This is a genomic window from Brucella sp. GW823-FHT04E01 (genome assembly GCF_058796175.1).
The window spans coordinates 554,094-669,436 of the sequence record NZ_JBXAIK010000001.1; the positions used below are offsets into that span (position 1 = coordinate 554,094).

Genomic DNA, 115,343 nt, shown 5'->3' on the forward strand with positions numbered 1-115,343 from the left:
GTCGGCTTCTTCGCGCTGTTCCAGCTCGATTTTAACCTGACAGCTATCGCAGCGCTTCTGACCGCTATCGGTTACTCGGTAAACGATAAGGTCGTGGTTTATGACCGCATGCGTGAAAACATGCGTCTTTATAAATCAAAGCCGCTACGCGAGATTGTCGATATGAGTATCAATCAGGTGCTCGTCCGCTGTGTTTACACATCGATGACGACGTTCCTGTGTATGCTCCCGATGGCAATCTGGGGCGGTAGCGCGGTTCATAATTTTGCCGTGCCGATGCTGTTCGGTATCTTTATCGCTACATCGTCGTCGATCTTCATCGCCGCTCCGATCCTGCTTCTGCTCGGCAACTGGTGGCAGCACCGCAAGGAAGCCCATCAGGCAATTGAAGACAGCGCCGCAGCGCAGAAATAACCCGCTTGCCGGGCAAGGCTCAAGCTTTGCCCGGCTCCCACTTACATAATTGAAAAGCCAGAGGGGGAAGGCACCTGATGCCCCATGACACGCCTTTGATAGCGACAATCGTCATCGGGTTATGCCTGGCCTTCATCTTCGGTGCGATAGCCACCCGCCTGAAAATCTCCCCCCTCGTCGGCTATCTTCTGGCTGGTGTCATTGCTGGCCCGCACACGCCCGGATTCGTCGCTGATCAGGATCTGATTCTGCAGCTAGCCGAAATTGGCGTCATCCTGCTGATGTTCGGCGTCGGCCTGCACTTTTCCCTCAAAGATCTTCTTTCCGTCAAAGCCATAGCAGTACCCGGCGCGCTCGCGCAGATTGCAGCAGCCGCAGCCCTCGGCACGGGCCTTGGGCTCGCCCTTGGATGGGATGTACAGGCAGGTCTGGTTTTTGGCCTCGCACTTTCGACCGCCAGTACCGTCGTCCTGTTGCGCGCCATGCAAGAGCGCCGCCTGATCGACACCGAACGTGGACGCATCGCAGTAGGCTGGCTGATCGTCGAAGACCTTGCCATGGTCATGGCACTGGTGTTGCTTCCAGCAGTCGCCAGTGTAACCGGCCGTGCAGAAGGCTCAGCAGCGAGTGATCCTATCGTTTCATGGCTTGGCCTCGGCATTGGCGGCATCATCCTTCTCACCATTGCCAAGGTTGTTCTGTTTGTCGCCCTGATGCTCATAGTCGGGCGTAAGGTCATACCGTGGCTTCTGAACGTCGTGGCTCAGACCGGCTCTCGCGAACTGTTTCGTCTTGGTGTGCTCGCGATTGCGCTGGGCGTCGCTTTCGGCGCAGCCCATCTGTTTGGCGTTTCCTTCGCATTGGGCGCATTCTTCGCCGGCATGGTGATGAGCGAATCCGAACTCAGCCATCGAGCCGCGGAGGAGTCCCTCCCCTTGCGCGACGCTTTCGCAGTGCTGTTCTTCATCTCTGTCGGCATGTTGTTCGACCCGATGAGTCTACTTCGAGATCCGCTGCCCCTGCTCGGAACGCTCGCCATCATTCTGATCGGTAAATCGGTCGCAGCATTCTTCATCGTGCGCGCCTTCCGTCGCCCTGTCAGCACAGCGCTCACCATTTCGGCGAGCCTTGCGCAGATTGGTGAGTTCTCCTTCATTCTTGCGGGATTGGGCGTCAGCCTAAATCTCCTCCCGCCAGCCGGACGCGACCTCATTCTCGCAGGCGCAATCCTCTCGATTTTCCTCAATCCGGTCATGTTCATTGTCGCGGAACGGATGCGACCATGGATCGAAAAGCGAAGCAAAGGCGAAACGTCAGCCGGTGATAACACCAGTGCCGAACTCAGTATTTCCGAGCCCGAGCCATTGCCGCAGACTTTACTGACCGCACACACGATTATCGTTGGTTACGGCCAGATCGGCGAAAGGATCGCAGCAGGATTGCAGGCAGAGACGCCTTTTCTCGTCATTGAGGATTCGTCGAAAGTCAGCGCCTCGCTCAAGGATAAAGGCATCCAGGTTATTACAGGGAACGCCTCGGATTCAGATATACTGAAGGCGGCCAGTCCGGTAACGGCTCGAAACCTGGTTATTGCAATACCCAACGCTTTCGAGGCTGGGCGGGTGACGGCATTGGCCAGAGCCTCCAATCCGGAAATCAGCATCGTCGTGCGGGCCTGTTCAAAGGCAGAAGCACAATATTTGCATGATCTTGGCGCAGATTTCGTCATTCTGGGAGAAGAAGAAATCGCAGCAGCCATGGCAAAGGCAATCGGAACTGAGATCAAGAGGAAAAATACCGAAACCGTTTCAGAGGAAAACGAATTTCAGGCCGACGCATTAGGGATAGTATCGGGAGATGGGTCGACCGATATCATGGGCAAAAAAGGGGATGATATGAAGCATGAAGGCATGGTGACCGGTTGATGAAAGCAAAGGATTACATCTGGCCGGTCGTGGGTATTTGCGCAGTCGGTATTTCGGCTTGGCTTCTCTATCGCGAACTTCGCAGCATTTCGCTCGATGATGTTCTGGACAGTCTTTACGCCATCCGCGCCCATCATTGGGCACTCGCGGCGGCTTCAGCACTTCTGGCCTACAGTTCGCTTGCTGGTTATGATCGCATCGCGCTGCTGCACCTCAGACGCAAGATTTCCTGGCTGTTTATCGCGCTTTGCTCCTTCACCACCTACGCGCTGTCGCACAATATTGGCGCTTCAGTCGTCTCCGGTGCGGTCGTGCGTTACAGGGCATATTCTTCTCAAGGCATGCCCGGCAGCGAAATCGCCGTCCTCATCGCTTTCTGTTCATTCACATTCATTCTTGGTGTTGTCATTACTTCCAGCGTCGTTCTCCTGCTGGAGCCGCATATTCTCATGCGCTTCAACGAGGAACTGACACCAACCGTCTCCATCGTCATTGCGCTTTTGATGCTGGCATTCGTACTGCTTTATGTCTTCGGTAGCTGGCTGCGCCTGCGCCCGCTTCAGATCGGCAGTTTCCGTCTGGAATATCCGCGGCTGTCGGTTGTGGTGCAGCAGCTCATCGTCGCACCGCTGGAGCTGATCGGTGCCGCGGGTATCATTTATTTTGCCTTGCCAGAGGCCGGCAATCCCGGTTTCCTCATTGTTCTTGGCATCTTCCTGGTCTCATTCTCTGCAGCCCTGATATCGCACGCACCGGGCGGCCTTGGTGTTCTGGAACTCGTTTTCCTGACTGGCTTGCCGGATATGAATCAGGCTGATGTTCTGGCTGCGCTGATCGTCTTCCGTCTGCTCTACCTGCTTATCCCGTTCGCGATGTCGCTTGTGGTCGTGCTGGTCTTCGAGAAATCCCAGTTTCTCCTGCGCTGGAACGATAAACAGAGAAAATAGAAGCAGATAACGACGGAGCATATTTTTTACAAAACCCGCCATAATTTGAATTTGTTTTCCTTAAAATGGCGGCCATGGCCGCCTATCTTGGAACCAGTTTCGCAAACGGAACGAATTGCGAAATTAAACGCCCTCCCAAGGCTTTATCCAAGAGGAAAAACGCATGCCTGCGACATTGATCATCCCCGGCTACAAGGGATCGGAAGCAGGCCACTGGCAGCGCCAATGGTTGCATGACGATCCGTCAGCATTGCTCGTCGAACAGGACGACTGGCACTATCCGGTGCTATCCGACTGGATGCACGCACTCGAAGCCAAACTCGCCGAAAATCCGGGCGCCGTTCTGGTCGCCCATAGTCTCGGCTGCGCACTGGTCGCACATCTGGCCAGCCGACCGTCAGCAGCACATGTGGCGGGCGCCCTTCTCGTTGCACCTGCCGACGCGGAAACTATGGCCCGCAAGGACAGCCGTTTCCAGAGCTTTGCCCCGCTGCCGCGCCATGAGCTGGGCTTCCCTTCCATCGTCGTGGCAAGCCGCAACGATGAATATATGAGCTTTGCCAAAGCTGAAGCCCTTTCGCACGTTTGGGGATCGGGATTTGTCGATCTCGGCCATGCCGGCCATATCAACGTAGCAAGTGGTTTCAGTCGCTGGCCGGAAGGGATTATCCTTGCATCCTCTCTTCACAGAGAACCGGTAGCCAACACGCTTTCCCAAGCAGCGTGACCGTGAGAGCGGTTCCAGTCAAAATGGAACCGCTCCAGCTCTTTTGTATTTAAGCACCTTGCCTGCGTTCAAGCAGAACCTTCAAGACGAGCGTCAGAAGAGCGATCAAAGCGAGCGTCGAAGCCGCAGCGAATGCACCAGCGACATTATAGTCATTGAACAGTAGTTCCACCTGAAGCGGCAGCGTATTGGTCTTGCCTCGGATTGCACCCGAAACGACCGACGTTGCCCCAAACTCTCCCATCACGCGCGCATTGCAAAGCACCGCACCATAGAGCAAAGCCCATTTGATATTGGGCAAGGTGACATAGAAGAAGGTTTGCCAGGCATTGGCGCCAAGCGTCAGAGCCGCTTCTTCTTCATCGCTCCCCTGCACTTCCATCAGCGGAATCAGTTCACGCGCCACGAAAGGTGAAGTGACGAAGAGACTGACAAGGAAGATCGCCGGAACCGTAAACATCACCTTGATGTCATAAGTTTCCAGCAATGGCCCCAGCAAACCTTGCGATCCATACAGGAAGAGATAGGTCACACCGGCCACGATGGGCGAGACTGAAAACGGTATCTCAACGAAAGTGATCAGCAACCGCCGCCCCGGAAAACGGAACTTGGTTACAAGCCAAGCAACACAAACACCGAACGCCATATTGATCGGCACCACGACGATTGCTGTGAGAATGGTCAGCCAGACCGCATGCAATGTATCAGGCTTCAATATTTCACCGAAGAAGACATCGACGCCCTTGCTGAATGCGTAGGAGAAGATAATGGCCAGAGGCGCTCCAATGCAGACCACCGACAAGCCAGCCGCCAGCCAGATCAACAGATTGCGCACCGGTCCGGAATTTCGTGCCTGCAGGCTTGCGCTAGCGTTCGGCATAACGAAGCTGCCTTGCTTGAATGAGATTGGTCACAAGAAGCATCACGAAAGCCGTAACGAGCATCACGAATGCAAGTGCAGCGGCCGCAGGATAGTCATACTCGTCGAGTCGGATGAAAACGAGCAACGACGTCACTTCGGTTTCAAAGGGGAGATTGCCAGAGATAAAGACAATCGAACCAAACTCACCGAGGCTGCGGGCAAAGGAAAGCGACGAGCCTGCAAGGAAAGCTGGAAAGATGGTCGGCCAGATAATGTGTGAGAATGTCTGCCAGGAGCTGGCCCCAAGGCTGCGGGCAGCTTCTTCCACATCAGCACTCATATCTTCAAGCACCGGCTGAACCGTGCGGATAACGAACGGGATGCTGGTGAAAAACATCGCGATCATGATGCCGAGCGGCGCATAAGCAACCTTTATCCCGATCGGTTCAAGGAACCGTCCAAACCAGCCATTTTGGGCAAATAGCGTCACCAATGCCAGACCGGCTATGGCAGTCGGCAGCGCGAAAGGAAGATCGACGGCGGCATCGATCAGACGTTTGCCGGGAAATTCATATCGCGTCAGTACCCAAGCCAGCAGAAGACCGAACAAGCCGTTAAAAACGGTGGCCACTGCGGCTGCGCTCAGGGTGATCTTATAGGTCGCTAGCGCCCGATCTGAAGTCACAATGCTCCAGAAGTCACTCCAGCCAAGACTTGCCGTTTTCAGAATCATGGCCAGCAGTGGCAAGGCCACGATAACAGCCAGATAAAGCAAAGTGCAGCCGAGGGTCAGTCCGAACCCCGGCAGCACAGAATTACGTTTCATGCTTAGAAGCGCCACTGGATTTTTCCAAAAAGCAAGGCGATCCCGTTAGGGATCGCCAGTTGGCTCTGTTTACTTACCAGTGAAGAGCTGATCGAGCACTCCGCCTTCGGCGAAATGTTCCTTCTGCACCTTCTCCCAGCCACCGAAAGCATCTTCAACCGTCACGAGACGCACATCAGGATAGATGTCCTTGTGCTTTGCAATGACATCCTTGTCGTGCACACGGTTGAAGTTCTGAGCCAGAATTTCCTGACCTTCCGGTGAATAGAGATAGTTCAGATAGGCTTCCGCTGTCTTGCGCGATCCACGCTTGTCTACCACCTTGTCGACGACCGTAACGGGAAACTCCGCCAGCAGACTGACTTCTGGGACAACAACATCATACTTGTCCGGTCCGAGAACTTTCTCAGTCCCGCGTGTTTCAGCTTCAAACGTCACCAGCACGTCGCCAATGCCACGTTCGGCAAAAGTCGTCGTTGCTCCACGTCCGCCTGTATCGAAGACGGGAACATTCTTGAAAATCTTTCCGATGAACTCGTGTACCTTCGCCTGATCACCCTTGAACGCCTCGTTCGCGTAAGCCGTCGCAGCAAGATAAGTATAGCGCGCATTGCCTGAGGTCTTTGGGTTCGGGAAGATCACCTTCACATCGTCACGCGCCAGATCGTCCCAATTCTTGATGTTCTTCGGATTGCCCTCACGAACGAGGAATGCAGGGAGCGAATAGTAAGGCGAGGAGTTGTTAGGAAGCCGCTTCTGCCAGTCCGCGGGAATCAGATTACCCTTGTCATGGAGGACCTGAACGTCGGTCACCTGATTGAAGGTCACCACGTCCGCCTCAAGCCCTTCCAGAATAGAACGCGCCTGCTTGGAGGAGCCAGCATGGGATTGATTGACGGTCAAGTCCTCGCCGGTCTTGGTCTTCCAGTCAGCGATGAAGGCTTGATTGACCTGTTCGTAGAGTTCCCGCGCAATGTCATAGGAAACATTGAGTATTTCCTTCGGCTCCTGTGCCTGAACCGGTGCAGAGCCGAGACCGAGGGCTACCGCCGCATATAGAATAATTTTTCTCATTAGACCCATCCCCACCACGCTGTTTGCGAAAAGCGCTCTAAACTGGATTGTTTTCGGAAAACAAATCTAACGAGAGAAGAGACAAAATCAATCTAAATCATTGATTTAAATATATAAACTACTTTTATCGCCATTCATGGAACCCGTACCCAAACCTCATGCTGGCGTGAGAAAATAATTCTCATCAGGAGCGAAACCATAAAATGAAATGCAAAAAGGCAGGAGACCTCCGTCTCCTGCCTTCATAACTTTCTTAGACTCTGGACTTACCAGAAACCGCGATGCTGCCAGCACCAGAGAAAGTTATGCTCGCCACGCTCCAGCCGACTACGGCGGCGGGCTGCAATCTCTTCCGCATTCAACTTCATCTCACTCCAAGGCCGCTCCAGAAAGCCCGGAACACGCAAAACCGTATTCTTCATTTTCGTAGCGAGCAGCTGAACGGTTCGCTTCATGCCTGGCCTCCTCATTGCCTTACGCTCAAATATCATCGCGTTTTCGCCGCAACAATGAACGATAGGTTAATTTTGAAGGCTTCTCGGCTTTTGTCAATAACCCACTTATTTTATCGGAGTTAACTGCGTGAAATAATTTGCGAGCCAGACCAAACAACCCGCAAATTCATTCCTGTTAAACCTCATAGTCGGATGAGGGGACAATGCGTACCTTGCCGATATGACGACCATTCATCGACTCAATCTTGAACTCCAGGCCATCGGCAACGAAGCTTTCTCCACCCAAAGGCAGGTGTCCGAGATGCCAGAGAACATAGCCAGCAAGGGTAGTATAACGGTCACCGTCATCCAGAAGGTCGCGTTCCAGAAGGCCGCTTAACCGGCGAATATCGGTAAAGCCGTCTACAAGATAACCACCCTGCCCGTCCGACTGCGCGACAGCCGCCTCTTCGTCTTCATCCGGGAACTCACCAGCAATGGCTTCCAGAACGTCGGTCGGCGTCACGACACCTTCGAAAGAGCCATGCTCATCGACGACGACTGCGATCTGGACAGGTGAATTACGCAACTGCTCCATAACGCGCAGCACGTTTGCATTTTCATGCACGACAAGCGGCTGCTTTACGATCTTGTCCCAGTCGACAGGCTTCTTGTCACCAATGTCGAGCAAAAGGTCCCGGACCAACGCCACACCGATGAACTCGTCCACCTGACGGCGCGCGACGATGACGCGAGAATGTGACAGCTCCCGAATGGCCGCATCAAGTTCTGCTTCGTCTTCATCGAGGTCAAGCCACTCGATCTCGTTGCGCGGCGACATGATGGAACGCACAGGTCGATCAGCCAGATCAAGAACGCCGCGGATCATTTCCTTTTCTTCCGGCAGGAAGACATCACTGGCCGCTGTCTGCTGGGCAATCACGTCAACCGTGTCGGAAAGCGGGCTTTCGCCGCGACTGCCACCGAGTAGACGCAGGACGGCACCCGCAGTGCGCTCTCGCAGATCGTTGGTCGTGACCAGCTTTTCGCGATTGTGTCGCGACATCTGGTTGGCCGCTTCGATCAACACCGAGAAGCCGATCGCCGCATAAAGATATCCCTTTGGAATATGGAAGCCGAAACCCTCCACGACCAGACTGAAACCGATCATCATCAGGAAGCCAAGACACAGGATGACAACGGTGGGGTGTTTGTTGACAAAATCCATCAGCGGCTTGGAAGCAAGCATCATCACGCCGATGGCGATAATGACAGCAATCATCATGACCGGCAGATGCTGAACCATGCCCACAGCCGTGATGACACTATCCAGCGAGAACACGGCATCAAGCACGACAATCTGAACGATCACCTGCCAGAACACAGCATGTACGACCTTGGAACTCTTAGGCCCATGATCACCCTCCAGCCGCTCATGCAGCTCCATCGTGCCCTTGGCAAGGAGAAACAGACCACCAATTAGCATGATGATGTCTCGGCCCGAGAAAGACATTCCCATCAGCGAAACCAATGGCTCACGGAGGGTGACGATCCAGGAAATCGACGCCAGCAACACCAGACGCATCAAAAGAGCCAGAGTAAGGCCGATAAGTCGCGCGCGATTACGTTGGTGTGGGGGCAGTTTGTCGGCCAGAATGGCAATAAAGACGAGATTGTCGATACCGAGAACAATCTCGAGCACCACCAATGTCACCAAACCTATCCAGGCATTGGGGTCGGCAATCCAGTCCATGGACCAGTCCATGATGTGTCGGCTCCTTTAAAGATCAGCAGAAATGGAAATTGGGAAATTCGTCGCAACAGCTTTGTGACCGGGCTGCATTTGTGCAGTCCAGTCTCTTCCGGGCGCAGTCTATCGGGAATTGTTCAATGCGCTGGAAGCCCGAACACCCCTCCGGGGAATTCGGACTTCGAGAAGACGAATCGTCAGAACTGTCGTCGGGCATAAAGCGCGATGAACCTTATATGAGGTGTCGCGAGGCCTGAATCCTCAGCCACACCGGTTGCCACATGGAACATATGGTCTGTTATTATGCAGACCGAAGCCTGTAGCACAAGAGGTCGATTATTCGGCTGGAGAGACCTGAACGCGGCGCTTACGCTCCCGACGTGGACGAGCTTTGAAAAAGCGCACACCGATAACCGTCGCAATGATGGTGACGATAGTGATTCCGATCACGAACCAGAACATGTGATCGCCATCCATTCTGGCGAAAACGCCTGCTCCACGACCTGCCAGCCAGCCCGGAAGGAACATCAGCGGAGCCCATACAAGCGCGGAGAGGACATTGGCTGTCTGGAAGCGCGTCTGATCCATAGACATCATACCGGCAACCATCGGCACGGTACAGCGCACGGGGCCGAAGAAACGACCAAGGAACACTGCAGAAAAACCATAGCGACGGAAGAGAAGGCGTGCACGCGCCACACCGCTGCGGTGCTTGTTGAGCGGCCACTTGTGAATAATATTGCGGCCCAGCCACCAGCCCAGGAAATAGGAGATGATATCGCCAATCACTGCGCCGATAATCGCACCGATTATAACGGGAATGGGTTCGATGATTCCGGCACCCACGAGGCCGCCAATAGCGATCATGATCGGCGTAGCTGGAATGAACATTCCTATAATGGCGAGAGATTCGCCGAAGGCGATAACGCCCACGATAGGCCCAGCCCATGCCCGATGATCGGAAATAAACTGTCCGAGATCGCCTATTATACTTTCCATTCCGTCCTCAAATGTCGCGAACCGGATTTTGAAACGATATGAGCCGTTTCTGTTTTCTTCGGCAAGGGCAACCCGGTGCATAAAGCGCCTTGCTCTGACAAATCTTAGGGGCGGCGCCGGTGTCCGTGACTTCAGAACCACTACCAACCGATCAAGTCTTTTATATGCCGTAGTTTCTCAGACAAGCATCAATAATTGATGACATGGCTGCGACATTTGCAGCGTGACTCTACTCCCTGAACGAAACCTCCCCACCGCACGTATTAGTCCAGCATCGGCGAATATGGAGCCGCAGGGTTCCGCTTACAACGCCGAAAACGTGAAAAAATGAATCAAATCAAGAATCTCTCATTTTTGATTCTCAAAAGAGCGACCAGAAAACACAACCAGAATGCACATACCCTGAAAAAGACACCGGTAACGCGCAGATATGGATTTTCGGAAGGCCCGCATTTCCGGGCTTTTTACGCAAGCTGTTATTTTTTTCAGAAATTTTGCAGTTGGAGGCTGGACAGGTGGAAAAGAGGCCGTTATAGAACCGCTCACTTCACCGGGGCCGCTGCCTCGGCAAAGCGAGTGGGTGATTAGCTCAGTTGGTAGAGCAGCTGACTCTTAATCAGCGGGTCGTAGGTTCGATCCCTACATCACCCACCATTTTCTCTTTAAATTCCAATAACTTCCGCTGATTAACCTGATGGTCATCCGACCTTTATCCGATCTATCCGACATCATAAGATCGGACAGATATCGGACGTTTACCTCTCTCCCACTCTCCTCACTGGCATTTCAGAAAAATTTCTCGATGTATTCGTCGGAAGCACAATCATGAGTCGGACCCGGCGAGATCCACACATCGGACATTTCATTCTTTCCTGAAGAAAAGTGAGGGGCATATCGCGACCACGAGTGCAAACGAGGGTCATCAAGTCGAGCTCAGCATTGAACTGACACTCTCTAATCGTCTTCATGCCGTCGTGTTTGCCGTAGGCGCACCGCATCCTGATCTTGACGCTGTACGCCCAGGCGTCGCCAAGGGTCTCTATCTGCATGAGAACAGAAGAAGAACAAAATCAAGTAAGAGTCAAGCTTTCACAGCAGCACGAGCGCGACGATAGTCCTTCACGAGCAGCCGGAATTTCGCCCATTCCTCGTCGTCTTCGTCGTCGCGGATATGGTCGCAACAGGCCGCAAACGGCTCCAGCGCCTTTTCAGCCGCCGCGAGCTTGGCTTCGAGGGCTTTGCGCCGCTTATCCTGATCTTCGGCGGATAGGATGTAAGCTGAAACGTCCGCTTCCAACTCCTTAACCCGCGCAGTCAGCGCCGCGTTGTCGGCTTCGGCCTTCTCGGCGCGTTTGGCTTGCTCAATCACTTTGTTGAAATTGGCGTCCGCTCTCGCCCGTTCCGCCGCCAATAGCTCCTCTGCCTGCGAGCAGACAGCTTTTAGGAAGCCCTCAAGGGCTTGGTTAGTTTGGTAACGAATGCCAAACTGGCCCGCAATTTTTGCCATGCGTACCCAATCCGTCTCCAACTCCCCGCACTTGCCGGTAGCATCCGGCGATACGGGAGCAACGGGGGTGGGACCGAATGCCTCTGCGAATTTATCGACCGAAACAGCAATGTTGCCACCTTCGATCCGTGTCGCCGCAGCTATGGCGTTGAATGTCTGCTGATAAGGCCATTGATGCGGAAGTGGAGACGTAAGCAAATCCTTATGATCCAGTGAATCCCGGATCTGCTCAAATCGCTTGGGACTGTGGGTTTGCGACAGTGCTACATTGCCTTTGGCAAATGACTGGCGCTGTTCTTCCATCATCTCCGCCTGTTGCTCTGGCGACAGGGCGTTGAATGCAGCGACTGCTTTCCTCAATAGGTCTTCGGTCGTCATTTAAGCACCCATATGGCAAGCACGGTCCACCACGCCTTACAGGCGATGTGCAGAGCTTGGTCCTGATTGTATGAAATCTTCCCCGCGCATTTTGCGTCATCGATCCTGTAATGCATGATGAGTTCGCATAGCGCGAGAAGCATACTGCCCGTGATGATGCCGACGAAACCGGCATGAATGGCCGAGTGAGCGCCGAGCGCCTGATACCAAGGCACTCCGGCAATCGGCGCGTAGCGGTTCTTGGCCTTGGCGAGAAAGTCACCCTGCAACGGATAGTCTGCTAGCATGTGACCGAAGACGAGAAGGCTGAACAGTTCCAGTTCACTCGCCATGACGGTCGCCTCCTGATGGGTGGAGGGCTTCGCAGCCCCTTTTCCACTGGTCAAACATAGCCTTCGCCCGGTCGCGAGAAATCAAACGGCCCTTGAAGCGGAATTGGAGATACGGAAACCTGCTATGCATTTTTGACCGTGCTATGCTTACGGTAACAGTGCCATGTCCAACAAAAAACTCAGCACCGTCTCTGGTCCAAGCAGATTTCTCGGCGTTCTCGAATGTTTTGAAACCCGTGCTCATGATCCCGCCACCTCCTGAGAAGGTGCAGATGGGAGAGCGTCAGGCTCGTCATCGTAGGGAACGCGCTCGGAGAATGCTTCCAGCGCCTTGTCAAGTTCCTTTACTCGAAGCGTAAACTCCTGATCACTGTGAAAATAAGAGAGGCTGTCAGCTTCTTCCCATACCTCACGCGCTGCGATGACGAGATTAATCACATCCTGCGGCAGATGTTCTCCCTCGACCTTACCGGCGTCGGCATGATATGGATTGCGGGAAATGCGAATGAATGGCCGACTGCGCACGACTTGAAAGTGCACCTCGCCACAGCGAATATTGATGACAGCATCACTCATGACGGCTCACCTTTTCCAAAAATGTCGGGTCTTTCGAGAACCGCCCTCCGCGCCATAGGAACCATGAGTTTTGCAAAGCCAGCGATCTGTTCCGGCGTTACCTGAATGATGGCGGCCGAAACAAAAAAAGCGGACATGAGGCGATTGAACGTTTCGAAGGCCCCTCCTTCCGCTTCATGAACCATGAGCAGCAATAAAAGTGTCTCGGGTTCGATAGGTCGAAATTTGACAGTGAATTCCCCACTTTCGTCAGACATTGGATCCGCCCTCCGCCTGTGCCACGACATCCGCAACGAACAAGGATGGATTGACGTCCATCGCTGCGCAGACACGCACCAGGCGCGAAACCGAAATCCGGTTTTCTCCGCGCTCATATTTCTGGATCTGCTGAAAGGTGATGCCGCTTCCGGCTGCAACTTCGGTCTGCGTTTTGCGCTTTGCGCACCGAACCTCGCGAAGTCGCCGACCGATGGCGATATCGAGATCTGTTACTCTCTTCAGTTTTTGCATGCTGGCCTCCTATTCAACCGCCATTTCGGTGCTTGCCCCGGCGTCGAACCATTCGACCATGTTGCCGATGGCGGTATCGGCCATGTCTGGATGCAGGGCGAGATAGTGCTTCAGGATCTGGTGAGCGCCATTGAGAGAGTGTCCGGACACGGCGCAGATCTGCGGCAAGGTATTGCCTGCCAGCGCCATCCACGTGATCGCAGTGGCGCGCATGTCCTTTTCCATCACAGTCGCAACGCTCGGCATTTCCTTGGCCGCTTTCTCGCGGATCGCGGCGAACTCATTGCGATAGGTGAACTCGTTCCATTTGTTCCAGGTATGCTCATTCAGGTGAAGATACGGGCTGTCGATCGGCCCTTCCTCGCGATGAGCCGAAGCGGCTTCACGGCGCTTTGCAGCGGCGTCCAAACGTTCCTGATAGGCGGCAGCAATCGGCGGGCTGATAATCGCGCCTGTCTTCGATTGCTGGATGATGAAACGACCGTTTCGAATGAAGCTAGTCTTGAGAACAAGCCGATCCGTCTGCCGCTGCCCTGTCCAAACGCCGCAATAGAGCATATCGGCGATATCGAACCGGCCTTCAGCTTCAGCGGTCTCGACAAGTTTATTGAATTCTTCCTTGTTGAGAAACCGGGCGCGCGGTTTGGAAGCCTTCATTCCCAATCCCGCCGCAGGATTTGCGATCAGGCCTTTTACAAGGCCTTTTTTCATGCCCCATTTTATGGCCATGCCGAGAAAGGTTAGCGTAGCGCGCGCAGTTGGTGCGCCGCGCTTCTGCCATAGGTCCTCATAAAGTCCAAAGCAGATCGATTGGTCGAGCGACGCCACTTCTGCCGCCCATAGATCCGCGTCGTGATACTCTATGACACGGGCTTTCTTGCGATAGTCCACCTTCGTGGCTGGGCGCAGTTCCCGCACCGCAGGACTTTTCAGGAAATCCTCGAAAAGCTGACTGATCGAATAACCGCCCTTTGGCTTTTCAGGAATGATCTTACGTGCCGCTGCCTGAACCTGCAGGCGCTTCTCTTGGGCTAATCTCGCGCGGTTTTTCTGGAAATTCTGCGACCAGTCCAGCGCCTCGCCCGCCGTGAACCACCGGCCATCTGGATGGCGTAGATCTTCACCCTTAAACCCATGCTCGCGTAGCGTCGGCCCCGGTTCAAAGCGCGGGCGTCCATCACGCCAAATGACGTTCTTAATTTTCATACTCGTTACTCTGTCAGATTGGAGAAAACGCTCCGGCGGCTACTCATTACACAGGCCGCCGGAGCCAGATTGCCGACTATGGGGCGTAGTCGGGCTTGCCAGTCACACGCTAGAGAGCGGTTGGGGGTACGTGCGCCTGGCTATTTCGTGGGAGGGCTAAAAAGGGCGGCAATGATCAGTCCCGCGATCATTGTGAAAACGCCGCATGCCATCCCGAATGCAAAAGTTTCATGCATCGCCGCTGCGCTCCGGTGCTCGTGTCGTAATGAGTGCGCTGCGCCCGATCATGTCGCGGAGGATCTGCTTGCGTTCGCGCACGTTCTCGATCAGCGCCAGCAAAAGCCGATCGCCACGATCGAAGATCTCGTCGATGTTTTCGGCAGCTTTATCGTGATCCATGGCGCGGCCCCGAAATCTTATCGTGGACGAGCTTGCCGCCGAGCGTCAGATCCAGCCCGACGCGCTCGCGCTTCACCAGATCAGAGCGGAGCAAGCCGTCGATCGTGGCAGCTTCGAACCGCTTGTTCCCGATCAACCATCTACCGCTGATCATCTGGCGCTGGCTCCGAAATCGAGCGATCGCCAGTAGCGCCTGACGCTCCGAACGTGACAGAGCGTGCTTCGGATCGAGAATGGCCGGGTTTTCAGAGAGAGGTTTCATGCTCGACCTCGCATCAACATCACAACGAACGTTACGGAAGCGGCTAGAGCGACAGCAAACGCCAGTAAAAACACCAGAGCAGCTGCTAATTCGAGCCCTTCACTTGAAGGGCTAACTTTCAAACCGTCCTGCATCTGCGAAATGGTTTGAGGGGCGCTGGAAGATGCCGGGCAATAGCGGTCAGAATGCAGCCCATCCGTCTGTGGCATCATAGACTGATTATAGATATTCCCCGGAAACCACATATAGAGCGGGCTGATAATCAAATCAGTTCCGTTCATGCTCGCCCTCCCACTATCGGCTTAAATTCCGTTGACGAGCCAACTGTTCCATCAGGCAGGTCGCCGCTGGCTGAAATATTGCTTGCGCGGGAAAGTGCCTCGAACATTGTCAGGATTGCGGCTCTGTCGTCGCAGTTGCTGATGAAAAAGCCGATACCATTGCCAAGAGCATGGCCAAGCGCCTGCCCGATCTCTTGTTCGGTAAGCTCGTTATTCCAGGATTGCAGAACCTTCCGAACGATCAAAATGGCAATCTGCATAAAATCATGCTGCGCAGTGACAGAGCGTTTCTGGCGTTCGTTACCCGATGCAGCCATGGCTTTCGCCAGCAACCCGTTATTATCAGCCTCAATCGTTGCTATGATGGTGTCAACGTCAAAGAATTGGACCTGTTTCATCGGGTGGCGCTCCGTGTATAGCGTTCACGCAGCGCGCTTTTTTCAATCGAAATCACATTTGCCATCGCAGGATCTGCAGGCGAAACATGTGCGCCAGTAGCTTCCGTGGCAAACATGCCCTGCTCTTCAATCCAGCGCTCCATAGCGCCGCGCGGCCAGATCCAACCTGTCGCGATCTTGCGCGGCATGCCTTCCAGCATATGGAGTTCCAGCCATTTCCGCTTAATCCAAGCTTCAGAGCGCCCTAGCGCTGCGGAGAGCTCGCCAATTCCGACGACCTTGTCTGCCAAAGACATCTGATTGCCTCCTGTGCAAATCACATGCGGCAAGGATGTCAAAAATCATGTGAAAATCAATTGAAAATATGAAAATCTGAAATTTGAAATGATAAATAGCCGTAATAGTTGAAAACTTTCATACGAAATATCTGTGCATAAACCCGAAAAAGCCTTTCGAGAGTGTGCAATTCGATCTGAAAAATCACGGATGAAGCTTGTAAAGGCGCAGCAAAAAGCGCCCGAAGTAGGGCGCAGCAGTCAAAAATCACATACGATGATTAGTGGCGAAGGCGAAACGATCCGACGATAACGCCCTTCAAGATGATATTCTCATTGTCCACGATCTCAGGCAGGCCGGGTTGTCCGTTCGCTAACGCGGTCAAAAGGTATGGTGTGCGATAGATACGAAACACCGTTTCGGCAATACCTCGCCGATGGTCGTATTTCAGCGCACAAACCGCGTCTCCGGATCGTGGCGCTTCGTTACGATCAACAATCACAACGTCGCCAGCGCCGTACCCTACAGCCGACAGAGCAGGTGTTTTCAGCGTCCAGAGCTCTACTCCCTGCGCTTTTTGTGCAACCGCTTCGAGCGCATGCACTAGAAAGCTGCCGCTGCCAACCGTGGGATCATAGACGACGCCTTCTTCTTCACTGAAAAACGCCATGCTTGGCCGAAGTCGCTGCTCGTAAGCGGGAACGCCGGTTGCATCCTCGATCTTCTTAACAGTGCGAGCCGTCAGAGCGTGACCACTCTGATTGTTCGAATAGAAGCGGCTAAGGGTCGAGGGGTTAAGCCCTGCCCTTCTCGCCACATCCGTCAGTGTAAGCCCGCTGGATGACGTGATGTTCTCCAGCCAGGCAATCTGCTGCTCGCGTAAATCACTCATACGCGGAATTGAAGCAGCCATCGCAAGCATGTTCAAAACGCAATACTCCGCTTGACAGTGTGAAGCAAATCACATCTCCATATGAAAATTCAAGCGGTATGTGAAAAATTGGACTGTTTTCCGATGGAAAAAACACTCGCAGAAATCGATAGCCTTCGAAATCGGCTCGGCATTAGCCAGGCCGATATGTGTCGTGAAGCTGAAGTATCGGAAAGCACGTTGCCACGAGCACGCTCTGATAGTCGCGAGCTCTCGCCTCGGATCCGGCGAAAACTGGTGACGGCCTTAGAGCGCATCGCCGCAAGCCGCGGCGTGATGGTCATCGATCCTGCCGAGAAAGGTAGCGAGCAATGAACGCTGCCATCCTTATTAGCATTGCCGATCGTCGCCCTGAAGATCTGGCACAGAACACGGCCTTTCATCAATCGATCCTCGACGACTTGAACCGCGAAGCGACGTTTCGCGGGTGGAATGGCTCGGTCATCGACGACTACGCCTCCGGCGATGGAGTTGTTGCCGTCACGATAGCCGAAGGCGACCAGCCAGCGACGATCGAGGATCTGCGCAAGTTCCGCGAGGATCAAAAACTCCGCGAAGAAGAATTTCGCGCGACAGGGCGGCTCATCTAGCTCGCCAAGCATGCCGGATTTGTCCGTTGTACCGGCGCTGTTTCAAGACCCTTTGGAAGATCGATATGGAAAATCAACGGAAACCTTACCGTCCTGATCAGCGATTTGCGCTTCAGCGCATAGAGCAGACGCGGATCCGGCTGCGCATCACGCGCCGAGATCTGTGTGACGCCGCTGGCATCTCAAACAGCAGCTATTTCCGCATGTGCAAGAGCGGACGCTGTTTCCCACGGCACATCAAGGATCTGCGCTTTGCTCTCCGCACGATCGAGCAGAAGCGCAGAGCATCCGAAAATATGTTCAGCCTGGTCGGAGATATCTGACATGGACTATCAGCGCCGTGCAGCAAGCATTGCATTGAAGGGCGTTCGTCTCGCTCTTTCTGCCAGCAAGGTCCGTGAAATGGATCGGCGCTCTGTCGAAATTTATCTGCTCGTCACGACGTGCGGCATGTCGCAACCGCTCACCGCATATGTCTGCGGCTGCACCAAGCAAAATGTTTCCAAGCTTCTGAAGCGCGTCGAAGACCGCCGCGACAATCGCGCCTTCGACGAAGCGATTGCCGAGCTCGAGCGCGTGTTCGTCGAGGACTATTGATATGAGCCGATTTTCCGTCGCCAAGGATCGGGTGCTTGAAGATCTCGATAACATTATCGAGGAGCTGCTTCAGGCCAATCGCAAACATAAGCGTCGAAACCTCTGGAACGTGCGCAATCGCTTCCGGGCAAAATCTCAACCGGATCAGATGGTCGTTTGGCTTCAGGGCAACCGGCGCGGTGCATGGAAGGATTTCGTTTCCGGAGAAAAAGGCGATGCCATCGATCTGGTCGCTTTCGGCCTGAAAGGGGTAGTCGATGATCAGAGCCGCATGGACGCGCTGGAATGGATCGAGGATCGATATGGTTTGAAATCCATGTCGGCAGAGCGGCGCGAACAACTAAGCGCTGAAGCCTCAGCAAGACGGAAAGCGGCAGAAGCCAACGAATTGAAGCGTCGCGAGGCCTCGATCGAGCGGGCGCGCAAGTTCTTCTTCAGCTGTAGCGAACAGATCCTCGAAACGCCGGTCGAAGCATACTTCAAGTCCCGCAACATCGACATTTCCAAAGTGCCGAACCTCGGGCGCTCGCTGCGCTATCGTCCAGATTGTGAATACTGGATGGAAGAAAGCCGCCCGAAGATCCCGGCGCTCGTTTCCGCCATGGTCGATGTCGGTGGCCGCATTGGTGCCTGTCACTACACATTTCTGCGCCCTGACGGATCCGGCAAGGCCGATGTCGAAAAATCCAAGCTCATGTTTCCGGAAACTTCCGGCCTTGTCATTCGTCTGACCAATGGTCCAAGCGGCCTATCGGCGGAAGATGCTGCAAAGGAAGGCGTCAAGGGAATTTGCGGCCTCGTCGAAGGGGTCGAGGATGGCGCATCTGTCGGCATTTCCGAGCCGGAATTGCGCATGTGGTCGGCGGGCAGTCTCTCCGGCCTGCTCACTGTGCCGGATCATCCGGCTGTCTCCAGCTGGATCATTTTCAAGGACAACGATTGGGGGAAACCCCAAGCGCAGGCGCTGTTCGATCGAGCAGTCGCCCGCATCAAGAGCTTCAGGAAGCCGGTCGAGGTTATCTCCATGCCGGCTGAATGGGGGAAGGACGTCAACGATGCAATAAGGAGTGGCTGGTGATGGCCGATATACTGAAAATCAATGCCGTGGAATATGGCGGTGCCGTCGCGCACGTCGCCGCATTCCGTGCGTTCGAGATCCTGTCTGATGAAACAAGCGACCTGCATGCGAGCAGCTTCGATTGGTATGGCGGCAGTCGAAACCCTGAAGCTGAAGAGACAGAAGTCCTGTTGCTGGCAGAATACACGGCGCGCACCGCGTCGATCGGCGAGCAGCTTTGGCGTTATGGCGTTATCAGCGGCGTTATTGTCCAGGATGATGTGAAGGCTCCGCTATTCACGGATCTGCCCCTCGCCCGTCAGGTGGCGTTCAACACGTTCGCCGCAACATGTCTCGGCGTCGAGCTCGAAATGCGTAAGGCACAAAACGCTGCGGAAAAGGCTGCTTTCGAAGCACAGCGCGCAACGCCTGCTCCCCTCGCCCTCGAGGATAGCATTTTCGAGCCTGAAGCCTCGCTCGGCGATCAGCACGAATATCAGAAAGTGTTCATGAACGAGCTCCCTGCTTACGAGCAGGCGATCGTTGATGCCAAGGCAAAAGCCGAACTGGAAGCCGCAAACGAGCAGGAAAAAGCGTCGATCGGCGAAAAGATCACTGATGCACCTGCCGCGCTCTCTTTAGGCAACATCGAGAAGGACGGAACCAATGCGAAAGAAACTTCAGAAGTTGGATCGCAAACGAGCGGCAAGGCGGGCGCGGATCCTGACGCACAGGGTCAAATTCATGATCTGGATGATGACGGAAGCGCGCCGGACGGACAGGCCATTTCACCGGCCCCTGAAGGAGCGTCTGGAGATCCTTCAAAATTGGTATCGCCGGTGGCACCTGAAGCAGGCAAAGCGGCTAGCGGCAAGAATGCAGCTGGTCGGACAGGCGTAAAAAAACCTCGCCAGTCGAAACGGCAGCAGCGCCGAGCCCAATCTCGAAATAAGCAAAACTGAAATTGACCGGTCAAAAGTCAACCGGAAAGGGGTTTTTCGACCTCTTTCCGGTCCTGGGGAAAAATTTTTTCGATGCAACAGGAAAATGAAGCGGGCATCCGTAAAACAGGCGGCTTGATCGGCGGAGCCGTCAATCGTGTGAAGCTCGCGGAAAAACGCCAAGCCGAAAAATATCCGGAGCGCGGCAAGCCCCTCGATGGGATCAAGCCGGGTGAGTGGCTGGATGATGGCTTTACCGATGCCACCGGCTATCTGCCCTACAACTGTCCGGTGCGTCCGCTCGGCTATGACGGAGAGCATTTCTATTTCGTCGATACGATGGGGCAGGTTTTCAATTCCGGCGACGGCGCGCTCGGCGTCGAGCGCCTGCAAAAATTGTTCGCCGGTCATGAGGAATGGCTCGATTGGGCATTTCCATCTTTCGACAAAGGCGGCAAGGTTACCGGTTTCAAGTCCGAAATGGTCCGCCGTGCTCTTTTCGCAGCCTGCCGCCAACGCGGCGCATGGTCCTCGACGGACATGGTGCGCGGTCGCGGTGCCTGGCGCGACAGTCAGGGCAAGCTCTTGCTGCATTGCGGCGACCATATGTGGATCAATGGTGAGATCGAAGATACCGGCGAATATGGCGACTATCTCTATGTCCGCAGGCCGCGATCAATGTCGCCCTGGGCGGATCCCGTCAAGCCGGAAGATAATCCTGCAACGGAAGTCGTGAAGATCCTGCGCACGTGGAATATGGATCGCGGTGATGTCGATGCCATTCTGATGCTTGGGTCGATCGGCGTTGCAATGCTCGGCGGTGCGCTCGATTGGCGCCCATCTCTGTTTATCGTCGGCGATGCCGGTACGGGTAAATCGGAGCTCACCGGCAAGTTTGGTCTGCTGAAGGCGATCCTCGGCAGGATGATGGTATCGACGACAAATGCTTCAGAAGCCGGTCTTTATCAGCTGGTCGGACATGACAGCGTCCCGATCGCCATCGACGAGCTCGAGGGAGAAGACGGGCAAGACCAGGCGCAGCGTGTTATCAAGATGGCGCGCGATGCGGCGAGTGGTTCGGTTCGTATTCGTGGCGGTCAAAACCACAAGGGTGTCGAGTTTCAGGCACAATCGACATTCTTCTTTTCGGGCATCAACCCGCCGCCCCTGCCTCCGGCCTCCCTGACCCGCCTTGCCATTATCCAGCTGCTACCGCTGAAGGCGACCAGCAACAAAGCGCCGGTCCTTCCTGCCGCCGAGACTGTCGGGCCTCGCTTGCTGCGCGTCCTGGCGGATGGATGGGACAAGCTGCATTATCACCTCGAGGATTATTCGAACATTCTGCGCGAGCATGGTCATGACAGCCGTGGTCAAAAGACTTTCGGTACGTTTCTGGCTGTTGCTCACACCATGCTCGGCGATGAAGGGCTGAAGGCTCTCGGCCTGCCTTCCGACGATCTGTCTCTGTGGGGCCAATGGCTTGCAGCGGACAAGCTGCCGGAGCTCGAGGGCAAATCTGCCACGTGGGAACAATGCCTGGGCGCGATCCTCACCTCTGTGATCGACAATTTCACCGGCGGTCAACGTCGCACCGTGGCGCAGGAGCTCGAGCGTCTGCGCGAGGATCGGGAACAAGGCTTCAATGATACGCGCGACAAGCTGGCCGCTATCGATCTAGGGCTCTATGGCACCAAGGCGCAGCCGATGCTCTGTATTCCGAACCAGAGCCGCATTTTGGCAAAGGCGCTCACCGGCACACCATTTTCCAGCGGTACACAAGGCAGTTGGAATTATGCCTTCCGGCGCGGCGAGCCGGGGATTGTGCATGCCAAGATCGATGTAGGCGGCGGCAGGATCGACAATCGCGTCACTGTGGCAGGGCGGCAGGTTCGATGCTGTTTCGTCGATCTCAACAAATTTGAGGAGTGGCAGAAGCGGTGATCGTCGCAACCATAGGCGGCACCGATCCGCCAGTTTGTCCAAATTTTAGGAGTGAAACCCGAACCCCCACCCCTTGGCGTGCTGAAAACAGCGCGGTTGACGGTTTTTGGCCTGTTGTAGCCTAACGCATAACGAGTACTGCGCCATGAAAAACTGTCTAATTGTCTAATGGGTGTCTAATCGACATAGCGCAGTGAAAACAGACAGTTAGCAGGAGAATTAGACACTTAGACAGTTAGACAGCGAAACCCTCATAATGCACGTACATACGCATACGCATGAGGATATTTATATGTCTAATTGTCTAAGTGTCTAAATATAAGAATAAGTGACTGATTTAATTGAATAATCAGCATTAGACAGAAGCTAGACAGTCATTAGACAGCGTGAGCGATGACAGAGAATAAAATAATCGGAAATGGTGAAGATACGGGGCTCGATTGGCGCTCCGACGCGGCTTCGTCGCTCGAGCGCCGCGAGCCGGAGAAGGCTGCACAGCGCGGGCGCGGCAGGCCGAAGGGCGCGGGAAACCGAAAAACCAAGGATTTTCAGGCTTGGTATGAGGCGCAGGGCTTCAAGGATCCACTGCAATTGCAGGCGGAATTCATGTCATCGGATCCAGTGGCGCTGCAATCGTTCTTCCTCGAGCACGAAAAGACCCTGAAGGCCATCGGCAAGAAAACCGGCATCGCAGTGCCAGCGCTGATCGATATCGTGAAAGAGCAGATGGCCTGCGCCCGCGATCTTGCACCATACCTGCATGGCAAAGCGCCGGTGCGTGTTGTGGTCGAGGATGAGCGCCTGCCGATGCTGGTCATCAATTCCGGCACTAACCAGATAGACCAGGCGCGGCAGGTAGCGGCGCAAAAAGGTCTGACAGTTGGTCGCCCGATGATCGATGCCACGCCTAACAAAATCAATGACTTAGCGGCCCCGCAAAGTGAAGATCGGACGGCACAAGATCGGAAGAAAGATAAAAGCAAATGATTGCAACACGTTACGCAATAAAGCAGATGATACGGTATCATCTACTTAGAACCGGTCATTCTGAGGGGACCGGCCTGTTTTGCCCGATCGGACTTTTTTCCCATCACGACGCCAGCGCGGCGCGGCCTGCCAGCGGCAGTGAACCGGGCACGGCTGGCCGAGCCTTCCCCGAAGACGGCCCCCCTCCCCCCTACCAGGGGTACGCTTGCGCGCACCGATCCCTATTTTGGCAATTCAGCCTCGGGGCTGGTTCTTTGGCCGCGAGCGTTTTGCCTCGCATTGGGGCGGGGGTGCGGGTTGCAAAGTGCGCCGCGACCGTCCTCGCCCCTCGAGGGGTCGGGGGAAAAAGCTTCATCGTATTTGGGGAAGGAAAGGAAAAGCGGACGCCGCGCAGTCTACGCCTTCGGCTTAGCCTGCGCGGCGACTTGCTTTGGGTCGGCGCGCATGCGCTGTCGCGCGCGCCGACATGCGCCCTATCCGGAAAGGTGTTCTGATGGCTCAACACATTGCGGATATTGTCAGTCGCGACGACATCAAACTTTTCAGCGAAGAGGAGGTCCGCAAGCTTGTCGGCAAACTTGAGATTGTCGGCGACTTCGATCCGTTCAATTACACGCCACCGGGCCCAGTTGGAGAGGCCTTTCTCAACTCCACTTACCTGACAACCTTCATCATGGGGCCGTTAGGCGGCGGCAAAACAACGCTCTGTGCCTTCCGTCGCATCATGGCTGCAACATTGGCACCGGTGGCGTGGCACCCGGAAGATGGCAAGCCAACGCGCATGTGTCGCTGGATAGTCCTGCGCGATACCTTTCGATCGGCGGAAAAGACCGTTCTGGAAAGCTGGAAGCAATGGTTTCCGAAAAACTTCCCCGGCTCGAAATGGGCTGGTGGCAATGATCGCCCGGTAACGCATACCCTGCGCTTTATGGGAGCTGACGGGATCCGGATCGAGGTCATTACCGAATTTGCAGGCCTCGGCGAAAACTCTATCGAAACGCTGATGAAAGGCCGCGAATATTCAGGCGGCTGGCTCAATGAAGCGGATACGCATGCTGATGGCTCGCTCGACGATCTTGAGCAGCGCGTCGGGCGCTATCCATCGGCGAATATCCTGCTCACGGTTCTAGAGCTTGAAGAACTTGGCGAACAGCTGGGCCATCATATCATTTCCGGGCAGCGCCAGCGGTTTGTGATCGGAGACTTGAACGCACCAACCGTCGATAACTGGGTGTATAAGGTTTTCGTTAAGAAGGTTACGGATGATCGTTACTTGTTCCGTCAGCCGTCGGGACGTTCCGAGCAGGCCGAAAATCTGTTCAATCTTGAAGCCGATTATTATTCCCGCATCATCCGCAACCAGGACGAACATTTCGTCAAGCGCATGGTGGACAATGAATTCGGCTATTCCCGCCACGGCAAGCCTGTCTTTGAAAAATACAACAGGTCGATCCACGTTGCACGATATCGGATCGATTTTGAGCCAAAGCTAACGCTTGGCATCGGCATCGACGTTTCTACAAATACGCTCAATCCCGCCGCTGTTTTTGGCCAAGTCAAAGGTTCGGGGCGGATTGCCGTCATCGATGAGCTTTACATTGATCATGGCGTTGGCGCTGCGCGATTTGCAGAAGGGCTGCTCCGCAAGCTGGAAAAAGACTACGGCAACGCCGGGACTGTTCGGATCTGGTGTGATCCCGCTGCCGAATATGGCGGAGATCGCGAGGGCGGGCAATTGGCGGCTTTGGATACCATCGCCATAATCCTCGGCCTACCCGTGCTCATTCCAGCAAGTGGTTCAAATGAACTCGGAATGCGCCTCGATGCCGTGAAAACGGAACTCCGCGGTTATCATGAACCGGATAGCGAACTAATCATCTGTCCGGAAAAGTGTCCGTATCTGCTGGAAGGCTTCGACGGAAAGTACCGTTTCAAGCGGAGAAAGGAAACTGCTTCGACAGAATTTGAGGAGCTGCCAGAAAAAACGCATCCATGGTCAGACGTACAGGACGCCCTTCAGTATCTCATCCTTGGTTATCGGGGCCGAGCTGGCGTTATTCGTGGGGCGGCAGATCACGAAAAACAGGGCAATCGCTTTTCTGGAAATCGTTCCGCTGGTGGAAAAGGACCATGGGGTTCTGGATCTCGCGGCGGATTTGATCCTCATAAGGTCGGTCGTCGATGAAATATGAGGTTGAATCCCCCGCCACCATTTTCGATATGGCAGAGCTATCAGGATCCCGCACACAGCTTCATTGGGCTGTTGTACGTGAAATGTGGTCCTCGGGAGAAACCTTTTCCCTTCGTGCCGATGGAAGGCTAATCGGCGTTTTCGGCCTCTATCCTATCGAGAACGGCGCGGAACCGTGGTTCAATGTCCGGCCTGAAGCCGCGAAGCATATGAATTTTCTCGTCCGCCAGATCCGGTTGACGCTAGCTTCCCGCTCTTACCCTGAAATCGTGGTGCTCTGCACCTCCAAGGCTGGCAGTCGCATCGCGCGGCTTGTCGGCTTTCGTTTCGTGGAAAACACAGAGCGCGGAGAGATCTGGCATGCCAAACCTACTTGGATCCAACAAGGGCGCAGACCTTCAGAAACAGCAGGCAGAAGCGCAACAGCGGCAGACGCTTGCGAACCTTGCCTCACAGCAGGCTGAAACCGACCAGGCAGCGGCAGGAAAAACGGGACGAAAAACCGGTAGTCGCATGCTGACCTTCCTGACAGACACGACAGGCGGCAACTCCAAACTCGGGCAGGCGTAATGTTCGAAACCAGCAAGCTGAAAAGTCGCCGGAACGCGGCAAAAAAAGAGCGGGACAGCTTTCAGCCTCTCATGGATGAAGCCTATCAGTTTGCTATCCCCTTTCGAAAATCCACCCGAGACACCGGCACCGGCGAAAAGCGCGTCGATCAGGTGTTCGATCATACGGCGATCGACAGCGCCTTTCGTTTTGCAGGCAAGGTGCAACAGGATTTCTGGCCTGCTGGTGAAGAGAATTTCGAGCTAGAACCCGGACCGATCGTCATGGACGTGAAGGAACGCGAGGCTATGACGAAAGCGCTTGGCCCGATCAGCGCTGTTGCGCAAGCGTTTTTCGATGACGGCGATTGGGACATGGCGTTTCATGAAATGGCGCTGGATCTGTCTGCCGGAACCGGCGCAATCCTGATGAACCCGACACAGGATCCGGAGCTTCTTTGGGAGCCAATATCGGTTTCGATCGACGAACTTTTGATCGAGCAAGGGCCGAATAACAAAATTGCTGCGATCTTCTGGACGCGCAAGATGTCCGTCCGCGTTCTCTTCGACACATGGTCGGAAGGTAGCTTCGGCTATGACCTGAAGGAAATCCACCGCACACATCCCGAAGACGAGATCGAGGTTTTCGTTGATACTGTTTACGACCGGAAGCGCAAGCGCTGGAACATGCTGGTGTGGTGCCAGAAACAGGAAAGCATCATTTATCAGACCGAAAGCCGCACATGTCCCTGGCTGATACCGCGCTATTTCCGCGTACCAGGCGAGACCTATGGCCGTGGTCCGGTCATGCTCGCCATGCCGACAATCAAAACGTTGAATACAACCGCTCGCCTTCAGCTACAGGCAGCGGCAATTGCCATGCTCGGAATATATACCGCCGTCGATGACGGCGTATTCAATCCGGATCTGGCACCAATCGAGCCGGGCGTATTCTGGAAAGTTGCTCGCAATGGCGGAACGCTCGGCCCTTCCATCAATCGCTTTCCAGATCCGCGCCTCGATCTGTCAAACATGATCCTTCAGGACATGCGCATGTCCGTGAAAGCTACCATGATGGATCAATCTCTGCCGCCCGACGGCGGCGCAGTCAGATCCGCAACTGAAATTCTCGAGCGCGTCAAGCGCCTCGCCTCCGACCATCTTGGAGCATATGGCCGATTAATCAAGGAAATCACCATTCCCGCCGTCAAGCGCGTTATCGAGCTCGCATACAATCGCGGTCTGATATCGAACGAAATCCCGATCGACCAGTTGCTCATCCGCGTGAAAATCAAATCACCGCTCGCCATGGCGCGTGAAGCGCAGCGTATCGAGAAAATCGTGCAGTGGCTTCAGATGGTCATCATGATCCTTGGGCAGCGCGCGGTTCGCGTGGCCAAGTTCGAGGACGCACTCTCTGATATCGGTCGCCAGCTTGGTGTACCGGCAACATATATCGTCACCTCCGATGAGCGTGAAGCAATGGACAAGCAGGAACAGGATGCGGCGGCAGTTGCGGCAGGTGCCGCCGCTCTTGGCGCTGACCCTGCAATGGCGGGGGCAGCATCAGCAGCACTAGGAGCGACAGGATAATGCAGCCACAAGATTTTCAGAACATCATCGAGGGCGCAGCTGGCAGCGGTTGGGATTGGTTTAAACAGGTCGATGATGCCACGCGTGAAAAGCTAGGCGTTCAACAAGCCAAGGAAGATGGGGATGCGAAAGCCATCGCTGCCGCATGGGCTCGCTTCGCAGATAGCTCGGACGGCCGAAAAGCGCTCGAGCGCCTGTTCGATACCACTTTGCGCCGTACCGTCTTTTTCGCGGCCCTTGGTCTCGATCCGACATCGATGGCCGTGTTTGGTGCCTTCCGTGAGGGACAGAATGCGGTCGCGCACGAAATTGCCAGGCAGATCGGCATTGGCAATCAAGAGGCCGTCCAGCCTCGTGACATCTGAAAGGAAAGCGTGAAATGAGAAACCTTCTTCTGCGATATCGGCCTGTTTTCAATGCTGACGGTGGCGGCGGCGGAAATGGCGATGGGGGCAACGGCGACGGCGGATGGTCCGCTCCGCAGGGACTTCCTTCAGAGTTTGCCGGTTCCAATGCTGACGAAACACTTGGCAAACTGCTCACCGGCTATACTGATCTCAATACCCGTTTCGGCGGCATGCGGGACAAGCTGTCAAAAATGCCAGCCGCGCCCGAAAAGCCGGACATGTACACGTTTGAACCCGGCGACAATCTGAAGCCGTTCTTCGGTGACATCGCGCAGGATCCTGCCTTTGCTTCTGCTCGCAATGCGGCGCACAAGCATGGGCTCAGTCAGGAGCAATTTGCGGGCTTCATTTCCGATGTCTATTCGCCGCTCGTCGAGCAAGGCGTATTGGCTGCACCCTTCGATCCAGCGTCAGAGCTGAAGACGTTTCAGTCTGCAACCGGCATGGATCAACGTGCAACACAAGAGGCGCTAGTCGCAAGCGAGACCTTTGCCAAGGGACTGATCAATCAGCTGAAGGATGTGCCGGAAACGTTGAAAAGCGATGTCAGCGCCATGCTTCTCGGTATGACTGACACGGCGGCGGGCAATGTTCTCCTCCGTGCTCTCTCTGGTCGCCTCTCCGAAAACGGGATCCGTGTCGAAGGTCAGGGCGGCGGCGAAGGTGCGCTCACTGCTGATGATCTGAAGAAACTCGACAGTGATCCGCGCATCGATCCCCGCAATCGGGATCATGAAGACCCGAAGCGTCGCTTCGATGAAGGTCTGCGCAAGCGCTACGACGAAGCGTATAACCGTCTCTATCCGGCGCGCTAAGTTGACCGGACTTGCCCTGTTCTATCGTCGAGATCAGCACAGGGCGGACCTGCAAAGCTCGCGGCCTCTCCGGCTTTGACCGGACCCGCGAGCCGCTGCGGCCTCTCCTCCCCGGTGTTTCCCTTCAACATCGGAGATCAACATGTCGCAGAACTCTCCTAACTGGAATACCACGCAGTACGCCAATCGTGCGATGCACATTTACCAGAAGGAAGGCAATCGTCTTCGCCCGACTGTTACGCAGGCCATGCGTATCGAGAATAATGAAAAGGGCATCTTCTGGCTCGCTGGCAAAACCAAGGCCAAAAAGATCGAGCGTCGCGAGCGCAATCAGCCGGGCAACGGCGAGCGCAAGAAATTTGAAGTCCCTCTCGCCACCTGGAAGGCATTTGATGTCATCGAAGAATACGATGTGGATCGTATGTCTGTCGATGAAAAGGAAGTGATCTATCAGAGCGGCGCGAACGCACTCGGTATCGCAACCGATATCGAAATCTATGCGAAGATGGCAGAGAAAAAGCCTGCCGCCGATGCGGGTCTTGATTTCTCGGCTGGCGCTTTCTCCGCCGCTAACGCCCTCATGCTCTGCAAGGCCCTTCAGGAAGACAAGGTGAAATGGGACGGGCAGGTTTATTGCGGCCTTCCTCCGCTCCAGTGGAACCAGCTTCTTGCAAACAAGATCGTCAACTCGTCCGATCATGTCGGCAGCGATCTGCCGTTTGTGAAGGCAACCGACACCCGTTTCTGGAACGGCGTCAACTGGTTCCTCTTCCCCGAAGAAGATCCGCTCGATTTGTATCCGGTGCCTGCGGCAAACAAGCAGGATCTGTTCATCTGGCACAAGACGGCAAACGGCTGGTGTAACAACACCGATCTCAGCGTCATCACCCAGTGGGACAACTACGAAAACTGGTGGACTGTCAACATGACCTGCAAAGGCGCTGCCTCCACGCTCCAGGAGGGCAAGGGCATCAAGCGTTTCACCACGTCGACCAATTCGGAAATCGTGGTCGTCTAACAATCCATCCCGGCAGAAATGCCGGGATCCCCTTTCGCCAACAATCGAGGAAAGCTTCAATGGCTTATGACGCAAAAGGGTTTCGTACCCACGACTTCATGTTCAATCCGAGCGGTCTCGCCGGTGCAAATCTCAGCAAGCACAGCTACGTCACCAATGACGATCAGGCTGCTGTCGAAACTGTTGGATACTTCAACTCACTGGTGAAGCGGGTCAAGAAAGGCGATCACATCGATATGACGCTCGATCTCGACGGAACGCCGGTTCGCCGCAACTACATCGTGTCCAACGTCACCGGCACCGTCGTAACGATCGCAGCGCAGAACGTCGCTTAACGGTTGACGATCGCGTTGCCCCCTCGCGGGTTTTCACGCGCCCGCGAGGGATTTACCGGGAGACTTCCATGGCCCTGATTACCGTTCTCGACATCGTCAATACTGCCTGCGCCCGGATCGGCGAAGAGCCAGTCGAGAGCCTAACCGAAGATCTGAACGGCGGTCAGTCCGCCTCTTTGCTTTATGAAGAGGTTGTTGATTTCAATCTTGGCCTTCAGCCTTCAGGCTTTGCGTTCGCGCGCGAAGTTCGCCAATTGACCAGGCTTACCGATGCTGTTCCACTTGCTGGCTATCGGTACGTGTTTGATGTTCCCCAGCCATACACCGGCCTTCCTGTATTTTTGACAGATGATCCAAAAGATCCGGATTGCCGTTATGACAGGTATATTCTCACTAACGGTCAGGTGAATGCAGACGATGATCCGCTTTTTGCTATGGTGAAATTTCGCCCGGATCCCCATCGATGGACTGCGACCTTCAGAACTGCGACCATTACAGCCCTCGCCGGTCGCCTTGCTTTCGCAATCGCTTCCGATCGCAACACCATGGAAAGCTTTTATCAGGAGGCATACGGATCTGCTTCCGATAATTTCCGTGGCGGACAGGTGCGCACCGCACTGCATGAAGATGCATTTGCGAACCCACCCCGCAAAATGGCTGTCGATCGCAATCCGCTTACACGTGCCTGGAGGTCCTGATCATGGTTGGCCGTCCAGGACGAATGCAAACCGCTTTCACTTCAGGCGAGCATGATCCGCTCCTCGAGGAGCGGACAACGCTGAAGTACTTCAGCACCGGCCTGAAATATGCCGAGAATATTGTTGTTGCGCCTCAAGGCGGCTTTCGTCAGCGCGATGGCCTGCGCCACATTGGATCTGTTGCCGCAAATGCCGAAAGGATAGTTCCTTTCGATGCATCGAATGGAACCTCATTCGATCTGGTTTTTGCTGGCGATAACTGTCAGGTCTGGTCGCCCTCTTCCGTCATTGCCACATTTTCAGTAGCTGGCTTGGCGGGCTTTACGCGCCAGATGACTTATGCGCAGCGCCTCGACACGCTACTCCTGTTTCACGAGGATCTGAAAAGCAAGCGCATTATCTACAGCGATACAGGTTGGGCGGTTGACGATCTGCCTTACAAGGCTATTCCAAATTATGACTATGGCGGGGATTATACCAATGGCGTCCCGGCCATCTGGCGGCTTGAATTCGTCGGTCTGGAAAGCGGAACCTCGATCTTCATTCTGAATGTCTCCGGGCAGGAAACACAGTCGATTGAGTTTCACGACAACCGCACCGCCATGATCGGCTATCTCGAAACTGCCCTCAATGAGCTGCCTAACCTTAGTCCCGGCTACACGATTGAGCCGGATCCGCCCGTGGCTGGTGGTACTGACCCTTGGCCTGCCGGTCCGAAAAGGATCAAGATCATATTCTCCGGCGATGGCAATGAGGGCGACGGTTGGGCGGTTTCCGCTCGTGTCATCAATAAAGCGGATGCCGCGATCGTCGCGGTCAAGGAACGGGCTGGTGTTGCACCTGGCGAAGCCCTGATTTCAAGCGCACGTGGCTGGCCACAATGCGGTACGTTCTATAATCAGCGACTTATTGTCGGCGGCTTCAAATCTCTGCCTAACGCATGGATGGCATCGAAGAGCGCCGACTATTTCAATTATGATGACCGCTTCACTGAAGCGAATGGCCCCTTTCTTGTTCCGATGGATAGCGCAGGCGGTGAGCGGATCGAGGCGATTGTGCCTTCTCTCAACCTGCTCATTTTTACCAGTCAGGCGGAATACTGGATAGCAGAGCGGGCGATCTCGAAAACCGACGCTCCAAACCATGTTCAATCGTCACGATCTGGCATCAAGCGCGGCGTTCCAGTTGTAGACAATGAAGGCGCGGCGATCTGGTGTCATCGAAATGGTGCGACGTTGGGCGAGCTCCGATATACCGATGTTGAGGGGAATTTCGTCCCGACAGATATCTCCCTGCTGTCATCGCATCTATTCCAGGATGCGACCGACATGGCCGTTCGGCGATCCAATGCCTCGATGGATGGAAATCTCATTTCCTTTGTTCGCGGCGATGGTCAGGCCCGTCTCGGTACGATATTGCGCGAGCAGGAAGTGACCGCCTTCACGCGAATGACTACCGATGGTCTTTTTCGCGCTACCGGCAAGAATGGTCGCAATGAGCTTTCCTTCATTACAGAGCGCTCCGGCGGGCGCTTCTTCGAACGTTTTGAAACCGGCCTGTTACTCGACGAGGCGCAGGATTTCTCCTTCGGCGTTCCGCAAGCTTCCATTTCAGGACTGTCACGGTTCAACGGTCGCAATGTCTGGGTGATTGGTGATGGAAACGTCTTCGGTCCGTTTCTCGTTTCTGCTGGCACCGTCACCCTCACTATTCCCGTACTGAAAGCGACAGTAGGGACTTGGAAACCGCCTGTTGTTTCAACGTTGCCGCCTCCCCGCGATATCGGCCCGAACACCGTATTGAAACGAAAAGCCCGCATTCACAGTGTTCATTTGTCATTGCTCGACAGCACAAGCGTAGCAATTTCCGTCAACGGTGGCCATCTACAGGAAGTCGATCTCTATCGGTACGGATTGCTCGCTGATGTGCCGGAACTCTCACAAGGTGTCACTGGCACAATCAAGATCCGCAATCTTCGCGGATATGCCGATGCACCATATGTCACCGTCTCACAGTTGCGCCCCGGTAGACTGAACGTGCGCGCAATTACCGTGGAAGCGGCACTATAGGAGGTCGCTTTGGAACTAGCTATCGCTGCAATTGGAAAGGTCGCTGCCGGTCTTGGTTTGTCGTCAGCGGGTGCCGCTGCGACAACGGCAGGCACTGCCGCAACTGGTGCTGCCACTGCCGGATCCGGCGCTCTCACCGCGCTTCAAGGCTTTTCCACCGCACTTCAGGTTCTTGGAGGCCTCGGCGCAGGTGCCGCAGCTGCGCGCGCCACGGAGCAGCAAGCCGACCAGGCTGATCTTGAAAGCGGACAAGAGCAGCTGGCAGGCGTTCAGCGGCAGAACAAGATGCGCCGCGAACTCGCCCGCGTGCTCGGCCAGAACGAGGTTGCCTATTCAGCAGCGGGTATCGATCTGACACAGGGCGTAGCGGCTGATAGTGCTGCGCGAGCAAAGCAGCAAGCTGCTACTGAAATCTCGATCGACCAGCAAGACACGGATTTGCGCCGTTCTCTATACCGTATGCGGTCGCAGGGTTTGCGTCAGCGAGCCAGATCCGAACGCGGCGGTGCGCTTCTCGGAGCGCTTGTTCCTGTCGCACAATATGGCATTAGCGTAGCGGAGCGCGGATAATGGCTAACATGCAACGTCGTTCACCTGGTGAAGTTGACCGCTTCTCCGGAAGTGCTCTTATTTCCACCGATCTACCATCATATGCAGTTGATACCGGTCAGGCCTCGCGCGTTCTTGCCGATGCTGCCGGTAGCCTTTCCGGCACACTTTCGAAACTGGCCGATCGCGCAGCACAGCGCGAGGGCGCGGCGGAAGGCCTCTCGGCAGGTCAAGCATCCGGTGCCGCTTACCTTCAGGCGCGTGCCGTTGCCACACAGGCGCAGAGTGCTGGTAACTCGAACTATCGTGATGCAATTGCGTCAATTGAAAGCAAGGGCAGCGGAGACTACGCCGCTGTTGGCCCTCAAAACTCAAAGATGGGGCGAGCGCTTGGAAGATATCAGATCATGGAAGCCAATATTGGTCCATGGTCGAAAGCTGCGCTTGGCAGGTCCGTTTCCGCGCAAGAATTCATGGATCCGGAAAAAGGCCCTGCAATTCAGGACGCAATCTTCGATCATGTATTCGGCGGATATGTTCAGAAGTATGGAGCTGAAGGCGCGGCGCAGGCGTGGTTTGCCGGTCCCGGTGGTGTTGGGAAAACCAATCGAAAAGATGTGCTCGGCACCGATGTCGGTTCATACGGCAAGAAATTCATGTCCGCGCTGGGACAGTCTCCTTCCGCTGCATCCGAAGCGAAAGCAAACACCTATCAAGCTCCGGTACTCGACACGAAACCTCTTGCCTTGCGCCGTGACGGTACTATACGCGGCGAAGCCTTCGACGACGCTGCTATGTCCTCTGTCGCCTGGCGTATGCAGGCCGGTCTCTCAACCGACCTTTATAATGCGCAGCAGCAATTCCAGGACGATCCGGCAGGGTTTCAAGCTGCATCTGAGCAGATCCGTGAAAACTACCTGGAGCAAATCGAAGATCCTCAAATGCAGGAAACCTTCGACAAGGCCTTCCAGCAGCGGACGGAAGCATATCGGCAGAACATTGCTGCTCGGCACGAAACCCAACTTCGACAGCAGCAGGAAGCGGATTACGCCGCTGGTCTTTCCGCACGTCAGATTGATATCGAACGTCAGGCGCAGGTGCTTGGCGCAAACCCGAAAGGTGACGAAATCCTGTCAGAGCAGGTTCGCGCCACTCAGTTGTCGATCGATGGCGCTGTCAGATCCGGCACACTCACGCCAGCTCAGGGTGAAAAAGCTAAGATCGAGATAGCGACGACGGCGGCTCGGGGCCGTATCCAAGGCGTTTATGATGCTCTTTCAACGCCCGATCAGAAGGAGCAATATTCGCTTGGCCTGCTCGATGACTGGAAAGAAGGCAAAGGCCCTCTCGCTGCCCTGCCCTTTGCTACGGTCAAATCCTTGTCGGACACGCTTCGCCGTGATGCACTCGAACAGAAAAACATTGCCCGTGCTCAAAATAAGGTTGAAGCCGCAAAGCTCGGTTCGCTGATCGACGATGATATCGCCAGCGTTTCCGCCACTGGTAAGGGTCTCGATCCCACTGAAACAAACCTCACGGCGGAGCGCGTTCAATCCCTCCTTGGTGATGACGGGTTGCAGAAATGGCAGGAAAAGCGTGAATACGCCGGTCGTGTTTTCGACGCCACGAACGGCATGAACACGCAATCTGCCTCTGATATCGCGGAGCGCCTCGCCGTCATTGAACCGAAACCCGGCACACCCGGATATGCCGAAGATCTGGAAATCTATACCGCTGCGCAGAAACAAGCGGCGGCTGTCATAAAGGAACGCTCGGCAGATCCGGCTCTGTCTGTCCAGAAGGCATTTCCGGAAGTCCAGGCGGCGGCGGATGCGGCTGATCCTCAAGATCCTGCATCTATGCAATCTCTCGTAGCAGCCCGTATCAATGCGCAAAAAGCTCTTGGCATTTCCGATTTCGAGCAGTCGCCGCTGACTGCCGATGAGGCGCGCAGTCTTGCTCGCCCCGTTTCTGCGCAGGCAGATCCTAGGCTTGCTTCACAAACAATGATGGATACCGTTACACAGATCCAGCAAACCTACGGCCCTTATGCCGATCAGGTTGTTTCGCAGATGCTCGCTTCGCAGGGTGTCAGCAAAGAGATGGCAGGCCTTGGTGCTGGCTATTTCCGGCGACTGATGAAAAACCAAGGACCTACGACTGCGGACAAGCGGCAGGGTCAGGTTATAAGCGAAACCGACGCGGCGGACGCTGCCGGATCTCCGATCGCGAGCGATGCCTTCCCGCTGCCGAACTATAAGCAGCGCCAGGCGCTGATCTCGCAACCTGAAAAAGCTGCAGAGTTTGATCAGAAATTTGGCCCCGGTGCATCCTTGCAGATCCTTGGTCGATCCGCTCCCGCATGGGAAGATCCCGACAAAAACTATCGAACTCCGGCGGGTTTGGTGGAAACCGGAAATATCGATCTGAACAACCGCCCTGTTGTGAAAAACGATGACGGCAGCATAAGCACCGTGAGATCCATGTCGATCAATGAGGATGGCGTCGAGGTGCTTATTCCCACTATTTCGCCAAGCGGCACAGTTCTTACCGATGAAGGTGCCGTCGAGCTATATCGTTCCAGCGGAAAGCACCTGGGCAAATTCAAATCCGCCAAAGAGGCCGATGCCTACGCGCAAACTCTACATAGTGCTCAAGCCAGACAATATCGCAGCGGCGGCTAAGAGTTGACCTAATTCCCTACCAATTACGCTCATCTCGTGAAAATCTGCGAGGTGAGCCATGGCCCCGAATTACTTTGACCAGTTTGAAGAAGCTGACGACACTCTATCCGCTGCGCCAGATCCGGGCCTTGTCGATCGCTTCAAGCTGAATTTTGAAGCGGGCAACCGCTACAATACAATTCTCGGCGCAACTTATGATGCATCGACAGAAAGCCGCCAGGCTGATCGCGCCCGTTTCGATCGTAATTATGAAGCATATCCCGAATGGCAAGGTTTCCTCGAGGGAACGACTGCTCTTGCCGGTCAAATCGCAGGCACCGCCGCGAGCCCTGAGAACTTCATCCCGCTTGGTCTGGGTGAAAAGATACTGGTGGCCGGCAAGGTCGGCGTTACCGGACTATGGGCGAAGATCTTCTCCGGTGCCGTTGATGCGGCCGCAATGAACGCTGTCACCGACGCGGCGATCCAAGGAATTGATATAGCTGGCGGAAACGCGGAAAAGTTCGATCCGCAACGGTATGCCATAAGCGTTCTTCTTGGTGCCGGTATCGGTGGCGCAGCGGGCGGTCTCGGTCATGTTGGTGGGCGGGCGATCGAACGCTTTAGATCCTCAACTCCCGACACTGAAGCGGCTCGCGTCGAAACCGGCAAGGGTGCCAATTTCTTCGACGCGCTCGACGATGATGCGCCATCTCCCAACGCAAACACTTCGGACGTGGCTGCACAGATCGCGCCTCCTCCCGATCCTGCCGCACCTGTCATCGAAGCTTCTCCCCCTCGCGTGGATAGCGTACCAGCAGCGGAACCGGTTCCAGCACGATCGGGCGATACTCCCGTTGATACGGCACCACGTACCGCACCTGTAGAGAGCATTGAGGCGCAGCCCGCGAGAATTGCCCCTGACACGATCGGAGAGCGCCTTTCCGATCAAGCGGCTGAAGCGCGCGGTGTCGAGAAATTCACCCCGGCACGAAATGTCGAACCGTCACGCGAGGCTGCACTTATTGCTGATACGGCACCACGCATAGATGACGCTGCTGCCCGATCGGCACCTGAAGCGAAGCATGCGGTCAAGCTGGAGGAAACCCCGATCGCGACAGCCGCGAAGGACGTGGGTGACTTCCTCATGTCTTCGCCTTCAGCCGGTCTGAGGGCACAGCGCACACGATCAACAGAAATGGCCGCACAGATCCAGAGCGCCGCCACACATATCCAGCGTGTTCGTGAAACTGCGGACGCACTGGCAAAGGCGCTAGATATTACCGCAACCCGGCAAGGGCGTATCTCAGGCGGAAAACGGGTTCTTGGTACATTCGATAACCGCGACAGTGTTGTGCGGGTTCGCTCTCTCGATGACTTCGATACGCTGACGCATGAGTACGGTCACCATATCGATGCGCACATTCCCGATGTGAAAGACTTCATCAAGCAGAATTCGAAGGCTCTTTCGGTTCTCGATTATGATCCTGTGGCCGGTCGCGACTATGAAGGTTTTGCCGAGTTCTTCCGGCTCTGGATCACAAACCGGGAATATCTCAAAAAGAGCCTGCCGGATCTCGCCGACAAATTTGGCAAGCTCTTACAGGAAAAGGCTCCTGACATGGCGAAGGCCGTGGATGATGCCACCGATGCCTGGGACAAGTTTCTGACAGCACCAAGCACGGTGGCCGTACGCTCGACGATCGTCTCGTCGAAAAAGGATGGCTGGCTCAAATCTACCCGCAAGGAACTGAAAAAGGGCGGCTTCGGCGGAACCATTGTCGATGTGCTTCAGCGCATGTACACCTTCAGCTTCGACGATCTCAATCCCGTCAACCGAGCGGTTTCCTATCTGAAGGATCTGCACCTGGCGAATACCGGCAGGCCGCTCAATATCAATACATCGTCGGATCCTTACAAGCTCGCCCGTATGTCGCGCGGTGCCTATGCTGCCGGACATATGGATGTGATGTACGGTGTCGCGCCCTATCGTGGCATCAATCCGGAAAGCCCTTCCCTACGTGACGCCATCGTCGAAGCAACCGGAAAGCCGAATGCGCTTTCGGGATGGGATGAAGAACGGGTCGCGGATTTTGGCTCCTATCTCTGGTCCCGACGTGCACTCGGAGAATGGGAACGATATCGCAAAGGTGAAATTCCTAATCCTCCGGACAAGCTCACTCGCGCCGATCATGAGGCCAACGTCGCCGAGCTCGAAAAGCAGTTTCCCGCATTTGCTTCAGCTGCCGCCAAGGTCCACGAATTCAGCCGGGCGCTCTGGAAAAAGAAATATGATGCCGGTCTGATCGATCTGGAGACGTTCGAACGCGGCAATCTGATCAAGGATTATGTACCCGGCCTGCGCGATTTTTCGGCAGAAAGTGAGGTGAAGGCAGGCGGTAAGAAATCCGGACGTGGTGCATCGATGAAGGGCGGGCTTGCCAAACGCTTCAAGGGATCCAAGCGCGACGTTATCAATCCGCTCGAAAGCCTCGCAGCCGATGCTTACGAAACCAGCATGACGATCGCGCGAAACGATGTCGTGAAGTCCCTTCACCGGCTCGCTCTTAATGCCGGTCCAGGCGGTGGCGCAATTGCCGAGATCATTCCGGCGAAAGAGCTTCGCGCCAATATGGTCGATCCTATCGAGGCTGTTCAATCTGCGGCGAAGAATGCCGGTTTGAGCGAAGCGGATATTACAGTGTTGCGCGACGCTGTTGAAAGCGCAGTCGGCTCGGAAAAAGCTGCTGTCTTCCGTCCGGCCATAATCAATGAAAAAGGCGAGCCTATTGTCTTCTTCCGCGACGGCGGTGACCTGAAGGCGCTGCGCCTGGCTGACGGCAAATTTGGCCATGACATGTATCGTGCACTCACCATGATGAGCCGAACCGAAAAGAACTTTTGGCTCGACCTGGTCGCAATACCCGCTCGCTTGCTTCGAGCCGGTATCACACTGTCACCGGAATTCATTGCGGCGAACTTTGTTCGCGACCAGTTCATGGCTGCTGTCATGTTCGGAAAACCTCTCCGCCGTGTCGGCGCCACGCTTCAGGGCGCAACCGATGACATTATCGGTAGCGATGTCGCCAAATCCTATTCACGCATGTTCGGGATTTCGGGCGGTTCTGAAACGGCGTCCCTGTCTGAAGTCATGGCCCGGCGCGATATCGACGGCCTGAAGCGTCGAGGATGGGTAGCCAATCGCCTTTCGTCGTTCCGTGGCGTTTTGGAAACGGCTGAAATTGCTGAAACGGCAACGCGCGTCGGTTTGTTCCGGACGTTCAAGGATGAAGCCAAAAAGCGCGGCCTCGATGATTATGAGGCCTTGCTCGAGGCATCTTGGCGAGCCCGTGATTATATGGACTTTGATCGGCGCGGCTCTGGAATGGCTGCGCTTTCCCGCGTCACTCCGTTTCTGAATGCCTCCATGCAAGGGCTGGATAAAGCGACGCGCCACATGATCGCACCGCTTGCGAAGAAGGTTCTCGGCATGAACGTCACCGCCGAAGATCAGCTTGCCATGTCAACGGCAGTCAAGACCTGGGCGCGTCTCGGTGCGCTCGTTGCCGGATCTATGTCACTCTACGCTCTTATGAGCCGCCATGAAGATCACGACGAGATCTCCGAAACGACCAGAGCAACGCACTGGATGATCAAGGCTGGCGACAAGTGGATCGCGGTTCCGAAGCCGTTTGAGATGGCGGCAGCGGTTAATCTCGGCGAAGCGATCTACGATATGTGGTCTTCAAAGGATCCGCGCGCACTGCATCGATGGGGAGACAGTCTCTATGAAACGATCATTCCGCCCTCGATCATGGAAGGCAATCCGCTGATCAAGAGCTATTTTGAGCTCAAATCGAATAGCGATTTCTTCACCGGCGCGCCTATCGTCCCGGATCAGCTACAAGGAATGGAGCCGTTTCTGCAATATACGTCCAGGACAAGCGCGCTTTCAAAGCAGCTTGGCAGGATCTTCAATGAGCCTCCTGTCGTCATAGATCATCTCATTACCGCTCACCTTGGATCGTGGGGCCGCAATGCGCTTTCGCTCTATGACCTTGCGCAGCCAGATGCGCCGGGCTTCGCATGGGATGATGCACCTATATCGCGGCGATTTATCAAGGATGCGGCGCGGGGTGCACAGTCATCAACCATGTTCTGGAAGATGGCCGGTCAACGTGAAGGAACCCTCGAAGGAAAGGCAAAAAGCTGGCAAGCCATGGTCGAGGCTGGCGACGAGGCCGGAGCGGCGGACTATTATGCAAAGCTCGACAAGGTTTCAAAAGCCTATGTCGCTGTTTCCAGCCTCGATGCTGACGCTCGGCGTCTTCATCCCATGGTGCGCGCGCGCAATGCCGTCCAGGCGATCGGTATGGTTCGTCGAGAAATGGCTTCCGGAAAACTCGTCGATCACGATGGAGAGCCAATCTCTGTTTCACCTGCAGAACGAACAGCTGCCGACGATGTGCTTTCCTCGCTCTCCATGGCCTTGGCTAGAAATGCACTGAAGGAAACAGGTGTGGAAGGATGGGCGCAGCGTGAGCCAATTTCGGAAGATGGTTTCTACCGTGAGCTCATGGCGATCAATCCCGGTATTGCCGAACGCCTTGGCGACGCATACGCAAACAAAAAGGTCTGGACTGCTGAAGCTACAAATTCGGCATGGCCGGAAGTACGGGAGCGCGCACTTGAGGAAGGATCCGGAGCTTTCGTCGGCGACCTGGTTGCAGAGGTTAAGGCTGGAGGTCTGGCGCTGGAAGGTATGAAGCGTCCGCGAAAAAAGAAGCCCGCACTGGTGCCGTGACGGTTGACCATAGTCCTCCCCTGCGATGATCGGCTGATCCAATCGCAGGGGAACTATTATGAGCTTCGTACTTCCGATCGAAGAAGATCCACGTTTCCGCCGCTACACGGCAAGTCAGGGACAGCAGCTTTTTTCTATCCCTTTTCCCTTTCAGCAGAATGAGGATGTTTCGATCCAGCTGTTTAGCGACGGTGCATACACAGAAATCGACCGTACGCAGTTTGTCATTTCCGGAGCCATGCAGCCGACAGGCGGGAACGTCGTTTTCAATACGGGCAGAACTGCCGGGGAAATTATCGTTGTTGTCGGCGCTGCTGTTCTCGATCGGCTTTCTTCGATTACTCGAGACGGTCGCTTTTCATCCAAGCTCACTGATGATGAGCTCGACCGCAATCGTATTATCCAGCAAGAACAGCAGCGAGATCTCGATCGTTCGATCAAGGCTCCCTTTGGAACAATGGCTCCGACATTTGCTGCGACTGGTCCATCAAACCTTTTAAGTGTCAATGCCAGCGGGGCAATAGTGTCGAGCGAGACGCCAGCCAATGAGAAGGAGCTACGAGAAGCAGCTGATAATGCCCTTGCGTCGCTTATAGGTCAGGCTGGTGAAATCGAAGTGGCATTCTATGACACCAGGGTTTCCCTATCCCTCGCCACTGTCAAACCCACAAGGAAGGCAGTAATTACGGCGGGACACCTGTCGCCTGGTGATGAGCCAATGAAACTATTCATTGAAGTCGACGAGGAGCCATCTAGCGGAGATAGAGAGCAATCAGCAGACGGCAGATGGTGGCGCGGTGTCCCAAACTATGACGGGCAAAATTCTCTATTACAATTGGCAAATGGATATACACCGCAATCAACGCAATCCATTAGATTAGAAGGCCGTGGATCTTCCACAGATAAAGCAGGTGGCCTAGTAAGAAAAGTACTGTCGGAGCCTTCTCATTTTGGAAAGCGGCAGGATGGAAGTGGCGAGTGGTGGGAATATCTCGAGGAGGATGACCGACTTCGAACACTATCTGTCGCGATGTTTGCAGGCGAAAGCATCGTCATAGATTGCTACGGTGACAGCACTATGGTTGGCGTCGATGTGACGAACCCGCCAACGTATATTGCGGCAACTCCGGCTCCAGCAAAGTTGCAATTGTTCCTTCGTGACTATTACGCGAACGGCAATATCGTTGTGAATAATCGCGCTTTTAGCGGAACACGCACGATAAACATGTTGGAAGGTTCTGACGGTAGCGGGCAGACTTTTGAAGCTCGGATTGCGGCAAGCCCGGCGCACATTGTCTATTGCAACCACGGTATCAATGATTGCCAGAATACGCCCCCGACGCCGATAGGAGATTACAAGGCAAATCTTTACGAGATTGTTCGGATCATCCGGGCCTATGGGAAAATTCCGGTTCTGATGACACCAAACTTAATATCTCCAGTTGGACCTCTTGGCACAATTGATAAATCAGAGCGGCTGAAATCTTATGCGGAGGTTGTAAGAGAAGTTTGTCGAACGGCTCGGGTCGCGTTGGTCGATGCGTTCGAGCAGATTTCACAGTTGCTCACGTGCGGCAATTATACGGTTCAGCAGATTTTACCGGATGGCGTTCATCCAACTCAGACTGGCTATAATTATATCGGCCAGTTGATGGCTGCGCCATATGTCTACCCGTACCAGGGCGTTTCGGCGGACGGTGAAATCGTGTCTGTTGCTTCACCGCTTGTTATTTGCACTCCGTCGAATGCACCGACTGAGGCAAAAAACAGCCGCTCTGGTATGCAGTTCATTTCAACGGCTGACAATGTTCCCAAGAGCATCCGCATGCTGGTCAAAGTCGAAAAGCCCGGTTTGGATCTGTACGTCGGCTATCCGATCTGGGGCGGCGGCGTATCATCTGCTGGTATAGCGCTCGACCAAATCTCGATTGGAACAATGTCACAGTATCACAATGGCAACTATGGAACTCGATACATTCAAGATCACGAGACGTGTGTCGCCCGTAATGTTCCGCCCGGTTTGCATATGGTAACGATCTCTGCCGCAGCGCAGGCCGCGAGTGTTGGCGTAAACTATCTCCGGGTCAAGAAAGCAAGTCCAATCGAAAAGCGGTTTAGCAATGGATCTCCGTTTCTGCTGACCCGCAAAGGTGTGCTGGAACAGGCTTCGCTTACCGTATCAAATGGCTCTACAAATGGAATTGTCTTGACGGACACCATTCAATTTGACCGGCTGTTGTCGGGGTTTGATTTTTCGTTCACGGGCCAGCTGGCCAAAGGTGAAGCGATCTGCGTTTTCGGAGAATGGGCCGCTGATAGTTCGGGCGGAATAGCTGTCATGGCACTTGGCATAGGCGCTGATGAGGCCACGGGATATCTGACAGTCTTTCAGGCAACAGGCGATGGAACCTATAACAAGACCGCTCTAAATGCTCTTGATATCACACTTCAGGAGCGTGAATTCCGTGTTGTAATGGGGCAAGGGAGTGGATCTTCACTGAATGTTTTCCTTGATGGCGGGGGGCCTTATGGGCCTACTGCAATCAGTTCTCCATTCTTGGGCGGCTTTTTCGGGCTTCGACGTTCTGGCAATGGCACTATGAACGTGAAAAAACTGCAGACGTTGCAGTAGTCACCAGATACGAAGATCGTCCTGGATTTCTTTCTGTCGCTTCTTGCGCTCTTCCGGGGAAAGTTGGTCCATGCCTTGCTTCCCGGAGATTATGCCAATAATGATACCGGCCATCACACAAGATATGACAACAGTTTCAAGCGTCATATTCACCTCCATTAGCGGGTTACGATGAGCCGGATCGAAGACAAAAGCAAGCGCATACAATATCTCGACTCGTTACGCGGCTTTGCAGCCCTATGGGTTCTTGTGCTTCATGTGGCGATGATGCCGCAACCAATATTTGCCTTGCCTGATTGGTTCGGCGTCTACGTGAAGCATGGTACAATGGGTGTTGAACTGTTCTTCGTTGTCAGCGCCTTTTCTTTATGTCTCAGCATGCCGGGACATTCAAAAGAACAGAGACCGCTTATCGGTTTTGCACTGCGCCGTTTTTTCCGCATTGCACCGCTATTCTACGTGATGATTGCCGTATCGGCGTTCTTCAATCCAGCTGGGTTCGAGTACACATGGAAGTCGGTTCTTGCTAATGTGTTCTTCGTATTCAATTTGATACCGGGGCATGGATACCAAACGTCCGTTGTTCTGGCTGGATGGACTATCGGCGTCGAAATGCTGTTCTATCTGGTGTTTCCGTTCCTCTATGCCCGCATAACGAATATCTGGCTTGCAATCGGTGGCGTACTAGCAGCGATTGTTCTGTCGAATATTTTTGTTTCAGTTTTGCCTTTGTTCGTGAAGGACGTACAGAACTACAACATGTATTCCGTGTTCTATCGGTTGCCGATATTCATGTGCGGACTTGTTGCATTTTTCTGGATGCCGAAGCTGAAGGACAATGCAAACAGCAAATCCATTGGAACCGCATTGATTGCAGCTGCTGCGGTTCTTTTCTACGCTGTCGTTTACGAAAGGGTTCCGTTCTTTGATGCCTATCACTGGACAGGCGTTATGTTTGCCTGTTTGGTTGTCGGCATCGGTCTCAACCCAATTGGGCTTATCGTCAATGACCTGACATCAGGCCTTGGTAAGATTAGCTATTCTGTATATTTGCTTCACAGCCCGGTCATCGTTTTGCTGTTCCCTGTTTACAAGTGGATGCAGGCAGCTGAATTAAGCCACATAGCGACCTTTATTGGCGCGGTTGCGATCACACTGATTATTGTGATCCCGCTCGCCGCCCTGGTTTACTACTATTGGGAAAAACCAACGAATGACTATGGCCGTCGCGTCGCCGACAAATTTGCAAGGCGGCGGCGGGATCTAGCGGCTAGTGTTAATTAAACCTGTCGGTTGATCGAACACGACGCCTCTTAGACTTGGCTCCATCAATCAGGAGCCGACCATGTTCGACGACAAGACATTCTCAATTATCGCCAGCGTCGCCAAGCCTCGCGCTATTTCCCCGGAAGCCCTCGCCGCTGTTGTCGAAGTCGAGAGCAATGGCATTGCGTATGCCAAGGTTGAGGGCCGCAATGTCCCATTGATCCGTATCGAGGGACATTATTTCGATCGTCTTGCCCCTGCCTCCAAGCAAAAGCAGGCAAGGAACGCCGGGCTAGCATCGCCAAAAGCAGGCGCGGTAAAGAACCCGAAAAGCCAACTGGATCGATATCGCATGTTTCAACGCATGTGCGACATCGACAAAGACGCCGCGATCATGTCGTGTAGCTGGGGCGTCGGCCAAGTGATGGGCGTCCACTGGCAGAAACTCGGGTTCGGATCCGCAAGCGAATTTCACACCTTCATTATGTCCGGCCTGCGCAGTCAGGTTGAAGTGATGGTCCGCTTCATCGAAAATGCGGGGCTGATCGATGAGCTCAAGCGTCAGGATTGGGCGGGCTTCGCCCGGATCTATAATGGACCGCGATACCGGGACAATAAGTACGACACAAAAATGGCAGCAGCTTATGCCCGCTATGGTGGCGCGCAACAGATCTCACCAGCTTCGGGCATGTTGAGATCTGGATCGTCCGGTGCTGCTGTGCGAGAGCTTCAGACATTGCTTCAGCGCAGCGGATATTCGATCGCCGTTGACGGTGACTTCGGGTCCGCAACCAGACAGGCTGTCAAGGAATTCCAGAAAGATCACGGCCTCGAGGTGGATGGCGTCGTCGGTCCAAAAACGCAACAGGCATTGAAGTCGCTTCAACTGGCGTCCGATGAACAGCCTGGTGCGCAATCTCCCGCTTCGGTTCCCGCCGTCAAAAATGCTGTGAAGGGCGGCGGCGCAATCGCGATCGTTCTGTCGATCCGCGAGCAGATCGGAGAGACAGCATCATATCTTGCCGGAATGGGGCTGAAAATCGCCGACAGCATCTCGTCCGGCCTCTTGGCGGCTTCGACACTTATCGGTGTCTGTCTGGCCGCCTATGCATTGTATGGGATCTGGAAATCTCGACAGACAGCGGAGCAAGGATAATGGCTGTGCTCGTCCTCGCCTTTCTGCGCAAGCATTGGGCGGCGTTCGTCCTGGTCGCCTCGATAGTTGCCATTGGTGCTTTCATTTACATGAAGGGCTGGTCCGATCGAGGCGAAAAGGAAAAAGCCGCATCGCAGACGCACACAATCAACCGGACTGACAACAGGGGGAAGATCAATGAAAGGGTTCGCAAGCTGGATGACGCTGGCGTGTGTGGCGCTCTTGGCGGGCTGTACCGCGACGACGAGTGCCAGTGATGGCGCGGGTTATGAAAAGCTTCACCCGAATGCACAGACACGCGCCTTCATAGTCAAGAACGACCGACCGTTCGCGAATGAAGTCGCCGCGCACAACCTCCAGTGCGACAATGATCGCGCCTGCCGGAAATAGGATCCATCAATGTCCTTCAGTGATTTCCTAGATGCCATCGGCATCAAGCTCGGAATATTCGTTGCTGGCCTTTCTGGCGGCATCCTGCGCGGTTTGTCACGTCGCCGGTACACTGCCAAGGAAATGATCGCCTCGCCTATCTGCGGTGCCTTGGCGGCGGCTTATCTCACTATGCCGGTGCTGCACTATCTTCGGGCAATAAACTGGCCTCTGCCTGAAGAGCCGATCGCAGCCACGAATGCCACGGCATTTGTTGTCGGCGCATGCGCGATGTGGATCTCTGACCTCCTGCTTGAGATCGTTGCGCGGTGGATCCGTGGCGGCAAAATCAGTCAGTAATTATCTGTGGAAAACGGTTTCCGATACTGGATGATAAACCCTTTCAAAAAATATCGGATACCGTTACAAATAGAAAAAGATCGGATAAAAGTCGTTTTACAAGTAATTGATTTTGTTTAACCTCATGGTTACTCTTAATCAGCGGGTCGTAGGTTCGATCCCTACATCACCCACCATTTTCTCTTCTGAAAACAAACGCTTCCGCTGATAACTGATCCTGATGGATCAGAAAAATTCTTCTCGCCCGAACGAATATGTGTCTCAGTGCCTGCGGATGATTTTTCGCTTTGGAGAATGCTTCAGCTCTGGTTTGCTCATACACTCCCCAATACATTACCGATAATTAATTGGCATATTCATATGCGGTTCATCTAAAAAGACAGACATTACTCGCACGCCTTTTAGCGGCGCCCCTGTAAAGAGTAATGGAGTCAAATTGCCATGAAATCGAAGACCGCATTTATCGCTGTAATTGCAACATCTTTGCTTGCTGTACCCGCACTGGCACAAGAAAATAGCAGTGCAAATACTGATAAACCGGCAGCAGAGACGGCCGTTGCCCCAAACAAGGACATGAAGGGCAAGCGTGGCCCTGTCGACCTTGATAAATTCTCACGCATGGATGACCTCAAGGCCGCCGATACCGATGGCGACGGCGTACTTTCTCGCGCCGAAATCGAAGCACTGGCACTCAAGCGCATCGTGAGCCGGGCAGCTGACCGCATGGAGCGTCGCCTCGACGTCAATGGTGATGGCAAGGTTACGCTTGCGGAAGTGGAAAATCAGCGCAAGAAGGAATTCGCTGCACTGGATCGAAATGAGGATGGCAAAATCGATCGTAGCGAAATGCGCGCCGCGAAGATGCATCACCAAGCCAGAGGCTCTCACCACAAAGGTCCACATCATATGGGCAACCACAAAGGTGGTGAGCACAAAGGCTCGATGAAGGATCAGGCAGAGAAGCCACAGGAATAAAGCTGAAATAAAAAAAACCCGGGCTCAATGCCCGGGTTTTTCATACACCGATGTCAATTTAACCGTTCAAGAGCGGATGACACCCTTCTTGAAAATGATATTGCCATAAAGCCGCTTCTCACCGGTCCGAATGATCGCGAACGCATCGCGAGCGCGGTGATAAAAAGCAAATCTTTCAACTGGATCGACGGAAATCTTTCGCCCTTCAGCCTTTTCTATGACCGATTCAAATTCCTTGAAAATCGCCGGCGTTTCATTGGGCGCCTGCATGACGGCGGCTGGCTTGTCGACAAAATCGTCCAAAGGCAACAGCGACAACACAGCCTCGGCCATATCCGTTGCAGTGATCCCCGGAAAGTCCAGCACGTGGACACCAGAGGACTGCGCCGGATAATTGGCATCAACAATCACGAGATCGTCTCCGTGCCCCATATCGGCAAGAACCTCGAGCAGCGAGCCGGTCAGCAATGGATTGATATTCTTCAACATAAGACGTCAGTTCCTATAAAAATTCTGTCGCCTCACACTAAACAACTCGCTTTCAGAATCGCAAGGTCCAAGTGTTGGAAGGTGACCGGTCTTATCTCGTGGTCGGGTCCAGCTTGTCGCGTAGCCAATCACCCACAAAGCTGATCGACAGCGTCGTGAACATGATCACAAATGACGGCGCGAGCATGATCCACGGTGCGCGAGTGAGATATTCGCGACCATAACCAACCATATTACCAAGGCTGGTCATCGGCGGCTGCACACCGAGGCCCAGAAACGAGAGGCTGCTTTCAAGGAGAATAATCTCCGGGAATGTCAGCGTCATCGAGACGATTAGCGTTGAAGCAATGTTCGGGAGGATGTGTTTGAGATACACTCGCGACGGCGTAGCGCCGAGCTGGGTAACCGCTGCTGCATAACCCTGTGCATTCGCTGAGACAGCCAGCCCACGCGCGATACGGGCATAACGTTCCCAGCCGTAGAAGCCCATCAGGCAGGTCAGCAAAAGAAGCGAGCTTCCGAAAAATGCCAGCACGGCAAGAGACAAAATCAGGAATGGCAACGCCGCCTGAAAATCAGCCAGCATGACCACAACCTGCTCCACCGCGCCTCGAAAATAAGCTGCGAGAAAACCGAGTGTCGTCCCGAACACCGCTGAAATGATCGTCGCACCAAACGCGATGAGCAGCGAAATGCGAATGGATTCGATAAGGCGTGAAAGCACGTCACGTCCCAGCTCATCGGTACCCAGCCAATGCTGTGCGTTCCCCGGCAGTGCGAGGCGGTTTTTCAGGTCAAAGGCTGTGATGTTGTAGGGTTTTATCCAGTCCGCAGTCAGCGCAATCAGGATCATTGCGGCGATCCAGATAAAGCCGATGATAACCATCAGCGGAATGCTTTTACGGCTCTTTTTCGGTTGCGTGGAAACAGTGGCAGTATTGGCGGTCATATCCGTCATCGGTTCAGCCTCACGCCTTGCCCTGCGCCTGACGCAGACGCGGATCGAGATAACCATAGAGAAGATCAACAATGAAATTGGAGATCACCATCGTCGCGGCCACGAGAAGCAATATGCATTGCACGATAGCAAGATCGCGATTGGCTACCGAAACCACGAGCAGTCTGCCCACGCCTGGCCAAGAAAAGAGCGATTCAACCACCACCGCACCTGCAATCAGCGATCCGACCATAAATCCGACGATAGTGACAATCGGAATGGCCGCGTTAGGCAGTGCATGACGCCAGACAACATTTCGCCAGGACACACCTTTGGCGCTCGCCGTGCGAATATAGGGCTGCCCCAGAATCTCGATCATTGCGCTGCGGGAGAACCGCGCCAGAATGGCCGCGCCGCCGAGCCCCATGGTGATTATGGGTAGAATGGCATGCATCCAGCTGTCCTGCCCGCCCGAGGGCAACCAGCCCAACGAAACCGAGAACACCAGCACGAGCAACAAGCCAAGTACAAAACTCGGTAAAGTGAAGCCGATGACGGCAGTAGCCATGACAGCCCGGTCTATGAAGCTGTTGCGATGCAACGCAGCATAAATTCCGGCCGGAATGCCAAGCCCAAGTTTGATCAACAATGCCGGTATCGTAAGTTGAAGCGTCGCGGGAATGCGCTCGGTCACCAGTGCGATTGCAGATTGACCATCGCGCATCGATATCCCAAGATCGCCGCGCACAATAGCGCCGAAATAGCGCAAATATTGCTGCCAGAGCGGATCATCGAGCCCCCAGTTCTTCCGGAAGGCAGCTATCGCTTCCGGTGGCGCGTCCGGTCCCATGATGATCTGGGCCGGATCACCGGACATACGCAAAACGACGAAAGCGAATGTCACCACAAGAAGAATGGTCACAAATGCGCGAACCCCGCGAACCATCAAAAATCTAAGCATGAATATTGTCCGTCTGCAGGCTTCCTGCAAAATGGCAGGCCACTTTGCGTCCCGCTGGCATGTCGAGAAGTTCAGGTGTCTCGCTGCTGCAGCGCGGAGCCGCGAAACGGCAACGGGGGTGAAACGCACAGCCATTAGGTCGCGCGGCAGGGTTCGGCGGCTCTCCCTGCAGGATGATGCGATTACTGAGAGGAATTCCAGCGACAGGGACACTGGACACCAGCGCCTGCGTGTAGGGGTGAAGCGGTTTGGCAAAAATCTCGTCCGAGGACGCCTCTTCGACGATCCGGCCCAGATACATGACCGCAACACGATCCGAAATATTGCGTACCACCTTCAGATCATGGCTGATGAAAACCATGGCGATGCCTTCGCGTTCCTGCAAATCGCGCAAAAGATTCACAACCTGCGCCTGAATGGAAACATCCAGCGCCGATACAGGTTCGTCGCAAACAATGAGTTGCGGCTTGCATGCGATGGCGCGTGCAATGACGACACGCTGGCGCTGCCCGCCTGAAAGCTCATGCGGATAGCGCGAAGCCTGATCGGGACGAAGGCCGACCGCTCGCATCAGCTCTGCAACACGCGCTTTCTGCTCAGCAGCGATTCCAATTCCGTGAATCTCCAGTGGCTCAGCAATCTGACGGCCAATCGGCAACCGTCGGTCCAAAGCTGCCAGAGGGTCCTGATAGACAAGCTGCATACGCGCCCGCAAAGCGCGCCAGCTTGCGGTTTTCTGGCGAGGTAGGGCTGAACCTTCAAACGTCACCTCTCCCTCGCTGGGATCTTCCAGACCGAGAAGCAGCCGCCCGGTCGTGGATTTACCCGAACCGGACTCGCCAACAATGCCCAGTGTTGTCGCCGGAGCGACCGATATGGAAAGCCCGTCGACCGCGCGCACCGCGACCGGTTTTGCGAACGGACCTTTGCGCGATGTGTAGGTTTTGACAAGGTCGCGAGCTTCGATGAGAGCGGCTGTCATTGTGCTATTGCCCTTGTGCTCGCCGGGGTTGAAATATGGCCGCCGATGGACGGCAGCAAATACGACGCGGCCGAATAGGGATGAAAACAGGCGACCATACGCCCCTCACCGGCATCGTCCTGCGGAACACCGAGTCTGGGGAGGCTTCGCGCGCAGAGATCATTCGCGCTCAAGCAGCGTGGCGAAAATGCGCAACCTTGCGGAAGCTTGCCCGGCTCAGGAACTGTGCCCTCAATGGGGATCAGACGATTGCGCCCGCTATCAAGGTTCGGAATGGAATCGAACAGGCCGTGCGTATAAGGATGGCGCGGAGCAGCAAAGAGTGCTTCGGTCCGGGCCTGTTCAACGATACGCCCGGCATACATGACGGAAACACGTTCGCAAATTTGCGACACTGCACCAAGATCATGGCTGATAAAGACCACAGCCATGCCGGTTTCCGCACGCAATGCAGCCAATAGATCAAGAATTTGAGCCTGAATCGTAGCATCAAGTGCTGTCGTGGGCTCATCCGCGATAAGGATATCAGGATTGCCCGCCAGCGCCATGGCAATCATCAAACGCTGGTTCTGGCCACCGGAAAATTCGTGCGGATAATTATCGATGCGGCGACGGGCATCGGGTATTCCCACCAGTTCCATCAATCGCAAAACTTCTGATCGGGCTGCAGGTCCTCTCAAATTGCGATGAAGCCGCACGGCCTCCTCAATCTGGCGCCCGACCCGAATAACCGGATTTAGGGAACTCGATGGATCCTGAAAGATCATCGCAATACGGCCACCCCGAACACCTTCGAGCGTGCTGCGCGATGCGGTCAGCAATTCTGTTCCTTCAAGGAGAACACTACCGGAGATCGACGCCTTTTTCGGCAAGAGACCGAGCGCTGCCAGCCAGGTGACAGACTTGCCGCAGCCGGACTCCCCGACTAATCCGACAGCTTCGCCTCGCTCAATCGAAAGGTCGATACCATGCAGAACCGGTACGCCATCAAAGGCCACTTTGAGATTGGAAATTTCGACCAGCGGCATCATGCAATCCTTCTGGTTCATTCACAGTCGCGGGGTTTGAAACCCCAAAGGAAAAGCGAGCCCGATTGAACCGGGCTCGCCTCTACAAATGGATCAGGCCCAGTTGTTTTTGCGGAAGTCCATCGCGAAAGCGGGCGCCGCCTTCCACTTCAATGACTTCGGCTTGGCGGTGAAAGTCGCGTTCTGGTGGAGGACGGTGTAGGCTGGATCTTCACGTTCGCAGATTTCCAGCATCCGCTTGAATGCTTCCTTGCGCTTGGCGTGATCCGTGCTCGTTTCCATAATGACGGAAAGCTTGTTCGCCTCCTCATTCGTCCATTCACCAACCTGTTGCTGCTGACCGTTCGGACCATGCTGGCTGACGATAGACGAAACCGGATCGTTGAACGGTGCGGAGTTGGACCAGTCGCGTACGGCACGCCCCGGGCTCTTCTCCAGAACCTGCTGCCAGTTTTCCTGCATCTGAATTTCGACGTTCAGCCCCACCTGGTTCCACATCTCCACAAGGATCTGCGCGGTTGGGGTCTGGTTCGTGTAGTAGTTGTTGAGCAGGCGGTAAGGGATGGCATCGCCCTTGTAACCGGCTTCCTTCAGAAGCTGCTTGGCGAGATCCGGGTTATATTCCGGAACACTCCAGCCCTGAACGAACATATCGCCATAGTAGTCCCACTGGAGACCAGCCGGAACGACCGTACGACCGGCCCACAACGAATCCACGATCGCCTGACGGTCGATCGCATGGGTAAATGCGCGACGCACCAACGGATTTTCCAGCTGCGGATGGAACTTGTCGAACACAGTTAGACGGTGGTTGAGGATCGTACCGCCCTGAACCTCGAAAGCGTCATTCTTTTCGATACCTTCGATCTGATCCGGTGGAATATCGCAGGCAAACTGATATTCGCCCGAGAGCAGACCATTGATGCGGGAGGCAACTTCCGGCACCTCGATGAAACGGATTTGCTTCAGCGGTGGGCGTCCACCCCAATATTCGTCGTGAGCTTCGAGCACCAACATGTTGTCCGGCTTGAACTCGACAACCTTGTAGGGCCCGGTGGTAACCGGCTTGCGCGCCCAGTCGAGATAGCTAGGCGACTCTTCCCAGCCACGACGACTCATAATCTGGCTGCCGTAACGGGAGATACGGCCTTCCATGGTGACGTCTGGCGTACCGTTCTTGAAGCGCACCGTGTATTTGTCGACAATTTCGACACCCAGCAAGGCTGGCCAGGAACGACGGGCCGTCGCTGGCACTTCAAGCGGCAGTTCCTTGCTTTCACGACCGAGCGGATTTTTCTCCGTGACGTAAATCGTCTTGCCTTCGGCTGGTTGCGTGTCGCCAAACATGCGCTCCTTGCCAAAAGTGAAGGCAACGTCTTCGGCGGTCATCTCATCGCCATTGTGGAACTTCACCCCCTGACGGAGCTTTAGCTCAACCGTCTTGTCATCGATGCGGGTCCATTCGGTCGCAAGACCAGGCACAGCCGAAAGACCGCCCAGCCAGTCGCGGTCGATCAACGCCTCCCAGATACTGGAAAAGAAAACGCGTTCGCCGACATTCGACTGTTCGCGAAGAACGTCGAGCGTGTTGCTGTTTGCCACCTTCTGCACAGCAATAGTGATCGATGGGCGATTGTCAGCCTGTGCGATTGCAAATCGCGGCAGGACGAGCGAACCGGCGGCACCGGCTGAAAGGCCAAGCATCCCGCGTCGGGTCAGATTGATCATTTGGTTGCTCCTGAGATCAATGGTTGCGCGTTGTCAGCCCTTGCGGGCCGGATCTGTAATGGGTCAGTGTCCGGTCGGCATGAGACAGCCGCCACGACAAAGCCTTCTGGGCGTAGTCGCGAACGAGAGCCGCATAAGCGGGGTCTTCAGCCAGGTTGTTGAATTCGTGCGGGTCCGCCTTCAAATCGAAGAACAGCGGCGGCAGGGCCGCAAAATGCACGTACTTGTAGTTTTCGTCCTCGATCACACAGAGGCTGCAATCATCCTGGGAGAGCTGTACCGAGTTCTGCGGCTGATCGTAGAAGACGTCGCGGAAATCGAACTCGTAATGCAATTCTGTGCGCCAGTCGGCGGGTTTCCCCTCACCCAGAAACGGCAGCAGCGAACGCCCGTCGCAAGCGCGCGGCGTTTCCCCGCCGAGCCATTCGAGGATGGTTGGCATGACATCGATGCTTTCGGAAAACCCATCTTCGATCTGGCCAGCGTGCCGGTTCTCTCCCGCATCCTTTATAACCAAAGGAATACGGAAACTTTCGTCGTTGTAGCCGATCTTGCCGAGCAGATGATGATCGCCGAGCTGCTCGCCATGGTCGCTGGTGAAGATGATTAGTGTGTCGTCCCACTGACCAGTTTCATCAAGGTAAGCGAAGACCCGCCCCAGACAATCGTCGATTTCCGTAATCAGGCCGCAATAGGTGGCGCGCATCTGGCGAATCTCGCCTTCGTCCAGCGTTGCGCCGGAGCCTTCCGCCCCATGGAAAAACGAACCACGCCTGATATGATCGATATAGTGCTTCATAAGCGGGTGCTGTGCCGCTTCGGCGTCCGGACTTTCCGCGCGAACCGGCGCAGGCATATCTTCGGCCTTGTACATCGCATGATAAGGCGCGGAAGCGACGAATGGCGGGTGCGGGCGGTAGTAACCGAGATGCAGGAAGAAGGGCTTGCCGTCCCTGCCCTTCAGATATGTCAGCGCACGTTCGGTGAAGAATGTAGAATCCGAGAATTCCTTCGGGATACGCGACGGTTTGTCGGTAGCACCGGGAACGGAATGCTCACCTTCTGGCAGCCAGATATCTTCCCGGTTCTCCGGCAGTTCAAAACCGTTCTGCGCCACCCAGCCGAAATATCCGTCCATATTGGGTTCGAATGCGCCCACTGAGCGAAACCCGTCCATGATATCGCCAAGAACCGTGAAACGCGGATCTCTTGGGGACGTCGAACGCGGGTCAGGCGTCGTCGTCGTGTAACCAATGAGCGCGGGATCATAGCCGATGGCGCGGAGGGCTTTGCCGAGGTTCAAATGGCGCTGATCAAGCGGAACAGTGTTCTGCACTGCCCGATGGTTCATCAGGTAAAGGCCAGTAAGCAGGCTTGCCCTTGCTGGTCCACATGGCACACAGGTTGTGACGTGGTTGCGGAAGGTCAAGCCTTCCCGGCAAAGGCGATCAAGATTGGGAGTTTTGAGGAAGGGGTCGCACCCCTCCGCCCGCATCAGGTGGGGGATAAAATCTGCTCGCCATTGATCAACGACGATAAGCAGGACATTTTTTCTGGTCATGTTGGCCTCGTTATTTCCGAGGCTTACTAGGACCCTTATATATCAAGGGCATGACCCTTGTGTAATGTTTTGGTGAAGCTCTGATTACAGAAACGCCGGCCAAAGGCCGGCGTTTCGCTCAGATCAGCGGAATAGTCGATCATTCCGCCTTGGCTTCGATATCGACCTTGTCGAGCAGCAAGGTCGGATCCTGCGATGCAGCTACCATTTCGAGAGCGCCAATGCCTTTTTCGGCTTTCGACTTGACAGTCAGCTCGAAAATATTCGGCTTAGCCAGGAACGTCGAAAACGCCGTCGCAACATCCTGCAACTGTGGCTGCTCCGCTGCCAGCTCTTGCAGAGCGGCTGCAGCCATCAGAGACATCGTGCCGCGTACTTCGTCTTCCGACATATCTTTTTCTTCGGCATAAATTTTGATCGCGTTGGCGATAATGCCCTTTTCCTCAACCTTCAGGTTTACCTGCTTGGCCTTGAGCCCGAGCAGAGCGACCTGCATCATCACCTTATCGCCAGAGAAGAATTCCTTCGTCAGGCCGCCCATCAAACCAGACATGGATACGGAACCCATATCCTTACCGCTGATCGAAATGTCCTTGATGATCAGATCCTGATTTGCCTCATCCCAGCTTGCTTCGAAGTTTGAAGACATGGTGAGACTATCATAGCCAAGCTTCCGAAGCTGCTGGTAGAATTCGTCATCAGCCTGTGTCGGCACTTTGATCGACATGTCTTCGTACGCGACGCGCACATCGGTCGGAATACCGTTGTAAGGCTTGTTGAGAGCGACTTCATAGCTCTTCATGGCAAACTGAATGCGTTCAGGCAGCGAAGGAACCGACGATTCTTCGGTTGCAGCCTGCTCTCCCTCATCCGCATTTTCCTCGCCTGCGTCCACATCTTCAGACTTTTCGTATGGCAGATCGGCGTCGATCCCCACTACCCGAAGCGTGCCGAATTCCGGAAGCATGGTCGTGAAAGGGAAGTTTTCAACTTCGTCCTCATTCAGCGCCGCAAACTTCTTCAAGGCTTCGACTGAAGTCGCCCAGGAGAAGCCCTTCAAGGAAGCTTCCTCCATCTTCATGTAGTCCTGACCTTCGGAGAAGGCCAAGCCTTTGATGGTCGCATCCATCTTCTGATTGTCGAAAGCAACTGCGACGCGTTCGATACCGCCCTTGCCTTTCGATGCATCAGTTGGCTCGATCTTCATGCCGAGCATTTCGACATCGCCCTTACCGATCGTGTCGAACAGGGAACTCAACTGAAGAATAAGCTCGCGCGTCTCTTCCTGTGAAAGTTCGTCCGCATTTTCGAGAGACTGGAGCTTCTCCAAGGTTTCGGTGAACGGTACGGCGGGCATACGAGCCGTGAAACCGTTGCTGCGAATCTCATCGTAGCTGAAGTTCGCATCCTTCGTCTTCATGACGATGTTCTTCGCCGAAAACGGGCCATAGACCGGCTTTGCTTCCTTATCGTCCGGGCCTGCCTTTTCGGTATAGAGGCGGGCGAGGAAGACACCATCAATGTCTTTGCCCTCTGCGGCACCCATGGTGCCTGTCATCTTGTCCGTGACTTTTTCGCCGTCTTCACCCGGCACTTGGATCGTGAAGTCGAAAATCGTGCCGCCCGCCGTATAACGAGCAACCTTACCGAGGTTGATATCTTCCAGCGCAACGTCTTTATAGACGATGTTCTGTTCGTTATTCGCGACTGTCTGGACAACCTTGATTTCCTGCGCAGTCAGGCGCTTTGCCGAGAAACGACCAACGCGTTCCGGCAGCGTCAGACCACTATTGCCGAAAGTATCCTTCAGCATGGCTGTATCGAAATTAGCGTCTTCGATTGCCACGCTTGGAATGGAAATCTTGTAGTTTCCGATCTCCGTATCAATGCCCGACGCATTCAACATGCCGGTCAGGAACAGAAACTTGGGGCGACCGTCAACCGAAGCGATACGAACGTTGGAGCCATCCTTCAACGGCAACGTCACGTCGCGCAGATGAATACGTCCGAGAAAGTCGGCTTCGACGGAAGATGCTTTGCCGCCACGCTTCTCAAGCTGCGACGTGATCGTCTTCTCAAGTGTGATCTTGTATCCGGTCAAACCGGCGGCAGCGATAGCGATTACCGCAACTGCCGCCCACAGCGCCTTGCGCCCACCCTTACGGGTTCCGTTCTTTGCCTGCTCCACGATGCTGGTCCTTTCAGCGCAAATTAAAACGGTGTCTGTGCAAGCCATTGCCAGAACGAATTCGCTGACGAAAGGGAGGTTTCGACATCGCGTAAATACGGCTGAAACAACTGCTTAAAACACACAGCCTGAATCGGTCAGGCAGACAGATGCTCTAACTACCTGAAATTGCAAGCGCAAGCAGGATCGTAAAAGTTCCTCACAATATTTTTGGGCTTTCTCAAGCAATACTCGAACACGGCAACACAAAAATCATTGGTAATTTCAACGAAATACCTTCCGCGCCATTTCAGCTATTGAACCGGTTACTATCCCGTTCATTCAAACACACAGATACTATCAAACGCTCAAAGCGGCTGATCGGGATGCGGAGATGAACCGTAAGCGCCCCAAATGGATTGATCGAAATTCACGATAGCGCCAGTCATCAAGCCGGATTCTTCCGAAGCCAAAAATACTATCGCGCGGGCAACTTCGACTGGTTCAATCAGCCTTCCGAAAGGCTGGCTCTTAGCCGCTTCATCCAGCCAGTTCTCCGGCGCATTGTGAAACTCGCGTTGGATACGGTCTTCGCCGTCTGATGCCATCCAGCCAATATTCAGGCTATTGATGCGAATACGATTGCGCAAAACCGAATAGGCTACGTTGCGGGTCAGTGTGTCCAACGCCCCCTTGGAAGCGCAATAGGCTGCAATGAAAGGCTGGCCGCCCATGGACGACATCGAAGAAATATTGACAATCGTTCCCTCGATCTTGTCGCGCCGGAACAGCTCTATCGCTTCTTGAATGAGGAAGAATGGCGCTCGTGTATTCACCGCAAACAAACGGTCGAACAATTCCGGGCTCGTATCCAGAATAGTGCCCCGATCCGTCAAACCAGCAGCGTTTACGAGAACGTCAAGCCTTCCAAAAACACGGTCGGCTTCCGAAACGATCCTGCGGCAGTCTTCCACCTTCTCAAGATCAGCCTGCACGAAGACCGCTTTGGCTCCGAGATTTGCTAACTGATCGACTTGCGCTAGCCCTTTTTCAACCGAACGCCCGCATATAACGAGACCTTTGGCGCCTCTCTCTGCAAACAGTTTCGCAGTTGCTGCGCCAAGCCCTTGCGTGCTTCCGGTAATGACGGCAACTTTGCCATTGAATTGTCCGTTCATTCTACGCTCCGAAAATCCCGGTCAGACCCGACCGCCCAGTTCAGCAGTCAGGTCGGCGAGTTCCTGCCCACCTGCCATGAGGCTTTGCAATTCGTCCATGTCCACATCGTTCTTCGTTCGCGTTCCAAGCGTTATCCCGCGATTGAGAACTGTGAATTTGTCACCGACCGCATGAGCATGACGGACATTGTGCGTAATGAAGATCACACCCAGCCCGCGTGAGCGCACCAGATTGATGTATTTGAGAACCATCGCCGTTTGCCGGACCCCCAGCGCGGAGGTCGGTTCATCGAGGATCAGCACTTTCGCGCCGAAGTAGACGGCGCGGGCAATCGCCACACACTGCCGCTCACCGCCGGAAAGCGTTCCGACAGCCTGCTGCGGGTCACGGACATCGATCCCGATCTTGCGCATCTCCTCACGCGTAACTTCTTCCGCCTGCTGCGTATCGAACCAGCGTATTGGGCCGATGCCCTTGGTCGGTTCCCGTCCCAGAAAGAAATTCCGCATGACCGACATTAGCGGGATCATCGCAAGATCCTGATAAACTGTCGCAATCCCATGATCGAGCGCATCGCGCGGACTGTTGAAGGTGACGGGCTTTCCTTCGACCAGAAAGTCGCCGCTGGTCGGCTTGTGCACGCCAGAAAGCGTCTTGATCAGCGTTGATTTACCGGCACCATTGTCGCCAAGCAGGCAATGGACCTGCCCCGGCTCGACACTCAGCGAGACGCCGTTCAACGCTATGACGGGGCCGAAATGTTTAACGAGATTGCGAACTTCGATGATGGGTGTCGTCATGGCAAATCTCCCTCTCAGCGCTCGCCGGTCGCACGCTTGCGAATGAAATTGTTGAAGAGCACCGCGATCAGAAGCATTCCTCCCAGGAAGACCAAATACCAGTCCTGATCGATCTGGGTATAGGTCAGCCCGATCAGAACCATGCCGAAGATGATCGCGCCGAAGAACGCACCAATTGCAGAACCATAACCGCCGGTCAGCAGACAGCCGCCAATGACTGCAGCGATAATCGCCTCGAACTCCTTCTGGAAGCCACGGCGCGCATCGGTTGAACCGGCATCCAGAACGGTAAGAATAGCCACCAATGCCGCAGCCATTGCCGTGCACATGAATAGCGTTGTCTTGACGCGACGGACAGGAACACCGGAATTGCGTGCAGCCAGAGCATCACCGCCGGCCGCGAAAATCCAGTTGCCAAAGCGTGTGCGTACCAGCACATAGGTTGCAATAAGTGCGATGGCGATGAACCACAGAACCTCGACCGGCACGCCTTTTACCGAAGGCTCACCATTGGGAAATTTGTCAATCAGATCGTTTTCAGCCATCCAGGCGAAAAGTCCCTGAAAAGCATCGCCGGAAAACAGGCCTGCCAGATAACTGCCCGCTACAGCTTCCTTCACGCCACGCAGCTGCGTAGCGCCACCTGTTGCCCATTTCAGCCCGACCAGCGACAGACCACGCAAAATGAACAGGAATGCGAGCGTCACAATAAATGATGGCAATCCAGTACGGATAACAATCTGCGCATTCACCATCCCCACGAAAGCGGCGAACAGCAGCGTGACGATGATGGCGACACCGAGCGGCACCTGCCAGACGACCAGAGCAGCGGCAAAGATCAGGCCTGCAAAAGCTACCATCGAGCCGATAGACAGGTCGAATTCACCACCGATCATAAGAAGCGCTGCGGCGACTGCCAGAATGCCGAGCTGCGAAGCAGGAGCCATGAAGTTCATGATGCCGGCAGCAGTAAACATCGCCGGATTGGCAACTGAAACGAAAAAGACCGTAATTAGGATCAGGCCGGATACCGCTCCTAATTCCGGTCGGCTCAGGAGCCGTTGCATTGGGCTCGCCGACTGAAGCCGCTCATCCTTCGATAGCGCCGCTGTGTTGGCCTTTTCATGGGGAAGTGGCTCACTCATGATCTTCTCCTGATGCATTCTGGGCACAGAGACCCGTTCCCGCCCATTTTCATGGGCGGGTTCGATATCAGATAGTCGAAACAATGCTTACCGGATGCCCTTGGCCGAAAGTTCCACGACCTGCTTGGCCTTGTCCTTGGTGATCAGGTTCGGGCCCGATGGAACATTACCGCCCGGCATCAAACCGTACTTTGCATTAAGCGCGAGGAACGAGACCGGAAGGTAGCCTTGCAGGAACTGCTGCTGGTCGATGGCGAAGTCCGCCTGTCCCTTTTCAACAGCTTCCAGGAAGCCAGCCGACATGTCGAACGTCGCAACGTGGATTCCGCTGCGACCGCTTTCGGCAGCGGCTTTCACAGCCGGTTCTCCTGCAAGTGTCGCATTGAGCGTCAGGATTGTGTCGACGGCAGCATCAGATGCCAGAGCAGCGCGAACCTTGGCTTCGTTTTCAGCAGGATCGGTCGATGTCGGCAGAACCGTTACATCACCAAAGCCCTCCTTGAAGCCTGCGCAGCGCTGATCGAGCGAGACGTTACCCACTTCCTGGTTGACGCAAATGCCCTTCTTGCCGCCAGCATTCTTCAATGCTTCGCCTGCTACCTTACCGGCATCGAACTCATCCTGACCGACATGCAGCAGAGCGCCAAGCTTCTTCGAGGCATCGGAACCGGAATTCATGGAAATGACGGGAATACCGGCTGCTACAGCACGCTGGATCGATGGTCCAAGCGCATCCGCATCTGGAATGGAAACCACAATACCCTGCGGCTTCTGATTGATCGCCGCATCGATAAGCTGGGCCATCTGCACCATGTCAAAGGTTTCCGGTGCACGATAATCGACCTTTGCGCCCGTATCCTTTGCCGCTTCGGCGACGCCGTTCTTGACGACAGACCAGAACGGATCCGATGCCTGACCGTGACTGACGACAACGATATTAATATCGGCCGCGTGGGCTGCGAAAGACGCAGCCAGCAACGCCACCCCGGCCACTGCCGATTTCAATAGAGATTGCATGTTCACTCCTCCCTTGTCCGGCACTCCCCGCCGGTTTGCGTTAACGCTTTACCTTCCGCCTGCTGTATTCCGGCGCTCCTCCAAGCGTTTTACCCGTGAATACATGCAGATCGTGGATCTTTTCAATAGAATGAAACATTCATAACAAATTCTCGTAGAATTATAATTCCATTTCTGGTAGCTCATGTCAATCGCATAAGCTGCCGACGATATGCTTATTTCCCAAAGGAGTTGCGCAGCACCAAACGCTTCGACCATCGTTTCTGGAGGAATGACAATGGCTGATAGAGCTGAGGTTGTGGTGGCGGGCTTGATCGGGTCCGGCTTCATGGGCAAGACGCACGCCCTTGCGCTCGCTAACGTCAATCGCGTTTTCGACCTACCTATCGATGTGCAGCTTCACACATTGGCCGATGTGAATTCTGAAACGGCGTCAAAAGCCGCAAAACAACTGGGATTTGCAAATGCCACTGGAGATTGGCGGGAATTGATCACCAACCCGGATATCAATCTCATCGACATCACGACGCCAAACCGGTTTCACAAGGAGATGGCGCTCGCCGCCATTGAAGCGGGCAAACACGTTTATTGCGAAAAGCCGCTTGCACCCACCGCTGCCGAGTGCCTCGAAATGACGCTCGCCGCAGAACGGCGAGGTGTTCAGACAGCCGTTGGGTTCAACTATCTGAAAAACCCTATGATAAAACTGGCCAAGGAAATCATCGACAGCGGAGAGCTAGGTGAAATTCGCAGTTTTCGCGGTATTCATGCCGAAGATTTCATGGCCGATGCCCGCATTCCGTGGACCTGGCGGCTCTATCCGGCAGGTGGGGGCGGAGCATTAGCCGATATCGGCAGTCACATCATTGCCGCCGCGCGCTATCTCGTTGGGCCGATAACAACGGTCATGGGAGACGCCGTCACCATCATCAATGAACGCCCAGATAGTTTGAACCTTTCGCAGATGAAACCCGTGGAAACAGACGATGTCTGCCGCGCTTTCGTGCGTTTTGAAAACGGGGCAACGGGCACAATCGAAGCGAGCTGGATCGCCAGCGGTCGCAAGATGCAGCACGACTTCGAAATTTCCGGATCGAAAGGCTCCCTCTTCTTTTCACAGGAACGCTTCAATGAGCTCGACCTGTTTCTCTTTTCCGACAAAAAAGGACAACAAGGCTTTCGCAAGATCTTTGCTGGCCCCGAACACGAACCCTATGGCGCATTTTGCGTAGCGGGCGGCCACCAGATCGGCTTCAACGATCTCAAGACGATCGAAGTTCGCGACTTCCTGTTGGCCATTGCGGGGCAGAAGACCAATCACGCCGACTTCCGCGAGGGTTACGAAGTCCAGAAGGCTGTAGAAACCATCTACGCCTCTTCCCGCGAGCATCGGTGGAAAAATGTCTAGTGGTCTGATTCCGACATTTGTATCCCTCGGATATGAGCGCTGAGCAAATGTCGGAATCAAAAAGACCACTAGTAACTTTATGAATCTAGTGGATTTTTCGAATTTGACGTTTGAAACGAAATTTATATCGGACGGGTATCAAACGTCAAATTCAATCCACTAGCCAATACGTGAGGTCGGATGGACGATGAACTCGCCATCCACCGTCATGATTTTCGCTCGAATACCATAGACGTCGTGCAGCAACTGTGGCGTGAGAACTTTCGTTGGCTCCCCATCTGCAACGATACGTCCCTTGTCGAGCAAAATAAGGCGCGTGCAATGCTGTGCCGCAAGGCTCAGCTCATGCAATGAGGCGACAACAGTCCTCCCCTCTTTTGCAAGTTCGGCAAAACTTTCCATCAATCCAAGCTGATGAGAAGGGTCGAGCCCGGCCACCGGCTCATCGGCGAGTATTACGGGCGTATCCTGCGCCAGAACGCGCGCAATCAGCACGCGTGCCCGTTCTCCGCCGGAAAGCTCGATCGCCGACCGTTCCCGAAATCGGGTAACATCCATACGCTGCATTGCGGTCTCGATGAGCATTTTATCCTGTGCGCTCATGCTCGCAAAAACCGGCTTCAAGGCGGAGCGTCCCAAAGAAACAAGCATCTCCACGGATACCGGCCACGCGACATCACGCTCCTGCGGCAGATAAGCGAGGTTCTGTGCTTTTGTCGAAGCGCTCATGTGGCGCACATCGCCTGTGTCGAGCGAAATTTCCCCGCTGGACCTCACAAGTCCCAAAATGGCGCGCAACAATGTCGTCTTGCCAGCACCGTTAGGTCCGATCAGTCCGATGAATTCACCACCATGCATATCGAAACTTGCCTCGCTGAGTACTGCCTTCCCGCCAAGCGTAACGGAAAGATTCTTTATCGAAAGCGATGTCATACGAGTTGCCTCCGATACTTGAACACAAGCCACAGAAAGAATGGTGCGCCAATGATTGCCGTCAGGACGCCCAGTTTCAGTTCACGTCCCGGCATGACGATGCGCACCAACACATCAGCAGCCAACAATAGGGCAGCCCCGCCGAAACCGCTGGCAACCAGCAATCGTGACGGACGTGCACCGACAAGCGGTCGCAGAAGATGAGGAACCACCAGTCCCACAAAACCGATTGCACCGGCAACAGCGGTGGAAGCACCCACGCAGGCCGCTGTGCCCAGCACGGCAAAAAGCTGCACACGAGCCAGATTGACGCCCATCGTTGCCGCAGCATCAGCCCCCAGTGTCAGACTGTCGAGTGATCGCCCGAGTGCCAGAAGCATCGCCCAGCCAACAAGGATGAATGGTGCGGCGAGAGCCACATGCGTCATCGATCTGTCGGCCAGTGAACCGAGCATCCAGAAGACGATCTCCATTGCAGCAAAGGGGTTAGGTGACAGGTTGAGCGCCAGCGCCGTCAATGCACCGGCGAGACTGGTCACCGCGACACCGGCCAATATGACCGCAAGCGTACCAGCATTGCGCCCCGCCAGAAGCTTGACGAGAAACACCGACACAAAGGCACCTGCAAGCGCGAGGAGCGGCAAAGCCAGCGGGAACAGAAGCGAGAGACCGCTATAAATAGCAATAACAGCACCGAATGACGCGGATGCACTCACACCAAGCAGGCCGGGTTCCGCAAGTGGATTGCGCAGGTAACCCTGCAAGGCAGCACCGGACAAACCAAGAGAAGCGCCGATGAGGAGCGCGAGCAGTGCCCGCGGCAGGCGGATTTCGCGCATGACCAGTACGATCATCTCGCTGTCATCGCCGAAAAGCGCCCTGAGGCTGTCGGTCATACCGATCGCAGCAGGCCCCGTCAGCAACGAAACGATGAAAAGCAAAGCCACAAGCATGGCCAGTCCGACGAGCAGAAGATAGAAGCGGTTCCGTTCAGTCACGCGCCGCCTCCGCAAGTTCTGCCACAGCTTCGACGCTGAATGGCCCACCGCAAACCGTCAGATTATCCGCTATCGTCACCGCCCTCGCCTGTTTTTCAAGCACTCGCAACGCCGGATGTTCGAAATTCTCGAAAGCCAGCGCAGGCGCGCGATCTCTTGAACTACGCACCAGAATATCCGGCTTCTCGAGCACCAGCTTTTCCAGCGGCAGCAGAGCTGAACCGCTGACCCCCGCCTTGTCGGCCAGATTATCAAGTCCGGCAAGACGCACAGCCTCATCGACCAGCGTTCCCCGACCGGATGTGTAACTGTTGGCATAATAAAGCGCGACTGTCTTGCGACGGGTCGGAGGTTGGATTGCCGCCAGAGCGGTTTTCATTTTGTCGATTTCCCGGTCGGCTTCCGCCTGTCTTCCAAGCACCTCACCCATGCGACGCAGATGATCTTCTATATCGCCGAACGTGCGGGCGGGCGCGAACTCTTCCACACGGATACCCAGTCTGCGCAACAGCTCAACCGTTGCTCTCGACGAGAATGTGCCCGCCAGCACGAGATCAGGTTTCATCAGAAAGACTTCTTCTGCCTGCGCATGGTTGACCGGAAGCTCCCAGGCTTTCACAGCCATGACGGATAGTTCCGGGTCCTGCGACAAGTAAGAAACCGATCGCAACTGGCCCTCATTAGCCAGCAACAATGCCAGCTGATCGGTGCATACATTAATGGAAACGACGTGATGGGGAATGTCCCCCGCGTCTGCCGAATTTCGAACGAATAGGGCCAGCCCCGCCGCGAGGCAGAAGCTGGTGATCCATTTTGCGGATGCCCTTTTCATTCTCTGTTCAGCCTCAGAAATTCCGGGTCAATCCGAGATTGATCGTGCGTCCCGGTGCAATATAGCCAGAGCTGGTCTGATAGTCCTTGTCAAAAATATTCTCGACCGAGAACTTCAACTGCGATTGCTTGTCGATGGAATAGAGCGCCACAAAATCAGCCGTCACATAATCTCCGAGTTTCTTGCTATTTGCAGCATCTGCATAACGCGAACCGCCATAGATCAGCCTTGCGGTCAGATCGAGCTTTTCAATCGGCGTGAAATTGACCTCAGCCGCAGCCTTGAAACGTTCGCGATAAGGAAGATCCTTATCCGTATCGTCATCGATTGGCTGCTTCAGGTCGATAGAACCTTTGACGCCCCAGCGATCATCAAAACGATGCGCCAATGTGGCTTCGAAACCCGTAACCTTCGCGCTGGCAACATTATAAGGCAGATAGGATGGTGCGGTGCTCATGATCGCATCGCGCAACCATGTCTGGTAGAAAGCCATATCAAGGCTTGTCGAAGCCGTAGCCTGCCAGTTCAAGCCGATTTCATATGATCGGGACTTTTCCGGCTGCAAATCAGGATTGGCGAAGCCCGGATAATAAAGCTCGTTGAAAGTCGGCGCCCGAAAACCCGTGGCATAGGATGACCGCAAAACAAGGTCCGGCAGAACTTCATAACTCGTACCGAGATTGTAGGTCACGACATCGCCGAACTGCCCATTATGGTCGTAACGCAGCCCGCCATCGAAGCGCAGCGCCTCATACTCCAGCGAATACTGACCAAATACAGCAGCCAGATCGCGGCTGGTTTCATCATAAGCAACGGTGGTGTTGATCTCCTCGCGATAGGCTTCCACACCGGCGGTCACGGTGTGGTTAACCGTGCCGGTGTCGAAACTCTTCTCGGTCGAGGCAAAAACGCCATAACGCTTGGTTTCAAACCGGTCCGAACCGCTCACGTCTTTTCGGAAGTTACGGCTGTTGTCGATACCGGTGCTGAATTCCAGCGTGGATGACCAATCCGCCGTATGATCAATGCGTGTTCCGATCTTGCCCGTAAATGCGGTACTATCGGCCTGGTTCGGTGACGGTGCCTTGGCATCATACTGATTGCGCCCTCGGCTGAGGAGACCGTCCGCATAAATTTTACCCCAGTCGAAATCCTTCGACAGGGCAAAGTTGAACGAGCCCTGCAAGAATCCATCGCGATCTGGTTCATGGCCATAGGCATCCGATGTGGTGAAGTCATATCCTTGCGTGCCGGTTATGGCCGCACCAAAGGCATAGTCGACACCGTCGTTGCTTCTTCCCTGTATGGTCCCGGAAGCATATCCACCCCATGGATGGCTGACACCGGTAGAAAGACTGCCGCACCACGAGCGCTCACCGCAGGCTCCGCCTTGCTTGGTGATGATATTGATCACCCCGCCCATGGCATCGGCACCGTATTGCGCAGAATGAGAACCCTTGGCAATTTCAACACGGTCGATGGAACTCAGAGGAATGTTCGCAAGCGCAGTTGCTCCGGTTGTCGCCGACGCTGTGCGCACACCATTGATGAGAACAACCGTCTGCTTGGAAGACATGCCACGCATGTAAATGTCCGACGACGAGCCCTGCCCGCCGTTCGTCTTTATGGAGATACCGCTATAGGACTTCAGCAACGATTGGAGATCGGGAGCAGCCGACCGTTCGATATCCGCTGAATCGATAACCGTTACAGATGAGGTCGAGCGCTGCAGCGAAGACGCGCGGCGCAATGGCGTAACCACGATTGTATCGAGGACGACACTGTCAGCACCGTTCGGCAGACTTTGAGCAAGCGTCGTGGACGGCAGCGCAAGAACGCTGGCCGATACCAATAAAACAGATGATTTCAAAAGATGCATTTTTCCCTCAACCCGCCGAACCGAAGAACGATACCGGCTTTTCCTCGCACCGCAGGTTGAAGTGATCGTGGCACTGAAGGCCCTTCTTCCCGACGGCAACATTTCAACAATGTCACCGCCACGGACAGCCGCGCCTGGACACACCCCGTATCCATGCATGGGTGACCGGATACGGCAGGTCTCCTGACTTCCGGGTCTTCGCTTCCCCTCCGCCTTCCCGATCGCACCTAATGCTTTCAGTGGCTTTTACCGCTCACACGGCTGTGGAGGATAGCTCTCCGGTTACAGTTGCGGGGGCAGTCGCGGCATCAACCAGAATGGCTTCACCGTGTTCCCTTTTCATCCGCCTGAACAGCGGAACCGTTTCCTGAGAATTGCGATAGCAACATGGTTAAGGATTCGCAACTCCGCTAAAGCACAATCCGGCACAGAAAACTGAATCACATTGGCAAGGAATGGATTCAGCCTCCTGATTTTAAAGAATTTTCCTATCGCAGGAACGCACGGAAACGCTGAAGCGCGAAGTAGAACAGCACAGAGCCAATGACGATCAGCGCCAGAAATTGCGGCCAGACGACACCGAGCCCTGCTCCGCGAAACAGGATCGATTGGGCCAATATGACGAAATGCGTATTCGGCGCTGCCAGCATGATTGTCTGGATGATTTCAGGCATGCTTTCGCGAGGTGTTGTCCCTCCCGAAAGCACCTGCAAAGGCAGAAGCACCAGCATGAGCAGCATTCCGAACTGCGGCATCGAACCAGCCGCAGTTGCCAGAAAGATGCCAAGGCTGGTCGTCGCAAAAAGCTGGAGCGCTGCACCAACGAGAAACAGCGACACCGACCCATAGATAGGAACGGCAAGCAGCCCCTGCACCACGAAAACCAATGCAAATGCCGAGGCAACCAGCACGACCAGCCCCATGGACCAAATCTTGCTGACCATGATTTCAACCGGCGTCACGGGCATAACCAATAGATGTTCTATGGTTCCGTGTTCGCGTTCCCGAATGAGCGCCGCGCCCGTCAGGATGATCGATAACATCGTAACCGATGAAATCACATTGTTGATCGCGCCGAACCAGCCCTTGTTCAAATCCTGATTGAATCTCGCTCTGAGATTGAGTTCAACCGGCGTTTGTGCGCCACCGCGATAGCGATTTAGAAACTCGCCCACCTCACTCGACACAATCGACTGCACATAGCCGCCACCCGTAAAGGCCTGGCTCATTCGGGTTGCATCGACATTGAGCTGAATTGTCGGCGAACGACCCGCCAGAAGATCACGCTGGAAATTCGGCGGTATATTCAGAGCGAAAGTATCAAGCCCCTCATCCATCCGGACATCCATTTCATAGGATGAAATCAGCTTCGGAGGCACGAAATATGGCGGATAAAATGCCGTCGTGATCCGGCTCGAAACCGGCGACTGATCTTCGTCGACAATCGCTATCGCCGCATTGTTGAGGGTTTCGGGCATTGCTTTCGATGCCGTATAGATCGCAAGCGTAAAGGCATAGACAATCAGGATCAGCAGCATCGGATCGCGAGCCAAACCACGCAGTTCCTTCACGCCAAGCTGGAATATGTTAGATATCCGCATCTTAGCTCGCCTGTTTCTTGAGAAGAACGATAGCGAGCGCCATGAGAACCGGCACCGCGATCAACAACGGCAAAAACGAACCTGCCAGATCGGCAAAACCCAGTGCCTTGGAGAAAACCCCGCGAGAAATGGTCACAAAATAAGTCGCGGGATAGATTTTACCGATGAACGCGCCCGCACCTTGCAGCGACGATACGGGGTCAATGATACCGGAATATTGCACAGCCGGAATGAGTGTCAGAAGTGCCGTTCCGAAGATCGCTGCAATCTGGCTGTTCATGAAGGTGGACAGCACCAACCCCATGCCGGTCGCAATTGTGACATAGAGCAGCGCCGCCAGCGCATAAGTCGGAAAACTCCCTGTGAACGGCACCTGGAAAATAAACACCGCAAAGGCTGTCAGCATCAGGAAATTCAAAAATGCCAGCCCGATATAGGGTAACTGCTTGCCAAACAGAAACTCGAATTTCGTCACCGGCGTCACGTAAAAATTGATGATCGACCCCAGTTCCTTTTCCCGAACTACGCTCAATACCGCCAGCATCGAAGGGATCATGAGCAGCAGCAATGGAATCACCGCCGGCACCATAGCTACGAGGCTTTGCACATCCGGATTATAGCGGTAGCGTATCTCCAGATTGAAACTGCCAACATTCGCCGCATTGCCATAAAGCTCACGGGCTTTTTGCGTCAGCCAGTTGGCGTGCATGCCTTGAACATAGCCTTTGATCGTCTCGGCACGAGTGGGCATCGCACCGTCAATCCAGGCAGCAACTTCCACCGGGCGGCCGCGCATGACATTTGCGCCGAAATTTGGTGGTATCTCGATAGCCAGACTGATCTCGCCATCGCGCATTCGTCGGTCCAGATCGTCATAATCGGTTATGGGAACCTGTTCAGAAAAATATCGCGAGCCTGCAATCTGCTGCGTGTAATCGCGGCTGATCGTCGTATCGTCACGATCAAGCACGGCAAACTTCAAATCCTCGACATCCAGGTTAATACCGTAACCAATAACGAACATCAGGATAACGCTACCCAGAATAGCCAGCGTTGCGCGGATCGGATCACGCTTCAGTTCCAAAGCCTCACGTCGTGTGTACGCCAGCATTCGCCGCAGGTCCGGCCACCAGCCTGGAGCCTTCTTTGGATGTGCTTCACCTGCCTCTCCCATTTGATCTGAAATAGCTACCGGCAATGGCGCTGACTGTTCTGTCTCGCCAATAGCGTCCTGCAGATATGCGACGAAGGCTTCTTCCAGAGTTTCAGCATTGCGACTCTTGGTAATCGCCTTCGGCGTATCGCTGATCAGCACCTTGCCCGCATGCATCAGCGAAATCCGGTCGCAAAGCTCCGCTTCGTTCATGAAATGGGTAGAGACGAAAATCGTCACATTGTCCTTGCGCGACAGATCAGCGAGGATTTGCCAGAAAGCATCACGAGCGACCGGGTCCACACCCGATGTCGGCTCATCGAGAATGAGAATATCAGGTGAATGGATCAAAGCCACAGCCAGTGACAGGCGCTGGCGGATACCGAGCGGCAAGGCATCGGGTAAGGAATCCATGACCTCAATGAGATCAAAGCGTTCGGTCAATTCCTTGATACGGCGTTCGGTCAGATCCGGCGCCATATCGAACAATTTGGCGTGGAGTTCCAAATTCTGACGAACAGTCAACTCCGAATAAAGCGAAAACGCTTGCGACATATATCCGACATGGCGGCGTATATCGATATCCTTGGGATCGACCTCTCGCCCGAACAGTCGCGCCGTTCCGTCGCTGGCAGGCAACAGCCCGGTCAGAACCTTCATGGTCGTGGTCTTGCCGCAACCGTTGGAACCCAGAAAACCGAAGATTTCACCGCGCGGAATTCGAAAACTTACATTATTCACCGCAGTGAAGCTGCCAAAACGAACGGTGACGTGTTCTGTCTCAATCGCGATTTCAGCATCCGCACCGAAGTCGCGGTGCGGAATTTCGATATCCTGATGGCCTTTCCGCAATTCCTCCGGCAGGAGCGCAATGAAGGCCGCATCAAGATTTGGAGTGTTGGTGCGCTGCAGCAATTCCTGCGGTGTACCTGTCGCCAGAATCTGTCCATCATTCATCGCGACCAGCCAGTCGAAACGCTCGGCTTCTTCCATATAAGCGGTCGCGACAATGACGCTCATTCCGGGGCGATCCTTGCGGATATCATCAATCAGCTCCCAGAACTGGCGCCGGGATAAGGGGTCGACACCGGTCGTCGGCTCATCGAGTATGAGTAGATCGGGATCATGGATGAGCGAACAGCAGAGGCTGGTCTTCTGCTTCATGCCGCCCGATAGTTTGCCAGCCGGACGATCGGCGAAAGCCGACATACCCGTGCGCGCCAGAAGATCGGCGATACGACGCTCACGCTCTTTTCGATTATGCCCGAACAGCCGTCCGAAAAAGTCGATATTCTCGAACACCGAAAGCGTGGGATAGAGGTTCTTCCCAAGTCCCTGCGGCATATAGGCGATACGGGGATAGGCAGACTGAAGATGACGCTTGTCCGAAATATCACCGCCGAGAACCTCAATGCGTCCCTGTTGCATCGTTCGCGCTCCGGCGACCAACGATAACAGGCTTGATTTCCCGACCCCATCAGGTCCGATCAGACCGACCATGCAGCCGACGGGAATATCAACGTTGACGTTGCGCAGAGCACGCGTCTTCCCATAGGACAGCCCTACGCCTTGCGCCCGGACGACAAAGCTGTCGTCATTGGCGCCAGCTTTGACAGTAGAACCATTCATTTCACGGTTTCCGCGAGATTCTTCGGCCATTCGGCATTGGGGTCAAGCTTGACATAGGCCATGCCCGGCAATCCGGTTTTCACCTGTTGGATATATTTTTGAAGCAGTTCTTGCGGGATTTTAGCCTTCACGCGGAACATCAGCTTCTGGCGCTCTTCCTCCGTTTCTACGGTCTTCGGCGTAAATTGGGCCACATCGGCCACAAAGCTGATCTTTGCAGGAATGACATATTGCGGCGCGGCATCGAGAACAATCCGGGCGTCGGCCCCCATGGCCACCCGCCCGGCTTGCCCCGTCGGCAGGAAGAAAGTCATGTAAACGTCGCTGACGTCTACAAGATTGAGCACCCTCCCACCTGCGGAAAGCACTTCACCCGGTTGGGCAACGCGGTATTGAACACGTCCCGGCTTCGGCGCTCTCAAAGTGGCGTCGTTGATATCGGCTTCAATGCTCGCGATTGCCGCCTTGGCGGCTTCAACCGATGCTTCGGCATCCACGACCTGTGCCTTGGCAGCCCCAATGGCGGCCTCGGTGGCCGCAAGTTGCGCCTTGGCTGCACCGACAGCAGCTTCTGCACCCTGCGCAGTTGCACGGTCATCGTCCAGGACTTGCTGGGAAACCGTGCGCGATTGCGTCAATTGCTGGGAGCGGGCCAGACGGCGCTGGGCGGCATCCAGTTGCGCTTCGCGCTGTGCCACCGTCGCTTCTGCAGCCGTGTGTTCGGCTTCGCGCTGCGTGACAAGACTGCGCGCTGTCTCGATACCGATCTCTGCCCGGCGCAATTGCGCCTCAGCTTGCTTGCGCTGGCTTTCCAGCTGATCCGTATCCATACGTGCAAGAATATCATTTACCTGAACGAAATCCCCTTCATCTGCGAGGATTTCGCGAATGCGTCCCGGGCTCTTCGTCGAAATATCGATTTCAACCGCCTCGATGCGTCCATTGCCCTTGGCGATACCGTCCGGCAACCCATCGCCATTCAGCGTTTTCCAAGCATAGTACCCGCTTGCGGCAAGGACGATAATCGCTCCAGCCAATATCCATTGCTTACGGTTGAAAGCCATAATGAAACACCCTCATTGCCATCGTCGTCACAACGCCGTCTTCAAACGAAGCACCGGCAAGCAGTCGCCGCCTGCAAGGGTTTTGATTGTCCCCACCGCCCCGCCTCCGGCATCTGCCAGAACCTTCTCGGGAATGATATGGAACTACCTTTTCATTTAGCAACCGGTGAATTGGGGGAAGCGATCCAGAATCGCAAACTCCCGGTTAGACCTGCTCTAATCGGAGTAAAGGTTGCCCGCCTTGATTAGGATCAAGAACTGCTAAAATATAGAACAATGTTGCTAGAGACGCGGGTGCTGATTTTATGAAACAGAGGGGAGTAACGCCGACAGCACCCGCTGGCTGTCGATAGACGACGTTACAGAAAGATCGCGCTCATGCGCTCGACAGATTGATTTAGCCGGGGTGCCATTCGAGTAGGGCCTCGGCACCCCGGGTCACCGACTCTGGTGGAAACCGGCAACGATTGTTGGTTAGCACCCACTCAAACGAAGCTCTTTGATTTCAATCAAACAAACAACAATTCCGCAAATCGTCGTCGTTTTTTGCCGTTAGTTTTTCCGGGGCCTGCACTTGCCCCACGTCTTTTTCAGATAGTTCGACACACCTTTCAGCTTCGGGTCGGAGAGGAAACCCTGACGAAAGAGAATGCTCCCTTTCACCTCCGGCAAAGATTCATTGAATTCTAGCTGGCGCTTGATTTCGGTCACGCCCTCGCCCGCCTGCCAACTGGGTTCAAGTGTGGTTCCAGAACCGGCCCGATAGAGTGCCAAACCAATATAAAGATCGGTCTTCGTGCCGCGAACGGTATCGGCCCACCATTTCGCAATCGTCCCGTAAGACACATCCTTGCGGCCAAAGGACCAGTAAATCTGCGGCGCGATATAGTCGATCATGCCTTCTTTCACCCAACGCCGGGTGTCGGCAAAATCTCCGTCATAGTTCGTTTTCCCGGCGCGGGTTGCAGAACCGCGGGGATCGTCCGCAGCGTTGCGCCAAACGCCACTCGGGCTGATGCCGAAACGGACATTTGGTTTGATGGCTTTTATCTTGTCCGAAATCTCCCGCACCAATGTATGGGTATTGTAACGTCGCCATTCGTATTTGCTCGAAAAGCGTGTGCCAAACCGTGCATATGATTTGTCGTCGTCGAGTTTCGACGATGCGGTTTCGTAGTAGAAATAATCATCGAACTGAATCCCATCGACATCGTATTTCTGGACGACCTCTGCCGTCACATTCGTCACCCATTCACGGACAGCCGGAATGCCAGGATCAAGGACGTAACGGTCGGCTGAAACACCGACCCAGCCGGGATGGGACTTGAAAACACTGACTGGCGACTCGTTTGACGAATTCCGCAATTCCTTGCGGGTAGACGGCTTCGTATCCATCGAAACACGGTAGGGATTAAGCCATGCATGCAGTTCTATGCCGCGCTTATGCGCTTCCTGAATTGCAAATTTCAGCGGATCAAAGCCGGGATCTTTACCGAGAGTTCCAGTCAGATAGGACGACCACGGCAAATAGGATGACGGATAAAATGCATCGGCAGTCGGCGAAACCTGAAAGATGACAGCATTGATACCATGCTCAGATGCTTCATCGAAAAGTCTGAGCAGCTCTTCTTTCTGACGCTTTATGCGTTCGGCATCGTCCTCGATACGGGACGAACTGCGTGACGGCCAATCGAGATTGAGAACTGTCGCTATCCAGCTGGCATGAAATGCATCGCAGTCGAGGGGCATGAAATCGTTCCGTCTAAACAACTCGTCAGGCAAGGGTTTGAAATGGTTCTTTAACGCATCAGAGCGCCGTGGGTCCATTTGGACGCACAAAGGTCGCTCTAATTTACTGAAATTACGCATCGTGCTTTCCAAAAAATCGATCCCGATTTTTGGCCCGATGCTGTAGCTTAAAGATAGAAAAGCAACAGCGAGGGCAGCATGTACAAGAATATTCTCGTAACCACCGATGGGTCAGAATTTGCAGAGCGCGGGCTCGTCCACGCATTTAAACTGGCACGAACAGTCGGCGCGAAGGCGACGGTGCTGACTGTCACCGCTCCCTATTCCGTTTCGGGGCTTCCTGGCGGCTGGACTGATAGCCCTGCCTTCATCGAGCGCTTCGAACAAGAATGGAACGAGTATGCCGATAAATCCCTCGCTCGTGCGCGCGAACTGGCGGCTGAAACGGAAGTCGAAGTTCATACGCTGCATGTGGTTGCGCCACATCCGGCGACATCAATCATCGAAACTTCTAAAGAACTGCGCAACGATCTTATCGTCATGGCTTCCCATGGTCGTCGCGGACTGAAAGGTATGCTTCTTGGCAGTCAAACCTACGAGGTCCTGACGCGCAGCAACACACCGGTTCTAGTGGTAAAATAAAGCCACATCGAAAGGGCCCGAAATTATCGGACCTTCTTCCTTTTCAGCCAGTCTGGTGACCCGTCGCGCTTTCGATATCGATACGGAAGAAGATCGGTTCAAGTTTGCGTTCGTGTCCGTCCTTCGCGACCGTCTTTATGTATGCCGGTTCCCACCAGGTCGGTTCCGAAGCCATAAGCGCGACGATCGCATTTTTTTCGTCATCACCATCGATTTCCCGATAATGACCGTTCAGCACAACGGTGCGCCAGTTTGTCCGGGATTCGATATGATCGAAAAGAATACAAACTGCATCATTCTTGCGCAGGGCCTCGGTCTTCTGCCCATCGGTGGTAAAAGAATAGAGCGAGCCGCCGCTGAACCGGAAACTAAGCGGTACGATAAACGGGCGATTTTCGAGAACATAAGCCAGCCGCCCGAGATGGGTGTGCTGTATCATGTCCCGGATATCGTATTCCGACATTTCCCTGATCATCATGGCACGCCTCCGTTGTTTGTTTATCTGCCAACAAACTAACATAGGGCGGGCCTACAGCTTTGACTGCAATCAAAACACAAGCAGAGCTAATTTATCAGACGAACAAACGCCCTTCCGCGATCTTGACCGCCGTGCCTCCAATCCTCGCTCCTGTGAGCTGCTGCTTGGCAACGTCCAGTTCGAGACGGATCCGCGAAGGTCGCCCCATCTCCATTCCCTGCTCGATCCACCACTGCGAACTGCCGTCAACAGGTTTGTCGTTCTTCTGGATCATGCCTGCAAAGGCGGCTGCAGCCGAGCCCGTAGCCGGATCTTCATAGACATTCGCCCCCGTTACAAACATGCGCGCATGGAAATTGCTGTCGAACAAAATCGTTTCGCGGCAATAGACGTAAATCGGCAAAGGTCGGCCATCGACGTGTGGGAGGCTTTCGTTCACATAGACCGGGTCAATGGACACTTTTGCTGCGGCAATCAGATTGTGAACCGGCACGAGCAGATAAGGTGTACCCGCGCTCCAGACGCCAGGCACATGGTTCTCAAATCCGATCTCATGTGTACCGAGACCGATCGCAGCAGCGGCCTCCTCTTTCTCGACCTTGACATCAACTCGCTCTGGCAGGCGGGGCAAATCGAACTCGGCGAAGGCGCTATTCTCTCCCAATATCACACCGCAGCGAACAATACCGACCTTCTCTTCCAGAGCCACGAGCCTGTCGGTCTCATCACCCGTTTTACGACGGCGAGCCAGCGACACGGCAGCCCCTACTGTCGGGTGCCCGGCAAAGGGAAGCTCATAATCAGGCGTGAAGATACGCACCGCCGCTTCATGTGCGGGATTGTTCGGGGGAAAAATGAAAACCGTTTCGGAAAGATTGAACTCGCGTGCGATGGCCTGCATACGCGCATCGGTCAAACCTTCGCTATCATGGACGACAGCCAGCGGATTTCCAGCCAGAGCCTTGTCGGCGAAAACGTCGAAAACCTCATAGAATCTGCCGGAAACGGCGGCGTCATTCATCCCTTATTCTCCCCTCGACCTACACACAAAACCGACTGCGAGGTCGGTTTCACTCCAATGTCTCATGCTTCGCATTGTCTGCGAGCATAGCCAATTTCGCGCCGCTGTCATCTGCAAGTCTGGCCAAGCTTTAGAGATTGTTGAAATGCCAGTCGGCAAATGCTCGCACATAGGACGGTGTTGCGTCTCCCATCGTTTGAGCTGCCTTCACTGGTATGATCTCTGATAGTTCCGGTTCTTCCTCCGCAGAAAGATATCGTTCAATCCGTGATACCAGATCGGTTGACGGTGCATCGAAATAATAACGGCGGAAAAGCGCGATGCTACGGTTTCCTGTCACAAGATTGATCTGTCGCTCCGCACGTGCGTCAAGAAGATCAAGACCCGTTTCCTCGCGAACCTCCCGTTGCCGATTGGCGTCATAATCGACAGCTCCATCGACAATGTCATTATCATCCACTGAGCCTGCCGGAAAATAGACCCTTCCCGCCCCGGCATTTTGTGTGCTCATACGCCCGGCGATCAAATGTCCTTCGCTCGAGACAATCACACCGACACCGAAAATGTGCCACGGACGTTCCTGCGATACGTCATGCCGCCAGTGCATCAGCGTTGCAAAACTGGTGCGCTTGAAGCCGGCCTGAAACATGCCGCCAATCAGTTCTGCGTGTGGTGCCAGATAGAATTCGCCATCGAACAAAGTGGGGTTGGCTGCCCGCTCACGTGTCCAGTTCGAAGCAATCGCTTCGTGGTTATCCACGGTATATGATAAAGGACCGGGCAGTACCCGGACATCGGCACTGTCAATAATGTGGACAGTATTTTCCCGAACCTGCTTCATCGCTCAAACCATGTTCAATGTCACTGCAACCGGACAATGATCGCTTGCTTTCGGGCGATCCCAACCTGTTCTAGGATAACGCTCGATCTGCTGATCAGGTGGAAAAATCGTGCGCCAAGGCTGGCCACGCCGAATGATATTCGGAACCGCCTTCTCATTCTTCTTCGCAAAAGAAGGCGATGCCATGATGTAATCAAGCTGGCAAAGATGACGCTCCTGCGGCCCGCGCGTATGGTAAAGCGTCCAGCGGTCCATAACGGGACGGCGCTCGACCAGATTGACCGCAAACCCGTCGGCTAAGAGCACGTCCAACGCACTTTCTTCTTCAACCATTGGCGTGAACTGATAGCCGTTCAATTCATCGCCCCCGATAATGATCCGCTCACGATAATCATTGAAATCACCACAAATCAGCCAGCGGCGATCTGCAACATTGGATGGTCCGAACTTATCTTCGATGATACGGCGCATGGCGCGCGCCTCTGCGCGTCGCACCGGCAGAGATGCTGTCCGTCCGTCAAATCCGTTGCGCGCGCCCGTCATCGATTTCAGATGCGTAACGAAGAGCGATATGGGCTTCCCGGCAATGCGGATATCCACATTCAGGCAATCCCGCTTGAAGATTCGGTCATGGGGTTCCAGCCCAAGTTCCCCAAGTACGGGCTCGTAGAGGCCAAAATCATTATAGGTTACATAAGCATAGCTGGTGACTTCGTCGACTTCGATGGGCTGTCCGTCCCGTGTCGTGTCGCGCATCATAACGGCAACATCTATGCCGCGGCTGTCATTGCCATCTATGAGATATTTATGTCGGAAACCGTGGCCTATCATCTTGAAAAGATAGCCATATTCAAACGCATTCAACGCCGCCAGATTATCCACCTCTTGCAGGCAGAGAATATCAGCCCGCGTTTCGGCAATCGCCAGAGCCGTCATCTGGCGTGTGTCGTCTGCGTGCGCCACAGCGCGCGCCTGCTCAAGAAGGCGATACTGCGCCTCATCGTTGATCTCGAACAATTGCAGGGTGCGATCCTGATGCAATTCATTGCGAAAGCCGGAAAAATCAAACCGGCGCATCAGATTTTCGACATTGAAAGTAGCTATGGTAAACATGTCTTCGCAATCTCTCTGCTTGCTGGGCGATTGGCAAGAGGATGATTTCCGAAACCAATAAATTTCTGCCGAAGCGGTGACTTGGATATAAAGTATACCCATATATCGGGAGAACGATGATTAAAGCGAGCTGAAACGATGCGAAAAATTGTGCGCCTGACGATACTGACAGGGCTATTCGTTGCAGGCATTGCAAGTGTGGGTTCAGCCGTCGAACTGCGTAACAGCCAATATCTTCCCTCGCTGAAACCGAGCGGACCGTTGATTATCGGCGGTCAGGCGGGTGCCAATCGCACAGATCCGAGCGCTCGCAACTGCTACGGTTCAACGCTTTGCCGGGAAAGTGGAACTTATATCACCGAACATGGCGTATTAAACTACAAGAACGGCGATACTCTGCAATATCGACGCACGATGCAGCCACCGACCGCAGGCGCGCGCCCCAGCAGCAATCATATCCAGTGGTGTTCAAATCGGTATCGCAGTTACCGAACATCCGACAATACATTCCAGCCGTTGGCTGGTCCCAGGACAGGCTGCAATTCGCCATTCCAGTAAGAAAAAAGCCGGGTCTGAACCCGGCTTTTTTATTTCCACCAACCTAGGCGGCAGCGGATTTCGTATGAGCACGTATCAAACGACCAAGGCGCTTGATGCCTTCATCGATCATCTCATCGTTGGCGCATGAATAGCTGAGGCGCAGCGTGTTGGCACCGCTGCCATCAGCAAAAAATGCCCGCCCGGGAACAAACGCCACTTTCTCGCTATCAATGGATGCAGCAAGTAGCGCTGCGCCATCCATGCCTTCCGGCAGCGTGACCCAGATGAACATACCGCCTTCAGGCTTCGTCCAGCTTGTGGTTTCAGGCATATATTTCGCCAGCGCTTCGAGCATCTTGTCGCGACGGTGCTTATAAACCTTGTGCAGCTTCGCGACCTGAGTACCAAAGCCGCTGCTCGCAACACGCTGAATAGCGATCTGGTTGATCGTGGACGAATGAAGGTCCGCAGCCTGCTTCATGAGAACAAGCTTACGAATGACTGGCTTCGACGCAACCACATAGCCGACACGCAAACCCGGAGCCAGCGTCTTGGAGAAGGAACCGCAATAGATGGTGCGGGTCTTCTCGATGTCACTGCCATTGCGGGCAATGTCCAACGCCAGAATTGGCGAAATCGCATCGCCATTGTAGCGAAGATACTGGTAAGCCGCATCTTCGATAACCGGAATATCGAGCTCATCAGCCTGTGCGAGCAGTTTCTCACGACCGGCAAGATCGACGGTTTCCCCTGTCGGGTTGCTGAAATCGGCAGACAGATAAGCGAACTTGACCTGACCGCCGGCTTTCTTGGCAGCCTCTGCATAGGATTCCGGCGTGCGGTTGCCGTTGATCGCCAGCATATCGTAATTGGGCTCGTAAGCGTTGAAAGCCTGCAGCGCGCCAAGATAGGTCGGTGCGGTCACCAGTGCTGTGTCGGCGGGCGACAAAAACAGCTTGCCCAGATAATCGAGAGCCTGCTGCGAACCCGATGTGATGAACACATTGTCTTCCGTGCAGGGAATGCCAATCTTGGCAAGTTCTCCGACCAACCAGGTGCGCAGCGGCTTGTAGCCTTCCGAAACGGAATATTGCAGCGCTGCGTTGGCTTCTGGACCCGTAAGAATGTCCTTATAGGCTGCCTGGAATTCTTCGTGCGGGAAAAGAGCCGGATCAGGAATTCCGCCCGCAAACGAAATAATATCTGGGCGTTCCAGAAGCTTCAGCAGTTCGCGGATTTCCGATGCGCGCATACGTTTCGAGCGCGTTGCAAATACATTTTCCCAGTCCAACACGGGAAATCTCCTCAATTAGACTATCCGTACATTTTACGGAACTTGTAATAGCTAAGTCTCCTCAAAACTTGGCTATTGGATGTGAAGCTCTAGCGCACTTTTCGGCAAGCGAGAACAGCTTTTCCCATGCTTCTATGGAATAAAGATATTCGGAATTGTTTTGGGCCTCAAAGTGCACGAAACGAAAAATCTGGCACAGAATTTGGGTTCTTTTCGTTCGCCTTACGTTGACGATCAACCCGGCCATAGAGTGCCAACTACGAAGGGGGCGCAAGAAGCGCCCCCTCTTTTCGACCTTCATCGAGGCCGAAAACCAGATGGCATTCTGGTTCTGGCGCCCATGTCATTTGCAGACGGCCAGAACCTGAACCCCGCCGATTTTAGTTGCGAGCCTTGTCGACAAGCTTGTTCGCTGCGATCCATGGCATCATGCCGCGGAGCTTTTCGCCAACTTCTTCGATCTGGTGGCTATCGTTGTTGCGACGGATGCCCTTGAAGCGAGCAGCACCTGCGCGATATTCCTGCATCCAATCGGAAGTGAACTTGCCGGTCTGAATGTCTTTCAGAACACGCTTCATTTCTTCCTTGGTTTCGGCGGTGATGATGCGCGGACCAGTGACGTATTCGCCCCACTCTGCAGTGTTCGAGATCGAGTAGTTCATGTTGGCGATGCCGCCTTCGTAGATCAGGTCCACGATCAGCTTCATTTCGTGCAGGCACTCGAAGTAAGCCATTTCCGGCGCGTAGCCAGCTTCAACGAGAACCTCGAAACCGGTGCGGATCAACTCAACCACGCCGCCGCAGAGAACAGCCTGCTCGCCGAACAGATCGGTTTCGCACTCTTCCTTGAAGGTAGTTTCGATGACGCCTGAACGACCGCCGCCAACGCCCGAAGCGTAGGAGAGAGCCAGATCATGAGCATTGCCCGAGGCATCCTGATGAATGGCGATGAGGCAAGGAACGCCGCCGCCCTTCTGGTATTCGCCGCGCACCGTATGGCCTGGGCCCTTCGGTGCGATCATGACGACGTCAACCGACTTCTTCGGCTCGATGAGGCCAAAATGCACGTTGAGACCATGAGCGAAAGCGATTGCCGCGCCATCACGGAGATTGTCGTGAATGTGTTCCTTGTAGATGTCAGCCTGTAATTCGTCAGGCGTTGCCATCATCATGAGATCGGCCCACTTGGCGGCGTCAGCAACATTCATCACCTCGAAGCCGTCAGCCTGTGCCTTCTTCGCGGTCGCAGAACCTTCACGAAGGGCCACACGCACGTTAGCGGCACCGGAGTCTTTGAGGTTCAGCGCGTGGGCGCGGCCCTGGCTGCCATAACCGACGATAACCACCTTCTTCGACTTGATCAGGTTAACGTCTGCATCCCGATCGTAGTAAACGCGCATTTCCTTATTCCCTTCGTTCAGATTGTTCTTCGGCTTCCTTGCGTCCACCGATGTGATTAGGCCCCATAGAGGGCGAAAAACTGCTTGGTGGCGCGCCGGGCGTCCCGGATGACCACGTCGTCAGTCAGTTCGAGATGGTCGCCAAGCAGCAACCGTATTTGCATGTCCCGGACGACAAGCCCGAAAAACGTGCGAAATGCCTCATCGATATCGTCGAAGGCCAGCAAACGTGCCTCCTGCCCCATATGGAGAATGGGCTTGAGGCGCTTGGCCATGGCCACAGGACCGTTGGCCAGCACGATATCACCTAATGTGGACTTGCCGGACGCCGCATGGCTGACCGCCAGCCGGTTCAGGGCAATGGAGGTTTTTCCCGACAGCACCAGCAGCCAGTCGCGCGCGAAATGTTCCAGGCTCGAAAAAAGAGATTCCGCATCCAGCTTTTCACGGGTCAGCGGAACGACGCGAACTTTCGATGCCTGCCAGCGAACCATTGCCGTCAACAGACCGTCGCGATCGCCAAACCATTTATAGAGGCTTTCTTTCGAGCAGTTGGCGGCACGAGCAATACTTGCCGTCGTCAAAGCGCGGTCCCCGCCTTCCACTAGAAGGCGCAACGCCTGCTCCAGAACATCGTTCTGACGCGGCGAAAGAGCCTGCTGCTTTTGAGCCTGCATTTCGTCGCTGGTATCAGTCACGGGTCTTTTCCTCCACCTTGTACCGTACGGTACGGTTCCCAATTCATAATTACTGTTTCTTCAGCGGTCAAGCATGTTTTCAAAAATTACGGTCGCCTAAAGCGGGATTAATTTTCATCGACAACAAATGCAAAAAAGCGCCTCCCCAAAACCGGAAAAGCGCTCTTTAAAACTATCAATTCAGATGAGTTACAGATTCACCTGCGTTCCAATTTCCACAACACGACCGGTGGGAATCTGGAAATATTCGGTCGCGTCCGATGCCGTTCGGGCAAGCAGGATAAACAGCTTGTCCTGCCATAGCGGCAAGCCGGAATGAGCCGACGCCTTGAGCGAGCGGCGCGACAGGAAGAACGACGTCGTCATGATATCGAATTTCCAGCCAAGCTTTCGACAGATGCCGAGCGCTCGTGGAATATTCGGTTGCTGCATATAGCCGAAGGTAAGCGTCACCTGCATGAAGCGCTCGTTATATTGGGATACACGCGCGCGGTCGGCACTTGAAACCCACGGCTTCGATGCCGTCACAACCGTCAGTATGACGTTATTCTCGTGCAAAACCTTATAGTGCTTCAAGCTGTGCATGAGCGCAGTGGGAGCGCTTTTAGGGTCGCCCGTCAGAAACACAGCCGTGCCCGGCACGATGGTCGGCGGACGTTTGGTCATTTGTTGGACGATCAGATCCAGTGGAACTTCGGCCTTGCGGGTCTTGTTAAAGAGATGCCGCGTTCCGCGCACCCAGGTCCACATGATGAGAACAAGTATCGCGGCAATACCAATCGAAGCCCAACCACCCTCATGGACTTTGATGATATTTGCACCGAAGAACATAATATCGATGATCAGGAAGCCAACAATAATCGGCAGGGCGCGGCTCACGCGCCAATTCCAGATGCGTGTCATCACGATATAGAGAAGGACCGTCGTGACCAGCATGTTGCCGGTAACTGCAATGCCATATGCAGCGGCCAGATTGCTGGACTTCTCGAATCCGAGCACCAGAATAACCACCGCCAGCCCCAGAAGCAGGTTGACGCGCGGAATATAAATCTGGCCGTGCAGCTTTTCCGAGGTGTGCTGGATTTCAAGGCGCGGCAGAATGTTGAGCTGAACGGCCTGACGTGCCACCGAATAAGCGCCCGTAATAACTGCCTGGCTAGCGATAACAGTCGCTGCAGTTGCCAGCAGGACCATGGGCAACAGCGCGAAGCTCGGCATCATCTGGAAGAATGGCAATGCAGCGGCTTCGCCATGTGAAAGGATGAAGGCTGCCTGTCCAAAATAGTTGAGCAGAAGGCATGGGAACACGATCCAAAGCCATGCGCGAACGATTGGCTTGCGTCCAAAATGACCGAGATCGGCGTAAAGAGCTTCGGCACCGGTCATTGCGAGGAACACGGCACCAACCGTGATAAAGGCAATGCCCGGGCTGATCATCAGAAAGCGTACAGCATAATAGGGATTCAGCGCCACCATCACCGTAGGATCATCGAAAATATGCCAGAGACCCGACGCACCCAGCGCCAAAAACCACAATGCCATAATCGGTCCGAAGACGATGGCCACCTTGCCAGTGCCGAGTTTCTGCACCGAAAACAGCGTCACAAGAATAACGACAGTTATGGGAACGACGAACGGAGTAAGATCAGGAGCGACAATCTCAAGACCTTCCATCGCCGATAGAACGGAGATTGCGGGCGTGATGACCGCGTCGCCGAAGAACAGCGCCGCACCGCAGATGCCTACCCCCAAGATAAGGTCAGGCCGGCCTTTCAACGCACCTCTGACAAGAGCCATCAGCGAAAGAATGCCACCTTCACCGTTGTTATCAGCGCGCAGAACAAACAGCACATACTTGATGGTCACAACCAGCGTCAGGGCCCAGAAGATCAGAGAAACAACGCCCAGAATGTCACTGCGGGCGAGAATGCCATCGCTCGCCGCCGCATGAAGGGCTTCACGAAAAGCATAGATGGGGCTGGTGCCGATGTCACCGTAGACAACGCCCAGCGCCCCAAGCACCAGCGTTTTCATGCTCTCATTGTGCTGTTCGGCATCTTCAGCAAAAGCGACGCTTTCAGGAACACCAACGGCAGGCATAGCGGCCTGTGTGGGCGTGTCATTGCCATTTAGCTCGCCGCTCATATGCAGGCACCTCGCAACTTCCTGAAAAGATTCTGGCTGGAGTTACTGGAGATCGATTTCAGATAATGAGTGTATTCGCAAAAAGTTGCGAATTGCCGCATCGCCGCCGCACCGTTGCCCAAATCAGCTTTAATCATAAGCATGGTATCGATTGAACGTAGCAATTCGTCCAAACGCAACCGCAATAGAACTGCCTCGGCGCAGAAAGCAGACGTCGGAAAACTGCTTCAATGCTTCCCTCATACGATCCCGCGTCCCCCAACGCATCTGAATAGTGGCGGACGCCTAAAGCTTGTCTCACCCGAATGCAAATGCGCTTTTTGCAAAGCTTCAACCCGAGCCATGCACCAAGCGCATTGACTAACATCTTATGCCAATGCCGCAATATAGCGGCTTACAGTTACCGGCATTCCATACATGAGTGCATCGGCGGTCAATCCATGTCCAATGGAAACTTCACTCAACTGAGGGATACGTTTTACCAGCGCCGGCAGGTTGTCTACTGTAAGATCATGCCCCGCATTGATATCGAGGCCTAGCGCCGTAGCGGCATTTGCAGCCTTTTCCAGTCGATCCAGTTCACGTATTGCGGCTGCCCGGTCATCATAGGTCGCACCATAAGGGCCGGTATAGAGCTCCACACGGTCCACACCGATAGCAGCTGCGCGTTCGTATCCAAGCGGATCGGGGTCGGCGAACAATGACACCCGCATTCCGCCTACTTTCAAACGGGCCACGATAGGAGCCAGAAAGTCAGATTTCGACACGAAATCCCATCCATGATCCGAGGTCGCCTGTGTTGGATCATCAGGAACGAGCGTCACCTGCTCAGGCTGATGTTTCTCCACCAGATCGAGAAATGCTTCGCTTGGAAAACCTTCGATATTGAACTCCGCCTGCGGAAACTCGTCATCGATCAAAGCGCGTATATCACCCAGATCGGAAAACCGGATGTGACGCTGATCGGGACGCGGATGCACTGTCAATCCCGCAGCGCCTGCTGCAAGCGCAGCGCGGCCCAGACCGGTAACGCTTGGCCAAGGCAAATCACGCCGATTTCGCAGCATCGCAACAGCGTTGAGATTGACCGATAATTTCGCAGGCATTGGAGACTCCCGGATAGATATCCCGCTTTATAACGCCTGCCACGAAAAAATGTGAGTGCTTTGCCGTCGCACCGCAGCCGCAATCCCCAACCATGAAATCTGCCTGCAACAAACTGGGTTTGCATAGTTTTTCCAGTTCGCATCAATTTGGAGACTGTCCGCAACCTTTGCCCCCGCTTCGACGTTTAAATCTGATCAATGATGGAGGTCTATGATGCGAAATGAGGACATACCCGTCATTCGCCGCATTCCAACAAACCGGGAAGACGTTTTTGCTTTTGCAATTGAAGGACATCTCGACGATGCGTCATTGGAGAACCTCTACGGGCTTCTCGACGCAGCTTACGAAACGCATGAAGAAATTGACCTCCTGATCCGCCTCACCGGATATGAAGGTTTCGACTGGACGGCTGCGTTCTCGGAAAGCATGCTGTCCATGCGCTCCAAATCCCTGAAAAAGCTCCGACATTATGCAATCGTCGGTGGCCCCTTGTGGATACAAGCCAGCATAACCCTCATGCAGCCTTTCCTGTCCATAGAGCTTCGCGCTTTCGAAGCCGACGAAGAAAACGAGGCCTGGGAATGGCTGAGTGCCCGACCGACAGACGAATAATTATTTTACAATGGTCAAACGTTCGGCAGCCCGCGTGATCGCCGTATAAAGCCACCGCTCACGCGTATCGCGAAACGCAAAACTTTCATCGAAGAGCACGACTTCATCCCATTGGGAGCCCTGTGCCTTGTGCACAGTTAAAGCATAACCGTAATCGAAATCGTCGTAGCGTTTTTTGGTCTGCCACGGAATTTCACTGTCGGGGTCTTCGAACTGCGCCTTCAGCAGCTTGATCTTCGCCACACCGCGATCATCATCCTCAGGTGTAACCAGCAGATTGATACCGGGCTTCACCGTTTCCTTGGACGATGTCATCACCTTCCAGAGCGATCCGTTGAGAAGTCCCTTGGCAGGATCGTTGCGCAGGCAAACCAGTTTGTCGCCAGCCTGCGGGTAATCAGCAGTAAAGCCTTTTAGCTCCCGAAGGCGCTGGTTATAGCGGCGGCGCGTCCGGTTGGTACCGACGAGCACCTGATCGGCGGCTAACACCATCTCCTGATTGACGTCGCCTTTTCCGATAACCTTTGCAGCGCCATGGTCACCATAAGGAAGTTCACGCCCTTCCCGCACATCAAGCGCCATACGGATGATCGGATTGTCCTGCGCCTGACGATGAATCTCGGTCAGAAGATAATCCGGCTCGTGTTCCGTAAAAAAGCCGCCGCCGGAAATCGGCGGCAACTGCCCCGGATCGCCAAGAACGAGGATGGGCGTGCCGAAACTCATCAAATCCCGCCCCAGCGCCTCATCGACCATGGAACATTCGTCCACGACGATCATCGCGGCTTTGGCGACAGGGCTCTGCCGGTTAAGCGAGAAGGTCGGCGCGATGGAAGTCTTGCCAGTCGTTTCGTCCTCAATCGCTTCTTCGCCACGTGGGCGATAGATCAGCGAATGAAGCGTGCGTGCGTTGCTAGCGCCTTTCGAGCGCAGCACCTGTGCCGCCTTGCCGGTAAAGGCCGCAAACTGCACATCGCCATCCACATGCTCGGCAAAATAGCGGGCGAGCGTCGTCTTGCCCGTACCCGCATAGCCGAACAATCTGAAAATAGGGCTGCGGCCGTCTTTGAGCCACTGCCCGACGGCCTTCAGCGCCTGATCCTGTTCCGGTGAAAACTGCATGATCCTTTCAGACAGGATTCGCCGCCCGAAAACAAGATCAAACCGTGATCAAACGGTTTTGCTCACCAGTGCTGCAAATCTGTCGAGATCGACATTGCCACCACTGGCGATCACCCCTACACGCTTACCTTGCAGCTTCGACGCCATCTGTCGTGCGCCAGCAAAAGCGAGACAGCCTGTCGGTTCGACCACCATTTTCATCCGGCTGGCGAAGAATTTCATGCCGTCAACCAGTTCATCGTCGCTAACGGCCAGAATATCACGAACAGTTTCGCGGATGATGGCAAAGGTCATGTCGCCAAGAGCTTGCGTCTGGGCGCCGTCCGCCAAGGTCTTCGGCACGTCGATGTGCACAATCTTGCCGGAGCGGAGCGACTGCTGGCCATCATTTCCGGCCATCGGCTCGACACCGTAGACGTCGCATTCCGGCGACAAGGCTTTTGCCGCTAGCGCTGAACCGGCCAACAGGCCACCACCGCCAAGACAGACAAACAGGGCATCAAGGGGACCGGTTTCCTCAATCAATTCCTTTGCCGCAGTTCCCTGCCCCGCAATTATATCAGGATGATTGAATGGCGGAATGAGGGTCAGCCCACCCTCTTCGGCCAGGCGCTTCGAAAGCACATCGCGGTCTTCTTCATAACGGTTATAGGTAACAACCTTCGCGCCATAGCCTCGCGTTGCATCAAGTTTCGCGCGCGGCGCATCCTCAGGCATGATGATGGTCGCGCCAATACCGAGCAGTTTTGCCGCAAGCGCGATCGCCTGCGCGTGATTACCGGACGAAAAAGCCAGCACACCTCGCGCTTTTTGCTCATCCGTAAACCGCGACAGAGCATTGAAAGCACCACGAAATTTGAAGGCACCGATGCGCTGGAAGTTCTCGCATTTGAAAAAGAACTGAGCGCCGGTTTCGCGGTCGATAGTTGACGACGTGAACACCGGCGTATGGTGCGCGTATCCTTCGATCTGCTTTGCGGCCGAAATAACATCATCATAAGTTGGAAGCTGGTTCATCATTCGCCTTTTCATTCTCTATTTCAGCATCGGCCATAGGCTCAGAACGAGCAGCAGGGCCATGATAAGGTTGAACCATTTCAATCGAACAGGATCGGAAAGCCAGTTGCGCAGCAATGTGCCAAACCCTGCCCAGACCGAAACGCTCGGCAAATTCACAATCGCGAAGGCGGAGCTGACCAGGAGCACGGCGACATAATAGTTGTCGTGATTGGCATAGGTGGCAATTCCCGTGATCGCCATTACCCAGGCTTTCGGATTGACCCATTGGAATGCCGCTGCCTGCAAGAAAGTCATTGGCTCAGCTTTATCTCGATGCTTTGCCTCTCCGATGGAACGCGACATAGCAATCTTCCAGGCAAGGTAAAGCATATAGGCGCCACCAGCGAATTTCAGCGCGGCATAGAATGACGGCACCGTTTCGATCAAAGCGCCGAGCCCGAAGCCGATCGCAAGCAGCAACACGAAGAAGCCCACACCGATTCCCAGCATATGCGGGATCGTTCGACGGAAACCAAAATTTACGCCTGATGCCAGAAGCATGAGATTATTTGGCCCCGGCGTAACGGACGACACGAAGGCGAAGACAAGAAGCGCCAGAAAAATTTCAACAGACATAGGACGGCCCCAATTTATGGGGACAAATTAGCTCAATAAAAAACCGGCACAATCGAAACATTGTGCCGGTTTTCAAACATATTGTATCGATTTCAGTTGAAAGCTTTTACATGCCTTCCGGGCCACGGTTCATGGCTGCAACACCCGTACGGCAGGTCTCAACCAGTCCGAGTGGCTTCATGATCGAGATGAACTGATCAATCTTGGCAGTCTTCCCGGTGATCTCCAGGATGAAGTGATCTGTCGTCGCGTCAACCACCTTGGCCTTGAATGCGTCGGCAAGACGAAGCGTTTCCGCCCTCGCCTCGCCTTTGCCGGCAACCTTCACCAGTGCCAGTTCGCGTTCAACCGGACGGTCGTGGCCAAGCTCAGAGGCGCGATGGCTGAGATCAACGACGCGGTGAACCGGAACAATCCGGGCCAGCTGGTGGCGGATCTGGTCAAGCACGTGCGGCGTGCCGCGCGTCACGATCGTAATGCGCGACAGGTGCTTTTCATGCTCGGTTTCCGAAACCGTCAGGCTTTCAATATTGTAGCCACGTCCGGAGAAAAGACCGATCACACGGGCAAGGACACCCGGCTCATTGTCGACGAGTACCGCAAGCGTATGCGTTTCCGGCGTTTGCGTTTCGGCTGCAATGAAATAGGCCGATCCGGAAGCTAGGTTCTGTGCATTCATGATTTCTTTCCTCCGGATCAGACGAGCGCGCGGCCCTTGGCATCGATGGCGTTGGCGACAGCTTCATCCGTTGCTTCATCCGGCAACAACATTTCGTTATGCGCCTTACCCGATGGGATCATTGGGAAGCAGTTGGCGAGATTTGCCACGCGGCAATCGAAAATAACCGGCTTGTCGATGTCGATCATTTCCTGAATGGCGGCATCGAGGTTGCCCGGCTTGTCACAACGGATACCATGTGCGCCATAGGCTTCAGCCAGCTTCACGAAATCCGGCATCGCCTCGGTATATGAGTGCGACAGGCGATTGCCATGCAGGAGCTGCTGCCACTGGCGCACCATGCCCATATACTGGTTATTCAGGATGAATATCTTGATTGGCGCATTGTGCTGGATGGCAGCCGACATTTCCTGAATGCACATCTGGATCGAGGCATCGCCCGCGATATCGATAACCAGTGCATCAGGGTGTGCGATCTGTACTCCGAGCGCTGCCGGCAGTCCGTAACCCATGGTGCCGAGGCCACCAGAGGTCAGCCAGCGGTTCGGTTCCTCGAAGCCATAGAATTGCGCAGCCCACATCTGGTGCTGACCAACTTCCGTGGTGATGTAAGTCTTCCGATCCTTGGTCAGTTCATAAAGCCGCTGAATTGCATACTGCGGCATGATGACGTCCTTGTTCGGCGCATAGGCGAGTGAATTGCGGGCACGCCAGCGATCGATCTGTTCCCACCAGGCACCGATTGCCTGCTTTTCCGGCTTCTTGTCAGAGGCACGGAACTGCCGAACAATATCTTCCAGAACATGCGCAACATCGCCGATGATCGGAACATCAACGCGAACGCTTTTGTTGATGGAGGATGGGTCGATATCGATATGAATTTTCTTCGAGTTCGGAGAAAATGCGTTCAGACGTCCGGTAATACGGTCATCGAAACGGGCACCGACGCACAGCATGACATCGCAGTCATGCATGGTCATGTTGGCTTCGTAAGTGCCATGCATACCGAGCATGCCGAGCCAGTTCTTGCCGGAGGCCGGATAGGCGCCCAGCCCCATCAGCGTGGATGTGATCGGGAAATTGCTGATCTCAACCAGCTCGCGCAGCAGACGGGAAGCTGCCGGGCCGGAATTGATCACACCGCCGCCAGAATAGATGACGGGCTTCTTTGCATTGACGAGCAGACGAACGGCGTCCGAAATTGCCTGCGCCTTGCCGTCGAGAACCGGACGGTAGCTGGTGCGCGGCGCGGTTTCCGGCGGCGTGTAAATACCCTTGGCGAACTGGATATCCTTAGGAATGTCGACCACAACGGGACCGGGACGACCGGTGGAAGCGACATGAAAGGCTTCGTGCAGGATGCGTGCCAGATCGTTGACGTCCTTCACCAGCCAGTTGTGCTTGGTGCAGGGGCGCGTGATACCGATCGTATCGCATTCCTGAAACGCATCGGAGCCGATCAGCGTTGTCGGAACCTGACCGGAAATGCAAACCAGCGGAATGGAGTCCATCAGGGCATCCTGCAGCGGCGTAACGGCATTGGTCGCACCCGGACCGGAGGTAACAAGCATCACACCAACTTTGCCGGTCGAACGCGCGTAGCCTTCCGCAGCGTGTCCTGCGCCCTGCTCGTGTCGGACCAGAACGTGCTGAACCTTGTCCTGCTGGAACAGTTCGTCATAGATCGGAAGCACAGCGCCGCCGGGATAACCGAAGATGCTCTCCACACCCTGATCGATCAAAGCCTGAATGACCATTTCTGCGCCGGTCATTTCGCGTGGATTGCTTGCTTCCTGCGTTTCTGCGGCGTTTGCGTCCGCCTCACGTTTACCTGCAGTCATTGTTCTCTTCCCGTCGTCTGCATTTCATTTCTGATTTGGATAATAAAAAAGGCCCCCGAGGGAGCCTGTCTTTCGCGCATGGGAGCTTTCGCCGGATGGTTACACCATCCTGCCCATGCGCGCCCGTACCACAAGAATAATAATCGTGTTCATGGTGGCGGACACTAATAGCCGGATTTGGCGTCGTCAACGCATAAATACATCGCCCGCGATATTTTCTTAGGCTCACCCGCCCCAAACGATAACTTTATTTCAACGGAAGATTCTTATCCTGACGCGAAACCTCCTGTTGAAAGTTGGGGCGGAGTGGGCAGCATGAGCGAAATCGGGGACAGTTCCAACGCGCGAGAACAGAGCGAATATGTGCAGCGCAATCGCACGGAAGGCTATGTCATCCAATGCGATGGCGAGAGTGCCATCGTCTCAGCGCTATCAGGCCCCTCTTCGGCAGCATCTGACGATTATTGGGCCGTAGGCCAGCTTATATCCATTCAGGCAGGCGACAATCGCGTCGTGGGACTCATCCGCAACGTGCTTGTTCCCGGTGATGTCTGGATACGCGGCGGTGACAACACGCTCCATGTCCATGTCGAGTTTCTGGGTGAAGTTCGCGTGCAACCGACCGGGCAGACCACTTTCAACGGCGGTATTTCGCAGTTTCCCCATCCCGGCGCTATTGCTCACCGTATCCGCGCCACCGACCTTGCTGCCATTTATGCGCAAACAGGTCACAGCAGCGTTTCAATCGGTACACTCACGCAGGACGCAACCGTTCCGGCTTACATATCGGTCGATGATCTTATCTCCCGACATTTCGCTATCGTCGGCACAACGGGCGTCGGCAAATCGAGCGCAGTCATCCTGCTGCTACGCCGGATCGTCGCCGAAAAGCCCAATCTGCGTGTGCTCATTCTTGATCCACACAATGAGTTCGCGAGCGCATTTCCCGATCTGGCCGTGGCGGTCGATCAGACGAATATCGAACTGCCATTCTGGATGCTGCGGCTGGATGAATTTGCAGATGTGATCTTTCGCGGGCGCGCGCCGGACCCGATGGAACTCGATATATTGCGTGATCTGGTTCAGCTAGCCCGCGAAAAAATGCAGGGCACAGAACTGTCAGCCGCGAAAACATTGCGACGGCAGCTTGCCGACCGCCAGAGCGTCAGCGCCGACACTCCCATCGCCTACCGTCTGCTTGACCTGATAGCCCTCATCGATGAGCGTATGGGTCTCCTCGACAGCAAGGCGGAACGTCCCTATCTGCGCAGCCTCAAAGCTCGGCTTGAATCGATCTCTGCCGATCCCCGCTTCCGTTTCATGTTCGCTGTAACTGGCGGCTCGGAAACAATGCGACAGGCCATTGGCCGGATTTTTCGCATCCCGCTGAACGGAAAACCCATCTGCACATTCCAGCTTGCAGGCTTACCATCCGAGGTTGTCAACGCTGTTGCTTCCATCTTGTGCAGACTGGCATTCGATATCGCCCTTTCAAGTGAGGGCAGCCTACAGACACTGGTAATCTGCGAGGAAGCCCACCGCTATATTCCAACCGACCGCGACGCCGGGTTCTGGCCGACAAGGCAGGCAATATCCCGAATTGCCAAAGAAGGTCGAAAATACGGTTCCTATCTCGGAGTTATAAGCCAGCGCCCCGGCGAGCTTGATCCAACGATCCTCTCACAGTGCAATTCGATTTTTGCGATGCGGCTCGGTAATGAACGTGATCAGGAAATCATCAAAGGTGCCATTCGCGGCGGCGCACAGAGCATGGCAGGCTTCCTGTCATCCATCGCCAACCGCGAAGCGATAGCCTTCGGCGAAGCGTTCTCAACACCGATGCGTCTCACATTCGAAACCATCCCACCTCATCAGCTTCCCGGACGCAGCAAAAGCGAGAGCGCTCTTTCCAGCTGGCGCAACGACGAAAAGATATCCCTCGACCGTATCGTTGAAAAATTACGTGCTTTTGAGAACAGTTCACAGACGGAACCGGTGGACCAACTCGGAGACGAGGATAATCTGTGGGGCAGCCCAGTCTCCACCAGTCGCCGTGACCAAGCGCCTACCGACGAAGCTTACCATCGCTCATCTTCTTCGCCGAGGCCACAAACATCACTCAGTCTCGACACAAAACAGAGTATTGAGAAGATGGGCGAACTGGTGCGCAGCTTTCGCAAGGATCGCGAGCGCTAGATAGTGTAGCGAATCCGAAAGTCCTATCAGCCTGAAGCTAGGCGCAGACGCGGTTACGGCCCATATTCTTCGCGGCATAGAGCATCTTGTCAGCGCGACGATAGAGATCTTTCGAGGTCTCGCGCCGATCCCATATCGCAAGACCGATACTGACGGTAACGCCAAGCTTTTCATCGCCAAGATCGATTTCGAGCGTCGATATGGCCTTGCGAATACGATTAGCAAGCTTGATCATCAATTCCGCGTCCATGTTCGGCGCAAGGACTGCGAACTCCTCGCCACCAAGCCGGGCGACAACATCATGATACCGTGTATAGTCCTTGAGACACCGCGCCACCTCCTGCAGCACGACATCGCCAATGTCATGTCCGTAGGTATCGTTCACGGCCTTAAAGTGATCGAGATCGATAATCATCAGTCCGACAGGCCGCTGTATACGGTCGAACTGGACCAGATATTCCTTTAGCGCCTCGTCGAAATAGCGCCGGTTCTGCATACCGGTCAGGCTGTCCGTCAGCGCGGCATGTTCGAGGGTCTGCGACCGTTCGGAAAGATCCTGCGTGATGACCTGCAGTTTGCCGTGGTCCAGCGCATCGGTGCGAATTTGGGGATAGATCAGGAACAACCCGCAAGCGATTGTCGCAATCAGCACCCAGATTGTGACGTGGTTCAGTTGGTCGAGTCTCGAAACCAGCTCATAGGCGTTCGCATCAAGAGGCAATGTCTGCAATTGTCCGATGTCGACACGAGCTTGATAAAGCAACAGCCCGATACCGAACATCAAAACAATCAGAATAAAAAATGCCCGTTCCGATTTATGAAACCGCATAGCCCGCGCCCACCTCTCCTGTTTCAGAGAGTGCCAGCGAGTTATTTCGTTGTCGTTAATTGAGCGAAGGCATCATCGGAATTTGCGTGCGTGCACCAGCGATCATCAAGCTGATTTCGAAACCAGGTCGACTGACGCTTTGCATATTGCCGAGTGGCGATAACCGAACGTTCAATGGCTTCTTCCCGCGACATCGAGCCTTGCAAAAATGCCGTGATTTCACGCACACCGATGGCCTTCATTGCCGGCAATGCCGGGTCGAGATCAAGCACCAGCAATGCCTTCACTTCGTCAATCGCACCATTGTCCCACATCAGGGCAAACCGCCGGGCAATACGCTCTGAAAGCCATGTCCGGTCCGGCAGCAAGACGATCTTGCGGGCGCTATCATCGTCTACCAGTGCCTGTCCCTTCGTCTGTTGCCATACAAGAAGCGACTTTCCAGTGCCTTCAAAAACCTCCAGCGCCCGAACGATGCGCTGGCTGTCGAAAGGTTGAAGGGTTGCGGCCATCTCCGGGTCACGTTCGCTCAGAAGCCGGTGAAGAAGTTCCGGACCGTCCGTCTCCATACGTCCTCGCCAATAGGCGCGAACATCACCCGGCACCTCTGGCATCTGCGACAGTCCACCGAGAAGCGCTCTGAAATAAAGCCCCGTCCCGCCAACGAAGATCGGGGTCCTGTGCTTCATGGCAGGTTGCGTTAGCAGGTCAGCTACATTATCCAGCCATCGTCCGGTCGAATAGGACGTCGATGGCGCGACGTGTCCATAGAGATGATGTTCTGCCGCAGCGAGATCCGCTTTGTTCGGCCGCGCAGTCAGAAGGTCAAGAACATCGTAAACCTGCATGGAATCAGTGTTCACGATGAAACCGCCGGTCTCATGAGCCATGCGAATGGCAAGTGCCGACTTGCCGCTGGCCGTCGGGCCAGCTATCAGGATTGCATTCGTGATCGCACCCTCATTCATCGTCGGAATTGCTCTCCATGTCCCAACAGGTTTCTCTCGTCGCCACTTTGATTGCCAATCCGGCCAAGGCCTCGCTTGCATCAGCGCTTGGGATTAAAGCCTCAGCGGCAGTGAATGCAACTGGACTCTATTGGCTGGCCGACAACATTGCCTGCGACATTGCGCTTCCATCGGGGATCAGCAGTGACGAAGCCGAAACCCTGCTGCGCCATTCGCTTGATGGCGCGCCGGTCGACGTGGTGGTGCAGGAACAGGAGCACCGACGCAAGAAAATTCTGATTGCCGACATGGATTCCACGATGATCCAGCAGGAGTGCATCGATGAACTGGCAGAGGAAGCCGGGCTGCGCGAGCATGTGGCTGCAATCACCGCGCGCGCCATGAACGGCGAGATCGCTTTCGAACCAGCCTTGCGCGAGCGGGTCGCCTTGTTGAAAGGTCTGCCGCTCAACGTAATCGACAAGGTCATTTCAACCCGCATTACACTGATGCCCGGCGGCCCGGAACTCGTGCGCACCATGCGTAAACATGGCGCCTACACGGCGCTTGTGTCCGGCGGTTTCACCTCATTCACCCAGCGTATCGCCGAAATGATCGGCTTCAACGAAGATCGTGCGAACAGGCTGATCGACGATGGCTTGCATCTGACCGGGCTGGTCACAGAACCAATTCTCGGCCGGGAAGCCAAGGTCGAGAAACTCGAGGAAATCGCCGAACGTCTTGGCCTCACACCAGATGATGCAATCGCAGTAGGTGACGGGGCGAACGATCTCGGCATGATTCAGCTTGCAGGCACCGGCGTCGCACTCCACGCAAAGCCGACCGTAGCTGCGCAGGCCAGAATGCGGGTTGACCATGGCGACCTGACCGCCCTCCTCTATATTCAGGGCTATCGAAAGACGGATTTCGTTCAATGATCATTCTGGAAACGCCACGCCTCATCATCCGGAACTGGGAAGATCGCGACCGCAACCTTTTCCATGTCATCAATTCCGATGAAGAAGTCATGCGTTTCTTTCCCTTTCGCAGAAATCGCTCGCAATCGGATGAACTGTTCGACCACCTCCGGAAGATGATTTCTGAAACGGGTCTCGGTTTCTATGCGCTGGAAGAAAAAGAAGAAGGTCAGTGCATCGGTTTCGCCGGTCTCGCCCGCACTGACCTTGAACCTTATTTACCGGATGGCACCGTTGAAATCGGCTGGCGGCTGGCCCCTCCCTTTTGGGGCAAAGGCTATGTGACCGAAGCAGGCAAAGCGCTGATCGAATACGCTTTCGGCACCCTTGGCCTCACCGAAGTGGTTTCCTTCGCTGTCCATAATAATGAGCGGTCTACAGCCGTCATGCGCCGCATCGGCATGACCGGCGACCCGTCGAGCGATTTCGACCATCCCCGCGTGCCGGATGAAACTCCGCATTTGAAGCTTCATTCGGTCTACCGCATTCAAGCAGCCTGACCGGCCACCCAGCCCGAAGACCATGCCCACTGGAAATTATAGCCGCCGAGCCAGCCGGTAACATCGACGACTTCGCCGATGAAAAACAGGCCGGGAACGGATTTGGCTTCCATGGTCTTGGAGTCGAGATCGCGCGTATCGACCCCTCCAAGCGTAACCTCCGCCGTACGATAGCCTTCCGAACCGGCGGGCTTGATGCGCCAGTCGTTTATCACGGCCTCGACACGGCGGAACATCTTGTCGGACATATCCGCCAGATGACCGGTCACACCAATTTCCTCGGCTATGGTCTGCGCAAGTTTTCTCGGAAGATAAAGCGCCAGTGCGGTCTGCAATGCCTGCTTGCCGTTCTGTTTGCGCTGCTCACGCAGGGCTTCGAAAATGTCCGTCTCCGGTAGCATCGCAAGGCGGATTTCATCTCCTTCACGCCAGTAGGAAGAAATCTGCAGGATCGAAGGGCCACTGATACCGCGATGTGTAAAAAGCATCGCTTCGGCAAATTTCGTTTTGCCACAGGAGACAACGGCATCGACGGCAACACCGGCCAGCGGCTTCAGCCGTTCCAGCGTGTTGGGTTCAAATGTCAGCGGCACCAGTGCCGGGCGGGTTTCGACAATCCGCAATCCAAATTGTGTCGCGATATCGTAGCCGAAGCTTGTAGCTCCCATCTTCGGGATAGATTTCCCGCCACAGGCCACGACCAGTGATCGACAGCGAACCGGTCCATCCGTTAGCTGAAGCGTAAAACCATGTGCGGATTTTTCGACCGAACTGACACTGCAACCAAGCTTTAGTCGCGCGCCATGGCGCTTCATTTCCCCCAGCAACATTTCAATTATCTGCAACGCCGAGCCATCACAGAAGAGCTGCCCGAGTGTCTTCTCGTGATAGGCGATACGATGACGTTCCACGAGCGCAATGAAGTCGCGCTGCGTGTAGCGGCTCATAGCAGAGATACAAAAATGCGGGTTCTGCGAGAGATAATTTTTCGGACTTGCATGAAGATTGGTGAAATTGCAGCGACCACCGCCCGATATGCGGATTTTCTCACCGGCTGCCTTTGCGTGATCCACGACCAGCACGGAACGCCCGCGTTTGGCCGCCTCGATGGCACACATCATGCCTGCCGCGCCAGCGCCTATGACCACAATATCGACTGTTTCCAACTCACCCTACTCCGAATGGCGCCGGTCCATAGCATACCGGAGGCGAATGAAACAGAAGGCTCTGCCATTTCGAACGACAAATAAGGGAGTGCTCGAATCTCTTTGTACGGTTCTGGCGCCAAGTGGCTCAAACCGCAAAACAAAACGGCATTGCAGATTTCCCTGCAATGCCGCTTCAGCAGTACATTCAATTGAGGATCAATTGATCCGGACAGTCACGAAACGCAGTTCCCCCGAACGAGAAGCCAGCATCATAAGTGCATTCTTGCGTCCTTCTCGGCGCAGTGCGTCAATGCGCTTCTTCACGTCTTCCGGCGTCTTCACGTTCACCTGCCCGATATCGACGATAACATCGCCGGTTTCGATACGCTTCTCGCCAGCAGCTGAACCAGGAGAGACGTAAAGAACAGCAACGCCTTCTACATCTTCGGCAATGCCAAATTCTCCGCGAACATCGTCATTCAGCTCGCTGAGCTTCATTCCAAGAACGCTCGGGGCAGCGTCACTCTTCTGTTCTTTTTTTGACGTATCCGGCGTTTCCGCACCTTCATCACCGCCCTCGCCCTCGGGCAGCGGAGCCTGATCTTCCGTCGCAGCTTCGGTGCTCTTGTCATCCTCGACCAGACGTCCGAGCTTGACCTTCACCGTCTTTTCCTCACCCTGACGAACCACGACAATCTCGACTTCCTTGCCAACCGGGGTTTCTGCAACCAGTCGCGGCAGATCGCGGGCGGTATCGACCGGCTTGCCTTCGTAGCGGATCACGACATCTCCGGCTTCAATGGCCTTGTTGTCGACACCGGAATTTTCGATCAGCCCGGCAATCAGCGCGCCCTTGGCTTCCTTCAGTCCAAGGCTCTGAGCGATATCCTCGGTAACAGGCTGGATACGTACACCAAGCCAGCCACGGCGAACTTCACCGAACTCCTTGAGCTGGTCGATAACACCCACAGCCATTTCCGCAGGGATGGCAAAGCCGATACCGATAGAGCCGCCCGAGGGCGAGATGATTGCAGTGTTGATACCGATCACCTTGCCATCCATATCGAACAGCGGCCCACCGGAATTGCCACGGTTGATGGCCGCATCGGTCTGGATGAAGTCATCATAGGGACCGGAATTGATATCTCGCTTGCGGGCCGAAATAATGCCCGCAGTCACCGTTCCACCAAGACCGAAGGGATTGCCAATCGCAAGGACCCAGTCGCCGATACGCGCCTTTTCCGAATTACCGAACTCTACGGCCTTCAGCTTATGCTTGGACGGATCAACCTTGAGGATCGCCAGATCGGTCTTGATGTCTTTTCCGACCAGTTCCGCTTTCAGCTTGGACCCATCGTTGAAATTGACTTCGATCTCATCCGCATCGGCGATGACGTGATTGTTCGTGACGATGAAGCCCTTTTCGGCATCGATGACGAAGCCGGAACCCAGCGACTGGACCTTGCGTGATTCATCGCCTTGCGCGCCGCCCTTGTCACCGAAGAAGTCCTTGAAATATTCCTGGAACGGAGAGCCTTCCGGCACCTGCGGCATCGGAACCGCACCGTCACCTTCGCCATCTTCCTTGACGGTCTGTGAGGTCGAGATGTTCACCACTGCATCCAGCAGCCCTTCGGCCAAATCGGCAACAGAAGCCGGCCCCTGAGCCGCGATTGCCGGAGGTGTTCCTACCGAAAGAGTGCCAGCGACGGTCATCGCCCCCAATGCCACGGTTGCGAAAAGGGTGCGAGCAAATCCCGCCTTTGGTGCAATTACCATGAAGCCCTGCTCCGTTCCTGTCTGCTTGCAGTCGTTTGATTAGCGATAGATGTACTAAGGCTTGATCGCTGCAAAATACGGCCTGTTTACGGCCCCGCATAGACTACAGACAATAAATAACGGAAGGAAAGCGGCTTATCCCCTGACAAGCCAGACAATGCCGACGCCGATTGCGAGCGCTGCAATCCCGGCAATGCGCAACATGTTCTCCGGCGTCTCACTCGCTTCACGAGCAAGCTTCTTCGCCAAGGAAGGAAAGCCGCCGTAGAGCAGCCCTTCGAGAACGAAGAGAAGACCTACGGCGGCTAGAAAATCGCTCATGAGCGTTTGACCCGGTTGTTACTGGGCAGGCGTTGCCAGCTTGCCGCCAGCATCGCGGAAGAACTTGAAGAACTCCGAGTCCGGCGAGAGAACCAGCGTTGTATCCGGGGTCTCAAGGGCTTCACGATAAGCAGACATCGAGCGGTAGAAGGCGAAGAAGCCAGGGTCCTTGCCTGCAGAGCCTGCGAATATCTCACTGCGCTGCGCATCGCCTTCACCACGAAGGATTTCCGATTCCTTGCGCGCTTCTGCAATCGTTTCGACGACCTGACGATCCGCGACAGCGCGGATGCGCTGGGCAGCTTCACGGCCACGGGCACGCAGGCGCTCTGCTTCGGCAAGACGCTCTGCCTTCATGCGGTCATAGGTCTGCTGCGAAACTTCAGCCGTCAGATCGGTACGACGGATACGCACATCGGCGATGGTCAAGCCAAGCGACGTCGCATCGGGACGAAGCTGGTCACGCACTTCGCGCATCATGTCGCCACGCTCTTCCGAAAGTGCCGCTTCGAATCCGCGCTGGCCGTAGACGCTACGCAATGCAGCATCAAGACGAGTACGAAGACGCTGCTCGGCAAGCAGCGTGCTGCCCGAAACGGTTTCACGGAACTTGCGCGCATCGGTAATGCGATAAACGAGGAACGCGTCGACGTCATAGAACTTGCCGCCCGAAACCTGAACGCGGATATCGTCCAGATCGAAGCGCAGCAGGCGATCATCGATCAACTGCACAGTATCTGCATCAAGGAAGCCAAAAGGTAGTTTGAAGTAGATGCCCGGTTCCGTCTTCACATCAACGATCTGACCGAAGCGAAGCACGATAGCCTGCTGACGCTCGGATACGATGAACGTGGCGGAGTAGATCAGGAAAGCGATGACGGCGATAATGCCGCCAATGATTGGGAGCCTGTTCTGAGCCATTACTGGTTACCTCCGCTCGGGGTCGTCGTGGTCGCATTCACGCCTGGGCGTGGCTGCTGGCGCATGAGTTCGTTCAGCGGCAGATAAGGCACGACATCCTTTCCAGGTTCGACAATGACTTTCTTGGTGCTCTTCAGCACCTGTTCCATGGTTTCGAGGAACAGACGGTTACGCGTTACTTCCGGCGCCTTCTGGTATTCACCCAGAACGGAGCTGAAACGCTGCGCCTCACCTTCCGCGTCCTGAACGACACGGTTCTTGTAAGCGGCTGCTTCTTCGCGAAGCTGGGCTGCTTCACCACGAGCCTGACCGAGCTTCTGGTTCGAATACTGGTTCGATTCTTCCACGAAACGGTCTTCGTCCTGTTCGGCACGCTGCACTTCATCGAAGGCATCAGCCACTTCACGCGGCGGTGCTGCATCTTCGATGGAAACGGCATTGATCTGGATACCCGTTTTGTAGGTATCGAGCGTCTGCTGAACAATATCGCGAACACTGGATGCGATTGCCGAACGGTTGTCGCGGAAAACGTCCTGAGCCGGTCGACGGCCAACGATTTCGCGGATCGCGCTTTCAGAAACCTGCTGCACCATCGCATCCGGATTATCGACGTTAAACAGATAGGCCTGCGGATCGGAAACGCGATACAAAACCGAGAACTGAACGTTGACGATGTTCTGGTCGCCCGTCAGCATCAGGCCCTGCGTCGCACTTCGGTTGCCCTGCCCACCGATATTGATCTGCTTTTCGACGATCTGCGCCTTTTCATAGGTTTCAATCGGCCACCAATGGAAATGCAGTCCCGGTTCGGACACTTCTTCCTTCGGCTTGCCGAAGCGCAATTCAACAGCGAGTTCGTCCGGCTGCACGGTATAGACGGACTGGAAGAGCCAGAAGCCGACAACTGCCGCGCCAATAAGGAAAAGAACGCCGCGATTGCTGCCGCCCTTGCCACCACCACCGGGGAAGACCTGCTTCAGACGATCTTGTCCTTTGCGCAGAATATCTTCGAGATCAGGTGGTGTGTTCTGGCCGCCGCCACGTGGGGCCTTTGGCCCTTGTCCCCAAGGACCGCCATTATTGTTGTTATTGTTGTTATTGTTATTATCGCCGCCGCCACCCCATGGGCCGCCGCCACCATTCTGATTACTCCAGGGCATCCTCACCTCTCGTCCAGGCGACGGGAAAGCGAGCTGCCCACTCCCGTCATCAACTAATGTTTCCGTTTTATAGGCATCGGGAGGTCCGCTTTCAACGCGAAGACGACAAAATTCGTGAACTATGCTTTACACAGCACGTTTTTCGTACACAAAATAGCGCGTTGGGTGACTATCCTTGTCACCAGCGGGCACATCCTCCTGCGAAACGACGCGCCAGATTTGGAGGTCGATTTCTGGAAAATGCGTATCTCCATCGATCTCGGCCAGCACGCGGGTCAGGTGAATATGGTCCGCGAGAGGCAAAGCCTGCGCATAAATTTTCCCGCCGCCTATGACGCAAACCTCTCCGACACCCAGGTCAGCGGCCAGTTTTTGTCCGAGCGCAATTGCCTCTTCGAGAGAACCGATAGCACTTGCACCTTCAGCCTGAAATCCGTTGTCCCTCGTCACGACAATATTGGGCCGTCCCGGCAAGGGGCGCCCAATAGATTCCCAAGTCCGCCGCCCCATGATAACCGGCTTGCCGAGCGTCAGGGCCTTGAAGCGTTTGAGATCGGTTGAAAGCCGCCACGGCATATCATTGTCGCGCCCAATGACGCCGTTTTCGGCGGCAGCAACAATGATCGAAACAATCGGTTCTTGTACGGACATGGAATGCCTCAAACAGCAATCGGCGCTTTGATCGTCGGATCGGCCTCGTAGCCCTCAAGCTGGAAGTCCTCGAAACGAAAGGCAAAGAGGTCCTTCACATCCGGATTGATCCACATTGTCGGCAATTTCTTTGGTATTCGGGTAAGCTGCAGGCGCGCCTGATCGAAATGATTGGCGTAAATATGCGCATCCCCGAGCGTATGGATGAACTCTCCCGGTTTCAGACCGGCAACCTGCGCGATCATCATCGTCAACAACGCATAGGAAGCGATATTGAACGGCACGCCCAGAAATATGTCCGCAGAGCGTTGATAAAGCTGGCAGGAGAGTTTTCCATCGGCGACATAGAACTGGAAAAGACAGTGGCATGGCGGCAAAGCCATTTCATCGACCAGCGCCGGGTTCCATGCCGATACAATCAGTCGCCGCGAATTGGGATTTCCATGCAGCATCTTGAGAAGATTCGCGATCTGATCGATATGACGACCATCCGGCGCTGGCCAGGAGCGCCACTGATAACCATAAACCGGGCCCAAGTCGCCATTCTCGTCTGCCCATTCATCCCAGATCGAGACGCCATTTTCCTTCAGATAGGCGATATTCGTATCACCTTTCAGAAACCAGAGCAGCTCATGGATGATCGAGCGAAGATGCAGCTTCTTGGTCGTGAGAACCGGAAACCCCTCTTCGAGATTGAAGCGCATCTGATGTCCGAAAACCGATCGCGTACCTGTACCCGTGCGGTCACCACGGTCGGTGCCGTTATCCAGCACATGTTGAAGAAGATCGAGATAGGTGCGCATGGGGGATGATCCAGAATCCGATTCGTTTAAGCCACTATAAAGAAAAACCCCGGTGTAAGGCACCGGGGCTTCGGATTCACCAGATCGCTGTGGATCAAAGGCCGCCGAGTTTTCCGAGCTGCTTGGCGACCAGATAATAGAAGGTAACGCGATTCTTGTTGCGATCACCCTTCATGACTTCCGCAACATGCGCGACGACTTCGTCACCCTTAGCTTCGTCATCAACGCCGAGTTTCTTGGCAACCCAATTGGTGCGGACGCGCTTCAATTCTTCCGGGTCCGTTGCCGAAACGAGCGAGGAATCGCGATTGCGCAGCGCAATACCCAGATGCTTGACGATCTTGTCGACTACAGCTTCATCGGCACCGGCATCGTAGCGACGGACATCCGCGAGATATTCACTCATATATCCACTCTCCTTCGAATGGGGTATCAGCACCCCGTTTCAGCCACGGAATCCGGCTATATAAGAATTTACTTGCCGACCCCGATATGTTGCGAGGATTGACCAGCAAATGCAGGCTGTCAATGAAAAATGAACACAAGGGCTGGTTGTCGGGAGCCTATTGGCAAAACCCGTTAAAAACTACGCACCCTCTTCCAATCATGATCAACCGCGCCTATATACGGCGTGTCGGCGCAAGCTGACTATGGTGATAAATGGACGGTGTAATAAACCCATTGGACCCGGGGGCGGTACCCGGCGCCTCCACCAGAATACAAATCAGCCTATCGGTTTGTATTGTGGCGGGGGCGAAACAGGATCGACAAGGGTGTAAAGATCGCTCTTTTACTCGGCATGATACCACCGTTATCGGGTCAATTGAGTAGTTGCAAATGACAACAAAGCTCAGGGTTATGCTCTCGCTGCCTAATGGCGGTGCGGGAAACCCACTCTAAAGTCCTTAGGGTTAGCCCCTTAAGGCGGGGTTCGGAGGCACCTGGCAACAGAAGCCTCCACTTTCCCTTTCACATTGCTTATGCAGCGGCGGCTTCCGTATCGAGTTCACTTGCCTTGCGCGAAAGAACGATCTGCGTCAGCACGAAGGCTGTGAGCGCACAACCGGCAATTCCGCCGACCATCGGCACAGCCGTTCCGTCAAAGAACGAGCCTGTCACACCAATGGCAACGCCGCCAATCACGAAATGCAGCGTACCCATCAGCGCAGAAGCAGTTCCTGCAATCTCGCCGTGGTCTTCCAGAGCCAGCACCGCCGTTGTCGGGATGACAAGGCCAAGGAAACCATAGCCAACGAACAGGAAGCCTGCGATCAACCAGAGCGACTGATGCCCCATGAGTGCGGCGGCGAACATGGCGAGCATTGCCGCTGCAAATCCGGAAACGGCGAATCGCATGACACGGCGAAGCCCGAAGCGTGCCCCCAACCAGCCGTTCAACTGCGAAACGCCAAAGAACGATACTGCATTGGCCGAAAACGCGATGGCATATTGCGTCGGCGTCAGGCCGTAATGGTCGATAAGCACGAAGGACGAGTTGGCGAGATAGACGAAAAAGGACGCGATGCCAAAGCCGCCAACAAAGACCAGTCCGAGGAAATAGCGATCCTTAAGCAGACGACCGTAGCCGCGCAAGGCGCTGCCCAGATTGCTTTCAAGCCGGGCCTCTGCTGTCCGCGTCTCTTTCTGTGCAGTGGCCACCAGAATGATACCAATAACGGCAGCGACCAGAACCGCCCAGAAAACACCACGCCAGCCAAAGAAGCTGATGATGACGGAACCGGTCAGCGGCGCCAGAATCGGCGAAATGGAGAAAACCAGCATCAGAAGCGACATCAGACGCGCTGCCTCGATACCTGTGTGAAGGTCTCGCACGACGGCGCGCGGGATGACCATACCAGCTGCGGCACCCAGCCCCTGAACGAAGCGGAAAAGCACGAGCACATCTATATCGGTCGCGACGGCGGAGCCAATGCTGCCGATACCGAACAAGACCAGACCGCCATAGAGCGGAAGTTTACGCCCGACCATATCGGACAGCGGCCCGCAGAAAAGCTGCGCAACCGCGAGAGCAATGAAAAAGGCCAGAAGGCTCATCTGCACCGCACCAGTTTCCGCGTGCAAATCGGCGGCAATGGTGGGCAGAGCTGGCAGATACATATCGATCGCAAATGGGCCAATGGCGGAAAGAAGGCCAAGAACAATGGCATTGCGCACAAGACTGGAAGCCATGGGGGACGCGCTTTCATCAATGTTTCGTGAGGTTCCCGCACCGATTTCGGATCTCCGGTTTTGCTTGGGAGGATGGCGCCGTCGGGCTCGCAAAACCGGTACAGGACAGATAAATATTTGTATTCGCTACCGGTTTTCGTTCCATCTTAACGATATCGACCTGTTTTCCATTACGGTCGACACTTGAAAACTCTGTAGCGAAAGGCATTCTATACGCATGGTCAAAACAGATTTGACACTGATGTCAAATTAGACACCATTGTCCAAAACGTCAAGCTATCTTATGTTGGAGTCATGAAGCCTACTGACATTATCGACATGGCCGCCCTGCCCGAGAAGCGTGCTGCATCCGAAAAGGGCCTGAATTCCGCGGTAATAAAGCCCGGACAGTGCATGAAGCGCGACTTCATTTTGTGCTCTGCTGCGCGTGTTTTCAATCGCGACGGATTTCAAGGCGCGAGCATAGACCTCATTGCCAACGAAGCGGGCGTGTCACGTCAAACCATCTATAATCACTATCGCGATAAGGAAGCTTTGCTTGCTGCCGTCGTCGAGGATGCGCTTGCACGTATGAACGCGAGCCTGTTCGCAGTTCTGGCCACTTTCCCCCAGACTGGCGAAAATCTGGAGCATGATCTGGTGGCTTTCTCGATCCGTATGAGCCGGAATTGCATATACGATTCGTCCGGTGCGTTTCTGCGCAAGGTAATGCAGACCAATGAGACCAACCTGCCGCTTGCAGCCAATATTTGCAGCACCAAAGGCCCGGCACAAGCCATCCCGGCCATAGCAGCCCGTCTGGCGCGCCTCGCCATGGATGGTCATCTGCGCGTCGACGATCCGGACCTTGCCGCACGCCATTTCATGGCGCTTATCAATGCCGACACGCACTACCATATGCTAACCGGTCAGGGTGTGGACGATGCAATCATCGAAAAGAGCGCCGTCAACGGAGTACGCACGTTCCTGATGGCCTTCGGAAGTCGATAGAGGCAAGCGCACCCTATTGCGTTCAAAAATTGCACATCTTTCCGCCACAGGCGTCGCCCTATTGCTTTTTCAGATCATATATCATCCGTTCCGGCGAGAACGAACTTGACATCGACCTCCGAATCCGTGGGATAAGCAAACCATGGTACAGGACCTAATCCGTTACGATATTCTCGCTCAGGAAGCCCTACGCGGCGTCATTCGCAAGGTTCTTGCGGAAGTGGCCAAGGCTGGCTTGCCAGGCAACCATCATTTCTTCATCACGTTCCTGACTGGAGCGCCCGGTGTGCGAATTTCCTCGCGCCTGAAGGAGAAATATCCCGAGCAGATGACAATCGTTTTACAGCATCAGTTCTGGGACATGCTCGTTACGGATCAGTTGTTCGAAGTCGGTCTGTCTTTCGGTGACATTCCTGAAAAGCTGACTGTACCTTTTTCTGCCGTCCGTGGTTTCTACGACCCTTCGGTCAATTTCGAACTCGAATTCGATGTCGCGATCGCACAGCCAGAAAGCGACAATGACGAAGGCGGCAATGTAGCCCCTATCGAAATCCTCCCCACGGAAGCACCGGTCGAGAAGGCAGAAAAGCCTAAATCGAAGTCGCGCAAGACTGCAGCCGAAAAAGAAGCCGCTGCGGCCAAAGACAACAATCCAGATGATGGCACCGACAAGGAAGCCAAACCTTCTGCCGATGTTGTTTCACTGGATGCTTTCCGGAAAAAGTAATTCCGCACACACCATCCTCATGTGAATAATGGGCCAGAAACCCGTTTGTTTGATTGGACAGTTCCGTTTCACTGTTGATCGTGATCAATGGTGAAAAGCAAACCGGCGCTTTATACTCTGTTCTGACGGCAACCAGTTCAGGATTGAGTTCGATGATTCGTGCAATTGCTCAGGCAGTATTGTGGGTAAGCGGCATTGTCGCGGCTTTCTTCGTGGCAAAAGACGAACCCAACTTTCCGCTTCTGCAGATGACAGTTGGGCTTATACTTCTTATTCTGGCGTCCTTGGCCATCTGGTGGTTCACCAACCCCAAAGATCCACAGAAGTAGAACCAGCCTATTACGAGCTTGCGAGACAGGGCCGAAACGCGGTAATTTTTCAGGAGCCTTCAACATTTCCGCGTGGTTCCATGAGCGATATCGTCAATCTCAGACAGTTCAAAAAGCAGAAAGCCCGCGCTGAAAAAGAAAAGCAGGCTGACCAGAACCGCATTCAATTCGGTCGTACGAAGACCGAAAAAGCTTTCGCTCGCACGGAGACGACAAAAGCGGAACGTTTTCTGGATCAGAACCGTCTGGAAAAAAACGATAAGCCGGACGAGACAAAGTGAACTCGTCAGGACGTTTACGCAAACATTCCGTCAGTATTCGCGGGCACGCAACCAGCTATACGCTTGAAGACCCGTTTTTCGAACTGGTTGAGGAAATTGCGGCCACACGGGAGCTTTCCGTAGCGGCCCTGATCGCAGAAGTCGACAGCAAGCGTGACAGATCAATCAATCTGTCTTCCGCACTTAGACTTCATGTTCTGGATTGGCTCAAATCCAGAGTAACTCAAGGCTGAGGTACAGGCACCACAGGCGTCGTTTCCAGACTTTTCAGGAATTCGTTGAGGGATTGACCACCTTCCGGCGATGCCAGAGGATCTTTCGATCCACCCGCCGGTCCGCCTTGCGGCTTCTCAGCCTCAAGCCGTTGAGCTTCCGCGGCGGTTTTCCGAGCCGCTTCGCGCGCACTGGCTTCGGCACGACGTCTCACCTCGTCCTCACGCTGCGAACGATCACGTTCCACTTCATCTGCTTCGAACAGCCCAAGCTGACGACGAAGGCGCTGCTTCTCCATCAAACTCGCCTGCATGGATTCAACACGTTCCTGTTCGCGTTCAAGCGCACGCTGGGTCAGAAACTGAACGAGCGGCTGCTTGTCGAATGACACCTCCGGCGCGCTATAACTTCCGCCGAGAGAAAAGGCCACCTGCGGAGAAATACCTGTATCGGCGCCATCCCCGTTCTGGAACGTCAAAGTACCGTTTCCGCCAATTCCCAGTGTCGACAGATCGAATTGCAGATCGCTGAGAAGAGCCGCATTTCCATCGCTCAGATTTGCCGCAGCCATACGCGCGACACCGCCGCTGATCGTAAAGTCAAACCGCGTGTTGCCTGGCGCAAATGTGCCCTGCCCGGCTGCCTTGTCGGCAATGCCGACAAATTGCTTGGAAGCAAGCTTGTCGGAACCGGAGAACTGATCGCCCGTTGCATCGGCCGCCGCTATCATTGCAGGCAATGCCGCCCCATCCAGACCGTCGACGGTGAAATTCTCCACGTCAAAACTTGCCGCTCCCGCCAGCGATCCGACCAGCGCCGCAACGCTCTCGCCGCTACCATTCAGATTGACGGCAGCTTTCACCACACCGCCCAGCGGTGCAGAACCGTTCTCTAGCTGGTAAAAATCCTTGAGCTTTGCGCCACTCCATTTGAGCTCTGTCGAGAGGAGTGCATTCTTGTCGCTATTGCTCAGAGAAACATTTCCAACCAGATATCCACCTGCCCAGTTGCCGGTCAATTCGTTCAACTGAAGACTATCCATGGTCTTCAGAAGCCGTGTTGAAAACTCCGTAGCGGTCCCGAACCCTTCCATATGAGCTTGCGCCACGTTGAGCTTCATATCCAGCAATAACGGCAGGGACGGACGGACCGCGAATGCACCACGTGGCCAGATTGTCTTCGCGGTGGGCTTTGCCGGCTCAAATGCATCCTGCCCAAGCATGATAGCAGCAAGACTATCAACCTCGAGCGTCGCGAGCTTTGCCTCACCCTTCAACTGCGGCAGGCCGCTATCGGCAAAATTGGCCTCCAGCCGCGCGGAAACATCTTCGCCATCCAGCTTTCCTGTCAGATTGGGAAACCGCAAGATACCCTTTGCGAACTGAAAATCGCTGGTAAGGTCTGCTGAAAGACCTTCACCAAATCCGGGCAGCGCGAAACCGACCGTTGCGATGAATGGTTGCAGATCGGCGGAACTCAGCTGGGCCTTGCCACTGGCAGCGATATCCCCTCCGACCAGCGAAATCACGCCATCAGTTGTGGCCGTCCCGTCAGGCGCCGCCAGTTTGAGTAATGTCCGCATACCTGCACTCGGCGCGCCCTGCATGCTCAGGTCGGCGGTAAGTTCACCAGCCAGCCCCAAGGGCAAGGCGGGCATACCGATCAACGCAAGTACCACTTCACCTTGATCCGATGTAGCAGTGCCGTTCAATTGCATCTGCAACGGCTCGCTCTCACCCTCGCCACCGCTCGCCGTGCCCGACAGGTCCAGCTTCATGCCGCCTGTTTTTCCGGTAACACTGAACGAAAACTCCCCGACACCGGGAGCGCTTTTGGTGTTCGCCTCAGCAGGCCGGGCACTCTTACCCTTGGATGCCGCGCCTTTAGCAGGTGTCTTGTCCGCCACTGGCACGGACGGCGCCACCGCATTGGCGATGACATTGATCTCGCTATCCTCGAACAGCCCAGGGAAATTTGCCGCGCGCAACGAAAGCGCATGAAACAGCGGTAGCTGGGGATAGCGGTTGGCCATCAGCGAGAGGAAACGCGAAAGATCTCCAGACAGTATCGTCGCATCGAGCGAGCCGGAAGGCGTATTGGAGAAGGGTTCGTAGGTGCCTGTTGCAGTAAGCGTCGTGCCCGCTACATCGCCAACCAGCAGCCGGTCGAAATCGAAGCGCCCGTCATGCAGCCGGAGCGCCATGTCGACATTGGCCGCTTCCATGTCCTGATAGCGGACAGGCCCTGCCTTGAATGCCAGGTTCAGCGATTGGCCATCGAGAAAATCCAGCCCGTCACCACTGGAAAAAAAGGCTGTAAAAGCTTGCAGCACTTCGCTTTCCACCGCTCCACCATTGAGGGCGAGCGTAATTGCAGGCTGTGCCAGACCCTTTACTTCGCGAACAAACGAACCTTTGAGTGTGGTTTTCCCCAACGCAATTTCGAGATTGTTGATCCGCTGCATTCCGTCGCGAAGATCGACCTGTCCTGAAAAACCCGCGCCTTCGAGCTTGCGCACGGAATCGTCAACGGTCTCGTTCAGCCAGCTTGCGAGACCGGACGGCTGACGCGAGGCAACGAGCATATCCCCCTTGAAGCCGAAATCCTTGCCAACCGAGAGCGTACCCTTGGCTTCCACCTTGGTTCGCCCCGGAAGATCAGCAGCGAACTGACGAATATTCCAGTTCTTTCCGTCAGGTTCCGCGCTCACTGTGACCGAGCGTATCGTTGTGCCGCCCGCGATGACGGCAGGAAGGCGCAAATCCACATTGCCGGGTATGGTGGGAATGGGAAGTTGTTCGAGAACGCGGCGCGCTATCGCAATACGATCAGTAACCGGCACGGCAGAACCGGATTGTTCTTCGCTGGCGGCTTCATTCGGGCCCCAGAAAAGCTGCTGTCCGTCGGCGCTGACCTCGAAACGCGGCTTGGCGCCATAATCAATGAATGCCTTGCCATTCACCACATAAGGATTGTCGGCAGGCCCCTGCTCCATCCGGAATTCGCTGGCATCGAAGCGACTGCGATCCGCCTTGAATTTACCGGTTACGCGTACACCACTGAAAAAAGGCGTTATCGTCGGTGTCTTCTGATCCTTAGCCGTCTTGGCAACCATATCGGAAGAGCGGAGCGAAAAATCACCGGCGTAGTCGAGCCGACCTTCGGTCACGGTCACATCGCCATCGGTCTCGAAAGTAGCCGGGATTGCCTCCGGCGAAATGCGAGCGCGTACGCGCAGCGAACCGTCCGGCTTCGCCTCGCCGCTTGTAAGGTCGATCGCCAGCTTTTCGCCCTGAAGAACGAGACTTCCGTTTGCCTGCCACGGACCTGCAAGACTGTTTGCGGAGATCACGGCATTGAGTCCGGTAGCTGTATGACTGCGGCCGCTTGCCTCTTCGCGAAGGGTAATTGTTCCGTCACTAACGGAAAGCCGCTCCAGCTTGATTTTCGTCGGATCGAGCGGTGTCGACGGGCGGATCGCCCAATCGACCTTGCCGCTTTTGTCCAGGGAAATCGTGGCTCGCGGGCGATCCACGCGCATATCGAAAATCAGAAGTTGGCCGCGCAGAAACGGCATCAGTTCAGCATCCATCGAAAACGTATCGACGGTCATCACCGGATGAGCAGCATCGGCCCCGACGCGCACATCGGAGAAAGCGACAGAGGGAAACGGCAAAAATCGGGCGTTGACGTCACCAGCGACCTTGACAGGGCGCCCCAGAACACGGCTCGCCTCGCGCTCGAAATCGGCACGATAGCCGCTCCAGTCAACAAAAGGCGGCACGACAAGTGCTGCCGTCAACAGCAGCACGAGAAGCCCGCCGACGATGACGAATATGCGGCCCAAGAACCAGCTCCGGTCAAACAGATTGTAAGTTAGCGCGAAACAAAGAGTGAATCACGCTGTCTTTATCTGCGCAACATAACGGCATCGATCCGGCGACAACAAGGCAAATTGCATCACAGCCATATCGATATGCACGCCTGCCTGAATCAAACTCTTGGCAAACCCGCCCAAACAGCTGAATTGAATCAGGAAATCAGTATTTTGCCCGGATTCATGATGTTGTCTGGATCAAGCGCTTTCTTGATGGCCCGCATGTAGTCCGTGGCTTCACCCAGCTCCATGGCCAGATACTTCATCTTGCCTTGCCCGATGCCATGTTCGCCGGTGCAGGTTCCCTCCATGGCAATGGCACGTTTTGCCAATCGGTCCATGAATGCTTCGGCACGCTCCATTTCGCTCATATCATCCGTGTCCAAAAGCAGGAGAAGATGGAAATTACCATCCCCCACATGCCCGACAATTGGTGCTATCAGGCCTGTTTCGGCAAGGTCTTTTTCCGTCTCGCCGATGCAATCGGCCAGACGCGAAATCGGTACGCAGACATCAGTGGAAACACCCTTGCAACCGGGCCTCAGCAAAAAAGATGCAAGATAGGCGTCGTGACGCGCCCGCCATAGCCGGTCGCGTTCCTCGGCATCGTGGGTCCACTGGAAATTGCCACCACCATTGCCTGCAGCAATTTCTCCAAACAATTCCGCCTGTTCGGCAACGCCGCTTTCCGTGCCGTGGAACTCGACAAACAGATAGGGCTGCGCCTCATAAGGCAGTTTGGAGTGGAGGATCAACGCCTGCATCTGAAGCGTGTTTACAAGCTCGATACGTGCAACGGGGATACCCATCTGGATGGTTTCGATCACCGTGCGGCAAGCCGAAGCCACATCCGGGAAAGGACAGATACCGCCGGAAATTGCCTGCGGAATCCCCTGCAGTTTCAATGTCAGCTCGGTGATGATGCCAAGTGTTCCCTCGGCTCCGACAAGCAGCCTCGTGAGATCGTAACCCGCAGCCGTCTTCTTCACGCGTTTGGAGGTCTCGATCAGCCGTCCATCCGGCATCACGGCTTTCAGAGCCAGCACGTTCTCACGCATAGTCCCATAACGCACCGCATTCGTACCGGACGCACGGGTGGAAGCCATACCGCCCAGTGTGGCATTGGCGCCCGGATCAATTGGAAAGAACAGTCCGGTATCGCGCAGATATTCATTCAATTCCCGGCGCGTAATACCCGGTTCCACCACGCAATCCAGATCTTCCGCATGTACGGCAATCACCCTGTTCATGCGCGTAAGGTCAAGAGAGACACCACCAGCGGGCGCGTTCACCTGCCCTTCGAGCGACGAACCGGCACCGAAGGCGATAACCGGAACGCGATGTTCAGCACAGATGCGGACTACATCCTGCACCTCCTGTGCGGTCTGGGCAAAGATGACGATGTCCGGCGCCTGCGTCGGCACATAGGTCGTCGTGTGACCGTGTTGTTCGCGGATAGCCTGACCGGTCTGCGCACGCTCACCGAAACGCTGCTTGAGAATACCCACTGCTGCGGCAATACCGTCCTCATTGCGTGCAAGCGCAACAACATTTTCAAGCGACATCGTTCATTCTCCGAAATTCATAGTCAAACGACAGGCAACGCCAATGCGACCGGGTCTTGTCCAAGATGCTCGGCAACGGCGCGGATCACCAGATTATGGTCCTCGCGCTGCGGCAGCCCCGATACGATTACGGCGCCGATCACGCCTGCCCCTGCAACGCGGATCGGAAATCCGCCGCCCGCCAGCGCGTAATCTTCGACATTCAATGCTTTATGGAGAGCAAACATGCGATCGTCGCGATTCTGCTCCAGAACAAGACGATAGGTCGAAGCATGAAAGCGGCGCACGACATTGAACTTACGGCGCAACCATTCCTGATTGTCCACTGTGCTTCCGGCGGTCGTCGCATAAAACAATTGCCGGTCCCACAGGGAAATTTCGGTGGCAATGCCGAGCTTTTCCTTCACGGCGATATCGCGAATGCGATGACCAAGCGCGAATGCTTCATTCTCGTCAAATGACGGAAAAATAAGCGCCTGTTCCTGCCGAATGATCTGCGCAATCGCCTGCTTGCTGTCGTCGCCCTGTGCCATTCTCTGCATTTCCCCGATGAGCTGCACGAAATCTGTGCGTTCCTTGTGCGCCTTCGATCACGTGATTGCAATAAGGGTTGTCCGCCATCAAACTTGATTGATCGGATGCAATCCACTAGTGGAGCCCTATGGTTCAGAACCCCAATATAGATGTGCCTCTGAAAGGCGATCAAATACCGGAATTTGTCGAAACCGCCGTATTCAAGCGCGACGTGTTCTCGGAAACGCATGCCGGTTATTTCATAGGCAACCCCGAGACCCGCATCATTCGGCGCGTCGTAAGCGCTGCTCCATGGTGGTCGAAGCCGCTGGCATGGATATTGGCCCGGCGCGAAATCCGCGGCCTCAAGACGGTACGCGGCATCGAAGGTGTCCCACAGCTCCTCGCCATCGACAAGGACGGGCTGTATCGATCCTGGACGG

General features: G+C 54.8%; 108 protein-coding genes, 1 tRNA gene, 1 other RNA gene and 1 riboswitch (2 of these 111 cut by a window edge). Of the genes, 44 read left to right on the forward strand and 66 right to left on the reverse strand.

The features are described from left to right. The 4 genes from secD to AC1RHM_RS02865 form a co-directional block, all read left to right on the forward strand. Window positions 1–414 carry the 3' portion of a protein translocase subunit SecD gene (gene secD / locus AC1RHM_RS02850; RefSeq protein WP_012091842.1) on the forward strand. 2,121 nt of this gene lie to the left of the window's left edge, so the window shows 414 of its 2,535 coding nt (coding positions 2,122–2,535); the start codon falls outside the window, past its left edge; its stop codon occupies window positions 412–414. A 77-nt stretch (window positions 415–491) separates the two neighbouring features. Further along, on the forward strand, window positions 492–2,339 hold the full coding sequence (gene ybaL / locus AC1RHM_RS02855; RefSeq protein WP_010659820.1) for a YbaL family putative K(+) efflux transporter: 1,848 nt from the start codon (window positions 492–494) through the stop codon (window positions 2,337–2,339). Beyond that, window positions 2,339–3,286 carry a lysylphosphatidylglycerol synthase domain-containing protein gene (locus AC1RHM_RS02860; RefSeq protein ID WP_010659819.1) on the forward strand — a complete coding sequence of 316 codons (948 nt, stop codon included), beginning with the start codon at window positions 2,339–2,341 and terminating at the stop codon, window positions 3,284–3,286. Before ybaL ends, AC1RHM_RS02860 begins: the two co-directional genes overlap by 1 nt. A 163-nt stretch (window positions 3,287–3,449) precedes the next feature. Then, window positions 3,450–4,013, forward strand: coding sequence for an alpha/beta hydrolase (locus AC1RHM_RS02865; protein ID WP_010659818.1), 564 nt, complete (start codon window positions 3,450–3,452; stop codon window positions 4,011–4,013). Window positions 4,014–4,062: 49 nt separating this feature from the next. On the opposite strand, the gene cysW is transcribed toward AC1RHM_RS02865, so the two are convergent. From cysW to AC1RHM_RS02895, 6 genes are all read right to left on the reverse strand, one after another. Next, window positions 4,063–4,893, reverse strand: a complete 831-nt coding sequence (gene cysW, locus AC1RHM_RS02870; protein ID WP_010659817.1) for a sulfate ABC transporter permease subunit CysW — start codon at window positions 4,891–4,893, stop codon at window positions 4,063–4,065. Then, complete coding sequence (cysT, locus tag AC1RHM_RS02875) at window positions 4,880–5,701, reverse strand: sulfate ABC transporter permease subunit CysT (protein ID WP_010659816.1); 822 nt, start codon at window positions 5,699–5,701, stop codon at window positions 4,880–4,882. The genes cysW and cysT overlap by 14 nt, the downstream gene beginning before the upstream one ends. Window positions 5,702–5,770: 69 nt before the next feature. Continuing rightward, on the reverse strand, window positions 5,771–6,775 hold the full coding sequence (locus tag AC1RHM_RS02880; protein ID WP_010659815.1) for a sulfate ABC transporter substrate-binding protein: 1,005 nt from the start codon (window positions 6,773–6,775) through the stop codon (window positions 5,771–5,773). A 266-nt stretch (window positions 6,776–7,041) separates the two neighbouring features. Further along, on the reverse strand, window positions 7,042–7,230 hold the full coding sequence (locus AC1RHM_RS02885) for a hypothetical protein (protein ID WP_010659814.1): 189 nt from the start codon (window positions 7,228–7,230) through the stop codon (window positions 7,042–7,044). A 175-nt stretch (window positions 7,231–7,405) separates the two neighbouring features. After that, a complete protein-coding gene (locus tag AC1RHM_RS02890; protein ID WP_010659813.1) occupies window positions 7,406–8,974 on the reverse strand; it encodes a TerC family protein in 1,569 nt (522 codons plus the stop codon). A 321-nt stretch (window positions 8,975–9,295) separates the two neighbouring features. Further along, window positions 9,296–9,958 carry a DedA family protein gene (locus AC1RHM_RS02895; RefSeq protein ID WP_010659812.1) on the reverse strand — a complete coding sequence of 221 codons (663 nt, stop codon included), beginning with the start codon at window positions 9,956–9,958 and terminating at the stop codon, window positions 9,296–9,298. 578 nt (window positions 9,959–10,536) lie between these two features. Between AC1RHM_RS02895 and AC1RHM_RS02900 the strand changes: the two genes are divergently transcribed. Beyond that, a tRNA-Lys gene (locus tag AC1RHM_RS02900) sits at window positions 10,537–10,612 on the forward strand. Between the two features lie 427 nt (window positions 10,613–11,039). Here AC1RHM_RS02900 and AC1RHM_RS02905 read toward each other — a convergent pair. The 11 genes from AC1RHM_RS02905 to AC1RHM_RS02955 form a co-directional block, all read right to left on the reverse strand. Further along, window positions 11,040–11,843, reverse strand: coding sequence for a hypothetical protein (locus AC1RHM_RS02905; protein ID WP_492332444.1), 804 nt, complete (start codon window positions 11,841–11,843; stop codon window positions 11,040–11,042). Further along, window positions 11,840–12,175 (reverse strand): DUF3307 domain-containing protein, encoded by a 336-nt coding sequence (locus tag AC1RHM_RS02910; protein ID WP_492332445.1) that lies wholly within the window; start codon window positions 12,173–12,175, stop codon window positions 11,840–11,842. Before AC1RHM_RS02910 ends, AC1RHM_RS02905 begins: the two co-directional genes overlap by 4 nt. 240 nt (window positions 12,176–12,415) lie before the next feature. Next, a complete protein-coding gene (locus tag AC1RHM_RS02915) occupies window positions 12,416–12,751 on the reverse strand; it encodes a hypothetical protein (protein WP_492332446.1) in 336 nt (111 codons plus the stop codon). 249 nt (window positions 12,752–13,000) lie between these two features. Continuing rightward, window positions 13,001–13,261: a helix-turn-helix domain-containing protein gene (locus tag AC1RHM_RS02920; protein WP_492332447.1), complete on the reverse strand. Its 261-nt coding sequence runs from the start codon at window positions 13,259–13,261 to the stop codon at window positions 13,001–13,003. Window positions 13,262–13,270: 9 nt separating this feature from the next. Then, the gene (locus tag AC1RHM_RS02925; RefSeq protein WP_492332448.1) at window positions 13,271–14,467 is read right to left on the reverse strand and encodes a site-specific integrase; all 1,197 of its coding nucleotides are present in this window, start codon (window positions 14,465–14,467) and stop codon (window positions 13,271–13,273) included. Between the two features lie 228 nt (window positions 14,468–14,695). Then, on the reverse strand, window positions 14,696–14,866 hold the full coding sequence (locus AC1RHM_RS02930; RefSeq protein ID WP_492332449.1) for a hypothetical protein: 171 nt from the start codon (window positions 14,864–14,866) through the stop codon (window positions 14,696–14,698). Then, window positions 14,853–15,128, reverse strand: a complete 276-nt coding sequence (locus AC1RHM_RS02935) for a hypothetical protein (protein ID WP_240578948.1) — start codon at window positions 15,126–15,128, stop codon at window positions 14,853–14,855. The genes AC1RHM_RS02930 and AC1RHM_RS02935 overlap by 14 nt, the downstream gene beginning before the upstream one ends. After that, the gene (locus AC1RHM_RS02940; RefSeq protein ID WP_492332450.1) at window positions 15,125–15,409 is read right to left on the reverse strand and encodes a hypothetical protein; all 285 of its coding nucleotides are present in this window, start codon (window positions 15,407–15,409) and stop codon (window positions 15,125–15,127) included. Before AC1RHM_RS02940 ends, AC1RHM_RS02935 begins: the two co-directional genes overlap by 4 nt. Then, complete coding sequence (locus tag AC1RHM_RS02945; protein WP_492332451.1) at window positions 15,406–15,807, reverse strand: hypothetical protein; 402 nt, start codon at window positions 15,805–15,807, stop codon at window positions 15,406–15,408. The genes AC1RHM_RS02940 and AC1RHM_RS02945 overlap by 4 nt, the downstream gene beginning before the upstream one ends. Further along, window positions 15,804–16,103, reverse strand: coding sequence for a hypothetical protein (locus tag AC1RHM_RS02950; RefSeq protein WP_492332452.1), 300 nt, complete (start codon window positions 16,101–16,103; stop codon window positions 15,804–15,806). Before AC1RHM_RS02950 ends, AC1RHM_RS02945 begins: the two co-directional genes overlap by 4 nt. A gap of 260 nt (window positions 16,104–16,363) precedes the next feature. Next, window positions 16,364–17,005 (reverse strand): helix-turn-helix domain-containing protein, encoded by a 642-nt coding sequence (locus tag AC1RHM_RS02955; protein WP_492332489.1) that lies wholly within the window; start codon window positions 17,003–17,005, stop codon window positions 16,364–16,366. 93 nt (window positions 17,006–17,098) lie between these two features. On the opposite strand from AC1RHM_RS02955, the gene AC1RHM_RS02960 reads away from it, so the two are divergent. The 21 genes from AC1RHM_RS02960 to AC1RHM_RS03060 all read left to right on the forward strand — a co-directional run bounded on the left by AC1RHM_RS02960 (window position 17,099) and on the right by AC1RHM_RS03060 (window position 43,449). Further along, window positions 17,099–17,329 (forward strand): hypothetical protein, encoded by a 231-nt coding sequence (locus tag AC1RHM_RS02960; RefSeq protein ID WP_492332453.1) that lies wholly within the window; start codon window positions 17,099–17,101, stop codon window positions 17,327–17,329. After that, window positions 17,326–17,604, forward strand: coding sequence for a hypothetical protein (locus tag AC1RHM_RS02965; RefSeq protein ID WP_492332454.1), 279 nt, complete (start codon window positions 17,326–17,328; stop codon window positions 17,602–17,604). The genes AC1RHM_RS02960 and AC1RHM_RS02965 overlap by 4 nt, the downstream gene beginning before the upstream one ends. Window positions 17,605–17,669: 65 nt before the next feature. Beyond that, window positions 17,670–17,927, forward strand: a complete 258-nt coding sequence (locus tag AC1RHM_RS02970; protein WP_492332455.1) for a hypothetical protein — start codon at window positions 17,670–17,672, stop codon at window positions 17,925–17,927. A 1-nt stretch (window position 17,928) separates the two neighbouring features. Further along, the gene (locus tag AC1RHM_RS02975; protein WP_492332456.1) at window positions 17,929–18,201 is read left to right on the forward strand and encodes a hypothetical protein; all 273 of its coding nucleotides are present in this window, start codon (window positions 17,929–17,931) and stop codon (window positions 18,199–18,201) included. Between the two features lies 1 nt (window position 18,202). After that, a complete protein-coding gene (locus AC1RHM_RS02980; RefSeq protein WP_492332457.1) occupies window positions 18,203–19,279 on the forward strand; it encodes a DUF7146 domain-containing protein in 1,077 nt (358 codons plus the stop codon). Then, entirely contained in the window at window positions 19,279–20,220 is a 942-nt protein-coding gene (locus AC1RHM_RS02985; RefSeq protein WP_492332458.1) for a hypothetical protein, read from the forward strand. The genes AC1RHM_RS02980 and AC1RHM_RS02985 overlap by 1 nt, the downstream gene beginning before the upstream one ends. Window positions 20,221–20,292: 72 nt before the next feature. Next, a complete protein-coding gene (locus AC1RHM_RS02990) occupies window positions 20,293–22,140 on the forward strand; it encodes a hypothetical protein (protein WP_492332459.1) in 1,848 nt (615 codons plus the stop codon). Window positions 22,141–22,533: 393 nt separating this feature from the next. Continuing rightward, window positions 22,534–23,127, forward strand: coding sequence for a hypothetical protein (locus AC1RHM_RS02995; RefSeq protein WP_492332460.1), 594 nt, complete (start codon window positions 22,534–22,536; stop codon window positions 23,125–23,127). 493 nt (window positions 23,128–23,620) lie between these two features. Next, window positions 23,621–25,312 carry a hypothetical protein gene (locus tag AC1RHM_RS03000; protein WP_492332461.1) on the forward strand — a complete coding sequence of 564 codons (1,692 nt, stop codon included), beginning with the start codon at window positions 23,621–23,623 and terminating at the stop codon, window positions 25,310–25,312. Between the two features lie 366 nt (window positions 25,313–25,678). Continuing rightward, a complete protein-coding gene (locus AC1RHM_RS03005) occupies window positions 25,679–25,888 on the forward strand; it encodes a hypothetical protein (protein ID WP_492332462.1) in 210 nt (69 codons plus the stop codon). Next, the gene (locus AC1RHM_RS03010) at window positions 25,888–27,459 is read left to right on the forward strand and encodes a portal protein (protein WP_492332463.1); all 1,572 of its coding nucleotides are present in this window, start codon (window positions 25,888–25,890) and stop codon (window positions 27,457–27,459) included. The genes AC1RHM_RS03005 and AC1RHM_RS03010 overlap by 1 nt, the downstream gene beginning before the upstream one ends. Then, entirely contained in the window at window positions 27,459–27,824 is a 366-nt protein-coding gene (locus AC1RHM_RS03015; protein ID WP_492332464.1) for a hypothetical protein, read from the forward strand. Before AC1RHM_RS03010 ends, AC1RHM_RS03015 begins: the two co-directional genes overlap by 1 nt. Window positions 27,825–27,838: 14 nt before the next feature. Then, window positions 27,839–28,681 (forward strand): hypothetical protein, encoded by an 843-nt coding sequence (locus tag AC1RHM_RS03020; protein WP_492332465.1) that lies wholly within the window; start codon window positions 27,839–27,841, stop codon window positions 28,679–28,681. Between the two features lie 142 nt (window positions 28,682–28,823). Beyond that, the gene (locus AC1RHM_RS03025; RefSeq protein ID WP_492332466.1) at window positions 28,824–29,699 is read left to right on the forward strand and encodes a phage capsid protein; all 876 of its coding nucleotides are present in this window, start codon (window positions 28,824–28,826) and stop codon (window positions 29,697–29,699) included. A gap of 59 nt (window positions 29,700–29,758) precedes the next feature. After that, window positions 29,759–30,034, forward strand: a complete 276-nt coding sequence (locus AC1RHM_RS03030; RefSeq protein ID WP_492332467.1) for a hypothetical protein — start codon at window positions 29,759–29,761, stop codon at window positions 30,032–30,034. A 68-nt stretch (window positions 30,035–30,102) separates the two neighbouring features. Beyond that, a complete protein-coding gene (locus AC1RHM_RS03035) occupies window positions 30,103–30,732 on the forward strand; it encodes a phage connector family protein (protein WP_492332468.1) in 630 nt (209 codons plus the stop codon). Window positions 30,733–30,734: 2 nt separating this feature from the next. Then, entirely contained in the window at window positions 30,735–32,801 is a 2,067-nt protein-coding gene (locus tag AC1RHM_RS03040; protein ID WP_492332469.1) for a phage tail protein, read from the forward strand. A 9-nt stretch (window positions 32,802–32,810) separates the two neighbouring features. Then, window positions 32,811–33,371: a hypothetical protein gene (locus AC1RHM_RS03045; RefSeq protein WP_492332470.1), complete on the forward strand. Its 561-nt coding sequence runs from the start codon at window positions 32,811–32,813 to the stop codon at window positions 33,369–33,371. Further along, window positions 33,371–36,034 carry a hypothetical protein gene (locus AC1RHM_RS03050; RefSeq protein WP_492332471.1) on the forward strand — a complete coding sequence of 888 codons (2,664 nt, stop codon included), beginning with the start codon at window positions 33,371–33,373 and terminating at the stop codon, window positions 36,032–36,034. Before AC1RHM_RS03045 ends, AC1RHM_RS03050 begins: the two co-directional genes overlap by 1 nt. A 58-nt stretch (window positions 36,035–36,092) precedes the next feature. Further along, window positions 36,093–40,817 (forward strand): LPD38 domain-containing protein, encoded by a 4,725-nt coding sequence (locus AC1RHM_RS03055; protein ID WP_492332472.1) that lies wholly within the window; start codon window positions 36,093–36,095, stop codon window positions 40,815–40,817. A 58-nt stretch (window positions 40,818–40,875) separates the two neighbouring features. Further along, a complete protein-coding gene (locus AC1RHM_RS03060; RefSeq protein WP_492332473.1) occupies window positions 40,876–43,449 on the forward strand; it encodes an SGNH/GDSL hydrolase family protein in 2,574 nt (857 codons plus the stop codon). On the opposite strand, the gene AC1RHM_RS03065 is transcribed toward AC1RHM_RS03060, so the two are convergent. After that, window positions 43,450–43,596 (reverse strand): hypothetical protein, encoded by a 147-nt coding sequence (locus AC1RHM_RS03065; protein WP_492332474.1) that lies wholly within the window; start codon window positions 43,594–43,596, stop codon window positions 43,450–43,452. Between the two features lie 24 nt (window positions 43,597–43,620). On the opposite strand from AC1RHM_RS03065, the gene AC1RHM_RS03070 reads away from it, so the two are divergent. The 5 genes from AC1RHM_RS03070 (at window position 43,621) to AC1RHM_RS03090 (ending at window position 47,575) form a co-directional block, all read left to right on the forward strand. After that, window positions 43,621–44,733 carry an acyltransferase family protein gene (locus AC1RHM_RS03070; RefSeq protein ID WP_492332475.1) on the forward strand — a complete coding sequence of 371 codons (1,113 nt, stop codon included), beginning with the start codon at window positions 43,621–43,623 and terminating at the stop codon, window positions 44,731–44,733. Between the two features lie 61 nt (window positions 44,734–44,794). Continuing rightward, the gene (locus AC1RHM_RS03075) at window positions 44,795–45,871 is read left to right on the forward strand and encodes an N-acetylmuramidase domain-containing protein (RefSeq protein WP_492332476.1); all 1,077 of its coding nucleotides are present in this window, start codon (window positions 44,795–44,797) and stop codon (window positions 45,869–45,871) included. Beyond that, window positions 45,871–46,128: a hypothetical protein gene (locus AC1RHM_RS03080; RefSeq protein ID WP_492332477.1), complete on the forward strand. Its 258-nt coding sequence runs from the start codon at window positions 45,871–45,873 to the stop codon at window positions 46,126–46,128. Before AC1RHM_RS03075 ends, AC1RHM_RS03080 begins: the two co-directional genes overlap by 1 nt. Window positions 46,129–46,270: 142 nt before the next feature. After that, window positions 46,271–46,600, forward strand: coding sequence for a hypothetical protein (locus AC1RHM_RS03085; RefSeq protein WP_492332478.1), 330 nt, complete (start codon window positions 46,271–46,273; stop codon window positions 46,598–46,600). A gap of 441 nt (window positions 46,601–47,041) precedes the next feature. Further along, window positions 47,042–47,575, forward strand: coding sequence for an EF-hand domain-containing protein (locus AC1RHM_RS03090; RefSeq protein ID WP_010659811.1), 534 nt, complete (start codon window positions 47,042–47,044; stop codon window positions 47,573–47,575). 66 nt (window positions 47,576–47,641) lie between these two features. Here AC1RHM_RS03090 and AC1RHM_RS03095 read toward each other — a convergent pair whose 3' ends face one another. From AC1RHM_RS03095 to AC1RHM_RS03150, 12 genes are all read right to left on the reverse strand, one after another. Continuing rightward, window positions 47,642–48,064 carry an RbsD/FucU family protein gene (locus AC1RHM_RS03095; RefSeq protein WP_010659810.1) on the reverse strand — a complete coding sequence of 141 codons (423 nt, stop codon included), beginning with the start codon at window positions 48,062–48,064 and terminating at the stop codon, window positions 47,642–47,644. Window positions 48,065–48,155: 91 nt separating this feature from the next. Further along, window positions 48,156–49,022, reverse strand: coding sequence for an ABC transporter permease (locus AC1RHM_RS03100; protein WP_010659809.1), 867 nt, complete (start codon window positions 49,020–49,022; stop codon window positions 48,156–48,158). A 10-nt stretch (window positions 49,023–49,032) separates the two neighbouring features. Beyond that, complete coding sequence (locus AC1RHM_RS03105; protein ID WP_010659808.1) at window positions 49,033–49,962, reverse strand: ABC transporter permease; 930 nt, start codon at window positions 49,960–49,962, stop codon at window positions 49,033–49,035. Continuing rightward, entirely contained in the window at window positions 49,955–50,944 is a 990-nt protein-coding gene (locus AC1RHM_RS03110; RefSeq protein ID WP_010659807.1) for an ABC transporter ATP-binding protein, read from the reverse strand. The genes AC1RHM_RS03105 and AC1RHM_RS03110 overlap by 8 nt, the downstream gene beginning before the upstream one ends. Then, a complete protein-coding gene (locus AC1RHM_RS03115) occupies window positions 50,941–51,975 on the reverse strand; it encodes an ABC transporter ATP-binding protein (RefSeq protein WP_010659806.1) in 1,035 nt (344 codons plus the stop codon). The genes AC1RHM_RS03110 and AC1RHM_RS03115 overlap by 4 nt, the downstream gene beginning before the upstream one ends. Before the next feature lie 90 nt (window positions 51,976–52,065). Next, window positions 52,066–53,700, reverse strand: a complete 1,635-nt coding sequence (locus tag AC1RHM_RS03120; protein ID WP_010659805.1) for an ABC transporter substrate-binding protein — start codon at window positions 53,698–53,700, stop codon at window positions 52,066–52,068. 16 nt (window positions 53,701–53,716) lie between these two features. Next, window positions 53,717–55,261 (reverse strand): phosphoric/sulfuric ester hydrolase PehA, encoded by a 1,545-nt coding sequence (gene pehA, locus AC1RHM_RS03125; protein WP_029376076.1) that lies wholly within the window; start codon window positions 55,259–55,261, stop codon window positions 53,717–53,719. 139 nt (window positions 55,262–55,400) lie between these two features. Next, window positions 55,401–57,449 carry an aq_1923 C-terminal domain gene (locus tag AC1RHM_RS03130; protein WP_010659802.1) on the reverse strand — a complete coding sequence of 683 codons (2,049 nt, stop codon included), beginning with the start codon at window positions 57,447–57,449 and terminating at the stop codon, window positions 55,401–55,403. Window positions 57,450–57,796: 347 nt separating this feature from the next. Further along, a complete protein-coding gene (locus tag AC1RHM_RS03135) occupies window positions 57,797–58,606 on the reverse strand; it encodes an SDR family oxidoreductase (RefSeq protein WP_010659801.1) in 810 nt (269 codons plus the stop codon). 21 nt (window positions 58,607–58,627) lie between these two features. Next, entirely contained in the window at window positions 58,628–59,407 is a 780-nt protein-coding gene (locus AC1RHM_RS03140; RefSeq protein WP_010659800.1) for an ATP-binding cassette domain-containing protein, read from the reverse strand. A gap of 14 nt (window positions 59,408–59,421) precedes the next feature. Then, window positions 59,422–60,552, reverse strand: a complete 1,131-nt coding sequence (locus tag AC1RHM_RS03145; protein WP_010659799.1) for an ABC transporter permease — start codon at window positions 60,550–60,552, stop codon at window positions 59,422–59,424. Window positions 60,553–60,639: 87 nt separating this feature from the next. Then, window positions 60,640–61,569 (reverse strand): sugar ABC transporter substrate-binding protein, encoded by a 930-nt coding sequence (locus tag AC1RHM_RS03150; protein WP_012091817.1) that lies wholly within the window; start codon window positions 61,567–61,569, stop codon window positions 60,640–60,642. Between the two features lie 277 nt (window positions 61,570–61,846). On the opposite strand from AC1RHM_RS03150, the gene AC1RHM_RS03155 reads away from it, so the two are divergent. Then, a complete protein-coding gene (locus AC1RHM_RS03155; RefSeq protein WP_010659797.1) occupies window positions 61,847–62,977 on the forward strand; it encodes a Gfo/Idh/MocA family protein in 1,131 nt (376 codons plus the stop codon). Window positions 62,978–63,136: 159 nt separating this feature from the next. Here the strand turns inward: AC1RHM_RS03155 and AC1RHM_RS03160 are convergent, their stop codons facing one another. The 8 genes from AC1RHM_RS03160 to AC1RHM_RS03195 form a co-directional block, all read right to left on the reverse strand. Further along, on the reverse strand, window positions 63,137–63,910 hold the full coding sequence (locus AC1RHM_RS03160; RefSeq protein ID WP_010659796.1) for an ABC transporter ATP-binding protein: 774 nt from the start codon (window positions 63,908–63,910) through the stop codon (window positions 63,137–63,139). Continuing rightward, a complete protein-coding gene (locus AC1RHM_RS03165; RefSeq protein ID WP_010659795.1) occupies window positions 63,907–64,908 on the reverse strand; it encodes a FecCD family ABC transporter permease in 1,002 nt (333 codons plus the stop codon). Before AC1RHM_RS03165 ends, AC1RHM_RS03160 begins: the two co-directional genes overlap by 4 nt. Beyond that, window positions 64,901–65,740, reverse strand: a complete 840-nt coding sequence (locus tag AC1RHM_RS03170) for an ABC transporter substrate-binding protein (RefSeq protein WP_010659794.1) — start codon at window positions 65,738–65,740, stop codon at window positions 64,901–64,903. The genes AC1RHM_RS03165 and AC1RHM_RS03170 overlap by 8 nt, the downstream gene beginning before the upstream one ends. Before the next feature lie 13 nt (window positions 65,741–65,753). Next, entirely contained in the window at window positions 65,754–67,619 is a 1,866-nt protein-coding gene (locus tag AC1RHM_RS03175) for a TonB-dependent receptor domain-containing protein (protein ID WP_010659793.1), read from the reverse strand. Window positions 67,620–67,775: 156 nt separating this feature from the next. Further along, window positions 67,776–67,999, reverse strand: a riboswitch (cobalamin riboswitch). A gap of 108 nt (window positions 68,000–68,107) precedes the next feature. Then, the gene (locus AC1RHM_RS03180; RefSeq protein WP_010659792.1) at window positions 68,108–69,220 is read right to left on the reverse strand and encodes an ABC transporter permease; all 1,113 of its coding nucleotides are present in this window, start codon (window positions 69,218–69,220) and stop codon (window positions 68,108–68,110) included. 1 nt (window position 69,221) lies between these two features. Continuing rightward, entirely contained in the window at window positions 69,222–72,002 is a 2,781-nt protein-coding gene (rbbA, locus tag AC1RHM_RS03185; RefSeq protein WP_010659791.1) for a ribosome-associated ATPase/putative transporter RbbA, read from the reverse strand. After that, window positions 71,999–73,066, reverse strand: a complete 1,068-nt coding sequence (locus tag AC1RHM_RS03190) for an HlyD family secretion protein (protein ID WP_010659790.1) — start codon at window positions 73,064–73,066, stop codon at window positions 71,999–72,001. The genes rbbA and AC1RHM_RS03190 overlap by 4 nt, the downstream gene beginning before the upstream one ends. Before the next feature lie 552 nt (window positions 73,067–73,618). Next, window positions 73,619–74,815: a glycoside hydrolase family 10-like protein gene (locus tag AC1RHM_RS03195; RefSeq protein ID WP_010659789.1), complete on the reverse strand. Its 1,197-nt coding sequence runs from the start codon at window positions 74,813–74,815 to the stop codon at window positions 73,619–73,621. 198 nt (window positions 74,816–75,013) lie between these two features. Between AC1RHM_RS03195 and AC1RHM_RS03200 the strand changes: the two genes are divergently transcribed. Beyond that, window positions 75,014–75,457: a universal stress protein gene (locus AC1RHM_RS03200; protein ID WP_010659788.1), complete on the forward strand. Its 444-nt coding sequence runs from the start codon at window positions 75,014–75,016 to the stop codon at window positions 75,455–75,457. A 43-nt stretch (window positions 75,458–75,500) separates the two neighbouring features. Here AC1RHM_RS03200 and AC1RHM_RS03205 read toward each other — a convergent pair whose 3' ends face one another. The 4 genes from AC1RHM_RS03205 to AC1RHM_RS03220 form a co-directional block, all read right to left on the reverse strand. Next, window positions 75,501–75,935, reverse strand: coding sequence for a pyridoxamine 5'-phosphate oxidase family protein (locus tag AC1RHM_RS03205; protein ID WP_010659787.1), 435 nt, complete (start codon window positions 75,933–75,935; stop codon window positions 75,501–75,503). 94 nt (window positions 75,936–76,029) lie between these two features. Continuing rightward, the gene (locus AC1RHM_RS03210) at window positions 76,030–76,956 is read right to left on the reverse strand and encodes a PhzF family phenazine biosynthesis protein (protein ID WP_010659786.1); all 927 of its coding nucleotides are present in this window, start codon (window positions 76,954–76,956) and stop codon (window positions 76,030–76,032) included. 130 nt (window positions 76,957–77,086) lie between these two features. After that, a complete protein-coding gene (locus AC1RHM_RS03215) occupies window positions 77,087–77,797 on the reverse strand; it encodes an NUDIX hydrolase (protein ID WP_010659785.1) in 711 nt (236 codons plus the stop codon). A gap of 3 nt (window positions 77,798–77,800) precedes the next feature. After that, entirely contained in the window at window positions 77,801–78,910 is a 1,110-nt protein-coding gene (locus tag AC1RHM_RS03220) for an endonuclease/exonuclease/phosphatase family protein (protein ID WP_492332479.1), read from the reverse strand. A gap of 138 nt (window positions 78,911–79,048) precedes the next feature. Between AC1RHM_RS03220 and AC1RHM_RS03225 the strand changes: the two genes are divergently transcribed. Beyond that, complete coding sequence (locus AC1RHM_RS03225; RefSeq protein ID WP_010659783.1) at window positions 79,049–79,468, forward strand: BA14K family protein; 420 nt, start codon at window positions 79,049–79,051, stop codon at window positions 79,466–79,468. A gap of 43 nt (window positions 79,469–79,511) precedes the next feature. Here AC1RHM_RS03225 and AC1RHM_RS03230 read toward each other — a convergent pair whose 3' ends face one another. The 5 genes from AC1RHM_RS03230 to AC1RHM_RS03250 form a co-directional block, all read right to left on the reverse strand. Beyond that, window positions 79,512–80,744: an aminotransferase-like domain-containing protein gene (locus AC1RHM_RS03230; protein WP_010659782.1), complete on the reverse strand. Its 1,233-nt coding sequence runs from the start codon at window positions 80,742–80,744 to the stop codon at window positions 79,512–79,514. A gap of 380 nt (window positions 80,745–81,124) precedes the next feature. Continuing rightward, window positions 81,125–82,144, reverse strand: a complete 1,020-nt coding sequence (gene ilvC, locus AC1RHM_RS03235) for a ketol-acid reductoisomerase (RefSeq protein ID WP_010659781.1) — start codon at window positions 82,142–82,144, stop codon at window positions 81,125–81,127. 56 nt (window positions 82,145–82,200) lie between these two features. Then, the gene (locus tag AC1RHM_RS03240; RefSeq protein ID WP_010659780.1) at window positions 82,201–82,842 is read right to left on the reverse strand and encodes a TetR/AcrR family transcriptional regulator; all 642 of its coding nucleotides are present in this window, start codon (window positions 82,840–82,842) and stop codon (window positions 82,201–82,203) included. Window positions 82,843–83,031: 189 nt separating this feature from the next. After that, window positions 83,032–84,987 (reverse strand): potassium transporter Kup, encoded by a 1,956-nt coding sequence (locus tag AC1RHM_RS03245; protein ID WP_010659779.1) that lies wholly within the window; start codon window positions 84,985–84,987, stop codon window positions 83,032–83,034. Window positions 84,988–85,355: 368 nt separating this feature from the next. Beyond that, entirely contained in the window at window positions 85,356–86,093 is a 738-nt protein-coding gene (locus AC1RHM_RS03250) for a pyridoxine 5'-phosphate synthase (protein ID WP_010659778.1), read from the reverse strand. Window positions 86,094–86,307: 214 nt separating this feature from the next. On the opposite strand from AC1RHM_RS03250, the gene AC1RHM_RS03255 reads away from it, so the two are divergent. Next, window positions 86,308–86,706: a SpoIIAA family protein gene (locus AC1RHM_RS03255; RefSeq protein WP_012091800.1), complete on the forward strand. Its 399-nt coding sequence runs from the start codon at window positions 86,308–86,310 to the stop codon at window positions 86,704–86,706. Here AC1RHM_RS03255 and AC1RHM_RS03260 read toward each other — a convergent pair whose 3' ends face one another. The 5 genes from AC1RHM_RS03260 to AC1RHM_RS03280 all read right to left on the reverse strand — a co-directional run bounded on the left by AC1RHM_RS03260 (window position 86,707) and on the right by AC1RHM_RS03280 (window position 91,983). Further along, window positions 86,707–87,828: an ATP-dependent DNA helicase gene (locus AC1RHM_RS03260; RefSeq protein ID WP_010659776.1), complete on the reverse strand. Its 1,122-nt coding sequence runs from the start codon at window positions 87,826–87,828 to the stop codon at window positions 86,707–86,709. Between the two features lie 48 nt (window positions 87,829–87,876). Next, on the reverse strand, window positions 87,877–88,845 hold the full coding sequence (locus tag AC1RHM_RS03265) for a threo-3-hydroxy-L-aspartate ammonia-lyase (protein WP_010659775.1): 969 nt from the start codon (window positions 88,843–88,845) through the stop codon (window positions 87,877–87,879). Between the two features lie 18 nt (window positions 88,846–88,863). After that, the gene (locus AC1RHM_RS03270) at window positions 88,864–89,463 is read right to left on the reverse strand and encodes a LysE family translocator (RefSeq protein ID WP_010659774.1); all 600 of its coding nucleotides are present in this window, start codon (window positions 89,461–89,463) and stop codon (window positions 88,864–88,866) included. A gap of 106 nt (window positions 89,464–89,569) precedes the next feature. After that, window positions 89,570–90,142: an acetolactate synthase small subunit gene (gene ilvN / locus AC1RHM_RS03275; RefSeq protein WP_010659773.1), complete on the reverse strand. Its 573-nt coding sequence runs from the start codon at window positions 90,140–90,142 to the stop codon at window positions 89,570–89,572. Window positions 90,143–90,159: 17 nt separating this feature from the next. After that, a complete protein-coding gene (locus AC1RHM_RS03280; RefSeq protein ID WP_012091798.1) occupies window positions 90,160–91,983 on the reverse strand; it encodes an acetolactate synthase 3 large subunit in 1,824 nt (607 codons plus the stop codon). A 315-nt stretch (window positions 91,984–92,298) separates the two neighbouring features. Here AC1RHM_RS03280 and AC1RHM_RS03285 point away from each other — a divergent pair, with 315 nt between their 5' ends. After that, window positions 92,299–94,179 (forward strand): ATP-binding protein, encoded by a 1,881-nt coding sequence (locus tag AC1RHM_RS03285; RefSeq protein WP_151576243.1) that lies wholly within the window; start codon window positions 92,299–92,301, stop codon window positions 94,177–94,179. A 37-nt stretch (window positions 94,180–94,216) separates the two neighbouring features. On the opposite strand, the gene AC1RHM_RS03290 is transcribed toward AC1RHM_RS03285, so the two are convergent. Together AC1RHM_RS03290 and miaA are read right to left on the reverse strand one after the other, a co-directional pair. Further along, complete coding sequence (locus AC1RHM_RS03290) at window positions 94,217–95,008, reverse strand: GGDEF domain-containing protein (RefSeq protein ID WP_010659770.1); 792 nt, start codon at window positions 95,006–95,008, stop codon at window positions 94,217–94,219. A gap of 41 nt (window positions 95,009–95,049) precedes the next feature. Beyond that, entirely contained in the window at window positions 95,050–95,976 is a 927-nt protein-coding gene (miaA, locus tag AC1RHM_RS03295; protein ID WP_010659769.1) for a tRNA (adenosine(37)-N6)-dimethylallyltransferase MiaA, read from the reverse strand. A gap of 17 nt (window positions 95,977–95,993) precedes the next feature. Here miaA and serB point away from each other — a divergent pair, with 17 nt between their 5' ends. Next, window positions 95,994–96,893, forward strand: a complete 900-nt coding sequence (serB, locus tag AC1RHM_RS03300) for a phosphoserine phosphatase SerB (protein ID WP_010659768.1) — start codon at window positions 95,994–95,996, stop codon at window positions 96,891–96,893. Then, window positions 96,890–97,432 carry a GNAT family N-acetyltransferase gene (locus AC1RHM_RS03305; RefSeq protein WP_010659767.1) on the forward strand — a complete coding sequence of 181 codons (543 nt, stop codon included), beginning with the start codon at window positions 96,890–96,892 and terminating at the stop codon, window positions 97,430–97,432. Before serB ends, AC1RHM_RS03305 begins: the two co-directional genes overlap by 4 nt. Here the strand turns inward: AC1RHM_RS03305 and AC1RHM_RS03310 are convergent. From AC1RHM_RS03310 to AC1RHM_RS03345, 8 genes are all read right to left on the reverse strand, one after another. Beyond that, window positions 97,420–98,598: a BaiN/RdsA family NAD(P)/FAD-dependent oxidoreductase gene (locus AC1RHM_RS03310; protein WP_010659766.1), complete on the reverse strand. Its 1,179-nt coding sequence runs from the start codon at window positions 98,596–98,598 to the stop codon at window positions 97,420–97,422. The genes AC1RHM_RS03305 and AC1RHM_RS03310 overlap by 13 nt on opposite strands. A gap of 198 nt (window positions 98,599–98,796) precedes the next feature. Then, complete coding sequence (locus tag AC1RHM_RS03315) at window positions 98,797–100,359, reverse strand: Do family serine endopeptidase (RefSeq protein WP_010659765.1); 1,563 nt, start codon at window positions 100,357–100,359, stop codon at window positions 98,797–98,799. Window positions 100,360–100,494: 135 nt separating this feature from the next. Next, a complete protein-coding gene (locus AC1RHM_RS03320) occupies window positions 100,495–100,680 on the reverse strand; it encodes a DUF2065 domain-containing protein (RefSeq protein ID WP_006467185.1) in 186 nt (61 codons plus the stop codon). A gap of 18 nt (window positions 100,681–100,698) precedes the next feature. After that, window positions 100,699–101,601, reverse strand: coding sequence for a protease modulator HflC (gene hflC / locus AC1RHM_RS03325; protein ID WP_010659764.1), 903 nt, complete (start codon window positions 101,599–101,601; stop codon window positions 100,699–100,701). Beyond that, window positions 101,601–102,761 carry an FtsH protease activity modulator HflK gene (gene hflK, locus AC1RHM_RS03330; protein WP_010659763.1) on the reverse strand — a complete coding sequence of 387 codons (1,161 nt, stop codon included), beginning with the start codon at window positions 102,759–102,761 and terminating at the stop codon, window positions 101,601–101,603. The genes hflC and hflK overlap by 1 nt, the downstream gene beginning before the upstream one ends. Window positions 102,762–102,887: 126 nt before the next feature. Then, entirely contained in the window at window positions 102,888–103,412 is a 525-nt protein-coding gene (locus AC1RHM_RS03335) for a dihydrofolate reductase (RefSeq protein WP_010659762.1), read from the reverse strand. Window positions 103,413–103,420: 8 nt separating this feature from the next. Then, the gene (locus AC1RHM_RS03340; RefSeq protein WP_010659761.1) at window positions 103,421–104,215 is read right to left on the reverse strand and encodes a thymidylate synthase; all 795 of its coding nucleotides are present in this window, start codon (window positions 104,213–104,215) and stop codon (window positions 103,421–103,423) included. Window positions 104,216–104,309: 94 nt separating this feature from the next. Continuing rightward, window positions 104,310–104,621, reverse strand: a complete 312-nt coding sequence (locus AC1RHM_RS03345; protein ID WP_010659760.1) for a DUF2853 family protein — start codon at window positions 104,619–104,621, stop codon at window positions 104,310–104,312. 188 nt (window positions 104,622–104,809) lie between these two features. On the opposite strand from AC1RHM_RS03345, the gene ssrA reads away from it, so the two are divergent. Further along, window positions 104,810–105,177: a transfer-messenger RNA gene (gene ssrA, locus AC1RHM_RS03350) on the forward strand. Window positions 105,178–105,193: 16 nt separating this feature from the next. Here the strand turns inward: ssrA and AC1RHM_RS03355 are convergent. Beyond that, a complete protein-coding gene (locus AC1RHM_RS03355; protein WP_010659759.1) occupies window positions 105,194–106,405 on the reverse strand; it encodes a multidrug effflux MFS transporter in 1,212 nt (403 codons plus the stop codon). 294 nt (window positions 106,406–106,699) lie between these two features. Between AC1RHM_RS03355 and AC1RHM_RS03360 the strand changes: the two genes are divergently transcribed. The 4 genes from AC1RHM_RS03360 to AC1RHM_RS03375 all read left to right on the forward strand — a co-directional run bounded on the left by AC1RHM_RS03360 (window position 106,700) and on the right by AC1RHM_RS03375 (window position 108,965). Continuing rightward, entirely contained in the window at window positions 106,700–107,395 is a 696-nt protein-coding gene (locus AC1RHM_RS03360; protein WP_029376072.1) for a TetR/AcrR family transcriptional regulator, read from the forward strand. A gap of 142 nt (window positions 107,396–107,537) precedes the next feature. Further along, a complete protein-coding gene (locus tag AC1RHM_RS03365) occupies window positions 107,538–108,122 on the forward strand; it encodes an SspB family protein (RefSeq protein WP_010659757.1) in 585 nt (194 codons plus the stop codon). 409 nt (window positions 108,123–108,531) lie between these two features. Then, window positions 108,532–108,732 carry a DUF4169 family protein gene (locus AC1RHM_RS03370; RefSeq protein WP_010659755.1) on the forward strand — a complete coding sequence of 67 codons (201 nt, stop codon included), beginning with the start codon at window positions 108,532–108,534 and terminating at the stop codon, window positions 108,730–108,732. Then, window positions 108,729–108,965 carry a ribbon-helix-helix domain-containing protein gene (locus tag AC1RHM_RS03375; RefSeq protein ID WP_010659754.1) on the forward strand — a complete coding sequence of 79 codons (237 nt, stop codon included), beginning with the start codon at window positions 108,729–108,731 and terminating at the stop codon, window positions 108,963–108,965. Before AC1RHM_RS03370 ends, AC1RHM_RS03375 begins: the two co-directional genes overlap by 4 nt. Here the strand turns inward: AC1RHM_RS03375 and AC1RHM_RS03380 are convergent. The 3 genes from AC1RHM_RS03380 to AC1RHM_RS03390 form a co-directional block, all read right to left on the reverse strand. After that, window positions 108,956–112,792: an AsmA family protein gene (locus tag AC1RHM_RS03380; protein WP_492332480.1), complete on the reverse strand. Its 3,837-nt coding sequence runs from the start codon at window positions 112,790–112,792 to the stop codon at window positions 108,956–108,958. The genes AC1RHM_RS03375 and AC1RHM_RS03380 overlap by 10 nt on opposite strands. Before the next feature lie 185 nt (window positions 112,793–112,977). After that, window positions 112,978–114,387, reverse strand: coding sequence for an FAD-binding oxidoreductase (locus AC1RHM_RS03385; RefSeq protein ID WP_010659752.1), 1,410 nt, complete (start codon window positions 114,385–114,387; stop codon window positions 112,978–112,980). Between the two features lie 23 nt (window positions 114,388–114,410). Next, entirely contained in the window at window positions 114,411–114,920 is a 510-nt protein-coding gene (locus tag AC1RHM_RS03390) for a heme-degrading domain-containing protein (protein WP_010659751.1), read from the reverse strand. 128 nt (window positions 114,921–115,048) lie between these two features. Between AC1RHM_RS03390 and AC1RHM_RS03395 the strand changes: the two genes are divergently transcribed. Beyond that, window positions 115,049–115,343, forward strand: the 5' portion of a protein-coding gene (locus AC1RHM_RS03395; protein ID WP_010659750.1) for a serine/threonine protein kinase. 782 nt of this gene lie beyond the right edge of the window; only the first 295 of its 1,077 coding nucleotides appear in the window; the start codon lies at window positions 115,049–115,051; its stop codon lies beyond the right edge, outside the window.

Coding starts and splice junctions, on each gene's coding strand:
- ybaL (WP_010659820.1), top strand. CDS start 492: ATGCCCCATGACACGCCTTTGATAGCGACAATCGTCATCGGGTTATGC.
- AC1RHM_RS02860 (WP_010659819.1), top strand. CDS start 2,339: ATGAAAGCAAAGGATTACATCTGGCCGGTCGTGGGTATTTGCGCAGTC.
- AC1RHM_RS02865 (WP_010659818.1), top strand. CDS start 3,450: ATGCCTGCGACATTGATCATCCCCGGCTACAAGGGATCGGAAGCAGGC.
- cysW (WP_010659817.1), bottom strand. CDS start 4,893: ATGCCGAACGCTAGCGCAAGCCTGCAGGCACGAAATTCCGGACCGGTG.
- cysT (WP_010659816.1), bottom strand. CDS start 5,701: ATGAAACGTAATTCTGTGCTGCCGGGGTTCGGACTGACCCTCGGCTGC.
- AC1RHM_RS02880 (WP_010659815.1), bottom strand. CDS start 6,775: ATGAGAAAAATTATTCTATATGCGGCGGTAGCCCTCGGTCTCGGCTCT.
- AC1RHM_RS02885 (WP_010659814.1), bottom strand. CDS start 7,230: ATGAAGCGAACCGTTCAGCTGCTCGCTACGAAAATGAAGAATACGGTT.
- AC1RHM_RS02890 (WP_010659813.1), bottom strand. CDS start 8,974: ATGGACTGGTCCATGGACTGGATTGCCGACCCCAATGCCTGGATAGGT.
- AC1RHM_RS02895 (WP_010659812.1), bottom strand. CDS start 9,958: ATGGAAAGTATAATAGGCGATCTCGGACAGTTTATTTCCGATCATCGG.
- AC1RHM_RS02905 (WP_492332444.1), bottom strand. CDS start 11,843: ATGACGACCGAAGACCTATTGAGGAAAGCAGTCGCTGCATTCAACGCC.
- AC1RHM_RS02910 (WP_492332445.1), bottom strand. CDS start 12,175: ATGGCGAGTGAACTGGAACTGTTCAGCCTTCTCGTCTTCGGTCACATG.
- AC1RHM_RS02915 (WP_492332446.1), bottom strand. CDS start 12,751: ATGAGTGATGCTGTCATCAATATTCGCTGTGGCGAGGTGCACTTTCAA.
- AC1RHM_RS02920 (WP_492332447.1), bottom strand. CDS start 13,261: ATGCAAAAACTGAAGAGAGTAACAGATCTCGATATCGCCATCGGTCGG.
- AC1RHM_RS02925 (WP_492332448.1), bottom strand. CDS start 14,467: ATGAAAATTAAGAACGTCATTTGGCGTGATGGACGCCCGCGCTTTGAA.
- AC1RHM_RS02930 (WP_492332449.1), bottom strand. CDS start 14,866: ATGGATCACGATAAAGCTGCCGAAAACATCGACGAGATCTTCGATCGT.
- AC1RHM_RS02935 (WP_240578948.1), bottom strand. CDS start 15,128: ATGAAACCTCTCTCTGAAAACCCGGCCATTCTCGATCCGAAGCACGCT.
- AC1RHM_RS02940 (WP_492332450.1), bottom strand. CDS start 15,409: ATGAACGGAACTGATTTGATTATCAGCCCGCTCTATATGTGGTTTCCG.
- AC1RHM_RS02945 (WP_492332451.1), bottom strand. CDS start 15,807: ATGAAACAGGTCCAATTCTTTGACGTTGACACCATCATAGCAACGATT.
- AC1RHM_RS02950 (WP_492332452.1), bottom strand. CDS start 16,103: ATGTCTTTGGCAGACAAGGTCGTCGGAATTGGCGAGCTCTCCGCAGCG.
- AC1RHM_RS02955 (WP_492332489.1), bottom strand. CDS start 17,005: ATGCTTGCGATGGCTGCTTCAATTCCGCGTATGAGTGATTTACGCGAG.
- AC1RHM_RS02960 (WP_492332453.1), top strand. CDS start 17,099: ATGGAAAAAACACTCGCAGAAATCGATAGCCTTCGAAATCGGCTCGGC.
- AC1RHM_RS02965 (WP_492332454.1), top strand. CDS start 17,326: ATGAACGCTGCCATCCTTATTAGCATTGCCGATCGTCGCCCTGAAGAT.
- AC1RHM_RS02970 (WP_492332455.1), top strand. CDS start 17,670: ATGGAAAATCAACGGAAACCTTACCGTCCTGATCAGCGATTTGCGCTT.
- AC1RHM_RS02975 (WP_492332456.1), top strand. CDS start 17,929: ATGGACTATCAGCGCCGTGCAGCAAGCATTGCATTGAAGGGCGTTCGT.
- AC1RHM_RS02980 (WP_492332457.1), top strand. CDS start 18,203: ATGAGCCGATTTTCCGTCGCCAAGGATCGGGTGCTTGAAGATCTCGAT.
- AC1RHM_RS02985 (WP_492332458.1), top strand. CDS start 19,279: ATGGCCGATATACTGAAAATCAATGCCGTGGAATATGGCGGTGCCGTC.
- AC1RHM_RS02990 (WP_492332459.1), top strand. CDS start 20,293: ATGCAACAGGAAAATGAAGCGGGCATCCGTAAAACAGGCGGCTTGATC.
- AC1RHM_RS02995 (WP_492332460.1), top strand. CDS start 22,534: ATGACAGAGAATAAAATAATCGGAAATGGTGAAGATACGGGGCTCGAT.
- AC1RHM_RS03000 (WP_492332461.1), top strand. CDS start 23,621: ATGGCTCAACACATTGCGGATATTGTCAGTCGCGACGACATCAAACTT.
- AC1RHM_RS03005 (WP_492332462.1), top strand. CDS start 25,679: ATGCCAAACCTACTTGGATCCAACAAGGGCGCAGACCTTCAGAAACAG.
- AC1RHM_RS03010 (WP_492332463.1), top strand. CDS start 25,888: ATGTTCGAAACCAGCAAGCTGAAAAGTCGCCGGAACGCGGCAAAAAAA.
- AC1RHM_RS03015 (WP_492332464.1), top strand. CDS start 27,459: ATGCAGCCACAAGATTTTCAGAACATCATCGAGGGCGCAGCTGGCAGC.
- AC1RHM_RS03020 (WP_492332465.1), top strand. CDS start 27,839: ATGAGAAACCTTCTTCTGCGATATCGGCCTGTTTTCAATGCTGACGGT.
- AC1RHM_RS03025 (WP_492332466.1), top strand. CDS start 28,824: ATGTCGCAGAACTCTCCTAACTGGAATACCACGCAGTACGCCAATCGT.
- AC1RHM_RS03030 (WP_492332467.1), top strand. CDS start 29,759: ATGGCTTATGACGCAAAAGGGTTTCGTACCCACGACTTCATGTTCAAT.
- AC1RHM_RS03035 (WP_492332468.1), top strand. CDS start 30,103: ATGGCCCTGATTACCGTTCTCGACATCGTCAATACTGCCTGCGCCCGG.
- AC1RHM_RS03040 (WP_492332469.1), top strand. CDS start 30,735: ATGGTTGGCCGTCCAGGACGAATGCAAACCGCTTTCACTTCAGGCGAG.
- AC1RHM_RS03050 (WP_492332471.1), top strand. CDS start 33,371: ATGGCTAACATGCAACGTCGTTCACCTGGTGAAGTTGACCGCTTCTCC.
- AC1RHM_RS03055 (WP_492332472.1), top strand. CDS start 36,093: ATGGCCCCGAATTACTTTGACCAGTTTGAAGAAGCTGACGACACTCTA.
- AC1RHM_RS03060 (WP_492332473.1), top strand. CDS start 40,876: ATGAGCTTCGTACTTCCGATCGAAGAAGATCCACGTTTCCGCCGCTAC.
- AC1RHM_RS03065 (WP_492332474.1), bottom strand. CDS start 43,596: ATGACGCTTGAAACTGTTGTCATATCTTGTGTGATGGCCGGTATCATT.
- AC1RHM_RS03070 (WP_492332475.1), top strand. CDS start 43,621: ATGAGCCGGATCGAAGACAAAAGCAAGCGCATACAATATCTCGACTCG.
- AC1RHM_RS03075 (WP_492332476.1), top strand. CDS start 44,795: ATGTTCGACGACAAGACATTCTCAATTATCGCCAGCGTCGCCAAGCCT.
- AC1RHM_RS03080 (WP_492332477.1), top strand. CDS start 45,871: ATGGCTGTGCTCGTCCTCGCCTTTCTGCGCAAGCATTGGGCGGCGTTC.
- AC1RHM_RS03085 (WP_492332478.1), top strand. CDS start 46,271: ATGTCCTTCAGTGATTTCCTAGATGCCATCGGCATCAAGCTCGGAATA.
- AC1RHM_RS03090 (WP_010659811.1), top strand. CDS start 47,042: ATGAAATCGAAGACCGCATTTATCGCTGTAATTGCAACATCTTTGCTT.
- AC1RHM_RS03095 (WP_010659810.1), bottom strand. CDS start 48,064: ATGTTGAAGAATATCAATCCATTGCTGACCGGCTCGCTGCTCGAGGTT.
- AC1RHM_RS03100 (WP_010659809.1), bottom strand. CDS start 49,022: ATGACGGATATGACCGCCAATACTGCCACTGTTTCCACGCAACCGAAA.
- AC1RHM_RS03105 (WP_010659808.1), bottom strand. CDS start 49,962: ATGCTTAGATTTTTGATGGTTCGCGGGGTTCGCGCATTTGTGACCATT.
- AC1RHM_RS03110 (WP_010659807.1), bottom strand. CDS start 50,944: ATGACAGCCGCTCTCATCGAAGCTCGCGACCTTGTCAAAACCTACACA.
- AC1RHM_RS03115 (WP_010659806.1), bottom strand. CDS start 51,975: ATGATGCCGCTGGTCGAAATTTCCAATCTCAAAGTGGCCTTTGATGGC.
- AC1RHM_RS03120 (WP_010659805.1), bottom strand. CDS start 53,700: ATGATCAATCTGACCCGACGCGGGATGCTTGGCCTTTCAGCCGGTGCC.
- pehA (WP_029376076.1), bottom strand. CDS start 55,261: ATGACCAGAAAAAATGTCCTGCTTATCGTCGTTGATCAATGGCGAGCA.
- AC1RHM_RS03135 (WP_010659801.1), bottom strand. CDS start 58,606: ATGAACGGACAATTCAATGGCAAAGTTGCCGTCATTACCGGAAGCACG.
- AC1RHM_RS03140 (WP_010659800.1), bottom strand. CDS start 59,407: ATGACGACACCCATCATCGAAGTTCGCAATCTCGTTAAACATTTCGGC.
- AC1RHM_RS03145 (WP_010659799.1), bottom strand. CDS start 60,552: ATGAGTGAGCCACTTCCCCATGAAAAGGCCAACACAGCGGCGCTATCG.
- AC1RHM_RS03150 (WP_012091817.1), bottom strand. CDS start 61,569: ATGCAATCTCTATTGAAATCGGCAGTGGCCGGGGTGGCGTTGCTGGCT.
- AC1RHM_RS03155 (WP_010659797.1), top strand. CDS start 61,847: ATGGCTGATAGAGCTGAGGTTGTGGTGGCGGGCTTGATCGGGTCCGGC.
- AC1RHM_RS03160 (WP_010659796.1), bottom strand. CDS start 63,910: ATGACATCGCTTTCGATAAAGAATCTTTCCGTTACGCTTGGCGGGAAG.
- AC1RHM_RS03170 (WP_010659794.1), bottom strand. CDS start 65,740: ATGAAAAGGGCATCCGCAAAATGGATCACCAGCTTCTGCCTCGCGGCG.
- AC1RHM_RS03175 (WP_010659793.1), bottom strand. CDS start 67,619: ATGCATCTTTTGAAATCATCTGTTTTATTGGTATCGGCCAGCGTTCTT.
- AC1RHM_RS03180 (WP_010659792.1), bottom strand. CDS start 69,220: ATGCGGATATCTAACATATTCCAGCTTGGCGTGAAGGAACTGCGTGGT.
- rbbA (WP_010659791.1), bottom strand. CDS start 72,002: ATGAATGGTTCTACTGTCAAAGCTGGCGCCAATGACGACAGCTTTGTC.
- AC1RHM_RS03190 (WP_010659790.1), bottom strand. CDS start 73,066: ATGGCTTTCAACCGTAAGCAATGGATATTGGCTGGAGCGATTATCGTC.
- AC1RHM_RS03195 (WP_010659789.1), bottom strand. CDS start 74,815: ATGCCCCTCGACTGCGATGCATTTCATGCCAGCTGGATAGCGACAGTT.
- AC1RHM_RS03200 (WP_010659788.1), top strand. CDS start 75,014: ATGTACAAGAATATTCTCGTAACCACCGATGGGTCAGAATTTGCAGAG.
- AC1RHM_RS03205 (WP_010659787.1), bottom strand. CDS start 75,935: ATGATGATCAGGGAAATGTCGGAATACGATATCCGGGACATGATACAG.
- AC1RHM_RS03210 (WP_010659786.1), bottom strand. CDS start 76,956: ATGAATGACGCCGCCGTTTCCGGCAGATTCTATGAGGTTTTCGACGTT.
- AC1RHM_RS03215 (WP_010659785.1), bottom strand. CDS start 77,797: ATGAAGCAGGTTCGGGAAAATACTGTCCACATTATTGACAGTGCCGAT.
- AC1RHM_RS03220 (WP_492332479.1), bottom strand. CDS start 78,910: ATGTTTACCATAGCTACTTTCAATGTCGAAAATCTGATGCGCCGGTTT.
- AC1RHM_RS03225 (WP_010659783.1), top strand. CDS start 79,049: ATGCGAAAAATTGTGCGCCTGACGATACTGACAGGGCTATTCGTTGCA.
- ilvC (WP_010659781.1), bottom strand. CDS start 82,144: ATGCGCGTTTACTACGATCGGGATGCAGACGTTAACCTGATCAAGTCG.
- AC1RHM_RS03245 (WP_010659779.1), bottom strand. CDS start 84,987: ATGAGCGGCGAGCTAAATGGCAATGACACGCCCACACAGGCCGCTATG.
- AC1RHM_RS03250 (WP_010659778.1), bottom strand. CDS start 86,093: ATGCCTGCGAAATTATCGGTCAATCTCAACGCTGTTGCGATGCTGCGA.
- AC1RHM_RS03255 (WP_012091800.1), top strand. CDS start 86,308: ATGCGAAATGAGGACATACCCGTCATTCGCCGCATTCCAACAAACCGG.
- AC1RHM_RS03260 (WP_010659776.1), bottom strand. CDS start 87,828: ATGCAGTTTTCACCGGAACAGGATCAGGCGCTGAAGGCCGTCGGGCAG.
- AC1RHM_RS03265 (WP_010659775.1), bottom strand. CDS start 88,845: ATGAACCAGCTTCCAACTTATGATGATGTTATTTCGGCCGCAAAGCAG.
- AC1RHM_RS03270 (WP_010659774.1), bottom strand. CDS start 89,463: ATGTCTGTTGAAATTTTTCTGGCGCTTCTTGTCTTCGCCTTCGTGTCG.
- ilvN (WP_010659773.1), bottom strand. CDS start 90,142: ATGAATGCACAGAACCTAGCTTCCGGATCGGCCTATTTCATTGCAGCC.
- AC1RHM_RS03280 (WP_012091798.1), bottom strand. CDS start 91,983: ATGACTGCAGGTAAACGTGAGGCGGACGCAAACGCCGCAGAAACGCAG.
- AC1RHM_RS03285 (WP_151576243.1), top strand. CDS start 92,299: ATGAGCGAAATCGGGGACAGTTCCAACGCGCGAGAACAGAGCGAATAT.
- AC1RHM_RS03290 (WP_010659770.1), bottom strand. CDS start 95,008: ATGCGGTTTCATAAATCGGAACGGGCATTTTTTATTCTGATTGTTTTG.
- miaA (WP_010659769.1), bottom strand. CDS start 95,976: ATGAATGAGGGTGCGATCACGAATGCAATCCTGATAGCTGGCCCGACG.
- serB (WP_010659768.1), top strand. CDS start 95,994: ATGTCCCAACAGGTTTCTCTCGTCGCCACTTTGATTGCCAATCCGGCC.
- AC1RHM_RS03305 (WP_010659767.1), top strand. CDS start 96,890: ATGATCATTCTGGAAACGCCACGCCTCATCATCCGGAACTGGGAAGAT.
- AC1RHM_RS03315 (WP_010659765.1), bottom strand. CDS start 100,359: ATGGTAATTGCACCAAAGGCGGGATTTGCTCGCACCCTTTTCGCAACC.
- AC1RHM_RS03320 (WP_006467185.1), bottom strand. CDS start 100,680: ATGAGCGATTTTCTAGCCGCCGTAGGTCTTCTCTTCGTTCTCGAAGGG.
- hflC (WP_010659764.1), bottom strand. CDS start 101,601: ATGGCTCAGAACAGGCTCCCAATCATTGGCGGCATTATCGCCGTCATC.
- hflK (WP_010659763.1), bottom strand. CDS start 102,761: ATGCCCTGGAGTAATCAGAATGGTGGCGGCGGCCCATGGGGTGGCGGC.
- AC1RHM_RS03335 (WP_010659762.1), bottom strand. CDS start 103,412: ATGTCCGTACAAGAACCGATTGTTTCGATCATTGTTGCTGCCGCCGAA.
- AC1RHM_RS03340 (WP_010659761.1), bottom strand. CDS start 104,215: ATGCGCACCTATCTCGATCTTCTTCAACATGTGCTGGATAACGGCACC.
- AC1RHM_RS03345 (WP_010659760.1), bottom strand. CDS start 104,621: ATGAGTGAATATCTCGCGGATGTCCGTCGCTACGATGCCGGTGCCGAT.
- AC1RHM_RS03355 (WP_010659759.1), bottom strand. CDS start 106,405: ATGGCTTCCAGTCTTGTGCGCAATGCCATTGTTCTTGGCCTTCTTTCC.
- AC1RHM_RS03360 (WP_029376072.1), top strand. CDS start 106,700: ATGAAGCCTACTGACATTATCGACATGGCCGCCCTGCCCGAGAAGCGT.
- AC1RHM_RS03365 (WP_010659757.1), top strand. CDS start 107,538: ATGGTACAGGACCTAATCCGTTACGATATTCTCGCTCAGGAAGCCCTA.
- AC1RHM_RS03370 (WP_010659755.1), top strand. CDS start 108,532: ATGAGCGATATCGTCAATCTCAGACAGTTCAAAAAGCAGAAAGCCCGC.
- AC1RHM_RS03385 (WP_010659752.1), bottom strand. CDS start 114,387: ATGTCGCTTGAAAATGTTGTTGCGCTTGCACGCAATGAGGACGGTATT.
- AC1RHM_RS03390 (WP_010659751.1), bottom strand. CDS start 114,920: ATGGCACAGGGCGACGACAGCAAGCAGGCGATTGCGCAGATCATTCGG.